Origin of the sequence: Pseudomonas sp. IT-P218, from assembly GCF_949767605.1 — a bacterium.
Classification (GTDB): domain Bacteria; phylum Pseudomonadota; class Gammaproteobacteria; order Pseudomonadales; family Pseudomonadaceae; genus Aquipseudomonas; species Aquipseudomonas putida_AE.
Window position 1 is genome coordinate 402600 of record NZ_CATKQQ010000033.1, and the last position, 115343, is coordinate 517942.

At 60.0% G+C, this 115343-nt stretch carries 102 protein-coding genes (2 of these 102 cut by a window edge); 34 read left to right on the forward strand and 68 right to left on the reverse strand.

Going from position 1 to position 115343, the window contains the following annotated elements:
- The 4 genes from ACM6I6_RS19485 to ACM6I6_RS19500 all read right to left on the reverse strand — a co-directional run.
- Positions 1-1333 carry the 5' end (the start) of a DUF5906 domain-containing protein gene (locus ACM6I6_RS19485; RefSeq protein ID WP_414920555.1) on the reverse strand. 1364 nt of this gene lie to the left of the window's left edge, so the window shows 1333 of its 2697 coding nt (coding positions 1-1333); it begins with the start codon at positions 1331-1333; its stop codon lies off the left edge, out of view.
- Positions 1330-1536 carry a TraR/DksA C4-type zinc finger protein gene (locus ACM6I6_RS19490; RefSeq protein ID WP_008056023.1) on the reverse strand — a complete coding sequence of 69 codons (207 nt, stop codon included), beginning with the start codon at positions 1534-1536 and terminating at the stop codon, positions 1330-1332. Before ACM6I6_RS19490 ends, ACM6I6_RS19485 begins: the two co-directional genes overlap by 4 nt.
- A complete protein-coding gene (locus tag ACM6I6_RS19495) occupies positions 1529-2017 on the reverse strand; it encodes a phage regulatory CII family protein (protein WP_414920556.1) in 489 nt (162 codons plus the stop codon). The genes ACM6I6_RS19490 and ACM6I6_RS19495 overlap by 8 nt, the downstream gene beginning before the upstream one ends.
- A gap of 138 nt (positions 2018-2155) precedes the next feature.
- Positions 2156-2383 (reverse strand): transcriptional regulator, encoded by a 228-nt coding sequence (locus tag ACM6I6_RS19500; RefSeq protein WP_008056019.1) that lies wholly within the window; start codon positions 2381-2383, stop codon positions 2156-2158.
- Positions 2384-2482: 99 nt separating this feature from the next.
- Between ACM6I6_RS19500 and ACM6I6_RS19505 the strand changes: the two genes are divergently transcribed.
- The 11 genes from ACM6I6_RS19505 to ACM6I6_RS19555 all read left to right on the forward strand — a co-directional run bounded on the left by ACM6I6_RS19505 (position 2483) and on the right by ACM6I6_RS19555 (position 10064).
- Positions 2483-3226 (forward strand): S24 family peptidase, encoded by a 744-nt coding sequence (locus ACM6I6_RS19505; protein WP_414920557.1) that lies wholly within the window; start codon positions 2483-2485, stop codon positions 3224-3226.
- A 137-nt stretch (positions 3227-3363) separates the two neighbouring features.
- Complete coding sequence (locus ACM6I6_RS19510; protein ID WP_414920558.1) at positions 3364-3570, forward strand: hypothetical protein; 207 nt, start codon at positions 3364-3366, stop codon at positions 3568-3570.
- Positions 3567-3941, forward strand: coding sequence for a hypothetical protein (locus ACM6I6_RS19515; protein ID WP_414920559.1), 375 nt, complete (start codon positions 3567-3569; stop codon positions 3939-3941). The genes ACM6I6_RS19510 and ACM6I6_RS19515 overlap by 4 nt, the downstream gene beginning before the upstream one ends.
- Positions 3942-3951: 10 nt before the next feature.
- On the forward strand, positions 3952-4227 hold the full coding sequence (locus ACM6I6_RS19520; protein WP_414920560.1) for a hypothetical protein: 276 nt from the start codon (positions 3952-3954) through the stop codon (positions 4225-4227).
- A complete protein-coding gene (locus ACM6I6_RS19525; RefSeq protein ID WP_414920561.1) occupies positions 4224-4598 on the forward strand; it encodes a hypothetical protein in 375 nt (124 codons plus the stop codon). The genes ACM6I6_RS19520 and ACM6I6_RS19525 overlap by 4 nt, the downstream gene beginning before the upstream one ends.
- Positions 4595-4837, forward strand: coding sequence for a pyocin activator PrtN family protein (locus tag ACM6I6_RS19530; protein WP_414920562.1), 243 nt, complete (start codon positions 4595-4597; stop codon positions 4835-4837). Before ACM6I6_RS19525 ends, ACM6I6_RS19530 begins: the two co-directional genes overlap by 4 nt.
- A 426-nt stretch (positions 4838-5263) precedes the next feature.
- A complete protein-coding gene (locus ACM6I6_RS19535; RefSeq protein WP_414920563.1) occupies positions 5264-5506 on the forward strand; it encodes a DUF4224 domain-containing protein in 243 nt (80 codons plus the stop codon).
- Between the two features lies 1 nt (position 5507).
- Entirely contained in the window at positions 5508-6557 is a 1050-nt protein-coding gene (locus ACM6I6_RS19540; protein WP_414920564.1) for a tyrosine-type recombinase/integrase, read from the forward strand.
- Between the two features lie 353 nt (positions 6558-6910).
- The gene (locus tag ACM6I6_RS19545) at positions 6911-7627 is read left to right on the forward strand and encodes a Cthe_2314 family HEPN domain-containing protein (protein WP_414920565.1); all 717 of its coding nucleotides are present in this window, start codon (positions 6911-6913) and stop codon (positions 7625-7627) included.
- A 768-nt stretch (positions 7628-8395) separates the two neighbouring features.
- On the forward strand, positions 8396-9466 hold the full coding sequence (locus tag ACM6I6_RS19550; RefSeq protein WP_414920566.1) for a DUF262 domain-containing protein: 1071 nt from the start codon (positions 8396-8398) through the stop codon (positions 9464-9466).
- A complete protein-coding gene (locus tag ACM6I6_RS19555) occupies positions 9456-10064 on the forward strand; it encodes a hypothetical protein (protein ID WP_414920567.1) in 609 nt (202 codons plus the stop codon). The genes ACM6I6_RS19550 and ACM6I6_RS19555 overlap by 11 nt, the downstream gene beginning before the upstream one ends.
- 426 nt (positions 10065-10490) lie before the next feature.
- Here the strand turns inward: ACM6I6_RS19555 and ACM6I6_RS19560 are convergent, their stop codons facing one another.
- The 5 genes from ACM6I6_RS19560 to ACM6I6_RS19580 all read right to left on the reverse strand — a co-directional run bounded on the left by ACM6I6_RS19560 (position 10491) and on the right by ACM6I6_RS19580 (position 16364).
- A complete protein-coding gene (locus ACM6I6_RS19560; protein ID WP_414920568.1) occupies positions 10491-11516 on the reverse strand; it encodes an SMEK domain-containing protein in 1026 nt (341 codons plus the stop codon).
- A gap of 421 nt (positions 11517-11937) precedes the next feature.
- A complete protein-coding gene (locus ACM6I6_RS19565; protein ID WP_414920569.1) occupies positions 11938-13296 on the reverse strand; it encodes a hypothetical protein in 1359 nt (452 codons plus the stop codon).
- Positions 13297-14015: 719 nt separating this feature from the next.
- Positions 14016-14246 carry a hypothetical protein gene (locus ACM6I6_RS19570; protein ID WP_406592683.1) on the reverse strand — a complete coding sequence of 77 codons (231 nt, stop codon included), beginning with the start codon at positions 14244-14246 and terminating at the stop codon, positions 14016-14018.
- The gene (locus ACM6I6_RS19575) at positions 14233-14988 is read right to left on the reverse strand and encodes a zeta toxin family protein (protein ID WP_274075887.1); all 756 of its coding nucleotides are present in this window, start codon (positions 14986-14988) and stop codon (positions 14233-14235) included. The genes ACM6I6_RS19570 and ACM6I6_RS19575 overlap by 14 nt, the downstream gene beginning before the upstream one ends.
- Before the next feature lie 551 nt (positions 14989-15539).
- Positions 15540-16364 carry a MinD/ParA family protein gene (locus ACM6I6_RS19580; protein WP_323606412.1) on the reverse strand — a complete coding sequence of 275 codons (825 nt, stop codon included), beginning with the start codon at positions 16362-16364 and terminating at the stop codon, positions 15540-15542.
- A 177-nt stretch (positions 16365-16541) separates the two neighbouring features.
- On the opposite strand from ACM6I6_RS19580, the gene ACM6I6_RS19585 reads away from it, so the two are divergent.
- Positions 16542-18401: an ABC transporter ATP-binding protein gene (locus ACM6I6_RS19585; RefSeq protein WP_274075885.1), complete on the forward strand. Its 1860-nt coding sequence runs from the start codon at positions 16542-16544 to the stop codon at positions 18399-18401.
- Positions 18402-18655: 254 nt separating this feature from the next.
- Positions 18656-20113 (forward strand): sensor histidine kinase, encoded by a 1458-nt coding sequence (locus ACM6I6_RS19590; RefSeq protein ID WP_414920570.1) that lies wholly within the window; start codon positions 18656-18658, stop codon positions 20111-20113.
- A gap of 20 nt (positions 20114-20133) precedes the next feature.
- On the opposite strand, the gene ACM6I6_RS19595 is transcribed toward ACM6I6_RS19590, so the two are convergent.
- The 11 genes from ACM6I6_RS19595 to ACM6I6_RS19645 form a co-directional block, all read right to left on the reverse strand.
- Complete coding sequence (locus ACM6I6_RS19595; protein ID WP_414920571.1) at positions 20134-21798, reverse strand: hypothetical protein; 1665 nt, start codon at positions 21796-21798, stop codon at positions 20134-20136.
- A gap of 33 nt (positions 21799-21831) precedes the next feature.
- Positions 21832-22323 (reverse strand): hypothetical protein, encoded by a 492-nt coding sequence (locus ACM6I6_RS19600; protein WP_274075882.1) that lies wholly within the window; start codon positions 22321-22323, stop codon positions 21832-21834.
- A 10-nt stretch (positions 22324-22333) separates the two neighbouring features.
- Entirely contained in the window at positions 22334-23056 is a 723-nt protein-coding gene (locus ACM6I6_RS19605) for a hypothetical protein (protein WP_274075881.1), read from the reverse strand.
- Positions 23053-24543, reverse strand: a complete 1491-nt coding sequence (locus tag ACM6I6_RS19610; protein ID WP_414920602.1) for a formylglycine-generating enzyme family protein — start codon at positions 24541-24543, stop codon at positions 23053-23055. The genes ACM6I6_RS19605 and ACM6I6_RS19610 overlap by 4 nt, the downstream gene beginning before the upstream one ends.
- Before the next feature lie 88 nt (positions 24544-24631).
- Positions 24632-25861: an ABC transporter permease gene (locus ACM6I6_RS19615; protein WP_323606416.1), complete on the reverse strand. Its 1230-nt coding sequence runs from the start codon at positions 25859-25861 to the stop codon at positions 24632-24634.
- Complete coding sequence (locus ACM6I6_RS19620) at positions 25848-26561, reverse strand: ABC transporter ATP-binding protein (protein ID WP_323606417.1); 714 nt, start codon at positions 26559-26561, stop codon at positions 25848-25850. The genes ACM6I6_RS19615 and ACM6I6_RS19620 overlap by 14 nt, the downstream gene beginning before the upstream one ends.
- 13 nt (positions 26562-26574) lie before the next feature.
- A complete protein-coding gene (locus tag ACM6I6_RS19625) occupies positions 26575-28524 on the reverse strand; it encodes a vWA domain-containing protein (RefSeq protein WP_414920603.1) in 1950 nt (649 codons plus the stop codon).
- A 59-nt stretch (positions 28525-28583) separates the two neighbouring features.
- The gene (locus tag ACM6I6_RS19630) at positions 28584-29522 is read right to left on the reverse strand and encodes a hypothetical protein (RefSeq protein WP_274075878.1); all 939 of its coding nucleotides are present in this window, start codon (positions 29520-29522) and stop codon (positions 28584-28586) included.
- A 2-nt stretch (positions 29523-29524) separates the two neighbouring features.
- Positions 29525-32224: a putative virulence factor gene (locus ACM6I6_RS19635; protein ID WP_414920572.1), complete on the reverse strand. Its 2700-nt coding sequence runs from the start codon at positions 32222-32224 to the stop codon at positions 29525-29527.
- On the reverse strand, positions 32221-35199 hold the full coding sequence (locus ACM6I6_RS19640) for a virulence factor SrfB (RefSeq protein WP_414920573.1): 2979 nt from the start codon (positions 35197-35199) through the stop codon (positions 32221-32223). Before ACM6I6_RS19640 ends, ACM6I6_RS19635 begins: the two co-directional genes overlap by 4 nt.
- 17 nt (positions 35200-35216) lie before the next feature.
- Positions 35217-36602 carry an SrfA family protein gene (locus ACM6I6_RS19645; RefSeq protein ID WP_323606423.1) on the reverse strand — a complete coding sequence of 462 codons (1386 nt, stop codon included), beginning with the start codon at positions 36600-36602 and terminating at the stop codon, positions 35217-35219.
- Positions 36603-37022: 420 nt separating this feature from the next.
- On the opposite strand from ACM6I6_RS19645, the gene ACM6I6_RS19650 reads away from it, so the two are divergent.
- A complete protein-coding gene (locus ACM6I6_RS19650; RefSeq protein WP_414920574.1) occupies positions 37023-37583 on the forward strand; it encodes a hypothetical protein in 561 nt (186 codons plus the stop codon).
- Positions 37584-38401: 818 nt separating this feature from the next.
- Here the strand turns inward: ACM6I6_RS19650 and ACM6I6_RS19655 are convergent.
- The 14 genes from ACM6I6_RS19655 to ptrR form a co-directional block, all read right to left on the reverse strand.
- Positions 38402-39805, reverse strand: a complete 1404-nt coding sequence (locus tag ACM6I6_RS19655) for a DHA2 family efflux MFS transporter permease subunit (protein WP_414920575.1) — start codon at positions 39803-39805, stop codon at positions 38402-38404.
- An 87-nt stretch (positions 39806-39892) separates the two neighbouring features.
- A complete protein-coding gene (locus ACM6I6_RS19660; RefSeq protein WP_274078027.1) occupies positions 39893-40801 on the reverse strand; it encodes a LysR family transcriptional regulator in 909 nt (302 codons plus the stop codon).
- Positions 40802-40889: 88 nt separating this feature from the next.
- Positions 40890-41426 (reverse strand): 2,4'-dihydroxyacetophenone dioxygenase family protein, encoded by a 537-nt coding sequence (locus tag ACM6I6_RS19665; RefSeq protein ID WP_323609165.1) that lies wholly within the window; start codon positions 41424-41426, stop codon positions 40890-40892.
- Positions 41427-41638: 212 nt separating this feature from the next.
- Positions 41639-42754, reverse strand: a complete 1116-nt coding sequence (locus tag ACM6I6_RS19670) for a glycerol dehydrogenase (protein ID WP_414920576.1) — start codon at positions 42752-42754, stop codon at positions 41639-41641.
- Positions 42755-42828: 74 nt separating this feature from the next.
- Entirely contained in the window at positions 42829-43599 is a 771-nt protein-coding gene (locus tag ACM6I6_RS19675) for an SDR family oxidoreductase (protein WP_414920577.1), read from the reverse strand.
- Between the two features lie 58 nt (positions 43600-43657).
- Positions 43658-44362 carry an ABC transporter ATP-binding protein gene (locus tag ACM6I6_RS19680; RefSeq protein WP_274078031.1) on the reverse strand — a complete coding sequence of 235 codons (705 nt, stop codon included), beginning with the start codon at positions 44360-44362 and terminating at the stop codon, positions 43658-43660.
- Complete coding sequence (locus ACM6I6_RS19685; RefSeq protein ID WP_414920578.1) at positions 44355-46136, reverse strand: ABC transporter permease subunit; 1782 nt, start codon at positions 46134-46136, stop codon at positions 44355-44357. The genes ACM6I6_RS19680 and ACM6I6_RS19685 overlap by 8 nt, the downstream gene beginning before the upstream one ends.
- Positions 46137-46147: 11 nt before the next feature.
- Positions 46148-47023, reverse strand: a complete 876-nt coding sequence (locus ACM6I6_RS19690) for a branched-chain amino acid ABC transporter permease (protein WP_274078033.1) — start codon at positions 47021-47023, stop codon at positions 46148-46150.
- A 70-nt stretch (positions 47024-47093) separates the two neighbouring features.
- Positions 47094-48305 carry an ABC transporter substrate-binding protein gene (locus ACM6I6_RS19695; RefSeq protein ID WP_274078034.1) on the reverse strand — a complete coding sequence of 404 codons (1212 nt, stop codon included), beginning with the start codon at positions 48303-48305 and terminating at the stop codon, positions 47094-47096.
- 345 nt (positions 48306-48650) lie between these two features.
- Positions 48651-49991, reverse strand: coding sequence for an MFS transporter (locus tag ACM6I6_RS19700; RefSeq protein ID WP_274078035.1), 1341 nt, complete (start codon positions 49989-49991; stop codon positions 48651-48653).
- Positions 49992-50027: 36 nt separating this feature from the next.
- Positions 50028-50960 carry a 3-keto-5-aminohexanoate cleavage protein gene (locus tag ACM6I6_RS19705; RefSeq protein ID WP_110751312.1) on the reverse strand — a complete coding sequence of 311 codons (933 nt, stop codon included), beginning with the start codon at positions 50958-50960 and terminating at the stop codon, positions 50028-50030.
- Positions 50961-51055: 95 nt separating this feature from the next.
- On the reverse strand, positions 51056-51844 hold the full coding sequence (locus ACM6I6_RS19710; RefSeq protein WP_408596841.1) for an SDR family oxidoreductase: 789 nt from the start codon (positions 51842-51844) through the stop codon (positions 51056-51058).
- Positions 51841-52563 carry a GntR family transcriptional regulator gene (locus ACM6I6_RS19715; RefSeq protein ID WP_323609162.1) on the reverse strand — a complete coding sequence of 241 codons (723 nt, stop codon included), beginning with the start codon at positions 52561-52563 and terminating at the stop codon, positions 51841-51843. Before ACM6I6_RS19715 ends, ACM6I6_RS19710 begins: the two co-directional genes overlap by 4 nt.
- An 84-nt stretch (positions 52564-52647) precedes the next feature.
- Positions 52648-53520: a putrescine utilization regulator PtrR gene (gene ptrR / locus ACM6I6_RS19720; protein WP_323609161.1), complete on the reverse strand. Its 873-nt coding sequence runs from the start codon at positions 53518-53520 to the stop codon at positions 52648-52650.
- Positions 53521-53620: 100 nt separating this feature from the next.
- On the opposite strand from ptrR, the gene ACM6I6_RS19725 reads away from it, so the two are divergent.
- The gene (locus ACM6I6_RS19725) at positions 53621-55012 is read left to right on the forward strand and encodes an aldehyde dehydrogenase family protein (protein ID WP_414920579.1); all 1392 of its coding nucleotides are present in this window, start codon (positions 53621-53623) and stop codon (positions 55010-55012) included.
- 151 nt (positions 55013-55163) lie between these two features.
- On the opposite strand, the gene ACM6I6_RS19730 is transcribed toward ACM6I6_RS19725, so the two are convergent.
- Together ACM6I6_RS19730 and nspC are read right to left on the reverse strand one after the other, a co-directional pair.
- Positions 55164-56408: a saccharopine dehydrogenase family protein gene (locus tag ACM6I6_RS19730; protein ID WP_274078040.1), complete on the reverse strand. Its 1245-nt coding sequence runs from the start codon at positions 56406-56408 to the stop codon at positions 55164-55166.
- 27 nt (positions 56409-56435) lie between these two features.
- Positions 56436-57533: a carboxynorspermidine decarboxylase gene (nspC, locus tag ACM6I6_RS19735; RefSeq protein WP_323609155.1), complete on the reverse strand. Its 1098-nt coding sequence runs from the start codon at positions 57531-57533 to the stop codon at positions 56436-56438.
- A 270-nt stretch (positions 57534-57803) separates the two neighbouring features.
- On the opposite strand from nspC, the gene ACM6I6_RS19740 reads away from it, so the two are divergent.
- Both ACM6I6_RS19740 and ACM6I6_RS19745 read left to right on the forward strand, forming a co-directional pair.
- On the forward strand, positions 57804-58550 hold the full coding sequence (locus tag ACM6I6_RS19740; RefSeq protein ID WP_414920580.1) for a hypothetical protein: 747 nt from the start codon (positions 57804-57806) through the stop codon (positions 58548-58550).
- A gap of 188 nt (positions 58551-58738) precedes the next feature.
- A complete protein-coding gene (locus ACM6I6_RS19745; protein WP_274078043.1) occupies positions 58739-58945 on the forward strand; it encodes a hypothetical protein in 207 nt (68 codons plus the stop codon).
- Positions 58946-59074: 129 nt separating this feature from the next.
- Here the strand turns inward: ACM6I6_RS19745 and ACM6I6_RS19750 are convergent, their stop codons facing one another.
- The 4 genes from ACM6I6_RS19750 to ACM6I6_RS19765 all read right to left on the reverse strand — a co-directional run bounded on the left by ACM6I6_RS19750 (position 59075) and on the right by ACM6I6_RS19765 (position 63140).
- Positions 59075-59629, reverse strand: a complete 555-nt coding sequence (locus ACM6I6_RS19750) for a nucleotidyltransferase family protein (protein WP_274078044.1) — start codon at positions 59627-59629, stop codon at positions 59075-59077.
- Positions 59630-59664: 35 nt separating this feature from the next.
- Positions 59665-60735: an NAD(P)H-dependent flavin oxidoreductase gene (locus tag ACM6I6_RS19755; protein WP_274078045.1), complete on the reverse strand. Its 1071-nt coding sequence runs from the start codon at positions 60733-60735 to the stop codon at positions 59665-59667.
- A 91-nt stretch (positions 60736-60826) separates the two neighbouring features.
- A complete protein-coding gene (locus ACM6I6_RS19760) occupies positions 60827-62344 on the reverse strand; it encodes a CoA-acylating methylmalonate-semialdehyde dehydrogenase (RefSeq protein ID WP_274078046.1) in 1518 nt (505 codons plus the stop codon).
- A 130-nt stretch (positions 62345-62474) separates the two neighbouring features.
- Positions 62475-63140 carry an MOSC domain-containing protein gene (locus ACM6I6_RS19765; protein WP_274078047.1) on the reverse strand — a complete coding sequence of 222 codons (666 nt, stop codon included), beginning with the start codon at positions 63138-63140 and terminating at the stop codon, positions 62475-62477.
- Positions 63141-63254: 114 nt separating this feature from the next.
- On the opposite strand from ACM6I6_RS19765, the gene ACM6I6_RS19770 reads away from it, so the two are divergent.
- Positions 63255-64160: a LysR family transcriptional regulator gene (locus ACM6I6_RS19770; RefSeq protein WP_323609150.1), complete on the forward strand. Its 906-nt coding sequence runs from the start codon at positions 63255-63257 to the stop codon at positions 64158-64160.
- Between the two features lie 570 nt (positions 64161-64730).
- Here ACM6I6_RS19770 and ACM6I6_RS19775 read toward each other — a convergent pair.
- The 4 genes from ACM6I6_RS19775 to ACM6I6_RS19790 are packed head-to-tail and all read right to left on the reverse strand — an operon-like array spanning position 64731 to position 68292.
- The gene (locus ACM6I6_RS19775) at positions 64731-65711 is read right to left on the reverse strand and encodes an NAD(P)H-dependent flavin oxidoreductase (protein WP_274077644.1); all 981 of its coding nucleotides are present in this window, start codon (positions 65709-65711) and stop codon (positions 64731-64733) included.
- Positions 65712-65714: 3 nt separating this feature from the next.
- On the reverse strand, positions 65715-66269 hold the full coding sequence (locus tag ACM6I6_RS19780; protein WP_274077643.1) for a cytochrome b: 555 nt from the start codon (positions 66267-66269) through the stop codon (positions 65715-65717).
- A gap of 44 nt (positions 66270-66313) precedes the next feature.
- Positions 66314-67981 carry a cation acetate symporter gene (locus tag ACM6I6_RS19785; protein ID WP_274077642.1) on the reverse strand — a complete coding sequence of 556 codons (1668 nt, stop codon included), beginning with the start codon at positions 67979-67981 and terminating at the stop codon, positions 66314-66316.
- Positions 67978-68292, reverse strand: a complete 315-nt coding sequence (locus ACM6I6_RS19790) for a DUF485 domain-containing protein (RefSeq protein ID WP_274077641.1) — start codon at positions 68290-68292, stop codon at positions 67978-67980. Before ACM6I6_RS19790 ends, ACM6I6_RS19785 begins: the two co-directional genes overlap by 4 nt.
- Before the next feature lie 249 nt (positions 68293-68541).
- Between ACM6I6_RS19790 and ACM6I6_RS19795 the strand changes: the two genes are divergently transcribed.
- Positions 68542-69429 (forward strand): LysR substrate-binding domain-containing protein, encoded by an 888-nt coding sequence (locus tag ACM6I6_RS19795; protein WP_406591960.1) that lies wholly within the window; start codon positions 68542-68544, stop codon positions 69427-69429.
- Here ACM6I6_RS19795 and ACM6I6_RS19800 read toward each other — a convergent pair.
- Both ACM6I6_RS19800 and ACM6I6_RS19805 read right to left on the reverse strand, forming a co-directional pair.
- Positions 69413-70648, reverse strand: a complete 1236-nt coding sequence (locus ACM6I6_RS19800) for an MFS transporter (protein WP_274077639.1) — start codon at positions 70646-70648, stop codon at positions 69413-69415. The genes ACM6I6_RS19795 and ACM6I6_RS19800 overlap by 17 nt on opposite strands.
- On the reverse strand, positions 70645-71862 hold the full coding sequence (locus ACM6I6_RS19805; protein ID WP_414920581.1) for a YbfB/YjiJ family MFS transporter: 1218 nt from the start codon (positions 71860-71862) through the stop codon (positions 70645-70647). The genes ACM6I6_RS19800 and ACM6I6_RS19805 overlap by 4 nt, the downstream gene beginning before the upstream one ends.
- 225 nt (positions 71863-72087) lie before the next feature.
- Between ACM6I6_RS19805 and ACM6I6_RS19810 the strand changes: the two genes are divergently transcribed.
- Positions 72088-73116 (forward strand): D-cysteine desulfhydrase family protein, encoded by a 1029-nt coding sequence (locus tag ACM6I6_RS19810; protein WP_406591962.1) that lies wholly within the window; start codon positions 72088-72090, stop codon positions 73114-73116.
- 262 nt (positions 73117-73378) lie between these two features.
- On the opposite strand, the gene ACM6I6_RS19815 is transcribed toward ACM6I6_RS19810, so the two are convergent.
- Positions 73379-73840 carry a hypothetical protein gene (locus ACM6I6_RS19815; RefSeq protein WP_274077636.1) on the reverse strand — a complete coding sequence of 154 codons (462 nt, stop codon included), beginning with the start codon at positions 73838-73840 and terminating at the stop codon, positions 73379-73381.
- Between the two features lie 370 nt (positions 73841-74210).
- Between ACM6I6_RS19815 and ACM6I6_RS19820 the strand changes: the two genes are divergently transcribed.
- Positions 74211-74747 carry a glyoxalase superfamily protein gene (locus tag ACM6I6_RS19820; RefSeq protein WP_414920582.1) on the forward strand — a complete coding sequence of 179 codons (537 nt, stop codon included), beginning with the start codon at positions 74211-74213 and terminating at the stop codon, positions 74745-74747.
- Positions 74748-74813: 66 nt separating this feature from the next.
- Here the strand turns inward: ACM6I6_RS19820 and ACM6I6_RS19825 are convergent, their stop codons facing one another.
- The 10 genes from ACM6I6_RS19825 to ACM6I6_RS19870 all read right to left on the reverse strand — a co-directional run bounded on the left by ACM6I6_RS19825 (position 74814) and on the right by ACM6I6_RS19870 (position 88400).
- Positions 74814-77336: an efflux RND transporter permease subunit gene (locus tag ACM6I6_RS19825; RefSeq protein ID WP_414920583.1), complete on the reverse strand. Its 2523-nt coding sequence runs from the start codon at positions 77334-77336 to the stop codon at positions 74814-74816.
- Between the two features lie 15 nt (positions 77337-77351).
- The gene (locus ACM6I6_RS19830; protein WP_406591965.1) at positions 77352-78440 is read right to left on the reverse strand and encodes a WD40/YVTN/BNR-like repeat-containing protein; all 1089 of its coding nucleotides are present in this window, start codon (positions 78438-78440) and stop codon (positions 77352-77354) included.
- 69 nt (positions 78441-78509) lie between these two features.
- Complete coding sequence (locus ACM6I6_RS19835; RefSeq protein WP_274077632.1) at positions 78510-79868, reverse strand: DUF1329 domain-containing protein; 1359 nt, start codon at positions 79866-79868, stop codon at positions 78510-78512.
- 37 nt (positions 79869-79905) lie between these two features.
- Entirely contained in the window at positions 79906-81732 is a 1827-nt protein-coding gene (locus ACM6I6_RS19840) for a DUF1302 domain-containing protein (RefSeq protein ID WP_406591979.1), read from the reverse strand.
- A 185-nt stretch (positions 81733-81917) separates the two neighbouring features.
- A complete protein-coding gene (locus ACM6I6_RS19845) occupies positions 81918-82919 on the reverse strand; it encodes a YeiH family protein (RefSeq protein WP_274077631.1) in 1002 nt (333 codons plus the stop codon).
- A gap of 3 nt (positions 82920-82922) precedes the next feature.
- Positions 82923-84197 (reverse strand): spinster family MFS transporter, encoded by a 1275-nt coding sequence (locus ACM6I6_RS19850; RefSeq protein WP_274077630.1) that lies wholly within the window; start codon positions 84195-84197, stop codon positions 82923-82925.
- A 62-nt stretch (positions 84198-84259) separates the two neighbouring features.
- Positions 84260-85840 (reverse strand): acyl-CoA carboxylase subunit beta, encoded by a 1581-nt coding sequence (locus ACM6I6_RS19855; protein WP_274077629.1) that lies wholly within the window; start codon positions 85838-85840, stop codon positions 84260-84262.
- Entirely contained in the window at positions 85837-87396 is a 1560-nt protein-coding gene (locus ACM6I6_RS19860; RefSeq protein WP_274077628.1) for a class I adenylate-forming enzyme family protein, read from the reverse strand. The genes ACM6I6_RS19855 and ACM6I6_RS19860 overlap by 4 nt, the downstream gene beginning before the upstream one ends.
- Positions 87397-87459: 63 nt before the next feature.
- A complete protein-coding gene (locus ACM6I6_RS19865; protein ID WP_414920584.1) occupies positions 87460-88170 on the reverse strand; it encodes a GntR family transcriptional regulator in 711 nt (236 codons plus the stop codon).
- Positions 88171-88175: 5 nt separating this feature from the next.
- On the reverse strand, positions 88176-88400 hold the full coding sequence (locus ACM6I6_RS19870; protein ID WP_274077626.1) for an acetyl-CoA carboxylase biotin carboxyl carrier protein subunit: 225 nt from the start codon (positions 88398-88400) through the stop codon (positions 88176-88178).
- A 197-nt stretch (positions 88401-88597) separates the two neighbouring features.
- Between ACM6I6_RS19870 and ACM6I6_RS19875 the strand changes: the two genes are divergently transcribed.
- The 9 genes from ACM6I6_RS19875 (at position 88598) to ACM6I6_RS19915 (ending at position 98864) form a co-directional block, all read left to right on the forward strand.
- Complete coding sequence (locus ACM6I6_RS19875) at positions 88598-89062, forward strand: acetyl-CoA carboxylase biotin carboxyl carrier protein (RefSeq protein ID WP_323609021.1); 465 nt, start codon at positions 88598-88600, stop codon at positions 89060-89062.
- Positions 89062-90471, forward strand: a complete 1410-nt coding sequence (gene accC / locus ACM6I6_RS19880) for an acetyl-CoA carboxylase biotin carboxylase subunit (RefSeq protein WP_323609022.1) — start codon at positions 89062-89064, stop codon at positions 90469-90471. Before ACM6I6_RS19875 ends, accC begins: the two co-directional genes overlap by 1 nt.
- The gene (locus ACM6I6_RS19885; RefSeq protein ID WP_414920585.1) at positions 90468-91865 is read left to right on the forward strand and encodes a hypothetical protein; all 1398 of its coding nucleotides are present in this window, start codon (positions 90468-90470) and stop codon (positions 91863-91865) included. Before accC ends, ACM6I6_RS19885 begins: the two co-directional genes overlap by 4 nt.
- A 3-nt stretch (positions 91866-91868) precedes the next feature.
- Positions 91869-93368 carry a hypothetical protein gene (locus ACM6I6_RS19890; protein WP_323609024.1) on the forward strand — a complete coding sequence of 500 codons (1500 nt, stop codon included), beginning with the start codon at positions 91869-91871 and terminating at the stop codon, positions 93366-93368.
- Between the two features lie 7 nt (positions 93369-93375).
- Positions 93376-93792, forward strand: a complete 417-nt coding sequence (locus ACM6I6_RS19895) for a Zn-ribbon domain-containing OB-fold protein (protein ID WP_323609025.1) — start codon at positions 93376-93378, stop codon at positions 93790-93792.
- Between the two features lie 8 nt (positions 93793-93800).
- Entirely contained in the window at positions 93801-95330 is a 1530-nt protein-coding gene (locus tag ACM6I6_RS19900) for an AMP-binding protein (protein WP_274077620.1), read from the forward strand.
- Positions 95327-96511: a thiolase C-terminal domain-containing protein gene (locus ACM6I6_RS19905; protein ID WP_406591969.1), complete on the forward strand. Its 1185-nt coding sequence runs from the start codon at positions 95327-95329 to the stop codon at positions 96509-96511. The genes ACM6I6_RS19900 and ACM6I6_RS19905 overlap by 4 nt, the downstream gene beginning before the upstream one ends.
- Before the next feature lie 69 nt (positions 96512-96580).
- The gene (locus ACM6I6_RS19910; RefSeq protein WP_323609027.1) at positions 96581-98122 is read left to right on the forward strand and encodes an acyl-CoA carboxylase subunit beta; all 1542 of its coding nucleotides are present in this window, start codon (positions 96581-96583) and stop codon (positions 98120-98122) included.
- A 22-nt stretch (positions 98123-98144) separates the two neighbouring features.
- Positions 98145-98864: an NAD(P)H-dependent oxidoreductase gene (locus ACM6I6_RS19915; RefSeq protein ID WP_323628604.1), complete on the forward strand. Its 720-nt coding sequence runs from the start codon at positions 98145-98147 to the stop codon at positions 98862-98864.
- A gap of 12 nt (positions 98865-98876) precedes the next feature.
- Here ACM6I6_RS19915 and ACM6I6_RS19920 read toward each other — a convergent pair whose 3' ends face one another.
- From ACM6I6_RS19920 to mexE, 5 genes are all read right to left on the reverse strand, one after another.
- Positions 98877-99272, reverse strand: a complete 396-nt coding sequence (locus ACM6I6_RS19920) for a hypothetical protein (RefSeq protein WP_323609029.1) — start codon at positions 99270-99272, stop codon at positions 98877-98879.
- 22 nt (positions 99273-99294) lie between these two features.
- Entirely contained in the window at positions 99295-99693 is a 399-nt protein-coding gene (locus tag ACM6I6_RS19925; protein WP_323609030.1) for a hypothetical protein, read from the reverse strand.
- Positions 99694-99785: 92 nt separating this feature from the next.
- Complete coding sequence (locus ACM6I6_RS19930; protein ID WP_274077614.1) at positions 99786-101204, reverse strand: efflux transporter outer membrane subunit; 1419 nt, start codon at positions 101202-101204, stop codon at positions 99786-99788.
- Positions 101201-104380: an efflux RND transporter permease subunit gene (locus tag ACM6I6_RS19935; protein ID WP_414920586.1), complete on the reverse strand. Its 3180-nt coding sequence runs from the start codon at positions 104378-104380 to the stop codon at positions 101201-101203. Before ACM6I6_RS19935 ends, ACM6I6_RS19930 begins: the two co-directional genes overlap by 4 nt.
- A 12-nt stretch (positions 104381-104392) precedes the next feature.
- Complete coding sequence (gene mexE, locus ACM6I6_RS19940) at positions 104393-105652, reverse strand: multidrug efflux RND transporter periplasmic adaptor subunit MexE (protein WP_323609033.1); 1260 nt, start codon at positions 105650-105652, stop codon at positions 104393-104395.
- 171 nt (positions 105653-105823) lie between these two features.
- On the opposite strand from mexE, the gene ACM6I6_RS19945 reads away from it, so the two are divergent.
- Complete coding sequence (locus ACM6I6_RS19945; RefSeq protein WP_274077611.1) at positions 105824-106381, forward strand: TetR/AcrR family transcriptional regulator; 558 nt, start codon at positions 105824-105826, stop codon at positions 106379-106381.
- A 111-nt stretch (positions 106382-106492) separates the two neighbouring features.
- Here the strand turns inward: ACM6I6_RS19945 and ACM6I6_RS19950 are convergent, their stop codons facing one another.
- From ACM6I6_RS19950 to ACM6I6_RS19960, 3 genes are read right to left on the reverse strand one after another with little or no spacing between them, the layout of a single operon-like run.
- Positions 106493-107725, reverse strand: a complete 1233-nt coding sequence (locus ACM6I6_RS19950; protein ID WP_414920587.1) for a nucleoside permease — start codon at positions 107723-107725, stop codon at positions 106493-106495.
- 44 nt (positions 107726-107769) lie between these two features.
- Positions 107770-108822 carry a sugar phosphate isomerase/epimerase family protein gene (locus tag ACM6I6_RS19955; protein WP_414920604.1) on the reverse strand — a complete coding sequence of 351 codons (1053 nt, stop codon included), beginning with the start codon at positions 108820-108822 and terminating at the stop codon, positions 107770-107772.
- A gap of 38 nt (positions 108823-108860) precedes the next feature.
- Positions 108861-110027 (reverse strand): Gfo/Idh/MocA family protein, encoded by a 1167-nt coding sequence (locus ACM6I6_RS19960; RefSeq protein WP_414920588.1) that lies wholly within the window; start codon positions 110025-110027, stop codon positions 108861-108863.
- A gap of 189 nt (positions 110028-110216) precedes the next feature.
- On the opposite strand from ACM6I6_RS19960, the gene ACM6I6_RS19965 reads away from it, so the two are divergent.
- On the forward strand, positions 110217-111224 hold the full coding sequence (locus ACM6I6_RS19965; protein ID WP_323609037.1) for a LacI family DNA-binding transcriptional regulator: 1008 nt from the start codon (positions 110217-110219) through the stop codon (positions 111222-111224).
- Positions 111225-111574: 350 nt separating this feature from the next.
- Here the strand turns inward: ACM6I6_RS19965 and ACM6I6_RS19970 are convergent, their stop codons facing one another.
- Both ACM6I6_RS19970 and ACM6I6_RS19975 read right to left on the reverse strand, forming a co-directional pair.
- Complete coding sequence (locus ACM6I6_RS19970; RefSeq protein WP_274077607.1) at positions 111575-111913, reverse strand: hypothetical protein; 339 nt, start codon at positions 111911-111913, stop codon at positions 111575-111577.
- Positions 111914-112024: 111 nt separating this feature from the next.
- Positions 112025-112543: a winged helix-turn-helix transcriptional regulator gene (locus tag ACM6I6_RS19975; protein WP_414920589.1), complete on the reverse strand. Its 519-nt coding sequence runs from the start codon at positions 112541-112543 to the stop codon at positions 112025-112027.
- 98 nt (positions 112544-112641) lie between these two features.
- Here ACM6I6_RS19975 and ACM6I6_RS19980 point away from each other — a divergent pair, with 98 nt between their 5' ends.
- Together ACM6I6_RS19980 and ACM6I6_RS19985 are read left to right on the forward strand one after the other, a co-directional pair.
- Positions 112642-113265 carry an isochorismatase family cysteine hydrolase gene (locus tag ACM6I6_RS19980; RefSeq protein ID WP_274077605.1) on the forward strand — a complete coding sequence of 208 codons (624 nt, stop codon included), beginning with the start codon at positions 112642-112644 and terminating at the stop codon, positions 113263-113265.
- Positions 113266-113272: 7 nt separating this feature from the next.
- Positions 113273-114838, forward strand: coding sequence for an aldehyde dehydrogenase (NADP(+)) (locus tag ACM6I6_RS19985; protein ID WP_414920590.1), 1566 nt, complete (start codon positions 113273-113275; stop codon positions 114836-114838).
- A 146-nt stretch (positions 114839-114984) separates the two neighbouring features.
- Here the strand turns inward: ACM6I6_RS19985 and ACM6I6_RS19990 are convergent, their stop codons facing one another.
- Positions 114985-115343 carry the 3' end of a GGDEF domain-containing protein gene (locus ACM6I6_RS19990; RefSeq protein WP_414920591.1) on the reverse strand. Its footprint extends 712 nt past the window's final position, so 359 of the gene's 1071 nt are visible here — the last part of the coding sequence; its start codon lies beyond the right edge, outside the window; its stop codon occupies positions 114985-114987.

Below are 115343 nucleotides of genomic sequence, written 5' to 3' on the forward strand. Positions count from 1 at the left end.
CGTCCAGCCACGCCTTGGCGAGCGGCTTTCCCACACGCGCTTCGAATGCGGCCTTCTTCATCACCCGCGACTGGTCGCAGTCCCACACTTGCGTGGTGCCCTCGACCAGCGCAAAACGACGAAGTAAATGGTCTAGCGTCAGTGCCTCCCCCGCCCCCCCGTTAGGAGCCGGAGCAGCCTCGCCGATGGCGTCGTTCGCACAGCTCGGCTCGCTCACATCACCGGATGGGGTCGGGGGAAGATCCTGCGGATCAGGCCGCGATGAACGATGCATACCCAACATACGCGCAGCGTCCTTCACCGCTTTCGACTGATCGCCGCTGTGCTCGAGCAAACAGAACACCTCGAAGGCGTCGTTCTGATGCCCATTCGCGAGCGGATCGGCACCGTGGTGTGAATAGACCTTGCCGTCAGCGATTGTCACACCTGGTAGGCCGGTGCTGCTCTGCGGGTAAAGCCACTTGCTACCCCTCTTGATATAGCCGTGAGTACGCAGCAGTTCCTCTATGTCGTGGCAGCGGTTGAACTCGTCGATTACCGATGGCTGCTTACCCACCGCAGGCGATGAACGCTTAATGACTTTCGCCGGCGCCGTGGTTGGCTTGATGGCCCACGGGCAGGCTGCCTCGGCATCACGTTTGAAAAACTCCCAGCCTTGCCAGATGTTCAGCAGATCGACAGACAGCGTCGGCAGGCCGTCGTTAGCGTTCGGTGGGGTTCTCCAGGTGTAAGGCTTACCGGTACCTGGATGAATCGAAGGCGGGAATACGTCCTGTACCAGGCCGGCGCGAAGCTCGAACACCGTGAAGCGCTTGTACTCTTCAGCCTCCGCGCGCGCTGCAGCCTCCCCGACCCCATCGCCCTGCTCTTTCGCAGCCTTGGCTTTATCCATCAGGCCTTTGTGAATCGAACCGTCAGGGTCTTTTTCATTCGGCCAGGAAAGAGAGTGCCGGGTTAGCTCAATGCCTTCCGGCACTTTGAACACAATCCGGAAGCGAGCTGGGTTACCAACAATAGTCGGATACACCAACGCCATGGCATCCAGATCGACACCCAGCAGCTCATACAACACGTGCCGCGTCCACTGAACGTCGTCGACGTCCAGCGAACAGACACGGCTCGGCCCGAGTACGACGCCGAGGTTGTGATTAGGGTTTCGTTGCCAGAATGCTTCAGCGGTGACGGCATCAGTGATGTAACCGCCCGGTTTGTTCCACCCCATGCCTTTCGGGGTTTTTTCACCTGGTTCAATGGATACCAAGGCCAAGTTGAAAGTATCGATGTAGCGTTTTGCCCATGTGGCGATGGCTATTCCTTTTGCCGGCTCACTCATCGCCGAACCTCCCGCAACCCCTGGCAGTCGACACAGGTTTGGCAACCTGCAATCGTCTGCTGTCGAAGTAACGGGATGGCTTCGTCGCAATCCACACAGAACTGCGCACTGACGCGGTTTGATGGTGCAAGGCGACGGCGCTGAAGCGCAACGTCGAGCAAGTACTGCGCCTGATCGTTGGCGCGATCGATTTCGTCAGCCATGGACACGATCCTCCATTGCCTGACGAGCGCCCGCCATGATGCCGAGAACTTCGCGAATCACATCCATGCCCTGCTTTTCAAGATCGAGAACTTCGTGAAGCTCCCATACATTGTCGGCAGCACCATCGTGCATGGCAGCCACGAACTCACCGGTTTCGCCGAGCAACTTACCGACGGCCTTCAGGGCATCCCGCGTTGCTGGTACTGGCACCGGGCGATACCAGACGGCGCCGGCCGGGCGCATCAGCGCATCAAGTAAGCGCGAATCGCCAGTAAGCCTGATCAACTCTTCAAGCTCATCAGGGTTCAGCCAACGGCGCTCTTCATCGAGCTTGAGTTTCTTTTGAAGGGTGTCGTTGTCCAACACCATGTCAAAGGCAAGGGCGGTGATTCCGCCTTTGTAATCACGACCAGCGCGATAGATCGCCTGACGCAATGGAAGGACCGGACCAGCGTCCGGCAAAAGATCTGTGCGACTCATAACCGTAAATCCCCTATTTACGGTGTAGCCATAGACCAGGGCAGACCCTATCCTAAGACCACGACCGATGTGCATGTGCTGTGTGTCGTCGTAGCTGAGCTGGGGGATCTTTGGTGAGAGGCCCCAGCTCGGCACCTTTTAAGCTCCTTTGGAGCCGCGCAAATAAGCCCAGTCGATATCTGCACGAAGCTGTTCGCAGGTGACTGAACCCGCAGACTCTCGCTCGATGCCTACCGCCAAAGCGGCGCTGGCCCTGCGATTGCCGTAAGCGACCTGCTTCAATTGGCCTACTGACGTACCGCATCGGCCCGCAAATGCATCCAGCGACGCCTTATCAAGACTTTTCAAATACTCGTGCAAGGTCATACACACCTCCTTCTGAGCGCCGAGATTAGCAATTGCTAATGCATTCAGCAATAGCAAACCGTAATTTACTGTTTGCTAACGGAAGGCGATGATTGGCAAATGGATATAAAGAAAATGCGAATTCAAGTTTTGCGCGACTTGATGGGGGAAAGAACCCAGAAAGAGTTCGCCGAGCATTACAACCTGGACGCCTCGTACCTTTCCCAGCTACTCAATGGGCATAGATCGTTGGGCGAAAAGGCGGCGGCGAACCTTGAAGCGAAAATCGGTCTTGCTGAGGGAACCCTCACCACGCCATCTGTCTCGATGCGCGCCTCCGCAACCGGAACGCCGCCACCATCTGAGCAGTCAGTCGACAGCAATGCCTATTACCTCGGCCCAATCGACGTCTGGGACGACGATACCCCCTTGGATGATGACGAGGTTTACGTGCCGTTCCTTAAGGAAGTTGAATTGTCCGCGGGAAGCGGCCGGACTGCGGTTCACCAGTCCCACAAGCAAAAACTTCGATTCGGAAAGATGACGCTTCGGCGGCAAAACGTTCAGGCAAACGAAGCCGTATGCGTAACAGTTAACGGCAACAGCATGGAGCCTGTACTGCCACACGGCAGCACCGTCGGTGTTGATCAGGGCTGTACAACCATCACAGATGGAAAAATGTACGCGCTAAATCACGGTGGTCAGCTAAGGGTTAAGACGCTATACCGCTTACCTGGCGGGGGCTTGAGAATGCGCAGCTACAATCGTGAAGAACATCCAGATGAAGAGTACAGCGCGATTGACCTCATCAAAAACGAGATCATCGTGATCGGTAAGGTCTTCTGGTATTCCGTGCTGCTGTAGGACCTCACGCATCGAAGAACCCGCCAAGTGCGGGTTTTTTTTTGCTAATTGAAAACTAATTAGCATCTGCTATTGCATGTTTATTTAGCTGTTGCTAATTTTGCACTCGTATCTACCTCTCACCAAGAGAACGAGCCATGAAATCCAAACAGCACAGCAGCACCTGTTGCCCGGTGTACCTGCACCCATCCGCATGCAGTAGCCCCGCCGCCGTTGAAGCGATCGAGCGAAAGACCGGGCTGCTGGTAATCACCAGCCCTAAAGGCCGCATCGAAGCCGTCAAGTCATTGGGCAATGTCGCAGTCGATATCAGCTCCAGGCCATTCGGGGGTGACGCGGCATGAACAGCTATCTCATCCCACTGGCAAAACAAGAGCTCCTACACCACCTTCTGCAGGTCGGTGGTGCCGCCGTATGCCCTCTTCAACGACCAGAGCAAACCATCCATGCAACCTTTGAAGTGGAGCTCACCGACGAAAGCGCAGTCATCAGCGTGGACTTCGGCGGCCACACCGGAGAACTGACCCTCAAGCGTTCAGATCGCGCCAATCATCTGCACCTCCGAGATTTCATCCAGGACATCGCGAACGGTCGCATTGAGTCGGGAGAGCCTACGCCGCCACAAGAGCAACCCGGTAGCGCAGCGCAAATGCAGCAGATGCTGGCCGAATCGGAAACACTGCTGAATACCATTCGAAAACTGCTCTCAGCCTGAGGACAACGCCGTGAACCGCACTCTGGATCAAACGGCCGCCGTGCTCGGCCTCAAGCCCCGCGTCTTCCGCACCAGGTTACGACAACTAAGCATCCTGACCAATGACGGCAACCTGGCCGGCCATCACCGAGACAGGGGCTACCTATTCTCAGATTCGCGCAGCGTCCAGATCGGAAACACCAACCGATATCGGCACTACGCAGTAGTGATGGTGAAGGAAGAAGGCGCCGAGTGGATCGCCAAAAAATTGAATATCACTATCACGCACAAGGACGCCGCAGCATGAGCCAGAACGCCATCACCCAAGCCATCGGCGCACTGAAGCTGGTCCCGATGTTCCTCAACCACCCTACCGTCATCAGCCGTGCCACGCTGATTGGCGCATCAGCCGAAGCCGTACAGCTACTTGAGGCGCTGCCTCCAGTCAGCGCCGAGCTGGCTGAGGTATTCCGCTGCGTCGATGCGGTCATTGGTGAGGGGCAAATCGCCTTCGTTACCCCAACCAAATCGCCTGAATACCCCTACGGTGCTGTCGTCGCTGACCAATACGGCAACGTCTGCGCGGCCGCTATGGGCAAAAGCAAAGAAGGCCTCGCCGAATTGATCCGCCTCAAACTGCTGCCCCCATCGGAGGGGTTCGGGGAGGACGCGGCATGAACAACACCCTCGACCAGCTTCGCCGCCAGTTCGCAACACCGTGCCCGACGCTGGCAGCAGTTCGCGAGCACTACTTCTCGCATATCCGCACCGATCGCCACCTGCTGACCGAGATAAAGAAAGGCCGAATCAAGCTCACGGTTAAGCGCCTGCACGGTTCCACCCGGGCCAAGCCTGTGGTCTACCTGCACGACCTTGCCGACTACCTCGACACCCAGGCCTTGACGGCAGCCGCCTGATTTACCGCACGCCCCTACCGTCCAGGGGCAAACAACTCGCACTCAATTAGGCACAGCACATGAAACCTACAGACACGGCCGAATTTATCGACGAACTCAACGCAAGCGTTTGCGCGAATCAGATCGATCACGCCTTTCCGAAGTGGCATCAGGATTAGTCAACTACGGAAAAACCGGTTCAGTTAAGCACTCCTGCAACACGCCGCCGCAGCCCCTCACCAGAAACTCCAGCGGCGGCTCCATTGAGGAACTAACACGTGACAGCACTTCGCCGAACGGCCCGAATACGCACCGGGCAAATGCCGCCTCTCGACTTGAACGTCATCTGCGACAAGTGTGACAAATCGCGGACACACGGCAACCACCAAAGATGTAGCAAGCAACGCCAGGCCGAAGGCATCGAGCGGCGCGCTAGGGAGAACCATTATGGAAGCTGAAATCCTTTCGGACGAAGAGCTGGCGCAAATCACCGGCTACAAAGCCAGGGCGTACCAACGTCGCTGGCTCGATGATCGCCAGTGGCTCTACGTCGAAAGTCGTGGCAAGCGTCCATTAGTAGGAAGGATGTACGCCCGGATGAAGCTCGGCGTGATCACACCAACCAATATTACCCCCACCCCATTGCCAGCCGCGCCCGAATGGACGCCTGACTTCTCGCGAGTGAACTGATATGCGCCCCCGCAAAGCCGCAACCCGCCATTTGCCGCCTCGGATGTATCAATGGACGCGGCCACGAAAGAGCGGGAAAAACTGGGTAGCTTATTACTACCTCGACTCCACAGGAAAGGCGATTCCACTCGGCAAGGATCTCGACCAGGCCAGGCTCAAGTGGGCCGAACTTGAAGCCAAAGAGAAGCCGCTGGATTTGCGCACAATGAAGGGGATTTTCGACCGTTACATGCGCGACATTGTCCCGAAGAAAGCACCCCGTACGCAGCGCGACAATGTTGCCGAGATCAAGCAACTGCGCCAGCTCTTCGACAGCGCACCCATCGACTCCATCACACCATCCACGATCGCTGGCTACCGGGACGCCCGAACAGCAAAGGTCCGGGCCAACCGTGAGATAGCGACTCTTTCACACGTATTCAATATGGCGCGTGAGTGGGGCCTAACAACCAAAGAAAATCCCTGTCAGGGCGTCCGCAAAAACAAGGAGACGCCGCGGGACTTCTACGCGAATGATGTGGTTTGGGATGCTGTTTACAAGAAAGCCGCGCAGGAATTGAAAGACGCGATGGATCTTGCATACCTGACCGGGCAGAGACCGGCAGATGTCCTGATCATGCGCAAGGACGATATTGAAGGGGGGTATTTGATGGTGCAGCAGAACAAGACTCACAAAAAGCTGCGTATCCAAATGACCGCAAACGGTTCGGCCAACAGTCTAGGCACGCTGATCGCGAAAATCGGAGAGCGAAACGCTCAGCACCTTTCGAGTTACCTAATTGTGAGTGCGCGCGGAAAGCGCATGACTGCAAAAATGCTCCGCGATCGCTGGGATAAAGCGCGGGAAAAGGCTAAAAGCGAAGCGATCGAAATGGGCGACACTCTGATAGCTGCACGAATCAGCAGCTTTCAGTTTCGGGACATAAGGCCAAAAGCCGCATCGGAAATCACAGACGTCGGCGAAGCAAGTCTGCTTTTGGGTCATACCAAAGGAGACATCACAGAGCGCGTATACCGTCGTGTCGGCGCCATTGCGAAGCCGTCAAAATAGCGGGAGCACGTTACGAAACGCTGAGTGCATCAAAATGACGCTGGCGATGCTCATGGCATCGGAGTCAGGCCGGGTTCAGTACGTCGACGCAATGATTGCTTTCGGCCAGCAGCAGTCAATCGTGATAGCGCGCTGGAGGAGCGATTTGTGACTGGCTCTCACTGAGGCTAGACTTGCTCATGCCTTATCACCATCAGCTTAGAGAAAAGCAGAAATAGCATATTAATCCACGACTTACCTCACTCTCTATTCCATAGCAGTCCGTGGATCGCAGTACGCTATATAACTTACCCAAATGACATTCTCAAATGCACCAAGATACTTTACTTACAATTAAACCTTAGGTTGAATGCATGCATAAAATTGAAGCATCAATAATTTTGGACAAGGAAAGCCCATTATCAACAGCGAAGGCAAATAATGGAATCATTGAGCTGGATGCAGGTAATGAGCTTGCTGTATATATTATTGCGTGTAGCAAGTCGCTTAGCTCCATACGATCCTCGATGGATAAGGCCAGGCTATCCGTGGCATTGTTAGATGCCAGCTATTTGGACTCTATCACTGGTGAAGATCATTCAAAAAGCGCCTATATAGAAATGCTAGTAGAAAACAGCATCATTAGAGTTCAATCAATTTATGATCGAGTTTTAATATTTACCAATAGAATCCTTGACCTTGGAATTAGCAATGAATCAATAAATCACAACCTACTAACAACAAATGAGAACGCCATTAAATTTGGTTTAGAAAGAAAACTTAAGGCTATTAACAAGGCCTGCAGCGACTATAGGTTTATCAGAAATACGGTAATACACCATGATCGCTACACGGAAGAACAACTTAATTATCTAACACTGATTATCGACGCAGATCAGTTATCCAAACAAGCAGGAGGCAAACAATTTATAGACTCAAATATCCTAAGCGAGATCACTCACGCTTACCTGAATACTAAAAAAGAAGAGCTGGGCAAGTATCTAGACGGCATAGAAAATAGTTTGTTTGAGCTGTACGACGTCATTCTTCCTGTTTATTATCACTACAAAGACAAGCTTCGCGCTAAATAATTGCGCGCCAGTGAAATCAACTGAATGACTCGCAAGCTCCCAATTATTAAAAAGACACTATTTATCACTTCAACTCCAGGCCTTATGACTCCTACAGCACTTGATTGGTATAAAAACAACGTAGAATCGCGCATCTACGTAAATTTTGGATATACTGAGCAGCCAAACACCTTCAGAGTTCACGATGCAGCGCGATCGTCAATCTTAAGTTTTCATACAGCCTGCGGTGAAACCGGTCCATCGTGACGAACAGTCATCGGCGGATATTGATGAAATACCAGCGTCCGTTTTCGGGTCAGAGAAGAATGCGCCTGATATTGAAATCCACACTAGGCGCAGAAGGGTCAGTGCTAGACTTTACGTAGCAGCGTACAAAAATAACGTTTACACAACTCAGTGCATTGCCTATTTGGCTGAGTCGACTTTTTCAACAGACCGGGCAGTAGTAGTCCTTCAACCTCTGCAGTTCGGACGGAGCTGATAAGCAATGAATCTCACTAGCTCAAGCCGTATGATTAACTGTTTTGAGCCGCGGATAATCCTACGATGTAATCAAGCCGGTGCGGAGATGAATTCATCCCTAGCAGCGGAGTTGAGCCCAGACGACCGTGCCATAATCTCCAAAGGCCCTCAGTCTTACTCAAGCGAGGTCGCTTTCGAAGAAACCTAGCTGCTAAGCATTTCCCTCTTGTAGCGAAAGGTGGAAATCTGCTACATAATGAATTTTTCTCAAAATTATCTGCATGCATCCACATTACGGGCGAAAATATGTCTAGCACCCCCCAGACCTACACAGTCTCTGACTTCATTGAGTGGAACACCAAAAAGCAGTTAAATTTATCACCCGACTTTCAGCGAGGATCTGTCTGGACCCCTAGCGCGAAAGTCTTTTTGATTGACACGATCTTGAACGATCTGCCAATGCCACAAGTATTTTTTAGAACAAAAATCGATGCATCAACCCAAACAATGAGTCGTGAGGTGGTTGATGGTCAACAACGACTCAGAGCTATACTTGAATTCGCAGCTGGAAAGCTAAAGCTGACCTCTAAATCACCAAAATTCAAAGGAAAAACATATTCCGATTTAGATATTGAAGACCAAGAAGTCTTTCTATCCTACAAAATACCATGCGTCCAGCTTATAAACGCCGACAACTCGATGGTGCTGGAGATCTTTGCGAGGCTTAACTCCTATAGCGTAAAGGTAACACCTGCAGAGCTTAGACATGCAGAATACATTGAGCCTATCAAGTGGGCGATTTATGACGCATCACGGGACTGGAAATACTTGTGGAATGAGCTGGGAGTTGTATCCGTTAGAGATAGTGTGAGAATGAAAAACGTTTCACTAATGGCCGAATTTTTTATGATTTTTGATATCGGATTTGGTGATGGTGGCGAGCCTACAATCACTAAATACTATAAAAGTAGAAAGACCGAGCCAGAAGAATTCTTCTTGCCTATCAGAGAGAAGATCGATGCTGTCCTGGAGGAAATCATTGACAACTTAGTGGATGATTTCTGGGAAACCACCTTCTTTGACGCCCCAAACTTCCTCGTCTTATTTGCAGCGGTTGCATACCTTATGTACGGCTTCTCAGACAGTCGGATAACGGAAGGAGTCGAGGACTTTAAAGCCGAGGGCGTAAACTGGGAAGACGCCATAGAAACGTTAGCCGAGATATCACAAGAGTTCGAATCAGAACACAATGATGAAGGTGAGGATGGCCGCTATTCTGATTTTGTTAGCGCAAGCAAAAGCACTACACATCGCATATCTTCAAGAAAGCCGAGATTCCAAATCCTAGTAAAAGCCATCAGCAACCATGATGCTTAATCGTCATTATCTTCGATTGGAGCAAAGGCTCTCTCTCATTGAACGAGAGATTGACGAACTATCCGCCAAGGGAGTTTTGACAAAATACGAAACCTTAGCACTCGACAAATACCTCATGCAGCTTCAGATAGAATGGGAGCATTTCATCAGAAGACTAATTTTAGATAGCGCTACAGGGCAACACCAAGGTAGCAGTGGGCGGGTATTCTCTACCTTGCCAAACCCACCTAAAACAAGAGAGCAAGCTCTTTACACGCTACTTTCTACTTTTAAAGGTAATAATGGTGGCCGCGAGCCTGAATGGAGCCACTCTAATAAAGCTATCGATGCAGCAACACGCTTACAGTTATCAAACCTACCCACTATTTCAGGGTATCTTGGTGTGACACCGTGGCCGCTGGATGAGATGCGCTTTTTGCGAAATTACATTGCTCATCAGTCAAAAAGCTCGGCTATTACGCTACGCAGTAAATCTATGACGAGCCTCTCAGGTAAAATATCAGTGGCTAAAATCGCTTTTGACTATGTTTCTTCTGGCACACAGAGATACAAATCTTGGCCGGCTTTCATGAAGATTGTTGGCCGACAGATTGTCTAAACCCAACCTCCCTCGACACACCCATCAAAGGTGCGCCGAGGGAAGGAGTCTTCTTTTTCGCTTAATTTACGACAGCGACAAGAAGTCAATTCTTCAATAAAAAACTGAAGGTAACAACCGCTTTGGGTCGTTTGCAGCCCTTGGCGACTGAGAGCAATCGGCCAAAAGCTGTCCATCTCATAAGGCGGAAAACGGCCAGAAGCAGCCGCTCATCGGAACCAAACGCAGAGGTACTGATTTTGAGCACCATGGTGTGTTAGTTGCAGATCACATAAAATTCACGGCTGCTTATAGTTCAAGTCGAGTGTTCTCGAGTGTAATATATAATGTTTGTAACTAATCGAAAAAGAAAAATCGTCATACTCTCCAGGATGAATTTCTGGCAGACACGTCTTTTGGATTTTTGATCATGGGCTGACTGATTACTTATAACTCGCGAAAATGGCATGCTTCGAATGCAGCACTCAGCCTCGACAAATCAAAAGCACTTAGATAGAAACTTTTCAGTGCAGCGTAAATATTCATATCCGGCTCACATACTGTCCAATCAAGCTCGATATGGTGATCAGAAATTATAGTGACACCGTCATCTTCAAATCTAGAATTGCTGCACTGTAAGCGTCCGTGTGAATTTTTCTCTAAAATTTCAATAATATCTGGAAGCTCACTTTTTTCTTTTTCATTCAAGCGGTAAAAAAACTCAGTCAGATCGACTCTTAATGGCTCGCGTATATTTTTAGGCGCGGACGAGAATTCAATAATTTTTTTTACTATTGCCCTAACAGGTGCAGGAAGAAAGCAGTAACTTTCAAGAAAAGAGTTAAGTTGACTTATGACGGCTGCTTGCACATCATCTCTTGAATCTAATCTTAACCAAAGCTCATGAAAATCAATGAACGCTGTAGGAGAGGTAGATAGAAGCCTGGGTTGTTTAGGGGACAAGAAGTCTACTGCGCTGCCGTTTAGATAACGAGAAAGCTTCGTCTTCACCAGTTTAACTGCCTTGCCAAATTCTTCATCCGGCAAAGCAGATATTTGGCGTACAATATCATTCATGGTGATAGTGCTGGTAGAGTACTTTCCATGTTTTCCGGAACTTCCATGCCTGCTTGTGGTTATAATTAAAAACCATATCGCGTTAGATGTTTTTACGTCATGGCGCGTAACCTTAGTGATGCTGTCATTTATTTTTGATGATTCATCAGTGACGGTTACTTGAAGCCCTGTCCCATAGCGCGCTTCAAGCCAATCAATACCTGGATGATTTATTTTGCTAGCGTTAAGATTAATAAAGTTGCAATTGTATGCAAGATTCACAATCTCAATTAGTGTTTCCTCAGCAGCTTTTGCAGGATCCGTGTAACCCTCTTTAGCCGCCAACTGAACCTGGTTTGCATAGCTCCCAAGCGCATGAGTTAACTCATACATGTAATGCAGGCGGTCTGAAAGCATTTATTCACCTAAATGTACTAATTTCGCAATGATATCATTTTTCTGGAGAGCTACGTTCAACGTAAGCACAGCAATCGGTGACACAGAGACTAAGATACCCTACCGATTTAGCCTTGATTGCCAAGCAGCGACGGATATTCAGTATTGAACCATTTGCGATGGTAGGCACTGGCAGCTATGGGTCGAGGGGCAGCGCGTCGCGACCGATGACACCCAAACCATTGTAGTCCTAGTGCAGCGAATGGCCAAAAAATAGCACTTCGAAGAGTAGCTGACGGCTGCGACCACCTAACACCCTTCCTTCAATCCACCAGGGTGAATAGGCGGAGTCTTTCGTACGCCGGCGCTTCTTGGACCGCATACGAAGAATCGCAAACTAAGCAGACGAACCTCCGGCGATCATCTTTTCTTAAATTGCGTTCTAGCGTAACAGTGCAAAAAACTCGTCTTCCTTATTTTCGGAGCATAAGCTCTCAATAAAAGCTCTCTCCTGAAAAGTTCCTGAAATTTTCTCGGCAACAATGTTAGCTAGAACCCTCAATCTTCTAAGCTTCGCGGGCGCCTGAATTCGTCGCTTCAATAAGTCACTTTGCTTTATAGCTTCAACAAAGTAACTAGCGGCGTGATCATCGAATAATTTGAACATATCAGTAATATATATAGCAGCTGAGTCTGCGAAAAAATCGGTCCTGCTCCAACGGGCGCTAGATCCCATTCGACCCACATATGTTTTTGTTAGTCCGGCGACATACTCTGCAAGCAAATCTTCTGGCACTAAACTAGCATAAGGGACTAGGTTCTTAACCGCTTCGTTTTCACGTGGAAAATCGTCAAATGCCTCTGTGAGGGCATTTACTAAAGGAGCAATTTGGTATCTTCGGGCAACAACCGAGAGATACCCTTGGCTTTTTACATGTCCAATAAACGCAAATGCTGCTTGGGTAACATCTGCCTGCGCTTTTTGTAGTTCTTGGTCAACCCTTCTCGCAACTTGAATACGAATATTCTTTGGCAGAACTCGCCATAGGATGGGAGCGACAAATTCAATATTAGACCTCAGGATGCTTGTGGATTGCGGATGAATATAAGATGTGTAGAGCCTATTTGCCAATTCGTTCTTGTAAACTTCTGGCAGATCACCCAGCGCGCTTTCAATAGCGACAACATTGCGATCAAAATTAGCCTCCGACAAATTCGAAACATAATCATTCACATCAATTATTTGTGCAGGATACTCTGCATTTAAAACATATTTTATGCAGTCATCCATCATGGATAGAACTTTAATTATTGATGGATCACTGCTTTTTGGGTGCCCAGAAAATATATGTCTAGTTTCTTTTGCGTGGCGCAGAACCTTACTAGCCTCCCATCCCACAACGCCAATTTTGTACGCACCATCAATCAGTTGATCATCATTAACGTAGTTCTGGAAGTCTTCATAGGTCTCAATTTTTCTGCCAACATCGACTGACTGATTAAACAACTTAACGCTTCGGAACATAATTTTATTACGTAAATCGTCTACAACAGCATTCCAAAAGGATCCAATCGAACTCCTGTAACCTCCGACCTGTAAAACCTTTATCGCTTCAATTATATAGGGATCATCTCTCAGTTCTTCCCTGACGGACATCAGGCAGCGTTGGATGATAGGGATCATTTCCCCGTGTGCCTCAGGGATGATCACTACGATTTCGCTTCCAGCCATAGATGCCTCTCCGTGGTATTTTTTTAGCAACGCGCTGTTGTCTGATGCCGAATCTACCTCAAGAGTCATCGATATCCCAGCTCCGTTAGCTTGTTTTCTTGCGTTTAAGGCGCGTCAGCTTGAACGGAGCCTTTGATCGTCTGCATCTTGGCCGATTTCTGTCCTCGCTGACCGGCAGCTTTGGGTCGAACTCGGCCCTTCACGATAGACAGCTTTCGGTCAGAAGCGAGTCTGCACTTTGAGCTACCTTGGGCGGCATAACTGAATGTGTTTACTGTCGCGTCTACGCCCTTGCCAGGCCGTCAAAATTAGTCAAAAAAACTGTTATAAAACTCAAACAGCAGCCCTTGTAGAATGCGGTCTACAGAGGTGCTGCAAAAAAAAAGTATTGGAACGAAAAAAAGCTGTAAGCTATGGACTCAGGGGACTTCTGTAGCGGACTTGAAAACCGTCGACTGTAACAGGTCCATGAGTTCGAATCCCATCGCCTCCGCCATATTTGATACGACAAAGCCCTGATTATTCAGGGCTTTGTCGTTTCTGAGCTTACGACACAAGAACTGAAGCTCTCATCACCGCCCAAGGTGCGCACTGCCTACGCTGGTACGCTCACCACAGGAATCGGCTTCGCTTTGAGTGTGTTTTGTGCAGTCTGGCGTCGCGCTGCAGAAGTTGAAAAGGTCGTCGATCTCGAGCAGATCCTACTGAACAAACATAAAAAATCCGATGCCAGAGATCCGGTATCGGATTTTCGGGGAAACCTGCTGCGATTCGAACGCATAAGAGCATTACGACACTTTGCTGAGCTGAGCTTTTTCGTCAGTCTCACGATCCGAGTAAGCTGAAGTCTTCTCAGTTTTGTGTGCGTTCTTGATGGCCTCTGCTTTCTCGACAACATCGCGTTGAGAAGCAATGGCCTTGCGGATCACATTTTTGAACACGCCCCGTTTCGTCTCTGGGGACGCATTGCAGAAAAATTCAGCCATAGGACTGGTTTTTCCGGTCTTAGCTGCAGTCATTTCTGTCGACCTCGGTTAGGAGCTTGATGAGCTCAACCTGATCATAGGTTTCAGGAAGCATAGCGTCAATCTGCTCCGCCGAAACGCCTTCCTCGTATGACTCGTCTGAGCCATCAGTATTTTTAATGAGTAGATCAACATAAACATTTACGTCGTAGCAGCGTCTTAGTTCGGCGATGTTCCTACGCACAGCCAAGTATTGGCGAACGAACTCATCCATTGGAATGTTTCGCCCCTCGGTTATCTCCCGAGCTTTTACAAAATCCCAAGCCAACTCCGGCCGCTGATAGACATACATGATTTGTGCAACGCCACCATACCTCAATACCCTATCAATATTTCGTTTTGCCACCTCGATATTCGCCATCGTCCCATCGAGAATGAACGATAAACGCTTTTCAAATGCACGATCCAAAACCTTTTCGAGAATCTTTGTTACTGCCCGCTGGAACAAATATGAGTTACATCCAGTGTACCCAGGAAGCAAGCTTCGAAATTCATCAGGATCGATACGGAGCACACGCTGCCTTGCAAAGCCCAAGTCCCCGCTTTCAAAAGCCTCCACCATAGCTTTGGAGACCTCGGTCTTGCCCGCACCTGGTGACCCGGCCATGAAAACAGTTATCGGCGATTTTTCAGGAATAAAGATGTCGGTGTTGGCAATTTTTCGGGCGATTGAGGCACGCTGAGCCTTCGCGAACGCAATAGCAGCTTCTTCAATTGCAAGTTCTTCTAGAGTCATTTTGACGCTCTTGCCAATTTTCCTTACGCTAGCACCCTGATTGCTAGCCAAGCCACCTCTCGAGTGTAACTGCACATTCGACCCCTGCTGCCTCTACAGCGCCCCCGTGCTTTACGAAAAATCCTTGAAGTAAAGGTACTGGCCGTTTAATGGCCACCCCCACCGCAACCCCCTAGCCCCTTCTAAGGAAAACAAGCCGCCATATAGGGCATTGCCCTACAGACAGCAGTTTGCCCACGTGGCTTAAATTCGCTCCCCAGCAAGGACGCATCCCAACCATACACTCGCACCAAAAAGGCAGCCGAGTACGATGCGTTATCTGATCTTCATCCTGATAGCTATGATCGTTGTCATCCTTGTTGCTTCGCTGTATGGGTGGTACTGCCACCTGCGAGATAACGAAGACGACTTACATTACTAGCCTGAAAATCCCGACAAGGCTGCGACAGCGCGAAAACGCAGCGCAAAAACGGGACGGATTTATTTTCCAGAAAAAATAAATCCGGAAAAAAACATCTGTCCCTTTTCTCATCTCCCTCTCTTGAGGCTCTTTACGGCTTTCTCGAATGTTCGACAAGTCGCTCGACGAAGAACTCCATATGCCCTCCAGGGGAATCCGGTAAAGGCCAAGCGTCAACCTTCAAAGCGATTTCCTGAAATGCCTGGGCGCACTTCGAGTGCGGAAATTGTTCGTAGACCGCTCGCTGCTTGCGCACCGCCCTACGCGCATATTCATCGTACGGCACCATTCCCACATACCGCAGGGAAACGTCGAGGAAGTGATCGGTGACCTTGGCCAGTTTGGCGAACAGGGCGCGACCCTCCTGAGGGCTACGCGCCATATTGACCATCACGCGGAAGCGGACTAAGCCGTAATCACGATTGAGCAGTTTGATCAGTGCGTAGGCATCGGTGATCGAAGCCGGTTCGTCGCAGACCACCAACAGGACTTCGTGGGCCGCCCGGACGAGACTGATCACCGACGCGCCGATGCCTGCAGCCGTGTCAATGACCAGCACATCGAGACTGTCCCCGATTTCACTGAAGGCCTGGATCAGGCCTGCGTGCTGGGCCGCAGACAAATGAGCCATGCTCTGGATGCCTGAAGCCGCGGGGGCGATTCGTACCCCGCCCGGACCGTGCACAAGCACATCGGACAGCTCACAGCGACCTTCAATCAAATCGGCAAGCGTGTACTGACGGGAAAGCCCCAACAGCGTATCGATATTGGCCAAGCCAAGATCGCCATCAAGCAATACCACTCGCCTTCCAAGTTTCGCAAGCGCCAACGAAAGATTCACCGCGACAGTCGTCTTGCCGACGCCGCCCTTTGCGCCGGTCACGGCAATAACCTGCACAGAATGCACACCATCCATGTTTATTGATTCCCTTCCATGTGGAACGCTTGCGAGTAGTCGCTAACTATTCCCTTATACCAATGGTAACTGATTAGTGCAGAGGCATGGCCCCTAGCCATATTACTCAACCTGCAAACCCGCAAAGCAACCATTAAATGGCAGAATCCCCTCACGCTGACCAATTCGGAGACCACAATGCTTCGCGTGTTTGAACAAAGGCTCGACCCATTTCCCCCCGACGAAGCTCCACCACCGCCTGTCGGCCTGATGCGGTTCCTGTGGGCCTGCATGCGAGGCGCCCGCGGTTATGTCCTTTTGCTTGCGCTGCTCAGTGCCAGTGTGTCGATCTACGAAGCCTGGCTGTTTTCCTTTCTTGGGCAGGTCGTGGACCTGCTCTCGACATGGCAGGCCGGTGGCGATGCGAACGGGCAGGAAAGTCGAGTGCTGTGGGGGATCGCGATTGTATTGCTCACCAGCATCGGGCTGGTGGCCCTTCGCACCATGGTGCAGCACCAGATATTGGCGATCAATCTGCCGCTACGCCTGCGCTGGGACTTCCATCGGCTGATGCTGCGTCAAAGCCTCTCATTCTTTTCCGATGAATTCTCAGGCCGGGTCACGACCAAGGTGATGCAGACGGCATTGGCCGTGCGCGAAGTCCTGTTCACCCTCATCGAAATCGCACCCGGAATCGGCGTTTACTTCATTGCGATCATCGCACTGGCCGGCGGCTTCGCCCTGAAACTCATGCTGCCTTTTATTGCCTGGGTCGCGTTGTTCGGGCTGGCCATGCTGTACTTCGTGCCTCGCCTGGGGCAAGTCGGGCAGGAACAGGCCCATGCGCGATCGTCAATGACGGGGCGTATTTCCGACGCCTACACCAATATCACCACAGTGAAACTGTTCTCCCACTCCAATCGTGAAGCGCATTTTGCGCGCGCGGCGATGGAGGATTTCAAGCAAACCGGCTTTCGCCAGATGCGCCTGGTCAGCCAGTTCGAGATCGTGAACCAGGCGTTGGTGGTGGCGTTGATCATGGCAGCAGGTGGCTATGCCCTGTGGCTATGGCACCAGGGTGAGGTCGGTGCAGGTGCCGTGGCGGCCATCACAGCCATGGCGTTGCGTATCAATGGCATGTCGCATTGGATCATGTGGCAAATGACTTCGCTGTTCGAAAACATCGGCACCGTGCAGGATGGCATGGCCACCCTGACCCGGGGCCCCAAGGTCCAGGACGCGCCGAACGCCAGCGTGCTGGTGCCCTCTGGCGGCGCGGTAACCTTTGACAAGGTGAGCTTCAACTACAACGGTGAACGCCAGGTGCTCGACGGCTTGAGCCTGAACATCCGCCCAGGCGAAAAGATCGGCCTGGTGGGTCGTTCCGGTGCAGGCAAATCGACGCTGATCAACCTGCTGCTGCGCTTCTATGACGTAGACAGCGGCGAGATTCGCATCGACGGGCAAAACATCGCCCAGGTGACCCAGGACAGTCTGCGCAGCGCCATCGGCATGGTCACTCAGGACACATCCCTGTTGCACCGCTCCATTCGCGACAACATCGCCTACGGTCGCCCGGACGCCACCGACGCGCAGATCCGCAGCGCCGCGGCCAATGCCCAGGCCGACGGTTTCATCAGTCAATTGAGCGATCGGCAAGGCCATAGCGGCTATGACACCTTGGTGGGTGAGCGTGGCATCAAGCTCTCGGGCGGCCAGCGCCAACGCATCGCCATCGCCCGGGTGATGCTCAAGAACGCTCCGATCCTGTTACTCGACGAGGCCACCAGCGCCCTGGACTCCGAAGTCGAAGTCGCCATCCAGGAAAGCCTCGATGAAATGATGCAGGGCAAGACCGTCATCGCCATCGCCCATCGACTGTCGACAATTGCGGCCATGGATCGGCTGATTGTCATGGATGAGGGACGCATCATCGAACAAGGCACCCACGCTCAACTGCTGGAAAGAAACGGCACCTACGCGCGGCTCTGGCAGCATCAGAGTGGTGGCTTTCTGGGTGAGGATCAGGGGATGGCCGAGGCGATGGATCAGGCGTGAGCGTGAACGCCTCCTGAGCAATCGCTATCCCAAACGCAGGGGAAATCCCCCCAAACATGGGTTGTGAAACCCGCTTGGTGCCTGGTGTTTTTTCTGGCGAAATGATTGCAAGGCGCACCACCAAGCGCGGCGTTGCACAGGTGTTGGGCATGTCATCCGGACAAATCATTGGCATGGATAGTGCTGCTCCTGCAGGGCTTGGATGAGTGGTTGAAGTTGCTGGAACTTCCACAGCATACCCAGGAGTACGCCCTATGCCGGCAATCGACGTATTGCATAAACGCTTTCACCGTAGAACGGCTGACGCGATTGCACCCACTCGACAATTCAATCTCCTGCGCTGGTTTTCGATCGCCAGTTTCCTGCTCATCAGCGTCATAGCGTTTGGGTTGGGTTCTTTTTCGACAAACTTCCTGGTCGCGGAAAGTCTTGAACGCGATGCCCTGATGTCGGCGCAGTTCATCCAGACCATTGCAAAAGGCGAGATACGTCATCGCGGGCTGGCGGCCATGCAGATCGAGGAAGGCCGGCCATTCGTTCAACATGAGAGGACGTCAGAAGAAACCAGGCAGAGCAGCCAGGCTGTCAGCTCCGAGCTCGTGGATTATCTATCGCGTCTGCCAAACTCGCTCCTGATCTCCATTTACTCTCCCCTTGGAACCGTCATCTGGTCCACCAACCCGAAGTTGGTTGGGCAAGTATTCTTGAATGACGAGCTGAAAGAGGCATTCAACTCCAAAGAACGTATATCCACTCGATACAGTAAGGTTGATGCAGGCCGCAGCGAGCAGAAATTCCTGCACCCGCCGAAAAAGTTCTTCATCGAGAGTTACATCCCTCTCGCCGATGGCCAGGGCAACATTCTGGCGGTGGTTGAAATTTACCGGGAGCCCTTCGACCTGATTGAACGCCTCAATCGCGGGCACTGGATAATCTGGCTGACCACGATGGGCGGCCTGCTGCTTTATTTCGCGATTTACCGGATTGCTCGACGAACCTCGGTTCAATTGGCCTCGCAAGAGGAGCAAGTCGTTGCCAACAAGACCTACGTTGGCTTGGGTGAAATGTCCACCGCCGTCGCCCACAGCCTTCGGAATCCACTGGCCTGCATCCGTTCCAGCGCAGAGTTGGCGAAAGACATGGAAGGCCAGCCTGCAAAGAAGCAGATCGAAGACATTGTCGGCCAGGTGGATCGGATGTCGCGCTGGGTGCAGGAATTACTGCTGTGCCTGGGCCCGATCCGCGGCGAGGCAGAACGGGTGGATCCGATGCCGATGCTACAGGCGACACTCGACAGTTTCAGCGCGCAACTGCGTCATGCAAAAATCCAGGTCGAGTTCAAGAATGAGCCCTCGCCCTGGATAATCAGTCATCCGCTTTTGCTTTCGCAGATTTTCAATAGCGTCATTGCCAATGCCATAGAAGCGATGCCGACAGCAGGAAAACTGACTATCCAGACGAGCGTGGATGAAGCCCAACAGTGGCTGAACCTCACCATTGGCGACACCGGGGGTGGCTCTGCACGACAACAGCAAATGATGGCCTACAAGTCTTTCTACACCACCCGACACGGCAGGCTCGGTATAGGGTTCATCATGGTCAAGCAGATCATGGAAAGCTTCGGCGGCGAAGCGAGTCTGACCATCCAGGAAAAACAGGGCACATCCGTGCACTTGAGGTTCAGGGTTCTGGACAGGAGAACGCTCTGCTGAAGCGTTGTCCCTAGCTCCCGTCAACGCTTGCAATGCTCGGGGACCATGACGTCTTGAGCTGCGCGCGTGGTCATCGAGGACAACTCGTTGACGTTATTGGCCGTGAAGACCTTGCCGCCAGTCAGCTGCGCCAGGCAGTTACCCGCGCCGGTGCCGAGAATGTCGATCACATTGATCTTCAAGTGGGGTTTGCTGCGGGCCAGGGCGCGTGCCACGGTACAAGGGTCGCGGCCGCAGCTTTCGACGCCATCGGAGACGACCAGCATCACCGACTCACGATTGACGCCATCGAGCATCTGCCCGGCCTTGGCGATGCCATCCGCCAGAGGCGTGCTCTTGACGGGTTGAATGGCCGCAATGCGCGACAGCAGATTGCCGCGCTGCCCCGGGGAGAAGTAACCCACGCTCGTGGCCTGTGGGCAGTCCTCGACCAGCACCAGGCCGACATTGATGTCACTGGACAGTTGCCGCACGACCGCGCTGGTGGCCTGCTTGGCTGCCGTGATGCGCTTGGGCTCACGCACCACATACTCCCGGGCCCTGGTGTCTGACGTCCCGGTCATCATCCGGGCGAACCTGTCCATCTTCTCCTCCATACCGGCTCTTTCGAGATCTTCATCGGTGGCCAGCAGGCTGATGTCCATCGACCCGGACGCATCGAAGACAATCAACAATTCCGGGGCCAGTTCCTTGGGGCGTTGATCCGGACAGAGATTCTTCGCATTGGTGATCATCTGTTCTTTGCAGTGACGCTGGAGCTGCTCGGTAACCCGGGTCTTCAGGGCCGGGTTGCTCTTGAGCAGCGGCTCCTGGGTCAACATGCCCTGCAAGGTGGTGCAGTTGCTGCCGGCCGCATCAACACGCTTGGCCAGTGCCTCGACTGGATCAGGTTTAGGCGGTGGTACTGGCTTGGGTGGAGGTGGCGGCGGTGCTGGCGGCGGCGCAGGCTTGGGCTCCGGTTGAGGCTCAGGCACCGGTTGAGGCGCAGGCTCAGGCTCAGATTCAGGTTTAGCCACTGGTTCAGGTTCTGGTTCAGGCGCCGGCGGCACTTGCCTGGGCTCCTCGACTTGAGGAGGCACCACGGGCGGCGGCACCTCCACCGGCTTCTCGCGGCAGAACAGCCACCACCAGAGCGCTGCCAGGAGCGCGAGCAAAAGCAGCAGCAATAATGCCCAGAGCCACCAACGACGGGGCGGCCGCCCCTCAACCGCGGCGCTCTCCTGCGCGCCCGCACCCTCTACAGCCGCGACGGACCGCCCTGGGATGATCGCTGGCGGGGGCTGTCCACCGCCCCAGAAGGTCAGCACCGGTTGCCCGTTCAGGCTGAAGAGGTTGCTGTCGGCGGGGTAGCGAGCGGCCTGGCGCAACAGGCTTGCCTGCCGCTGGCCATCTGCGCCCTGCCCTTGGAGCTGCGTTGCCAGACGCTCCACCGCTGCAAGACGTTCACCGAGCAGGTGGCGAACCTCGGCCGCCTCCCTGGCCGGCAACTGGGTGAAAGGCAAAGGCTGCCCACCCAGGTCGCTGTACCACTCGATGACGTCCCCTTCAACCGCTTTGGGTTTGGCAAACAGGGTCGCCGTACTCGGCGGCAAGTGGCGTTTCAGAATGCCGATCAGTTCCTCGTGGCCGGCCAGTACATCGGCGGCACTCTGGTTTTGTGTGGACTGACGAGCGATTCGTTTCATGTTCGAGTGATTCCTGCCTTGGCTTCAGGGTACTCAACGCAATCCCAGGCCGCTTTCCAGATCGGCCACGTTGTCGCGCAAACGCTGCAACTCATACTGCTTCTGCATCACGGCTTTTTCGTCAGAGTCGTTGACCTTGGCCATGTCCTTTTCCAGTTGGCTGATCTGCGCCTGGACGCGCTGGTTGCCCTTGGACTTCTCGTTGAGCCTGGCGAGCAAAGCTTTCAGCGAGCGGTTCAGCTCGTCATTGGCACGTTGTTGCTGGCCAAGCTCGCTGCTGACGCTGGCGCGCTCTTTTTCGATGGCCGCGTAAACGTTGCGGAACAACCGATTGGCCTCCTGTTCATCGAGCAGAACCTTCTCTTTCTCGGTGACTCGCTGGGCATAGACGCCTTGCACGTTGCAACCGAACTTGGTGTTGAAGCTGGCGTCTGCATTGTTCGGGTCACAATCGGCAGCAGTGACCGCGCACCCGCCCAGGCCGATCAGGCCAGAAGCCAGCGTGCAACGAATGAGTGCGTGCATGGCTCGATCCTCAGCCCAATCGAATGGAGGAACGCTGCTGGGACAGCTGGTCGATTTCGTTCTGCAAGGCAGTAATCTGCTGCTGCATGTTGTTGATTTCCGCGTTCAGGGCATCCATTCGTGCACCCGAGCCATGCTGGGAAACCGCCACCTTCTGCCACTCCTGGTGCTTGGCCTGGGCATTGGCCAGTTTGTCCTTGAGGAAGGCGGTGTTGGAATCGATTTCGGCCAGCTGTTGCTGGGCTCTGCTGCGCTGCTGTTGATTGGCTGTGTTGGCCTTTTTTATCTGGGCAATCTTTTGCTTGTCGTCGTTGATCACGCTGCGGGCAGACTGCGTGAGGGCGCGCAACTCCTGGTTGTCCTTGCGTACGTCGGCGGTCATGGCATCCAGACGCTGTTCGTCATTGGCGTATCGGGTGCGAAGGTAATCCAGATAGTAATTGGCGCCCATGCCGACGCCGCACATGACAGCGGCCGAGATCAGCATGCATTGGGTCTGGTTACTCGGGTTGCCCAACATGCAACCGAGGATTCCGACCCCTGCACCACCCGCGCAAGCCTGCCACCCCGAGGTGCTGAAAAATTCCGCGGAGCGGCTATTGGCTATGCGCGGATCCACCGGTGCCTGGCTATCGGAATACATCGACCCCGAACCCTGGCAGCCCGCCAGGTTCAGGAAGCAAACCAGCAGGAGGCCTGTCAGAACGCGTTGACGAGTGGGTGCCGGGTTCATGTCTTTGCTCCTTCGGTCGGGATGGATTTGCACTTCTCGAGCCAGTGACTGCGGGCGACCTTGCCACTCTGCATGTAGCCTTGCAGGTGGTTCCAGTAGGTGTCGAGGTAAGTGCGCAGGTTGTTCTTGCCGCGCGCGGCCATTTGCTGGGCCACCACACCCACCTGCGGCTCTACCGTCGCCTGACTGTAGTTGAGGGCACCGTTGACGACCGTATCGGCGTAGTAGTTTTGCAGGAAGTCGAGCACTTTACCCTGCTCGTCGAGCCGCTTGCGACGGGCAGGACAGGTCGATTTGTCCAGGGTGCTCTGCGCTGCGCAGGTCATCTTGAAGAGCTTCTCGTTCAAGTCGAGAAGCTCTGCATCATCCTTCATCTTGGTGCAAAGAAATGTCCCCAGTTGCAGCTCCGAACGGATCGCGTGGTCGCGCTGCTCGTCACGTGCCAGGGTGTTGGCGCGCAGATCGCTGCGTAGCTGTTCCAGCTGCAACTTGAGCGCATTGTCTTCGACGCCGGCGGCGATGCTGGTGATCTCCTTGACCGGATCCTTGCTGGCCGCCTGCTGCCCCTCGGAACTGGCGGTTTCAGGCCGGACACCCAGGGTTTTCCAATCGCTTTCTATCTGTTTGACCCGTTCAAGTGAAGTCAGCGTGGGCGCCACCAGGGCGAGGCGGAAACCACTGCTCTTGAAGCGACTCTGCTCACTGCCGGTATTGTTGTAATACGGCTGCTCATGGCGCATCGACGTGCGCAGATCCGCCTGGGGTGTCAGGTAGCTGCCGCCGCGCAGAATGAAGCCGCCGGCCTGGCCGTGCTGGCGGTTCAGCTTGTTCAGGTGAAAAGGTTCGAAAGTCATTTCCTCGACGTTGCCGAGCATGTCGTGCAACCCGACCGGGTTGGGCTTGAGCAGGCCACCGAGCTGGAGCTTGCCATTGGCCGATTGTGATCCGGCGAACCAGGCATAAGCGTTCAACCCCTCTGGCGTGGGAAAGCGCATGTCACGGAACTCGGCTGCCGACACGGCAATGCCGCCGCGCGCGGCAAACTCCCATTCGACTTCCGTTGGCAGACGCAGGAAGCCGGCGACGTCATCTTCCTTGGGCAGGGCCTTCGCAGCGTTCTTGCGTAACCACAGCGTGTACTTGTCGGCGAAATGGGTGGCATCGAACCAGCTCACCCCCGTCTGCGGCAGGCGCAACATGAGCGCAGGTACCGGGCAGGAATCGGCCATCACGGCCTGGTACTGCAGTTGGCTCAGCTCATACTTGGCCAGCAGGTAATAACGAGTCGACTTCGCGGTATTGTCGGCGAAACTGCCGGCAATCTGGGTGGGTCGGGCCTGCTCCAGGTAGCCCCACTCGTCACTGTCCTGCCCCAGCGTGATGGAATAGTCGTCCAGCGGCCCTTTTGCCGCCGGCACGTCGATTTTGCGAAAGACCATGGACCCGTCGCACGGCATGGGCAGGATAACGTCCTGTTCCTGCGGCATGGGGTTGAAGTACTCGGCGTCCCAGGCCGCCTGCGCGTCCAGGCTGCCCAAGGCCAGCAGGCAACCCAGCGCAGCGAGCCAATAACGCTCAAATGTCGCGCAGACTTTCGGACGGTTGGATCTGTATCGCACGAAGCACTCCTATGCCCGCGACAAGCACCGCGAGCAGCAAGGCACTGACAAAAGCCAGCAGCACATGAATATTTTCCAATCGGCAGGCGAACTCATCCTTTGCCATATCGACTCCCAGCGCGTGGTTGAATACCGCGCTTCCCGCCAGGTAGGCGCCATAGCCCAGAATGAAGGCCAGGCATGTCAGCAGCGCAGCCTGGATCATCACAAAAGCGGCCACCCCTGCCCGGCGAAAGCCCAGCAGTCGCAACAACGCCAGGCCCTTGCGCTTGCGGTCGATGTTGGCCAGGAAGGCGCCGGCCAGCGACGCCGTGCACCCCATGACCGCTGTCCATGCGATGACGGAGAAGATCAGGCCCAGCACCCGGGTAATGGCCTTGACCGATTCGATTTCATGAACGCTGTTTTTGCTCTCGATATTGCCCTGCTGCAACCATTGGGCGATACCGGCGACCTCGTCCAGCCCCTTGGCATAGATCCGTGCACTGGAGTAGAACTCACGGGGCAGCGCCGGCCCGTTGCCCGTCTCCAGGCCAAACAACGGCGACAGGTCGCCATCACGAAGGCTCTCGATAGCTTCGAGCAGCTCCAGGGTGACCAGTACCCCAGGCCGCGGGAAAGCCCCTTCGGCGAGGATGCCGCTGACGTTCACTTCCAGTTGCCCGGTTTCCTCTTGGTCATGGAGCTTTCGCTGCACGAGCAGGTGAATGCGCTCGCCGGTGCCGACCCCGAGTTTGCGCGCCGCGCTGGCACTCAGCACGACCTGGTCGAAGGCCTGGGGCGCTGCCAGTTCGCCCAACAGGGGATCGCCGTTGGCGCTGGGAATCACCTCGGCGCCCGAAACGAAATGCACAGGGTCAAGGAAGAGGTCGGCCACGGTATTCAAGGAGCGGGTCAGCGGCAGGTTGAAGCCGACCCCCGGTAGCCCATTCAGTTGTTGGAACCACTGCCGATCGAGCTTGTAGTTGCCGAGCACTTGAACTTGCAGGTTGCTCGGGTCGCGGAGCAACTTGTCACGCAGTTGCGTCACTACCCCGTATTTGAGCCCGAACAGCAGCAGCAACGGCGCGATCACGGCCACGAGGGAGGCGACGATGCACAGGGAAACATTGCGGTCGTGCCAAAGATCACGCGCCGCCAGCTCCAGCAGCAGCCGCCGTCGGCCGCCTGTTTCAGGCGCTCTCATGGAACACCGTGCCAGCACAGTCGGCGTCGGTAGTCGGATGGCCGACGATGTTTCGTACGCCACAGTCGCGCACCAGGTCCCAATCGTGGGTCACCAATAACGCGGCTATCTGGAAGCGCTGGACAAGCTCGAGAATCAACTCGAACAGCTTGCGCGCCTGGATCGGGTCGAGTGCTGCCGTGGGCTCATCGGCCAGCAGCAACGCCGGTTGGTGGGCGATGGCGCGCACGAACGACACGCGCTGCCGCTCGCCTATGGACAGCTGGGCCGGCCACTTGCGCAACAAATGGCTCAATCCAAGGCGTTCAATGGCGGTCTCGACCAATTCGCTTTCGCGTGGCAGCCCAAGCATGCGCCGCGGCAGGTCGATGTTCTGCCGCACACGCAGAAACGGTAACAGCCCTCCGGTCTGGAGCACAAAGCCCAGGCGTTGGGCGCGAATGTCGGCCAGGAGACCATGGCGATCCTCGCGCAACAACCGGGCGATATCCAGTGGCTGTTCGGTGGCCAGACGATAGGTGCCGAGCCGCTCAGGGCGCAGGACCAGGCCAATCATCTCCAGCAAGGTGCTCTTGCCACTGCCGCTGGCACCCGTGATCGCTGCGATCTCGCCCCTGTGCAAGGCCAGCCGCGGCAAGCTGATCATCAGGCTGTCGGCGCCCACGCCACGCTTGATACCCAGGTCCTCGATCAGCAGCATGGTCTTGCTCCATTCAGGGCAGCGCGTCCAGCGGCACCGGGTAGACGTGCTCGCTGGGGTCGCTGCCTTCTGCCAGTGACACCCAGCGATCAACATCCGCGTTATAGCGCTGGTAGAGTTTGAGTTTGGTGTTCAGGCGCCGGATGAGTTCCTGTTGCTGCGTACCGGTCATGCGCTTCCACTCATCTTCATCCAGGCTCAGCACCTCGCTCGGATAGGGCACCCCGTCCAGGTATTCCCCCATCAGGCCCAGCTGGCCGAGCGTTGGCGAATCGCCCTTGGCCAATTGGTTGGGGTCACGCCCCATGGTCGCGGCCACTGAACGCAAGCGGTCGAACATATCGGCCGGCGAGATCAGCCCCTCGTTGGCCGCATCGGCAATACGGCGGACCACGTCACTCAAATCGCTGAGCTGGGCCTTGGTCAGCAGGACGCGAACCTCCGTGGTCGGCACCTGCTGCTCAAGGAGATCGCGATCACTGATCCAGGCCTGGAATACCGGAGGCACGCTTGCCCCCGTTTTCTCGCCCAGGTAGGCCAGGCGCATGGCATGTCCCAGCAATGCGGCGTCGGCCAGCATGCTGTCATCGGCTGGCTGGGCCGCGACCGCCTTGGTGGGCGCCGGCGTTGCCTTGCCATAATCGGCATCCGCGCCCAGGGCACTGCCGGCGGCCATGTCGCCACGGTAGGCGGCCTTGACCTGATCGGTGATAGCACTCGCCAGGTCGTCGATCCTGGCACCGAAATGGCTGACATCGCCGGCGTCGACGGGGTAGTAGAGGGGTTTATTGAGGTAGGGGTTGAGTGCCAGATCAATGTATTGGGCCTGGGCGGAGTCGTGATTCTTGACCCCACTCGGGGTTTTCAGGTGCAGCGTGTAAATGGCCACCCCTCTATGTTTGGCTTCCAGGCGCACCTGGTCGGCGTCGAGCCCGGTGCCCGATAACTCGTCGCCCCCGGAAAGCGCCCCCGCGTCGCTGATAAGGACGATATAGCGGGCGCCGAACTCGTTCCAGGCGACCTGGTCCAGGGCCTGCATCACACCTGCATAGGCATCTTCGTCGAACCGGCTGCTGGAAACCCTGGCCGGTTTCAACGCCGCGACCCTGCCGAGAAAATCGCTGCCGCCCTTCACGGTTGAAGGGTCGACATACATTTTGCTGACATACTCAAGGCCCGGCACCGCCTTGATACTGGAGCGGTAGGCAACCAGGCCGAACTTGACTCGATCGAGCAGTTGCTCCTGTTCAACGCGTTGGTAGATCTTCGTCACCGCTTCCCGGGTGCGATCGATGTAAGGGCCCATCGATTTGGTCGAGTCGATGACAAAGACCACCGCGGCAGAAAAGCCTTTGAGCATATTGGCTTCGTTCTTCGCGTCGGGCTTCTCGGCATCTTGTGCTTTTGCCGGAGCACTGACCGAGGCGATGTTCAGCACCCGTAGCCTGTAGCCCTTCTTCGTCATGACTTCCTGCGCCTCGATCACCGGCAACAGATAGAAGTTTTTCGCTGGATCGACGTAGTAGTCAGGCTCGCGGGCGATCACCTTGGGATCGCGTCCCGAGCTTTTCATGTTGGCGCGAATGGGCTTAAGCAATGCGCTCGCGTCCGCCGCGGTAACCATCTGATCGAGGGTTTTGCGCTCGCGAAAAAACAGCAGGGGTTCTCGATCGGCCGGGTTGGTCAGGACCAGGGTCATCTGCATCTTCCATTCGACCGAACAGGCCTTGTCGATCCAGCCGATACTCTTGCCGAGGCTGTCGGGGCCGACCCGCAGCCATTGCTTGTCACGCTGATAAACGTAGAACCGGGTAAAGGTGGGGACAGCCTTCCCCGTGCTCGCGCCGGTGCTCTCGCGCAGCTGACAACCGGGCGTGGTCAGCACGCGCTGGTAGAGCGTTTTCTTGCCTTCCTGCAGCAGGGGTTTTTCCTCGGCGGCCAACGGGGTGGCGAAAGCGCCCATCAGCAGCAACCCAAGCCAGGCCAACCCATGCAGGCACGTACTCGTTCTGGTGTGTTCCATCATTTTTTTCGCAACTCTTCCAGACGCTGTTTGACTTCGAGGTTCTTACCATCCCTGGACTCCACGATCTCGTACCAGTAGGCCGCGGTTTCCGCATCGGCTTCCTTGATGCAACCGCCGGGGGTGAATGTTTTCGGATCGAGCTCGCGCGCATAAGCCAACGCGACGTCGGCATCGCCGGCCTGGCCCTGATAGGCATACAACCGCGTGGCCAATTCACAGCGGCCGGCTTCTTTGGCGCGGGCAATGACCTCCAGCACTTGTTCACTGCTCGGTTTGGTTTTCAGGCAGGCCTGGATGAACGCCATGTCATCGCTGCTTTGCTTGAGGACCTCGCTACTGCACTGGGCCAGATGTTCTGGAGCCTGCGTCGCAGTGAAAGGCCAATAGAAGTACCCGACCAATACGGCCGCAAACACTCCGCAAGCAGCAAGCACTGCCCATGGCCACCAACGCCTGGGTGGCGTGCGCTCTTCGCGCGGTTCGTCCCGTAGCGCAATAATCTCTTCCGGCTCTTGAACCTCCTCGAGCGGAACCTTCTCGGGCGCGTGAATGACAGGCTTGTCCCGACCCTCCCCACCTTGAGGGTTTCCAGCGGCGAGCGAAGAAAGGATGGTTCCGGAGATACGCAGTACGCCCTTGTCGCTGACGACACCATCACGCAACTGCACCTCGTAGGTCATCCGGTGATCAAGCAACAAGGGATCGACCAGCCAGGGCCCTACTTCACCGGTCAGCGTATCCTTGGCAAACGCCAGCCCCTGGAGGGCATGCCAGACAGGGGTACTGCTCCACGTCCCATCGGAGTCAAGGTAACGACCATCCTGGCTGCGCCGGACAGTGACCTCCAAAGCGGTCTCGCCGCCCTTCCAGCCAGGCACGCTCAACTCGCCCCGGCCGGGTTGTCCGCTGGCTGCGGCCTTGAGCGTGATGATCATGGCTAGACCGCCCTGGCCGCTGCGAAGGTCGCGATGATCCGCCCCAGTGACTCGTTCTGCTGCGGCGTGATCTCCCTCCCTGCGCTATGACCGGCGTTGTCCGTAGCGATGGTGGCCAGTGCCACCAGCCAATCACCCACATAGCCGCGGGTATGCTCCAACGGTTGGGGCAGCAACTTCGGCAACTGGCCCGCAGCGATTCTCTCGGGCGGCTGGAACAGTTTCGCCCCCGGGTTCGCGCGGCTCTGCGGTCGTTGATCCAGTTCCATATCGATAAAGCCCAGCCAACCGATGAAGTCCGCCAGGATCATTTTTGCCGTCAGCACCTGACGACTGACCAGCTGTTCGCGCTTGCTGCCCACCTGTTCGGTGCGCACGATGGCTTGCAGCAGACGCTGCTGCAGGTTGAGGCGAGTCGCACCCGTAATGATTTCATCCACCAGGGCTTCGATCGCAGGCTTGGCCAATCCCAGGTAGGTCATCAGGCGCACGTCCTCGGGAATGTGGCGCAGATGACCGATCCACTCACGCAAGACCGCCTGGGCGAAACGCGAGTCGCTGCCACTGGAGCGCACAACCGTGTCAGCCGGTGCCACCGGCACTTGCGGTTCATCGAAGAGGTCGAAGCCATCGTCGCCGCCCACGTCGGCGCCCAGTTTTACCGCGCTGCCAACACCCTCGGCGGCGGGTACGCCGGAATCCTCCTCACCCGCCCGCAGGTACAGGCCACGCAGTTTGTCATCCGCCAGTTGCATGCGCTGGAGCAGCTCGCCCAGAAGTGCCCGACGCGGCCATATAGCCTCGGAAATCTGTTTGGCGATGCCACGTTTTTTCTCCAGCTCACCCGCGCCTTCAGCCTGGTACCAGCGCCCCAGGCGCGTCTCCAGCTGGTGCAGTACGTCGTCCATTTGCTCGCGGATGCGCACCAGCTTCGTTTCGCGCAGCGCTACCAGTCGCAGGTAGGCGCTGATGCGCCCAATGCCTCCATCGTTCAAGGCCAGCATGGCATCCCAGGCGACGCCGGCATCACGCACATGCTGACGCACCGTCTGATCTTCACTGAAGGTTTGCCGCATCAATTTCAAGTGATCATCCAACGCACCGTTGATGCCGACTTCCTGCCCGTCCTTCAGGTCAAGAAAGGCCACTTTCATCCGCGGCTTGCGCACCAGAAAGGTATTGTCGAACGCATTCCCGGCCGCCCACTCCTGAAGCCAGGCGTACTGGCCAAAGCGCTCCAGCATGGTCATTTTCATCATGCCGCCACTGCCCCAGCCAATGCGCAGCAGGTCCTCGCCTGTGTCCAGGTCATTGGCGATGCGTATATCAAACATGGTGATGGCCCAGAGCAGACCGTTCTTGCGCCGGGCACGCTCTTGCGGTGTTGCACCCTGGGTCTTGTCGATCCATCTGCTGAGCACCGGACCGACGCTGGTGACATCCGACTGTTTGTTTGAGGGCGTGCATACGACCAGCACGTTCATTTCCTGGCTGTCCGTATAACGCTCGAACAGATAGGCCACCTTGCCACGCAAAATCAATTGGGCTACCGGGCTGGCTTTATCACGGCCCAATGCGCGTCGCACATCGTCGAGGGATTCAATGTTGAGGCGACCCCGATAGCCGGGGAAATCGAGCAGGTCGACCTCCTCGAACAACGGCTCGCTGGTGGGCTCGGCCAGCGGGAAAACCAACTCTGCAGTCAGTGTCGCCAGTTGCGCCAATGACAGTTCGACTTCTGCGTGCAACACGCCATCGCGCCATGGGCGGACTTTGATTCGCAAGTCGGTGGGTGTACCGAGGCGCTCCAGCATGTCCACGTTCATGATGCTGTCGGCCTGGGACAACCCGCCTTGCGCTGTAGGGCGCACCAAGGCTTCAGCGGGCGCATAGACCCGATCCGGGTTGCCCAGACTGGCTAACGCCCGGGCGAACTCCAGGTAAGCCGCACTCAACTCGGCCAGCTCACCCCAGAAAATCGCGAACAACCTGACGCGATCCTCGACTCGCAGATAGGGTGCAAGCTCCACCGCCACGGGCCAGTAGTAGCCATTGAGTACGGCGAGGGAGCCAGGAAAACTGCTATGCAGATAGTCCCACAACGAGACGACGTCGTCCTCGCTCATACCAGGCACCACCCGCTCCTGGCGTCGCTTGCCCAACTCCTTGAGCAACTGCAATACGGCCGTTTCGTTGATGCGGTACTGCACCTTTTCCGTGTCGAAATCATTGAAGTAAGCGTTGGCCAGGACCTTGGCCAGCTCGACCTCGGCGAACAGCTTGAGCTCCAGCGGGAAGTCGTCCGGGCCCGGTTTGGCCGTGCGACTGAAGCGGGTCACCAGCCCCGTCGCTTCCTTGCCGGAGCCGGGTGGGTTGACATGGGTGAGGAAGTCCAGCCGTTGGCCGCCCAGGTCGGTCTCCAGCATGCCATTGGTACCCGCAGCCAGGGTCGAGATCAGGTAGGACTTGCCCGCTTGCGACAGGCCAAAAAAACCCACCGTCATGGGGCGCTCAGAGGCCGCGCCCAGGCTCGTTGCGCTGTTGCGTATCCGGCGCAGGCTCAGGATCAGATCGTCGGCCTCGTTGTCCAGCCTCGGGGCACTACGGCGTACTTCGCTGATCCAGTTGATCGCGTCACCGGCGCCGGCGTGGATTGCAGCCCAATCCCGGGCCAGGTGTTGAGGTGAGATACGAGTGGTCATTTGCGGTACACACTCCCACTGTCGAGCCAATATTGGGATTCGCCCAACCCCGCATCCGACAGGGTATTGAGCTTCAAGCGCAGGTGACTGCGACTGATCGCGCCCTGGGTCGACTCGGCGCCGACGAACTCGAAACTCTCGCTGCCTTCGGCCGGGTTACGTGACCGGGTGATGCCCAGGCGCACTTTGAGCACCAGCCCCTTGGCAGCCACGTCCTCGCGCAAACGTGCGTTATCGATGCTGAGTATGTACAGCGGCGCAGCCGACCAGCGTTCGCTGTCGAGCTGGCGAAAGCCCAGGCGCATGGTGCCGCGCATGTCAAAAGCGGTATCGGGGAGACTGTAGTCCGGGTCGTCCAGGTTGATCCCGGACAAATAGATGTTGCTGTCCTTGATGACGTTGTTGTTGTCGATCAACCCCAGGTACTTGAGCGTCGAATACGGTTTGAAGGCCGCCGCCCGGAAAAAGAAATTAGGCAGCCGCATGCCGCGACTCAACAGGCAGAGCATGGCGCCCACCGCCGCGGTGGTCTTGGGATCGTCGATACAGTCCTGTTTGTTGAACGGATACCAGCCACCGGTACGGTACTGGTTCAACGGCAGGATGCGGCCCGGCGGCAGCGGCAGCAGCTTGCGAAACAGCGCCTGGATGCCTGGCAATCGCGACGGACGTCCCGTCAGCAGGAGAACATCGCAAGGGTAGCTATAGACGATTTCGCAGAGTGCCTGGATGCTCTTGCCGATGTTCATCCGGTCGCCGATGAAAGCTTCATGGATACGCCTCAAGCTGACATTGAGCGGGATTTGCAGCAGGTCGAAGCCCCCCGCCCCGTTACCCAGCTGCCGGCGCACCGCCGCACTGAAATAATCCAGCACATCCGCGGTGGGCTGCTCGTTGCCAAGCAGCTCGCCGAACGTAGCGCTGACCAGACTGCTCGGCTCCAGCGGGTCGTACGTTTCATAGGCCTTGAGCAGACAAAGGCCGATGGGGCTGAACACTTGCAGGGTCAACTGCTGGCGCAAGACGGCTTCCTGTACGGTCAGCGGTTCACTGCCGATCAGCTTGGAAAGGAGCGGTTCGGGCTTCTCGACCCCGGCCTTGAGCAAGGCGTCGTTCACCGCAGGCAGCACGAACAGGCGGATCACATCCAGCAGGATGTCGTCGCCCGCGATCTTGAAGCCATCGCGAAAACACTGTTCGGGCTTGATGTAGACGTTGTCGCCTTTACCGTCGTCGAGGCTGTAGTCGGTGATCACCAGGTCCGTGGTACCGCCGCCAATGTCGATCGAGGCGATGGTCAAACGGCTCTTGTCGGCCTTGTCGGGCCGCGACATCGTGGCGAAGAACTCCTCGGGGCGACCGGCGAAATTGTTTTGCGTCTCATTGAACAGGTAGACCACCTGGCCGCAGGTGGCCTCATCCCACTGGACGTGCACCTCGGGCAGCCAGGGCCATGCCGTTTCACGGCTCTTCGGGTCCTTGATGTTGATCGACTCGTCCTCGGGATGCCAGCCGAGGCTTTTCCAGACCAGGCCGATGGCCTGCTCCATGCATTTCGAGAATATCTCCCGCTCGGGCTTGGGCATCGACGGCGGGATGGTGAGGATGATCGAGCGCAGGTGACGCGGCACCCTGGAGTGGCTCATGCGCGAACGCTGCGAAGGGCTGTTGATCTGCATCAGCGCCTGCCCCAGCACCTCCGACAGCATGAAGGTCATCAACGAGCTGCGTGAATAGTGTGGATGGAAGACCGGCATGCGATCTTCGACGGGCAGGTTATAGAGCGCCTGGCCGATCTCGTTGATGAGTCCGGCCACGGGCGCGGCAGTCGCATGGGGCTCGGTCTCGGTCTTGACGAAGGCGCAGTTGAAGCGCCAGCCCGGCTCGTAGAGGTCTTGATCCCACAGGTAACGCTTGGGACTGGACAAGCCTGTCGAACCCTCGGTGCCCCGTCGGCGGCTGGCCAAACGACCCGCCTCGCGGCCGACACGCACAATGGAGGGCCAGCGAAAGGCTTCGCTGCGACCGCTCTGGACCGAGAAATGATCCTTGCCGAAAACCGCTTGAGAGAATTCTACGCGGCTCTCGAACGGCTCTGGATAGACCTGTTCCGGCTGGGTCAGGTCGCGCAATTCAAGCTCGTAGCGTTTGCTCAGGCCGTCGCTCTCCTGGGGGTGATCCTCGATCAGGATGCCGCATGTCCGTGAATTGCCCACGTCCAGCACCATGTCCACGGGAATGGCCTTTTGCATGTCGCTGTCACGGTTGGACACCACCTTGATCTCGGGTACTCGCAGCAGGGTCCCCAGCAGATGCAGGAGGTTGAGGTAGTGCGCCTGGTGGTAGAACTCGCGGCACTGCTCTTCGATGTCATCCAGTTGCATGCGAATCGGCGGGTTCTGCGCCTGTTCGGTAAACACCTCGCGCAACCAGCCGTCGACCCAGCGAAGGTCGAGGAACCATCCCATCTCGTCAGCCCGATGGGCCAAGGCGAACGTGGCCCCCACCTTGACGTCACTCTGAGTCGGCGCCAGGTAGGTGGTATCGCTGCGACCGACCAGGACGCTGGTATCGAAAGCAAAGCAGATACGGTGGGTGTTGCCATCCTGATCAGGGTCCTTGAGTTCGACGATACGCACCCGTGCCCAGTTCGAAGGGCCGTCGTCAAACCGCCGCGGTGGACTGAAGCGCAAGAACGGCAGCGGCAGCCAGTTGCCCTTGAGCAATCGCAACGATTGATCGATGGCGACACTGTAATCAGGACTGACCGCGCGCCCGGGAAGCGCCGGGTGAAAGTAGCTGTCGCTGCGCTCGTCCAGCAGCAGGCGAGCCATCGGGCCATTCTCGCTCTGACGGGCGAACTCGCCAGGCATTTCATGACGCAGGTCGAGCCTGAGCGCGAAATCCAGGAACTGGATGCCGCTTCCCATGATCAGGGTGATTCTTTCTTCATAATCGGTCGTGTCTGGAAACATAGTGCTGTTCTTCCGCGCTATTGGCTGCCCTGTTTCATCGACATCGGGAACTGCTGGCTCCCGTAGTTACCTGTGCATTGCGCCACCGTTTTCGCCCCCGGCGCACACTTGACGTCGGGCATCGTGTAACTGCTGCCATCCTTGCAAGTGGCCACGCCCTGGTTATTGATCGCCAGGTTGCCACCCTTCATCGAGGCCTGGGCCTTGCCAACGCATTCGACGCCATTACTGGTGCGCACCCGTACTTCGCCGGCGCCATTCTTGAAGTCGTACTCCAACTGTAGCGGGCGCCCGGTACTGGCATCCTGGATACCGGCACCGGCCTTCCAGGTGCCATTGAGAAAATCGGTCGAACCGTTGGCTTGTGCCCCGGCAGGGATGGCCAAGGGTGCGGCATCGGCCCCGTTCTTCTGGCCCGCTTGCTGCGGTGCCGACGGTACGGATTCTGGCTGGGCCGGAGTTGGGGTTTGCTCGGGTGGCGAGGCAGTCGAATCGGCAGGGAGTACCGGTGAACCGGGAACCTGCGGCGCCAACGGATCACTCGCCGGTAACCCGGCATCGGCAGGAAGCGTTTTGTCGACGTCGGCGGCGGTGTTTTCCGCCGCGCTCCCCGCTCCTCCTTGCACGCCATTGACGCCGACGGTACCCACAGTCCCGGTCGCCGCGCCCTGCACGACATGAGTTTCAATCGGCACGGGTTGAACCTGTGGCGGCGGCAATCCAGGCAAGTCGACTTGAGAAAGGTTCAAGGGCAACTGTACTGACGGAAAACAGGAGCGCATCAGGAACAGCAGTGCCAACAGCAGAAGCACAGGCAGCAACAGCCAGAGCCAGCGCCACCAAGGTTTTGTTACACCCTTGCTGTCGATCGGCACTTCATGCTTGGGCGTTTCCATACCAGGATCGAGAACCAAGTTCGGAGCGGGCCGCAAGCCGGACAAAGGATCCCGCTCACGGTTGCCCTCTGGATCAGTGAAGCCCCAGAACGTCACCACGGGCCGGCCATCGACCAGGTAGACATGATCGTTGGCGGGGAAATGCACGGTTTTTTCCAACAACCGTCCAAAGACCTGATTCTCCCGGCTCTGCGACGCTGCACGCATCAACTCGCTGGCTGAACGCAGTTGAGCGTGCAAACGCTCCAACCGGGAATAGGCCGAGTCCCGCTCTTCACTGACCGCAGCAGACCAGGGCACCACATCTCCCTCGAAAGGCGCATACCAGTCGATGCGATCGCCGCTTTCATTTTTCTGCGGAATGGCCAGGCAGTCGGCGGCCTCACGCCCGATTTTCAACCGGATGGCTTCACGCAACTGCAAGGCAGCGCTATGCACCGGCTGACCTTCGACCCCCAACACGTTGAATTCTTGCAGACTACCGGAACGAAGCAGTGCGCCGTGCATGTGCGGTATACCTTTTCAAGCGGGCTGTAAAATCGCCGACACTCTCAGGCGTTGTATACGTATACAGGTCTGCGCAAAATCGAGGCTGATCGACGTGCAAAGCCAACATGACAGGACAGAGAATCAATCCAGCCTTGTGTGACTCAACCCCCCAGGAAATCATTTCGCGCTGGTTGATAGCATTCGTCCGCCCCTGAAAAGTAACCCCGTTCTCAGACTGGCGCCGACATCCACGTTCACTATCAGACATGAGCGTAGACCAAAGTGCTCGCCCTTGCGCATGTCCCTGTCAGGACGCCAGGCGGCTGTTTCCGACCACCATCCCCCCTGAAAGCCCCCGTCTTGCGGCGCCTCCCGCCGGTATGGCCACCCTGCAGCCATCGTCTACGCTTGCCAGATCATGGGTGTTCAGGAGCGATCATGAGCAACTTCCCTATCGTTGCCACGGTACTCTCGATGATATTGGGGCTGTCCGTGACGCGCCTGCTTCTGGGGGCGTTGACGGTGTTCCGCATCCGTCGTGTGGCCAAGCCTGATTGGGTCGCGCTGGTCTGGGCGGCAATGCTTTTCGCCACACAGCTGGATTTCTGGTGGGCCGTCAACGCGCTGCCCGAGATAAAAGGGACATTCTCGTTTCTTGAGTTTCTATTGCTCGTTTTGTTGGCGTTATCGCTTTTTGTATCTGCCGCATTATTGCTGCCAAGCCGAAGCGAGGACGAGCAACAGGGTCTTCGTGTCTACTTTGAACAGGATGGCCGCTACGCCCTCCTGTCACTGTCGACTTATCTTTTCCTCGGGCTCGTCGTGAACGTCGTTTTATTCCGGGCATCGCCGCTAGCACTTTGGGGCGCCCTGGACGTCATCATGATTGTGCTTCCTGTCTGCGCGTTTTATGCAAAATCGCGCAAAGCGTATTCGATAATCACCCTGATTTATGTGCCCATTACCGCGGTTGACTTTGCGATATCACTTTCAGCCTGAACTGTGCGAGCCTGCTGGCGATGGCGGTGTGTTGGCTGTGCCGGCCTCATCGCTGGCAAGCCAGCTCCTACAGGTTTATAGGGTGTTGCCGGGATTTGTGTCTGGTGGTGATCACCTTGTAGGAGCTGGCTTGCCAGCGAAAACGGTGTGTCAGGCGAGGGAGATGTTGGATGTGCCGGCGTCATCGCTGGCAAGCCAGCTCCTACAGGGTTATTGGTGTTGCCGGGATTTGTGTCTGGTGGTGATCACCTTGTAGGAGCTGGCTTGCCAGCGAAAACGGTGTGTCAGGCGAGGGAGATGTTGGCTGTGCCGGCGTCATCGCTGGCAAGCCAGCTCCTACAGGTTTATTGGGTGTTGCCGGGATTTGTGTCTGGTGGGGATCACCTTGTAGGAGCTGGCTTGCCAGCGAAGGCGGTTTGTCAGGCGAGGGAGATGTTGGATGTGCCGGCGTCATCGCTGGCAAGCCAGCTCCTACAGGTTTATTGGGTGTTGCCGGGATTTGTGTCTGGTGGTGATCACCTTGTTGGAGCTGGCTTGCCAGCGAAGGCGGTTTGTCAGGCGAGGGAGATGTTGGGTGTGCTGGCGTCATCGCTGGCAATCCAGCTCCTACAGGTTTATTGGGTGTTCCCGGGATTTGTGTCTGGAGGTGATCACCTTGTAGGAGCTGGCTTGCCAGCGAAGGCGGTTTGTCAGGCGAGGGAGATGCTGGCTGTGCTGACGTCATCGCTGGCAAGCCAGCTCCTACAGGTTTATTGGTGTTGCCGGGATTTGTGTCTGGGGGTGATCCCCTTCTCGCTCCCGCACAAAACCGCCATTGACTAATCCTTGGCCCGAGCACGCTGCAACACCGACTCGCCCGCCTGTGGCGGCAGTCGCAGATTGTCCAGCAAGGCGATGGCCGCAATCACCGCCACACACAGGAACGCCAACTGAAAGTCGCCCGTCTCGGCGTGCCCTGGCGTGCCATGGATGTTCATGGCAAGGCGCAGCAGCAGCGCGCCGATGGCCACACCCATCGCCATGCTCAACTGGAAGAACATGCTGAACAAGGTCGAAGCGTCGCTCATCTGCTCCTTGGGGATTTCGGCAAAGGCCAGGGTGTTGAACACGGTGAACTGCATGGAACGTGACAGGCCGCCGACGAACAGGATGAACAGGATCAGCGCCGGGCTCATGCGCTCATCCAGCAAGGCGCAGGCCGCTATCGCCAGTACGCCCAGGATGCCGTTGACCATCAGCACCGGACGAAATCCCCAACGCTGCATCACCCAGGTGGTGAAGGGTTTCATCGCCAGGTTGCCGGCAAACACCGCCAGTACCAGCAGCCCGGCATCGAACCCGGAAAGACCGAATGCCAGTTGAAACATCAGCGGCAGGAGAAACGGCAAGGTGCTGATGGCGATCCGGAAAATCGAGCCGCCGCACAGGCAGACGTTGAAGGTACGAATACCGGTTACCCCCAGCGCCAAAAGTGGGTGCGCATGCCGACGCATATGGCGCCAGGCAACAACACCGAGCACCGCACCGGCACCACTCAGCGCCAGCCCTTGCAGCAGATCGTCCTGGCTTTGCCCGAGCATCTCAACGCCATACAACAAGGCAGCACTGGCGATGCCCACCAGCAGGAATCCACTGAAATCGAACGCCCTGGCACTGGCGTCGTCCCGTTTGGGCAGCAGGACCAGCGCGACAATCAGGGCCAGCACACCCAAGGGTAGATTGAGGTAAAAAATCCACGGCCAGGAAGCATGGGTGACGATGAAGCCGCCCACCGGAGGCCCGAGTACCGGAGCCACCAGGCCGGGCCAGGTAATGAACGAGATCGCGCGCACCAGGTCTTTTTTCTCGGTGGTACGCAGCACCGCCAGGCGCCCCACCGGTACCATCATCGCGCCGCTCATACCCTGCAGTACACGCGCGGCGACAAAGGTTTCCAGGCTATTGCTCAACCCGCACATCAACGAGGACAGGGTGAACAACACGATCGCCGAACAGAATACCCAGCGCGTACCAAAGCGATCGGCCAACCAGCCGCTGATGGGAATAAACACCGCCACCGCGAGCATGTAGGCGCTCATGCCAATGTTAAGGTCCACCGGCGCGACGCCAAACGTCCTGGCCATATCGGGCAACGCCGTAGCGATCACCGTGGCGTCGAGGTTCTCCATGAAGAACGTGACGGCTACCAGCAGAGCAATCCATGTTGAGCGGCGTTGAGACATTGGTCATTCCAGTTCGGCCAGGTCATTGCTCGACACTGTACAACAGACAGGGCGCTGAACCTCCTGCTTCAGCACCCGAGGCTGGGCTCACATACCTACTTTCCAGGGATGCTGGCGCCACTTGTCCTGGAAGAACTCGATGAACACCCGGATGCGTGGGCTGAGGTGTTTTCTATCTGAATACAGCAGATAAATCGGTTCAATGATGCCCGACTTGAATTCCTCCAGCAGTGGCACCAGTGTGCCGGCCTTGACGTCGAGCCCAACGTGGTAATCGGCAAGCTTGACCACACCGGCCCCCGACAGGGCCATGTCCCGCAGAAGATCGCCTTGGGTGAAAGACGCGCTCGGCGTCACGGGCACCGAAACCCCCTCTCCATCCTGAACAAACGACCACTTGTTCCACGGGCTGACAAAGCTGAAGTTAAAGCATCTGTGGTTCAAAAGATCCGCTGGAACAGCGGGTACACCCTTCTCGGCCAAATAGTCGGGCGAGGCGCAAATCAGCCATTCACACTCCCCGATCCGCTTGGCGACACGTGAAGAACTGGGCAGCACTCCGCTGTGGATAGCGATATCGAGCCCCTGTTCAAAATGGTCGACAAACTGCGCGCCCAACTGAATTTCAACATCGAGCGATGGATACAGATCCAGGAACTCGGGAAGCCAGGGCACTATCTGATGCTTGGCAAAAGAGGTCATGGTATGGATTCGCAGCGTCCCACTCACCCTTGAGGGTAAACCTTCAGCCAGGGAGTCCGCCTCGTTCATGGCTTCGACAACTGCCTTGGCACTGCGCAGGTAAGCAGCCCCCTCCTCCGTCAGCGTCAGGACCCGTGAGCCTCTCTGGAAAAGCCGGACCTGCAACCGGTCTTCCAGCCGAGAGATCAACTTGCTCACTGCTGACGGGGTAATTTTGTGAACCCGGGCAGCCGCCGAGAAGCTGCCACATTCGGTAGACCAGATAAACGCGAGTAGCTGAGAGTAATTGTCCATCCCTTATCCTAACGTAAATCAAGCCGATTCATGCGCCTTGGACGGCCAAGAAAAAACGCGCCGAAGCGCGCTTTTAATGCCATCCGGATTAGCGGATGAACTGCTCGATATAGTCGTCCGGCAAACCCAAGGACTTGTAATGATCGCGCGCGGCTTCAAGCTTGGTGAAAACGTCCTCGTAGCCTACCGCGACACCCTGAGGATCAACGTAGGTATAACCGCCCTGGACGTGGAACCAGGTGATCATTTCTTCAACGTCCTCGGGCACGAAAAGCGTGTGGGTTTCACCCGGCGGCTCGTAGGCGAAGGAACCTTCTTCCGCCACCCAGTCATGCTCCAGATAGTACCAGCGGCCCTTGAGCACGATTGCATGCACGCCGCCGCTATGGCGGTGACGAGACAGCACGCCGGCCTGCCGCACCCGCAGAAGGTTGATGTAGTAGCCACCGCTGGTATTGAGTAGCAGAGGCTTGAACGAAACGGTCTTGGTGACCGGCACCCACAGCTCGTCATCTTCCAGCCATTGGGTCATGACGCCCGGGTGAACCATGTCTGGCGTCATGAACGGAACCTGGGGCAACTGGTACGGAATCGCTAGCTCATCGGGCTTGGCGGGAGTATTCATTTTTTTGGGGCCTCACAGTTTTGGTGTCACGAATTTCAGTGCGGTGATTGCGCCCTGATTTCGGCTGATTCAAAGGTTATGGCAGTGGTCCCACAGTGAAAATAGCTACATTTTCAAACCAGCTGTGACGCACGGTCATAGGGATTTGCAGGGGGCACGCTCGTAAAAAAGGGGATCCGAAGATCCCCTGAAGATTGCGATTACTTGATAACTCACAGGGCGCAGGACGTTGCGTTGGTCAAGCGTGAACCGATGTTGTCAGCCTTCGCCAAACCACCTACGAGGCGCTCGTGGTCCAAGGGTGGGTGCATGTTTTTCGCGTAGGCAGCCGACAAGGTGGCTTCAACGATGGTGTTGATCTGCACCGTAGTCAGCGGCACGTCCTGACCCAATTGCGCGAACGTGACGGGCAGATTCACGGCATGCAGCAGTCGGGCGACCTTGTCGATCTCGTCGACAGGACGCCCCTCCACGGCCATCTGCACCAACGTGCCGAAGGCAACCAGTTCTCCGTGAAGCATCGAGGCCATGGCGGGGATGGCGGTCAAGCCGCGAACCAGCGCATGGGACAACGACAACCCGCCGCTTTCAAAACCCACGCCACTGAGCAACACGGTGCCCTCGACGACCCGCTCAACATCGTCATTGACCTCGTTACGGCACACCGCCTGGTAAGCCGATACGCCGTATTGCATGAGCGTGTCGAACACCAGGTTTGTCAGCATCAACGCGGTATGCAGCGCAGGTGTTCCGAAAGAGTTGTTGCCCCCCGCGAAATGGCATTGGTGGGCTTCGAATTTCTTGCTGATGGCGTCACCAATACCGGCGGCAAAAAAACGCGCCGGCGCCTGGGCGATGACATGGGTATCGACGATGACCGCCGAGGGGTTCATCTTCAGGTACTCCACCCCCACCACCTTGTGGTCTTCATCGTAGAGCACGATCAGCCGACTGGTGGGCGCGTCACTCGATGCAATGGTTGGGCAGACAATGATCGGGACGTCGAGATTGACAGCCAGTCCCTTGACCGTGTCAATCGTCTTCCCCCCACCCAGCGCAATGATGGTGTCAGGCGAATGGATCGAGGCTAGCCCGGACAGCTGGGCAATGGCTGCGTGTGTACATTCGCCCGGAAACTCGATGTGCAACGGTTTGAAGCCATGCCTGTGCAAGGCATCGCTCACCTGCGGCCATAAATGCCTGGCGACAAAGTCATCGCACACCACCAGAGGACGAGTGCGCCCCATGTCGGTCAGTATTCTGCCCAACTGTTTCAACGCCCCCGGGCCTTGCTCGTAGCGCCCTGGGAACCCCATTGTCTTGACCATAATCGACGTTCTCTAAACCAGTGATTACCGCTTGAAACCGAGTGATCAAACCCGTTGTTCTTGACCTTGCACGGTCAGCGCATCAGCCATCCACCCGCCACATCGACGACCTGCCCCGTAATGAAATCGCTTTCCTTCGAGGTGAGGAAACACGCCGCCCTGGCGACCTCAAGCGGTGTTCCCAGACGACGCAACGGCGTCTCGTCGACAACCGCCTGGTTGGCCTGCGCCGAAACGGTTTTCAGCAACGGGGTTTCGATACGCCCGGGCGCCAACGCATTCGCGGTGATGCCGTACGGGCCCAGTTCACCAGCCAGATGACGGGTAAAACCGATGATGGCCGCCTTGGTAGCGCTGTAGTGAGCCGCCACAATCGGCAAGAATGCGCTGCCCGCCACCGAAGACATGTTGACGATGCGACCGAAGCGGCGCTCCACCATGCCAGGCGTTAAAACCCGGACCAGGTTGAAGGAGCCATTGAGGTTGATATTGACCACCCGCTGCCATTCCTCGGGAGCCATTGTCCAGATCGGCGCGGGAGCGCCGTCGTGCTTGGGCGAGATACCGGCGTTATTGATCAAGGTATCGATGGCGCCCAGCTCACTGCTCAAACGGGCACAGGCATCAGCGCACGCTTGATAATCCGCCACATCGGCTGTTGCCCAAGCGACCGTATAACCCGCTTCTCGCAGCAGGCCGGCCTGCTGCTCGACCTTCGCTGCATCGGCATCGACCAGGGCGACCGCTGCGCCTTCCTGGCAATACAACTCGGCGATGGCAGCGCCAATACCGCCGCCTGCCCCGGTGACTAAAACGACGCGCCCGAAGTGTCTGGTATTTGTCATAGCCTGTTCTCGTCTTTTGTTGTGGGTTTAACAAGTGTCCCGATGCGGGTCCGCCTCATCAGAGGCCCAGGTAGGCGCGCTTGACGTGGGGGTTATCGAGAAGCTCCTGCCCGGTGCCGCTGAGCACCACTTCGCCGTTTTCCAGCACATAACCGCGATGGGCGATACGCAGGGTATGGACGATGTTCTGCTCGACGATCAGCACGGTCGTGCCCAATTCCAGGATCTTGTTGATGATCTCGAAAACCTGTGAGACCAGCAGGGGTGACAAGCCCAGGGAGGGTTCGTCGAACATCAACAGCTTGGGCTCGGCCATCAGGCCCCGGGCGATGGCGACCATTTGCTGCTCGCCTCCCGAGAGTGTCCCGGCGTTCTGATCCAAACGCTCGCGAACCCTGGGGAAGAGATCCAGGACATCGTCGAGACGTTTTTTGTATCCCGCACGCGCACTGCGTTTGTAGGCGCCCATCAACAGGTTGTCGCGCACGCTGATGAACGGAAACAACTGGCGCCCTTCCGGTATCAGCGTGAGGCCGGCATCGACAATCTGATCCGGTCGATTGCCGTCTATGCGTTGCCCTTCGAATTCGATCGTGCCCCTGGTGGGAGTGACGATGCCGCACAGGCTGCGCAAGGTCGTGGTTTTACCCGCGCCATTCGCACCGACGATGGTGACCACCTCACCGGCGTTAACCTCGAAAGAAACGCCACGGAGAATTTCAGTACCGCCGTATCCGCAATGGATATTGTCGAGTTTAAGCATGGCTGTACTCCTTGCCGAGGTAGGCTTCGATCACCTGCGGATCGCTGATGACATCCTTCGGTGCACCCTCCATGAGCAGAGTCCCGGAGCTGATGACGATGATGCGGTCCGACAGGCTCATGGTCGCCTGCATCAGGTGTTCGATCATCAAGACGCTGACACCGGAATCGCGGACCCGGCGAATAACGGCGATCGCCCTGGCCACATCCGTTGGGTTGAGCCCGGCCATCACTTCGTCCAGCAACAGGATCCGCGGACGGGTTGCCAGGGCGCGTGCCATTTCAAGTCGCTTCATCCCGCCGACGGTCAGGTTGCGCGCCCGGGTGTCCAGTAGGCTCGTGAGTTCGGTCAATTCAGCGACTTGCACTGCGATCGCCCTCGCCTCCCTGGCATCCGCCGTGTGCATGAATGCACCGAGCATGATGTTTTCGCAGACACTCAGATCAGCGAAGGGCTGGACAATCTGAAAGGTGCGCCCGATGCCGGCCTTGGCAAACTCAGCAGGGCTACCCGGGGTAATCCATTGGCCATTGCGCAGGCGAACCTTGACCTGCCCTTTGGAGGGCAGCAGGAAACCCGAGAGCTGATTGAACACCGTGGTTTTGCCCGCGCCGTTGGGCCCGATCACCCCGACAATTTCGCCTTCGGCCAGGCTCAGCGACACATCGTTGGTCGCGTGCAGCCCACCAAAGAACTTGTGCAGGTTTTCCGCCACCAGAATGGGCTCGCCGCGCTTTACCGTTTGCGGTTCTGGCACCTGGGATTCAACGACTCTGGTAGTTGGCACAACCGGCCGACGTCCACCGGGCAAGGCGTCGATCCAGCCGAACACACGCGCCCCGAATCGCCCCACCAGACCCTGGGGAATCGTCAGCACCACAACGACCAGCACAATCCCGTAGACCAGGCCGTGAACACCACTGCCGATATCGCCAAGCCAGCCGCGCGCGAGTTCTGCCAATGGCAATACCAGCAAGGTACCGATCAACGGACCCGAGACAGTGCCCAGGCCGCCGATCAGCGCAAACATGGCGATCTGAATCGACATGTCCAGCGAGAACATTGAGCCGGGCTCGATAAAGGTCAGGTACATCGCATGGAAACTGCCCACCAGGCTGGTGAGGAATGCCGACAGGACGACCGCTATCAGCTTGACCTTGACCGAGTTCACGCCGACCGCATGCGCGGCGTCTTCACGCTCGCGAACCGCAATCAGGTAATAACCCAATCGCGAGTTCTTGATCTTCCAGGACACCGCCAGGGTAATGATCAGGAAGCCAAAGGCGATCAGCAAATAGGGCCAGCGCGGCCGAAACAGCATCCACTCGACACCCAGTTTGAGCGGTACGCCCAAGCCTGCGGCGCCACCCGTCACGTCATGTTGATTGATGGCCATCAACCGCACGACTTCCAGTACCGCAATCGTCGCCAGGGCAAAAAACGGCCCGCGCAACCTGAAGCATGGCCAGCTGATCAACACCGCCACGATTGACGACAGGCACGCCCCCACCAGCATCCCGATCCAGGGACTCACGCCCAACTTGATCATCAGCAGCGTGCTGGTGTAAGCCCCGACTCCGTAAAACACCGCATGCCCCAGCGAGAGTTGACCGGCAAAACCTCCGACAATGTTCCAGGCACTCGCGAGCGCCGCATAACTGCAAATCAGGATGAACAAGTGATAAACGAAGGGGGAGCCAACCGTGAGTGGAATGACCAATAACAAGGCCAAGACCAATACGCTGACATAGACCCGCGGATGCAGAATATTCATGAACATTTTCCTTATTCAGACCCGCGACCGGCGCCGAAAAGACCCGTCGGACGGAACACCAGGATGCCGAGGAAGATCGAGAAATAGACGACTTCCTTGAGGTCCGGCGCAATGTAGTAACCCGCCAGGCTGTCGACGATTCCGATCAACATCGAGCCCACCAGCGCTCCGGACAGACTCCCGAGGCCGCCGAGTACAACGATCACGAATGCGGTCAAAACGAAGAAGGTCCCTACCGTAGGGAAGACCGGGTACTGGGGCGCGATAAGACCCGATGCGACACCCAGGCAGGCACAGCCCAGACCGAATGCGAAGATGTAGATCTTCTTCACATTGACGCCCATCAACTGCGCAGCATTACGATGTTGCGCGGTGGCCCGGACAGCTCGGCCCAGGAAGGTGTTTTGCAGGAACCAGTGCAACCCGGCGACCAGCACCAGGGACATCGCGAAGGTGATCAACTGACCGCTGCTGGCGCGAAAGGCGCCCAGGCTGACAGTGCCGGTGCCGAAGCTGACGTTCTGCACCGTCATGACGTCCGCGCCGAAGACCAACAGCGCGCCATTCATCAAGGCGATCGAGACACCCACTGTCGCGAATATCTGGATATGCCCTTCGGCGCTGAGCAAAGGCTGAATAATGAACCGCTGCATCGCGGCGCCAGCGGCAAACAAAAGGATCGTTGTGGGAATGATCGCTACATAGGGGTGAATCCCGAAGTGAGCGTTCAGCAGATACACCGCATACAGGCCTATCATCAAGAACTCGCCATGGGCGAAATTGACCACCCTGACAATTCCGAAAATAAGCGTCAGGCCTATGCTGATGATGGCCAGCGTGCCACCGAGCAACAGGCCGTTCAAAAGAAGCTGGATGAAAATTTCCACGGTTTGCGCCCTCCCGCGAGCGAACGAATCCGTGAAGCTCAACTAACGAGCTTCAACTGGATTACAGGCTTCAGGGTTGATCGGAAAAACGGGCTTTGGCCACGGCCGCAGCTTCAGGGTAAACGGTTTTCAGCACCCCGCCCTGCCACTGCATGATTGCCGTATCGGCTCGCAGGTTTTGCCCGTTATCACCGAACCTGGCGCCGATGCCTGCGGCTGTTCCACCGACGGGAATGTCCACACTCGCAACAGAGGCACGAATCGCATCGGCGTCCAGCGACTGGCTTTGTTCCATGGCGTCGAGGAAAACTTTCGCACCGACATAGTTGATCAGACTGTGCCCTGAACGCGGCTCACTGCCAAAACGTTCCTTGTAGGCCTTGGCGAACGCGCCGATACCTGGAGCGCCCTTTTCATTGGTTTGAAACTGTGGAAAATCCACGTCCAGGATGCCTTCCATATTTTCGGCACCCACTACCGCAACGGTGTCCTGCATGGAATACCCACCGCCCGCACCAACCACTGCCTTGGGCTTGAAACCGGCCTCACGGATCTGGCGGAAAAACAGGGTCGTGTCGTTCTGGTAGCTGGTCTGCAATACAACGTCCGCCTGCGCACCTTTCAGGCGAAGAATGAGCGACGAGAGGTCCACGGCCTTGGCCGAATACGGAAGCACCTCGACCACGTTCAGCCCTTGCTCTTGTGCGAGTTTTTTCTGGAACCCGGCGATGGTCGTGCCATACAGCGCGTCCTCATGGATGATGGCAATCTTGAGTTGCTTGGGGTCGATCTTGAGGGACGGCGCTACGATTTGAGTAACCGCGGTGATGGTCCCTTCAGCGAAATTCCTCGCGGTTGGATTGCTGCGCATTACGTATTTGAGGTCACGCTCGGTGATGGTGTCGGAGACCGCACCGAGTTCGAAAAACGGCACGCCGGCGATTTCGGTGACCTGCGTAGCGGCGAACGATAGGGCCGAGGAATAACTGCCGAACACCGCGGTGACATTTTCAACAGAAGTCAGCTTTCGGGCGGCACCCACAGCTTGCCCTGCGTCAACCGCATCGGCCTTGAGCAATTTGATCTGCTCGCCTTTCAAGCCTCCCGCCGCGTTACGTTCTGCAACCGCTATTTCCAGGCCGCGGTAGCTTTCATCGCCGAGCAGAGCCAGGGAACCACTGAGGGGATAGAGCGCACCGATCTTGATGTCCGCATGAGCGGCGATTGAAGTACTCAGGGAAAGCACGACACAGGCGGTTTTAACCCAGTTTTTTGTACTCATTGTTATCTCCTGGTTTGGCGTCAGCGCACTGGGCCACCCATAGCTGGATTATCTTTTTATTGTCCCGACGGGTGATCAGTGCCAAGCACTGACCACCTCAGGTTTACCGGCGGCTCCAGAACGCTCGGAGCGTTCGAAACCACCGTTGTGAAGATTAAGGCTCGGCGAGATTTGATGGATATAGCTAGAAAATCACACCAGCTTTGAATTTTTGGCACAGGTCGATGGGGGAACCTACAACCAGGAACGACGCTCCCGTCCATAAATACAAAACGCCCGATTCGGAGAATCGGGCGTTAGGGTGAAACAGGTGTAAACCTATTCGGGACTAGGCACAGATGGCACTCATACCGGCTGGCGCCGACCGTGCAGCCGCTGTTTATCCACCTTCTGCTCATGACCCTGGCGCAGTCGCAGCGCTGCAATCGCCGCAAGCACCAGGATGATCGCCACGACCTTCATCCCGTTCATGGCATTGCCGGTGCTTTGCTCGATCAAGCCCATCACCGAGGGGCCGACGAAACCGCCCAGCAGGCCGCACGAGTTGACGAACCCCAGGCCTCCCGCGAGCGCGGCGCCCTTGAGACGCGAAGCCGGGTAGAGAAAGATGATCGACTGCACGACGAAGAACATCACCGCCGAGATGCAGAAGCCCAGCAGGCTGATCACCGGTCCCGCCAGCGAGGCGATTCCCAGTCCCGCGGCCATCGTCAGCAGACCCGCTACCAGTATCTGCCGGGACCGCGCCGGCGTGGTGGCGAACCGGGGCAGTGCAATGGCGCCCGCCGCTGCCGCCAGCCAAGGCAGGGAGGTCAGCAAACCGATCTGCAAAGTGCTCAGGTCGCCGTATTTGCCGATGATGCCGGGCAGGAAAAAGATCACCGTGTAGATCGTGATCTGGTGGCAGAAGTAGACCAGGATCGCCAACAGGATCTGCGGGGTCAGGCATTGCTTGAGCGAGTGACCACCGGCACCGGCGCCCTCCTCCTCTTCCGCGGCCAATTGCTGCTCGATCTGCCGGGCTTCGGTGGCGCTCAGCCACGGCGCCTTGCTGGGACGGTCCGGCAGTTTTTTCCACACCACCATGGCGAAGAACACCGCTGGCAAGCCCTCGAGCATGAACATCCACTGCCAGCCACGCCAGCCCCAGACTCCGTCCAGCTGCATGAGCACGGCACCCAGTGGCCCGCCAATGATGTTGGCGAAACACACGCCCAGCAGAAAGTAGCCGGTCGCCCGGGCCCGTTGTTCCCGGCCGAACCAGTACGTCAGGTAGAGCATGACGCCAGGGAACAGGCCCGCCTCGGCGATGCCCAGCAGCAAGCGCAACACGTAGAACGAGGTTTCGCCCTGGACAAACGCCATCGCCGCGGAGATCAAGCCCCAGGTGACCATGATTCGCGCAATCCAGAACCGCGCGCCGACCTTGTGCATGATCAGGTTGCTGGGCACTTCCGACAGTGCGTAGGTGAGGAAGAACAACCCGGCACCCAGCCCGTAGGCGGCGGCTGAAATGCCCAGGTCGACATCCAGGTGATGCTTGGCCAACGCGATGTTGGTGCGGTCGAGAAAGCTCAGCACGTAGGCCGCAATCAGCAAGGGCATGAGTTTTACAAACATCAGCTTGTTCAACGTCGCCGAATCGCGGGGTTCGGAAAGCGCGTCAGTTCTATTTATTATTGTCATCGGACTAACCTTTTCGAGTGTTCGAGAAGTGCGAAGTTAGAAATCGACCTGGTCCTTGCCCTTGAGGTCGAGCATTTCCCGCGCTTCATCCGGGGTTGCCACACGCCCGCCCAGGGCTTCGATCACCGTGCGGATGCGCTTGACCTGATCAGCGTTGGACGCCGCCAGCTTGCCCGGGCCGTCCCACAGCGAATCCTCAAGGCCGACGCGCACATGGCTGCCCATCGACAGGCCCATGGTGCCCAGCGGAATCTGATTGCGCCCGGCGCCGAGAATCGACCATTGGTACGCGTCGCCGAACAGGCGGTCGGCGGTACGGCGCATGTGCGCCAGGTCTTCTGGATGGCCACCGATGCCGCCGCGCAGACCGAACACCGACTGGATGAAAATCGGCGCCTTGAGCAACCCGCGCTGCAGGAAGTGCGCGGCGGTGTAGAGGTGGCCGATGTCGTAGCACTCGATTTCAAACCGAGTGCGGTTCTCGGCACAGGCGTTGAGTATATGGGCGATGTCGCGGAAGGTATTGCGGAAGATCCGGTCGTCACTCTCGGCCAGGTATGGGCGCTCCCAGTCGTGCTTGAACTCGGTGAAGCGATCGAGCATTTCGTACAGCCCGAAGTTCATCGAGCCCATGTTCAGCGAGGCCAGCTCGGGCTTGAGCTGCGCCACGGGCTGCAGGCGTTCTTCCACGCCCATGGTCGGCGCGCCGCCGGTGGTGATGTTGATCACCACATCGCTCTTGGCCTTGATCTGCGGCAGGAACTGACGGAACAGGTCGACATCCTGGCTCGGCCGTCCATCGATGGGATCGCGGGCATGCAGGTGGACAATCGAGGCGCCGGCCTCGGCGGCACCGATGGCGGCATCGGCGATTTCCTGCGGCGTGATCGGCAGGTGCGGCGACATCGATGGCGTATGGATGGCGCCCGTGACGGCACAGGTGATGATGATCGGTCGTTTTTTGGACATGAGTGTTCTCCGTTCTTGTTCTTGACGAGAAAGTTCTTGGGGGGCACTCGACGCGGAATGTGTCCGGTCGTTGTTGCGATCAGGGGTCGAGGGACCTACAGGTACTCGACGTTGCCATCCACACTGATGGCCTGGCCGGTCACGTTGCGTGCGGCGGGTGAACAGAGGAACAGCGCCATGGCGGCAACGTCCTCGGCGGTGACCATGCGTTTGAGCGAGATCTTCTTCAGGTACTCCTCGCGCATCTCGGCTTCAGGCACGTTCATCTGCTCGGCGCGGGCGCGGATCACACCGTCCATGCGCGGGCCTTCGACGATGCCGGGCAGCAAGGCGTTGACGCGGATGTCGCTTTCGCCAAGCTCCGACGCCAGGGATTTCATCAGGCCGATGATGGCCCACTTGGTCGCCGCGTACGGGGTGCGCCAGGCGTAACCCAAACGGCCGGCAACTGACGCGATGTGGATCAGGTGCGCGTTGGGTGATTCTTTAAGCATTGGCACCGCGTGATGCGCAAATCGGTATTGCCCAGTGAGGTTGATGTCGACGGTGCGCTGCCACTCCTCGTCAGTGATCGCGTCGATCCCGGCGGTGGGCCCGGCGATGCCGGCGTTGTTGACCAGCACATCGAGACCGCCGAACTGTTCGCGCTGCACCTTGAACACCGCTTCGATCTGCGCCGGGTCACCCACATCTGCGCGGGTGGCCACACTGTCCGGGTAACGGTCGCGGAACGCCGCCAGGGCCGCTTCGCTGACGTCACACACATGCACCTTGGCACCGGCTTCCATGTAGGCCGCCGCCAGCACTTCGCCGATCCCGGCGGCTCCGCCGGAGATCAGGACGCGCAGGCCGGTGTAGGGAACCAGTCGGTTGAGAACGCTCATGCTTTTTTTACTCCAGAGACAGGCGACCGTTTGCTGTCGCTCTTGACGATCAGGCGCGCCAGGGAGTCGGCGGCCTGCATGATGTCGTCGGTGACCGCCGCCCGGGCCGCTGCGCCGTCACGCGCGGCCAGGGCCTCGACGATGCGGTGGTGCGCTTCCATCGAGCGCTGCAGGTGCGCCTTGTCGGGGGCGACCAGCGCAAAGCAGGGGCCCATGTGCAGCCAGAAATTCTCCACGGCAGCGACGGTCAGCTCGGCCTTGGCCACCGCATAGATGCGCCGGTGGAAAGCGAAGTTGGTCCACAGGTAACGGGCCACGTCGACGCTGTCGGCGGCCTGTTGCATCTGGTCGCACAGATGGCTGATGTCCTTGAGGTCGGTGTCGTCGAGCAGGATGACCGCTTTTTCGGCCAGCAGGCCTTCAAGCGCTACCCGGGCGTCGCGGATCTCGCGCAGGCGTTCGGGAGTCATCATGCGCACACGCAGGCGGGAGGTTTCGGTGACTTCGAAGGCGTTCTCGGCACTCAGGCGGTTGAGCGCTTCGCGCACCGGCATCGGGCTGGAGCCGAGGGCTTCGGCCAGACCGCGGATGGTCAGCTTCTGGCCCGGCTGGAAGCGGCCGCTCATCAGCGCTTCGCGGATCTGCCGGTAGACCTGGTCCTGCAGGGTATCGCGGGAAACCTGGCGCATGGTGGGCAGGAGGATCGGTTGATCTGTCATGAGTCAGCTCACATTGGACGTTCTTATGGGTCCAATATGTGATCACAAATAACATATGTCAAATTTTTTCTGGCGTGCGCCCGACTAATCCGTCACTTCACAGCGCTCCTCGAGCAACCGCACGAACATGGTCAGGCTCTGGGACACCGTGCCCCGGCGCCACACCAGCCAGGTGCGCAAATAGCGGAAGGACTCCGACAACGGCCAGACGCTGACCGTGCTGCACCCGGGCATGCTTTGCAGCATGCTGCGCGGCATCAGGGCCAGGCCGGCGCCGGCGCTGACGCAGGCGAGCATGCCGTGATAGGACTCCATTTCGAAGATCTTGCCCGGCACTGCCGCGTCCTTGGCGAACCAGCTTTCGAAGTGGTGGCGGTAGGAGCAGTTGGAGCGGAAGGCGTAGATGTTTTCGCCGTTCACATCCTGCGCGCGATGCACCGGGCTGTGGTTGAGCGGTGCAATCAAGACCATTTCTTCTTCGAACGCCGGTACGCCCTCCAGCGCCGGGTGCAGCACCGGGCCATCGACAAAAGCGGCGGTCAGGCGGCCCGCCAGCACCCCGTCGATCATCGTCCCGGAGGGCCCGGTGGACAGGTCCAGCTCGACCTTGGCGTACTGCTGGTTGTAGGCCGCCAGCAGCGCGGGAATCCGCACCGCCGCGGTGCTCTCCAGCGAGCCCAGGGGAAAGGTGCCCTGGGGTTCTTCGCCCGCCACGGTGGCGCGGGCTTCCTGGACCAGGTCGAGAATCCGCCGCGCGTAATCGAGGAAACTCCATCCGGCCGGCGACAGGCGCAGGCGGCTCTTTTCGCGGATGAACAGGTCCACGCCCAGATCCTGTTCCAGTTGCTTGATCCGCGTGGTCAGGTTCGAAGGCACACGGTGGATGTGCTGCGCGGCCACGCTGATGCTGCCGTGCTCGGCGACAGCCTTGAAAATCTCGAGCTGAACCAGGTCCAATGCATTCTCCAAACGTGAACATATCGCTCATTATTATTCAGTTTCAAGAAAACATACAGCACCTTAACCTGAGCACATTCCCACCCCGCAGGACGGTGCCATGACCCACGTATCCAGCCTTACCCACGCCATTTCGATCAACCCGACTACCGGTGAACAGATCGGCCACTACCCTTTCGAATCCGCCGAGGCATTGCAGGCCGCCCTGGCGCGCTCTGCAGCCGGGTTCCGTGTCTGGAGCCGCCAACCGGTGGCACAACGCGTGCAACGCCTGCTTGCCCTGGGCCAGGCATTGCGCGACAACGCCGAGGCCATGGCCCGCATGATCACCCTGGAAATGGGCAAGCCGATCGCCCAGGCCCGCGGTGAAATCGAAAAATGTGCGCAGCTCTGCGGGTGGTACGGCGAGCACGGCCCGGCCATGCTTAGCGCCGAACCGACCCTGGTCGAAGGCGGCAAGGCACGCATCGAATATCGCTCGCTGGGCCCGATTCTCGCGGTCATGCCGTGGAACTTCCCGATCTGGCAAGTGCTGCGCGGTGCCGTTCCAACCCTGCTGGCCGGCAACACCTACGTACTCAAGCACGCGCCGAATGTGATGGGCAGCGCCTACCTGCTGCTTGATGCGTTCAAGCAGGCAGGCTTCGCCGAAGGTGTTTTCGAGGTGATCAACGTTACGCCGGACGGTGTTTCCACGGCGATTGCCGACCCCCGCATCGCCGCCGTTACCCTGACCGGCAGCGTGCGCGCCGGCATGGCCATCGGTGCCCAGGCCGGTGCAGTGCTGAAGAAGTCCGTCCTGGAACTGGGCGGCTCCGATCCGTTCATCGTGCTCAACGATGCCAACCTCGACGACGCCGTCAAGGCGGCCGTGATCGGGCGTTACCAGAACACCGGGCAAGTCTGTGCGGCGGCCAAGCGCCTGATCGTCGAGCAAGGCATTGTCGAGGAGTTCACCCGCCGCTTTGTCGAAGCCACGCGCCAATTGGCCGTCGGCGATCCGCTGTCCGCCGAAACCTATATCGGCCCGATGGCCCGCTTCGATCTGCGTGACGAACTGGATCAACAGGTGCGCGACACCCTCGAGGAAGGCGCGACCTTGCTGCTGGGTGGCCAGAAAGCCGAGGGCCCGGGTAACTTCTATGAGCCCACGGTTCTGGCTGGCGTGACTGACCTGATGACCTCGTTCAAGCAGGAGCTGTTTGGTCCGGTGGCCTCGATCATCACCGCCCGCGACGCAGCGCATGCGCTGGAGCTGGCGAACGACAGTGAGTTCGGTCTGGCTGCCACCATCTACAGCGGCAATGTCGCGCAGGCCGAGCAGATGGCCAGCGAGCTGGAAACCGGCGGGGTGTTCATCAATGGTTACTGCGCCAGCGACCCGCGCGTGACCTTCGGTGGGGTGAAGAAAAGCGGGTTCGGTCGCGAACTGTCGCACTTCGGCGTGCGCGAATTCTGCAATGCGCAGACGGTATGGCTGGATCGCCACTGATCCGCCAAAAGATCGCAGCCTGCGGCAGCTCCTACATTGACTCGGTATCGGCAAAATCCCTGTAGGAGCTGCCGCAGGCTGCGATCTTTTGATCTTGTCTTTGATACAAAAACGCCGCTCAATGAGCGGCGTTTTTTTCGTTTGAAATGCCTCAGGCGTTGCAGTCCCACGCACGGTCGCCGTGCTCGTCCTTGATGCGGGTCGGCAGGCCCATCACGTCCAGCGCCTTGAGGAACGCCTCGGCTGGCAGCTCCTCGACGTTGACCATGCGCTGCACGTCCCACTCGCCGCGAGCTACCAGTAGCGCTGCAGCCACCGGTGGTACGCCGGCGGTGTAGGAAATGCCCTGGCTGTCGGTTTCGGCAAAGGCTTCCTCGTGATCCGCGACGTTGTAGATGAACACTTCGCGTGGCTTGCCATCCTTGGTGCCCTTGACCAGGTCACCGATGCAGGTCTTGCCGGTGTAGCCAGGGGCCAGCGAGCTCGGATCAGGCAGTACGGCCTTGACCACTTTGAGCGGCACGACTTCCAGGCCTTCGGCGGTCTTGACCGGTTGCTCGGAGAGCAGGCCAAGATTCCTGAGCACGGTGAACACATTGATGTAGTGCTCGCCGAAGCTCATCCAGAAGCGCACGTTGGGCACGCCGAGGTTCTTCGACAGCGAGTGCACTTCGTCGTGACCGGTCAGGTACAGGTTCTGCGAACCTACTACCGGCAGGTCGTCGGTGCGCTTGACTTCGAACATGGTGTTGCTGGTCCACTGGCTGTCCTGCCAGCTCCACACCTGCCCGGTGAACTCGCGGAAATTGATTTCCGGGTCGAAGTTGGTGGCAAAGTACTTGCCATGGGATCCAGCATTGACGTCGAGGATGTCGATCGAATCAATGCTGTCGAAATACTGTTGCTTGGCCAGGGCCGCATAGGCGTTGACCACGCCCGGATCGAAGCCCACGCCAAGAATGGCGGTAACGTTCTTTTGTTGGCATTCCTCGAGGTGTTTCCACTCGTAGTTGCCATACCAGGGCGGCGTTTCGCAAATCTTGCCCGGTTCTTCGTGAATGGCGGTGTCCAGGTAGGCCACGCCGGTATCGATGCAGGCGCGCAGCACCGACATGTTGAGGAAAGCGGAACCGACGTTGATGACGATCTGCGATTCGGTTTCGCGAATCAGCTTCTTGGTCGCCTCGACGTCCAGGGCATTGAGGGTGAATGCCTTGATTTCAGCGGGCTGTTTGAGGCTGCCCTTGGCCTTGACGCTGTCGATGATGGCCTGGCATTTGGAGATGTTGCGCGACGCGATAGCAATACGACCGAGTTCGTCGTTGTGCTGCGCGCACTTGTGGGCCACCACCTTGGCGACACCTCCTGCACCAATGATAAGTACGTTCTTCTTCAATTTTTCTCTCTCTCCTTCTCAGCCAGCTTACGAGAGGCTGGACATATAGTCGTTGTAACCGAACTCACGAACCACTTCGACAGTACCGTCGAGTTGTTTCACTACGATGGACGGCATTTTCAGGCCGTTGAACCAGTTCTTCTTGACCATGGTGTAGCCCGCGGCGTCAACGAACGACAGGCGGTCGCCAATGGCCAGCGGACGATCGAACTGGTACTCACCGAAAATGTCCCCGGCCAGGCAGGATTTGCCGCACACCATGTAGGTGTGCTCACCCGCGCTCGGGGCCAGCTTGGCGTTCAGGCGGTAGATCAGCAGGTCGAGCATGTGCGCTTCGATGGAGCTGTCCACGACCGCCAGGTGCTTGCCGTTGTAGAGGGTGTCGAGCACGGTGACTTCCAGCGACGCACTCTGGGTAATGGCCGCTTCGCCCGGCTCCAGGTACACCTGCACGCCGTACTTCTGCGAGAACGCCTTCAGGCGCGCGCAGAACTCATCCAGTGCATAGCCTTCACCGGTGAAGTGAATGCCGCCACCGAGGCTGACCCATTCGACCTTGTGCAGCAGATGGCCGAAACGCTCTTCGATGGTGCACAGCATCTGGTCGAACAGGCCGAAGTCGCCGTTCTCGCAGTTGTTGTGGAACATGAAGCCGGAGATCTGCTCGATGACCTGCTCGATCTTCACCGGGTCCCACTCGCCCAGGCGGCTGAACGGGCGTGCCGGGTCGGCCAGCAGGTAATCGGAGCTGCTCACCTGGGGGTTGACCCGCAGACCACGGACCTTGCCTGCAGAGCTTTCAGTGTAGCGCTGCAATTGGCCGATGGAGTTGAAGATGATCTTGTCGCAGTTGTCGAGCATCTCCTCGATTTCGTCATCGGCCCAGGCGACGCTGTAGGCGTGGGTCTCGCCGGCGAATTTCTGGCGGCCGAGCTTGAGCTCGTAGAGCGACGACGAGGTGGTGCCATCCATGTACTGCTGCATCAGGTCGAACACCGACCAGGTGGCAAAGCACTTGAGCGCCAGCAGGGCCTTGGCCCCGGACTGTTCACGCACGTAGGCAATCTTTTCCATGTTGCCCAGCAGCTTTTGCTTGTCGATGAGGTAGTACGGCGTTTTGATCATTTCGAGGCCTCCGGCAAGGCCAGCCAAAAAAAGGATGCGCATTGTGCCCGCACTGGGCACAGATCGAAAGAGCAGAAGCGCAGTTCGTCGGACAGGATTCCTCTGACGACCCCGCAACATCGCACCTGCACGCGACAAAAAGATGACGTCAAGGCGAAATGCCATCTTTTTTTCGTTCGCTCCGACGACCGGTCTAACGTCGCACCAAAACCGACTATTGTTGTTAGTGACAGGTCCACCACGGACCGGTACTGCGCTGATGGAGTTCTCATGAATAGAACCAGTCTTGCTGCTGTTGTCACTTCCCTGCTTGCGGGTCTCGCCCCGCCAATCACTTGCGCAACACCTTCCCAAGCGCCTGTTTTTGCCGTCGGGCTGCTGGGAAGCTATAGCGAACTGGAGTTCTCCGGCCGTGGAACCACCAGTACAGAGCATATCCCCGAGGCGGGCCTGTTCCTCAACTTCGGCAACAAGATGACCGGCGGGCCCGGCCTTGTGTATCAGGCGGACATCACCGGTCAGTACTCTGAAGAAAAGCATCAGCGCGTCAGCGATGGCCAGGCCGACCTGGACCTTGGCTGGAGGCTGGCTTTGGATACCGAGAATTTTTTAGACGTTTTGATCGGAGCGGGCTATAAGTGGAACCGTTATGACCCGGACTTCAACAGGTACGACATCAATCTCACCAATCGCACCCCCTTCGCTAAATTGGCGCTGGGCTACAACCACGCCTTCAGCAATTCGACTTTGCGCCTGGAAGCAGGGGTTCGGCAGGTTATTGACGGCGACTCGCGGTTGGAAATCAATGATGTGGGCAACCAGGAACTGGACCTTGAAGACACCACCAATCCTTTTGTAGAGCTGAGTTGGCTGTTCAACCAGCAAGGATCGGTTCCCGTGATTGCAAGCCTTTACTTCAACCGGTACGAATATGAAACGGACGGTCAGTTTCAGTTCACAGACTTCGACAAACAGACCCGAGACGAGTATGGCGCGAAGATAGGCATCGTGTTTTGACCCGATACCAAACCGTGTAACCTTTCGTCGCAAATGAAATCGCACAGGGTGAAACCCGGCCTTCTCTGGCGTGGGGATTGCACCGGCCCGCGTTAGCCGTCGCGAACGACATAAAACTGACGCGACGGCCATCCAATCAACGCTAAAGGACTCCAGCAATACGCTTGGTCAGTCACCGGAGATGTAACGTGTCAACTCTCAACGAAATCGCAGCGAACCACGCGAGAATGGCTAAGGCAAAGGAACAAGAGTCGACCGGACTGAGCGAGCGACAGCTGCATATTGTAGGAAGCTTTGAAATTGTCACCCCCGTCGAGCAACCGCATGTGCCCCTGCACCTCGTCGCGGCGGCCCAGGACAACAGCCTCGCACAGGTAACGGCCTTCGTAGCCTGAGGCCCAATCGCTTACGGATGTACCGAATCTACTGTAGGAGCTGGCTTGCCAGCGAAGAGGCCCGAAAGGTCAATGCACCCTTCGAGGCCGCCTTCGCTGGCAAGCCAGCTCCTGCAGGGGCGCGTTGTCTTACACAATCTTCAACCACGGCCAGCGAGCCTGATAACTTTTCGCCTTCTGTTCAAACAGCTCAGGCCTGGGGTTTGCCGGGTTGATGCGCAGCACGCCCTGGTCGACATCCGCCAGGCCATAGGGGGCATAGACCTCGCCGGTGGCGACATCCAGGCCGATACAGGTGCCCGCCACCAGGTAGCGATCAACCCCGTCCCTGGCCGAATCAAGCCTCGGATAATTCCCACCAAAGCGCTGCTCGTACCAAAGGTGCACGCGCGCCTGATTCTTGAATTCAACATTGACCCCCAGGTCCTCGAACAGCGGTCGAGCCCGGTGTATCACCTCGTTCTCGGCCTCCCAGGACAGGTCCGTGTCAAAGTAAAAAACGTCGTAATCCTTCACGCCCCAGCCAGGATCCCGTTGCGCCTTTGCATTCCATACCGCCTGGAACAGGCAGCCTGCCGTGAGCAGGCATTGATCCAGGCCAAGCCCAGGCAAGCGTGAAATCAATTGCGCGTTGATCGGGTTGGTCATTGCGATGCCGACCAACCTTTCGGCCGTCAATGTCATGGTTCATCCCTTGGAAACCGATTCAGTCCTGTCGCCTAAGTTACAACAAAACCATGACCGGATTGCATCTCGGCCACCAGCAACTCCACCAACGCCACAGCCGGTAGTTCCCGCGCCAGCGGTGCGCCCTGCCCGGCCCATTGCACGGCAAAATCGCTATTGCCCCGGGTCGCTGCTGCGACATTGAGCGCCTTGTTGGCGTCATAGGTGAGCGGGTAGTCCGGCAAGACGATGCCTGGCACCTCGAGGCTGGTGAAGTTTCTATTGACCATGCCCCGGGCCGGGCGGCCGGAGATGACGCTGGTGACGCGCGTCTGCTGCGCCCGCGGCCCTTTGAGCGCTTCACGGTAGGCGCCGTTCGCGGACGACTCCGGGCAGAGAATGAACGCCGTGCCCAGTTGCGCGGCACTGGCACCCAACTGCATGACGGCGTTGATGCCGGCACCGTCCATGATGCCGCCCGCTGCGATCACTGGCAGCCGGCAGGCATCGACCAGGACCCGTACCAGGGCCAGGATGCCCATCTGCACATCCTGCTGCGGATCGAACACCCCACGATGCCCGCCGGCCTCGTACCCCTGAGCCACCAGTGCATGCACACCCGCGTCCTGCGCCGCCTGCGCTTCGGCCAGGCTGGTCACGGAGCACAGCAGCAGGATGCCAGCCGCCTTGAGTGCATCGATGGCCGCTTGTCCGGGCAGGCCAAAATGGAAGCTGACCACCGCCGGCTTTTCCTCCAGCAGCATCTGCAGCATCCCGGCATCTTCGACGAACGAGGTGTAGATTTCCCGCAGCGCCCCGGGTGCCGTGGCGCCAAACTCGGCGAAAAAACCTGCCAGAAACTGCAGCCACTGCGCTTCCCGCACGGCGTCCCGGACTGCGGGCTGGTGGCAGAAAACATTCACGTTGAAGGGCTTGCCGGTCTGTGCCGCCGTCTCGCGCAGCATGACCCGCGCCTGCTCGACAGTGCTCGCGCCAATGCCGATGGAACCCAACCCGCCCGCATTGGACACCGCCGCCGCGAGCCCGGGGGTGGAGACGCCCACCATCGGCGCTTGAATGATCGGCAGTTCGATCTGCAAAAGGGACAACAGAGGATTGGACATGGCAGCACCTGAACCTGATAAATGAAAGTGGACGCTGGAGCCAGGGGCAGCGTGCAAGCCTCGCCTGCACGCCCTCCAACTCGAAAAATGCCTACTTTGAAGTCGGCATGGCAAACTCGGCGCCCTTGGCAATGCTGTTCGGCCAGCGCTGCATGACCGACTTTTGCTTGGTGTAGAACCGCACACCCTCTTCGCCATAGGCGTGCACATCACCGAACAGCGAGCGCTTCCAGCCACCGAATCCGTGCCACGCCATCGGCACCGGAATCGGCACGTTGATGCCAACCATGCCCACCTGGATGCGGGTCGCGAATTCACGGGCGATGTGACCGTCGCGGGTGTAGCACGCGGTGCCGTTGCCGAACTCATGGGCATTGACCAGATCGACCGCCTCGGCAAAATCCTTGACCCGCATGCAGGCCAGCACCGGACCGAAGATTTCCTCCTTGTAGATCTTCATCTCGGGGGTGACATGGTCGAACACCGTGCCACCCAGCCAGAAGCCCCCGGCGCAATCGGCACCGGCCTGCGAGCCGTCAAAGCCGCGGCCGTCGACCAGCAGCTCGGCGCCTTCAGCGATGCCTTGCTCGATGTAGCCGGTGATGCGCTGAAGCGCCGCTTGCGAGACGATCGGGCCCATTTCGGCGGCCAGGTTCATGCCCTCGAGGATCTTCAGGGTGCGGGTGCGCTCCAGCAGTTTCGGCATGACCTTGTCGGCCACGTCGCCAACAAACACCGCCACCGAGATCGCCATGCAGCGCTCGCCGGCAGAACCGAAGGCGGCACCGATCAGCGCGTCGACCACCTGGTCGACGTCGGCATCGGGCATCACCACCATGTGGTTCTTCGCCCCGCCCAACGCCTGGACGCGCTTGCCGTGGCGAGCCCCGGTCTCGTAGATGTAGTTGGCGATCGGCGTCGAGCCGACGAAGCTCACGGCCTTGACTTCAGGGTGGTCGAGCAGCGCATCCACGGCTTCCTTGTCGCCCTGCACCACATTGAACACGCCGTCCGGCAGCCCGGCTTCCTTGAACAGCTCGGCGATCAGCAACGCCGGTGATGGATCGATCGGGCTCGGCTTGAGCACGAAGGTGTTCCCGCAGGCGATGGCCACCGGGAACATCCACATCGGCACCATCACCGGGAAGTTGAACGGCGTGATGCCGGCCACCACGCCCAGGGACTGGCGCAGGGTCCAGTTGTCGATGTTGGTCGAGACCTGCTCGGTGTAGTCGCCCTTGAGCAGTTGCGGGATGCCGCAGGCAAACTCGACGACCTCGATGCCGCGCGTCACTTCGCCCTGGGCATCGGTGAAGACCTTGCCATGTTCGGTGGTGATCATCCGCGCCAGGGTGTCGCGGTGCTCGTTCAGCAGCGCGAGGAACTTGAACAGGATACGCGCGCGGCGCAGCGGCGGCGTCGCCGACCAGGCCGGGAAGGCGCGGGCGGCGGACTGCACCGCGGCGTCGACGTCAGCAGCGCTGGCAAGGGCCACCTTGCCGATCACCGAACCGGTGGCAGGGTTGGTGACGGACTGCGAGCGACTGGAAGTGCCGGGCGTCAGGCGACCGTGAATGTAGTGTGCGATGTCTGCAGGCTGGGTGCTCATGGCGGGTGTCCCCTGGTGGTGGATAAGAGCCATCTCTTGTTGTTGTCAGGCCGGGGCCGTAGCGCTCCCGACATGGCCAAGGTAGGCCCGCCGATAAATCATGTAAAATGATGATTAATGATCTTATGGATCATATTTTATGAAGCAGCCACTTCGCCCTTTCACCCAGGCGGCGCTTCCAGTCCGCGGCGAGGCCGTGGCTCGCCGCCAGCGCCAGCAGATCGTCGATCACCGGCCGGTGCGACAGTTGCACCTGCCAGAACTGGTCGATGGAAAAGCGTTCGTCATGCCGTTCCAGCAGTTCGATACGGTCCCCCGCTTCCAGGAATCCCGGCTCAAGCACCCGGTAATACCACCCCGTGATCCGCTCCCGGGCGACGAACATGGACATGTGTTCGGCGGCAAAGCGATGGTTGATTTTCCAGCACGGGCTGCGTGGCTGGGACACCTGCAACACGCTGCTGCCGACGCGAAACACGTCGCCGATGTGCACGTTGAGTTCAGAGAGCCCGAACGCGGAAATGTTCTCCCCCAGGCTCCCCGCGACCAATTGCCCGGCACTGGGCACAAACGCCTGCGCCAGACGCGGGTAGTTTTGCGCCGCATACTGATGCACCGCCTTCTCCGGGCCACCGTGCACCCGGGTGTCGCCGTGCTGGTCGCCGACGATCCCGTGCAACTCCACGCGTACGGAGCCAGCGCGGCGTTGCTTGAAGATGCCGGTACGCTGCCCTTCGGGTTCCAACACCCCCAGGCCGCCGGCGAAGACATGGTCAATTTTCGAAGTCAGTGTCATGGGTCGACCTTCAATAAATACCGGGTTTGGGCCACTTTACTAATCAGCGGAAAAGCCCGTAAAGTGATCAATAAGTATGTCAACAATCACTTTTAAAGATGGGTGGTGACAATCATGGAAATGCGCCAACTGAAGATATTCTGCGCCGTGGCCGAGCTGGGCAGCTTCACCGCCGCCGCGTTGCAGGTGAACACGGTGCAGTCCAACGTCACCATGCGCGTCAAGGAACTGGAAGCCGAACTCAATCGCGAGCTGTTCATCCGCAAGAAGTCCGGGGTGGTGCTCACGTCGGCGGGCGAGACGTTCCTCGGCTACGCGCGGCGCATCCTGCAACTGACCGACGAGAGCCGCAGCGCCCTGATGGACACCGGCAGCCCGACCGGCCTGCTGAGGCTGGGCTCGATGGAAACCACTGCGGCCATTCGCTTGCCGCAAGTGCTGACCAAATACCGCGAGCAGTTTCCCCAAGTGCAGTTGTCGTTGCTGACCGGCACCACGGTCGAGCTGATCAAGGCGATCGAAGCCCATCGCCTCGACGGTGCCTTTGTCGGTGGCTTCCACCAGAACTCGGCGCTGGCCCAGGAAGAAGTGTTTTGCGAAGAGTTGGTGCTGGTCAGCAGCAACCAGTTCGAAACGCTGCCGGCGCTGATCGAGAAAATGCCCCAGCAGACCGTGCTGGTGTTCCGCACCGGCTGCTTCTATCGCTCGACCCTGGAAAACTGGTTCTACCAGGTGGGCCTGGTGCCGAACCAGATCATGGAACTGGGCACCCTCGATGGCATCCTCTCGTGCGTGGCCGCGGGCATGGGTGTGACCCTGCTGCCCAAGGCCATCGCGGAAAATTGCAGCGTGCGCCATGCCATCCGCTGCCACACCCTGCCGCCGGAGTTCGCCAATGTCTCCACGGTGTTCATCCGCCGCAACGACACGATGATCACCTCGGCCATGAGCGCCTTCATCGGCCTGGCGCAACAGCAGATCGCGCGACCACAAAGCAATGCCTTGCGCAAACCCCTGTAGGAGCTGACTTGCCAGCGAAGAGGCCCGCAAACTCGATGCAATATTCAAGGACGCCTTCGCCGGCAAGCCGGCTCCTACACACCCGCGTCGACCACAAAGCAACGCCTTGCGCAAACCCATGTAGGAGCTGGCTTGCCAGCGAAGAGGCCCGAAAGCTCGATGCAATATTCAAGGACGCCTTCGCCGGCAAGCCGGCTCCTACAGGTCCGTGTCGACCACAAAGCAACGCCTTGCGCAAAACCCTGTAGGAGCTGGCTTGCCAGCGAAGAGGCCCGCAAACTCGACGCAATATTCAAGGACGCCTTCGCCGGCAAGCCGGCTCCTACAGGTCCGTGTCGACCACAAAACAACGCCTTGGGCAAACCCGTGTAGGAGCTGGCTTGCCAGCGAAGAGGCCCGCAAGCTCGACGCAATATTCGAAGACGCCTTCGCCGGCAAGCCGGCTCCTACAGGTCCGCGTAGACTACAAAGCAACGCCTTGCGCAAACCCGTGTAGGAGCTGGCTTGCCAGCGAAGAGGCCCGCAAGCCCGATGCAATATTCGAAGGCGCCTTCGCCGGCAAGCCGGCTCCTACACGCCTAGCGCCCTTCTCTGCTTAGTCGGCAGCTGATCCGGCGCAGTCATCAGGCCGAGGGCAAGCTCCGCCACCCGCTCGGCCGCCGGTACGACACTGTGAATCTTGCCCACCCCCTGCCCCGCATACAGCGACAGTTTCTGCGCCATTCGCGGCTTGTCGATCGCCCGGGCGCCGCCACCGATCAGGCGCAGCAGGTTCCATTTGTCCCGATTGGGAATCACCCGGTGCGGCGTGCCGTAGGTCCAGCCGAACGAATAACCGGTGCGGTACTCGGTGTCATCGGTGGTTGCCTCGACAATCTTCTGTTTGTAGAGCGGATGGGCGTTCGACTCATCGGTGGCAATGAACGCCGTACCCACTACCACCCCCGATGCACCGAGCGACATCAGTGCGCGCACATCGTCGCCCTGGGCGATACCGCCTGCCGCCAATACCGGCCGCCCCTCGGCGACCGCCAGGATCGAGGTCAACAACGGCATGATGCCGATCGTGCCGCGATTGAGGTGCCCGCCACTTTCACTGCCCTGGGCAATGATGATGTCCGCCCCCTGGGCGATGGCGTTGCGAGCCAGCTCCACCGAGCCCGCCTGCACCATGACCAGCAGCCCGGCATCTTTCGCCCGGGCAATCATGTCGGCGGCGTACTTCTCGGCATAAAACAGCGACAGCAGTTTGGGCTTTTCCTTGAGGATCACCTGGAATTGCGCTTCAAAGACCTCGGGGCCGCCAAACTGCGGCACCAGGTTCACGCCGAAGGGCCGGTCGGTCAGCGCCCGTGTTTCCTCGATCCAGCGGCGCAAGGCCAGGGGCGGCAGGCGCAAGCCGCCGATGACGCCCATGCCCCCGGCATTGGCCACTGCCGCGACCAGTTGCGGGCCGGAAATGGCGGCCATGCCGCCGAGGAAAATCGGGTATTTCACTCCGCAGAGCCGGGTGATGAGGTTACCCGCGAAATCGATTCTGTCCTGGTTCATGGCTCACAGCTCCACATGTTTTCCAAGCATCCGCTTGAGCGTGTTGTTCTTCAGGAGAAAGTGATTCTTCAGCGCGCCGAAGACATGCAGCGCGAGACCGGCGAGGAACGCCGAGGCGCCGATGTCGAACAGCACATCGACGACATGCTTCAAGGTCGGGTTGGCCGGCAGCAGCGCCGGAATCCACATTCCGCCGGGCAGTTGCAGCACCTCGCCGGCGGCGGCGCGGGAAGCCCAGACCGCAATCGGCAGCAGCACCATCGCCAGGGCCAGCGCGACCGCCACCGAGCGGCTGACGATCACTTCGATGGGGTTCGGCGTGCCCACCGGCAGCGGATGGTAGGACGTGATCCGTGCCCAGAATCGATAGATCGAGACGAGGAACAGGATCAGGCCCAGCAGGTTTTGCACCCGGCCGAGTGGCTGTTGCAGTGCCGCGCTGGAGACCTGGTCGATCAGCAGTTGCAGCGCGAAAATCGCCAGCAGTGAACACGCCACGATCCAGTGCGTTACGACGGTGACAGGTGAAAATCTCAGGCCATTGTCTTTGAGTTGCATGACAGGCTCCTCTTGCAAAAGACGCACATCAAAAAGGTGGAGGATCAGTGACTGACCGCCTGTGCGGCCCCGAGCCCGGTCTGGGCGCGGATCAATTGATCGTCGAAACGCTCGCGCTCGAGCACCGCGCCCTGGCTGCGATCCGTCACCGAGCCCAGCCAGGTAAAGAGGAACGCCACGTTCATCGAGATGATCGCCGGGTAGTCATAGGGGAAGATCGCCTCGGCATTGCCCAGCACCTTGACCCACACCGCCGGCGAGAGCACCACCAGGCCGACGGCACTCACCAGCCCGGCAATGCCGCCGATCAATGCGCCCCGGGTAGTCAGCCCTTTCCAGTACATCGAAAGCACCAGGATCGGAAAGTTGACCGAAGCCGCCACGCCGAAGGTCAGCGCCACCAGGAAGGCGATGTTCTGGTCCTTGAACAGGATGCCCAGCACCACCGCGACGATGCCGATGCCGACCGAGGCGATCCGCGATACGCGGCGCTCGTCCCGGGCCTCGGCTTTGCCCTTCTTGACGACCATCACATAGAGGTCATGGGAGATCGCCGAGGTGCCGGCCATGGTCAGGCCGGACACCACCGCCAGGATCGTCGCAAACGCCACCGCCGAGATGAAGCCGAGCAGCAGGTCGCCACCCACGGCCTTGGCCAGGTGCATCACCGGCATGTTGCCGCCACCGATGAGCTTGCCGCCGACGATGCCGGACTCGTAGAAGGCCGGGTCCTGGCCGACGATCACGATGGCGGCCAGGCCCAGCACCGCCACGATCAGGTAGAAAAAACCGATGAAGCCCGTGGCGACGAACACCGATTTACGCGCTTGCCTGGCGTCCGGCACGGTAAAGAAGCGCATGAGGATGTGTGGCAATCCCGCCGTGCCAAACACCAGTCCCAGTGACAGCGAGATCAGCGACAGCGGGTCGGCCACCAGTTTGCTCGGCAGCAGGATCCGCTCGCCATCGTGGTGCGCGGCCACGGCTTGCTCGAACAACAGGTCGAAGGAAAAACCGAACTTGCTCAGCGCCAGGATCGCGAGCAAGGTGCCGCCCACCAGTAGCAACCCGGCCTTGATGATCTGCACCCAAGTGGTGGCGACCATGCCGCCGAAGGTGACGTAGACCGCCATCAACAGGCCCACGGCAATCACCGCGTAATTGTAGGGCAAGCCGAACAACAGCTGGATCAACTGCCCCGCCCCCACCATCTGCACCACCAGGTAAAAGCACACCACCGTCAGCGAACCGAAGGCCGTCAGGGTGCGGATGCGATTCTGATCGAGGCGGTAGGAAGCGATGTCGGAGATGGTGATGCGCCCCAGGTTGCGGATGCGCTCGGCAAACAGGAACAGCAACAGCGGCCAGGCGACAAAGAAGCTGATCGAGTACAGCACACCATCGAAGCCGTTGAAGAAGATCATGCTGGTGACCCCCAGCAACGCCGCCGCCGACATGTAGTCCCCGGCCAGTGCCAGGCCGTTCTGGAAACCGCTGATGCCGCCACCGGCCGTGTAGAAATCATCCATCGACCGGGTCTTGTTGGCGGCCCAGTACGTGATGCCCAGGGTCGTGACGACGAAGACCAGGAACATGCCGATCGCGGTGATGTTGATCGGTTGTTTCTCGACGTTCTGCAAAACATCCCCGGCCAAAACGCTGGTGGCGACTGCACCGAGCAGCGTGCCGAGGATCAAGTGGATGCGTTTCATACGATGCCCCCCGCGCGAATCTGCGCGGTCAGTTCATCGAACTCACCGTTGGCACGCAGGATGTAGAGACCGGTGAACAGCCAGGCGCCGAGGATGAACACCACACCCAATGGCCAACCGATATTGATGATGCTGGTCGCCGACAGCTTCGTTGCCAGCAGCTGGGGCGCGAAGGCGGCGACGAGGATGAACGTGAAATACGGGACAAGGGTTGCAGCGGTAAGACTCGCGACGAACGTGCGCTGGCGCGAGACCAGATCCTTGTACCGGGGATGGTTGCGGATCCTGGCTGATTCGGTTGCATGGTTCACGTTGACTCCGTGTAGCAGTGGTAGCGTTATTGTTGTTCCACAGCCTCAGATTCAGACTCGATCCGCCACTGGCTGCGGTATCTGTGCCCGTTCAACCTATGCCCGGTACAGGATCATGTAAAATGATCATTAATGATCCAGTTGATCGTTTTTGGTGAATCAACTTCCCGTGGATTTCCGCTTGCGTGTTAATCTCTAATGAGCCTTGAATTGCGCATTGGTTATTGTTTTTTCAGATAGGTGAGTTCGATGGATGTCACGGATCTCAAGGTAGTGGCCGCGGTAGCCCGCCACGGCAGCATGAACAAGGCCGCCAGCGAACTGAACACCGTGCAGTCGAACGTGTCGGCGCGGATTCGCTCGCTGGAGGACGAGCTCGGCGTGGCCCTGTTCCAGCGCAGCGCCAAGGGTGTACAGGTGACGCCCGCGGGACGGCGCATCCTGCCCTTTGCCGACCGCCTGGCGAAATTGCTCCTCGATGCCTCCAGAGCCGCCCGCGATGACGGCCAGCCCAGGGGCGAGCTCGAGATCGGCACGCTGGAGACCACCCTCGCCCTGCGCCTGCCACATCTGATCGCCCGGTTCGCCAGGGATTACCCCGAGGTTCGCCCGGTGGTGCGCACCGGCACCACCTGCAGCCTGATCCAGGACGTCGTCGACTGTAAGCTGGAGGGCGCGTTCGTGGTCGGGCCGGTCAATCACCCGCAGCTGCACAGCGAAGTGGTCTTTCGCGAAGAACTGGTGCTGGTCACCTCACCGGCCCTGCACCGCCTGGCGGATGTCGCCGCGGCCTTGAATCTCAAGACCGTAGTTTTCCGTCTTGGCTGCTCCTATCGCCAACGCCTGGACACACTGCTGACCAGCCTTGGCGCCCCCACCCCCGAGCCGCTGGAGTTCGGTTCAATCGAAGCGATCATTGCCTGCGTGTCGGCCGGGGTCGGGGTCACGCTGTTGCCCAGGGGCGTTGTTGCCAACGCGGCGCGCGAGGGCTTGGTGGCCGTGCACGAACTGTCCCCGCAGCTGGCTGAAGTGGAAACGGTGTTCGTGCGGCGCCTCGACGGCTATTTCTCCAGTGCGCTTTCCACCTTTCTGCACCGCGTGCGTGAGGATGGCGTACCCGCTACCTTTGCGTTGTAGCGCTTTGCAGCGTACCCACCCGTGACCTGATCCAACCGTTGACCCCGGCACACGACACCAGCAGCGCGCCCGTGACGAGGAAAACCTGGTGCAGGCCGAAATGCGCACCGATCTGGCCACCGATCAAGGGCCCGATCACCTGCCCGGAAAACTGCGCCGATTGCAGGTAGCCGAGGATTTTTCCGCTGTTATGCTCCGCCACCGACTGCCGGATCAGCTTGGCGATCGCCGGCAGCAGCCCGGCCAGGGTCATGCCCATCAGGCCGCGCAACACTGCCAGCTGCCACCACTGCGTGACGAATGCCTGGGGCACCATGACGATGCCGGTCAGCACCAGGCAACCGATGATCACCTTCCAGCTGCCGACCCGATCGGCCAACGCCCCCAGCCGGGCGGCGGTGAGAATGCTGCCCAGCGCCGAACAGGCCATCACAATCCCGGCAATCCGCGCCTGATCATCAAGCGCCACGCCCAGGTCACCGATGTAGACGGTGATGATCGGCTCGATCGACATGTTGGCGAGCAAAACCATCATCGCCGTCATCAACAACGCGGCGATGATTGGCCAGCGCGCACTGTCAGCCTCGTGCCTGGATGTAGTGACCCGCCGTGCCCCGTCCAACTGCCGGCTGAAATCCTCGCGAACCAGCACCAGAGTGGCGATCGCGGCCACTGCGATCATGGCGCCACCGACGAAAAAAGTACCGCGGATGCCGACCCACTGCGGCAGGAAACCACCCACCAGCGGCCCGATCAAGTTGCCGGACAACGCCCCCGTCGACAGCACGCCCAGTGCCCACCCGGCCTTTTCCCGTGGCACCTGGGATCCGATCATCACAATCGACGCCGAGGCATAACCACCGATGAGCCCGGCGACCAGGCGCAGCACCACAAGATCAGTCACATCCCGCGCCAGCCCGATCAGCGACATCACCACCGCCATGCCGATGGCCGCGCGCACCAGCATCGGCTTGCGCCCATAACGATCGGCCAGCCGCCCCCACAGCGGCGCGGTAATCGCCGTACCAAAAAACGTCGCACCGAAGGCCACGGCGGACCACTGCACCACATCGGCCTGGGCTGTTACACCAAGCTGTTGCACATAGAGCGGCAGGAACGGCAACAGCATGCTCAGGCTCACCAGGGTGGTGAACGAACCGAACACACAGACAGCCAGGTTGCGCCGCCAATAGGCCAGATTGCGCTCGGCGTAATTCATGGGGCCACCGAGGTACGCGAGCTTCGCAGCGCCGCCAGCAGGTCAATCACAAAGGCCAACAACATGGCCGCCGTGCCGATCAGGAACAGCAGGCTGTAGTTGCCGCCGCTGTAGGAAAACAGGAACGACAGCCCATAAGCGGCGACCGCCTGGAACAGGGCGAAACCCACCGTGGCGGTCTGCCAGGCCGCACTTTGCCGGGCCGGATGGCGGACAAGAATTTCCTGGACCCGTCCCAACACCAGCGGCACGGTCCCGGTGACAAAGGCGCCGACCGTCACGCTGGACACCATCAGCCAGAGGCTGCCCGGTGCGAAGGCCGGTACCGCGACGGCGATGGCCTCGATGATGAACGACACCCTCAACGCGCGAGCGAAGCCGACCCGGTCCGCCAGCCCCCCTGCCAGCAGCGGGCCGACCGTGGCGCCAATGCCAAACAACACCCAGTACTGCGCGCCCGTCTGCAGGCCCTGGCCCAGGCCCCGGGCGACGAAATCCACCAGGAAAATCATGTGCGGCACCCACCCGGCGGCGTTCAGCGCGTACTCCACATACAGCGCCTTGAGGGTGCCGTTGGGCGCCGGGCGATGGTGCTGGACTGTACCGGCCACCGGCGCGTTTTCCGTCGGCCAGCCGCGCCAGGCAATGGCGGTGAGCAACAGCGCGATCACGCCCAGGCCCAGCCAGGTTTGCCCAAGGCCATGTTGCAGCAGCAGCGGCACCAAGGTGCCGGACGCCGCGATCCCGACGCCCACGCCCATGAAGATCACCCCGCCCGCCAGGCCCCGGCGCGAGGGCGGCACGTGCGCCAGCACAGTCGGCGCGGCGAGTACCATCAACGCCCCGCCAGCGACACCGGAGAGCAATCGCCAGGCGAAGAACCAGGCAAAGGACAGGGGCCAGGCGCAGGCAAAAAAGGCGATGCTGGCCAGCAGCATCATGGCCCTGAGGGTCGATCGGGTTGAAGTTCTGGCCGCCAGTGTGCGGCCGAAAATCGCCCCGGCCAGATACCCCGCCAGGTTTGCCGCACCGAGATAGGCCGCCCTGGAGGCATCAAACCAATGGGCGCCGACCAGCGCTGGCAACAGCGGCGTATAAGCGAATCGCGCCAGGCCAATCCCGACCAGGCTCGCCGAAAAACCGGCAAGAGTGCCGCGCCATGGACTGGCGGGATGTGGCGCACTGTCGGCTGTCGCGGGTTTTACATTGTTCATCGCCTGCCCTTCCCTTCTTCAGTTGGGCAGACCTTATCTCGCGCGATGATATCTCAATAAACGAATAATAAAGATCACGGTTATCTGTATCAGAGATATCACCGTTCATTACACGGTGTATCAACTGTAATTCCTTGCCAGCGGTATATCTTCAATCCACGGCTTTCTAGAGTGGCAGATGGCGTTCAGCCCACCGAGCTTCCTTTCCTCCATGAGCGATCCTTCATGCCCCACGACTTGAATCTTCTTGATGCCGCGCTGGCCGCCTACCCACGGGTGGCCCTGCTCGAAGGCCCGACCCCGATCCAGAAACTGTCCCGATTGAGCGGCTTGCCCGATCTCAATGGCTGCAACCTCTACGTCAAGCGCGATGACCTGACCGGTCTCGGCGGCGGCGGCAACAAGCTGCGCAAACTGGAATTCCTGCTCGGCGAAGCCTTGGCCGAAGGCGCCGACACGCTGGTGACCTGGGGCGGTTTTCAATCCAATCACGCGCGCCTGACCGCTGCCGTGGCGGCCCGTCACGGCCTCGCCTGCGATCTGATCCTGACCCCCTCGGCCGTGCGCAGCGACGATGACTTCTGCCACAACGGCAATGTGCTGCTGGACGCACTGTTTGGCGCGAAGGTTCATCGGCTGGCGCGGGGAATCGTGCCTGATACCTATGCGGCCGAGTTGGTCGACACGCTCAAGGGCCAAGGTAAAAAGCCCTTCGTGATGCCCCTAGGCGGGTCCAGCCCCCGGGGCAGCCTGGGGTATGCCGCCTGCGCTTCGGAAATCCTGCGCCAGGCGGATGCGCTGGGTGTGCATTTCGAGCAGATCATCGTGCCCAATGGCAGTGCTGGCACCCACTCAGGGCTGCTGGCCGGTGTCACCCTGGCGGGCGCTTCGTCGCACATCCTCGGTTACTCGGTCCTGGCGACCGAGGAACAGGCCACGACCACGACCCTGGAAAAAACCCGTCAGGTTCTACAGCTGCTTGCCCCGTCCTCAACACTGGCCGACACCCCTATTCGTGTGGATGGCAGCCAACGCGGCGACGCCTACGGCGCGCCGACCGAAGCGATGCTCGAAGCGCTGCGCCTGCTCGCATCCCAGGAAGGCTTGCTCACCGACCCCGTCTACGGCGGCAAGGCCTTCGCCGGCCTGCTCGCCGCTGTACGCCGGGGCGACTACCCGGCGGGCAGCAATCTGCTGTTTGTGATGACCGGCGGGATGCCTGGGCTGTTTGCCTATCGGAGCGCCTTTGACTGAGAGCCGTACGCATGATCCCAAGCGAACGCGTTCCCCCTGTAGGAGCTGGCTTGCCAGCGATGGACGTCAACGATGACGCGCGCTGTCTGGGTGATTGCGTTGACCGGACGTTTTTCGCGAGCAAGCTCTCTCCTACAGTTTGATCGGGTACAACCGCAAGAGATGGGTCGGCTGTCTGGACGCGTTGGGCCTGGTAATCGAAAAAAATACCTCCCCAGGGAAAAACCCAAGGGAGGTGATTTTTTACCGCTGTATCGCGTTATCAGCTCTTCGCCTTGCTCATCTGGGTGAACAGCTCGGTAGGCACTTTCTTGCCGTTGGAGGTGAACTGGTTGGTGCGGAATTTGTAGACCTCGCCTTCGGAGAGGAAACCGTCGTTGTTGGTGTCCATGGCCTTGAACTCTTCGCCGCCCTGCGGGGCTACGGTCAGCAGTTCCTTGAGCGAAACGCGGCCGTCGTGGTCGGTGTCGGTACGGGCGAACGAAGCATCGCCGCATTTGCCTTCACCGCACTTGCCTTCGCCGGCCTTGGTCACTTTGGCGCCGGCTTCATCTGCGCCGCACTTGCCTTCGCCACACTTGCCTTCACTGGTCTTTTCCGCCGCGGCCAGTTGGTAGCCTTGGGGCAACGCGTCTGCGGCAAAGGCGGTGGATGCGAGGTTGAGGCTGCCGGCCAGTGCAACAGCGATCAGGCCAATACGGGATTTGTTCGACATACGGGACATGGTGATTCTCCGGATACTGTGTGCGGCCAAGCCGCTAAGGTCGTGCGATAAGCCGTTGTGCGAGGCGCGTTTGCTTTCTCGCTGAGGCAGGGCCATTTGACGGCAACCGTGTATCCCGGATGTATCCGGTTGCAGGGGCATTTGTAAGCCAACCTGCGTACGACGGGTCTGGATACACAGCGATACACAGGCGCAGGTCTTCCCGTCACGGGAGCGGCTATGTACTATCGGCACCGGGCCGATGCTGCCCGCCGCTCGCTCCCGATGGGAAAGGTGAAAGCATCGCTTCCTCATACGAACCCTGTCGTATCTCTTGACGGTCGAGGTTTGGCAACGCGGGCACCCAAGGATCTCGGCTAAAGGAGCAACGATGTTTTCAATCGAGCAAGCCAAGCAAATGGCCAAACAGTTGCGCGCCTCGCTGGAGGAACGCAATCAGAGCCTGTCTCACTCCACCGCGCTGGAACTGGTCGCAGAGCAACTGGGCTACAAGGACTGGAACACCGCATCAGCGATGCTTTCCCCGGCCGACACCCAGCCCGCTTCCACCGTGACCTTCGACAAGCCCATTCCCATATTGCGCATGTTCGACGAAGCCAAGGCCCGTGAGTTCTATCTTGATTTCCTGGGTTTCAGCGTCGAATTCGAACACCGCTTCGAAGCCGACCTTCCGCTGTACCTGGGCATCAGCCGCAACGGTCTGCAACTGCACCTGTCCGAACATCATGGCGACGCCAGCCCGGGTTCGACAGTGTTTGTGCCAATGAACAATATCGAACAGCTGCGCGACGAGTTGCTCGCCAAGCGCTACGGCTACGGGCGTCCGGAGATTGTCCAGCAGGGTTGGGGGCAAGTGCTTGAAGTCTACGATCCGTTTGGCAACCGGATCCGCTTCTGCCAGGGCTGATCGGGTAGATCCCTGTTCGCATCCAGACGGCGCATTGCTGCCCGCCTGGATGCGATGGTCCAGCGCCTATCGACGCAGGGAGCTGGCGGCGAGCTCCACACGCTTGCCCGGGGCAACGACCGCCTCGCGATCAGCGACTTCAAGCGCTCCTCCACTCCGTTGTTTGCGCAGCAGGAAGTACGACAGCGCCGGAATCAGGATCAGCGCGCCGAGCATATTCCACAGGAACATGAAGGTCAGCAGGATGCCCATGTCGGCCTGGAACTTGATCGGCGACCAGACCCAGCACACCACGCCGGCCGCCAGGGTGATACCGACCAGCCCGACCACCCGCCCAGTGAAGGCCACGGCCTGGCGATAGGCCTGGGACAGCGATAGGCCCTGGCGTTGATACTGCAGCTGAACGCTGAGCAGGTACAACGCGTAGTCCACACCGATCCCTACACCCAGGGCAATCACCGGCAAGGTCGCCACCTTCACGCCGATACCCATGACCACCATCAGCGCTTCGCAGAGGATCGACGTCAGCACCAGCGGCAACAGCGCCACCAGCGTGGCGCGCCAACTGCGGAAGGTGATCAGGCAGAACAGCGTCACCGCCAGATAAACATAGAGCAGCATGGTGCGATTGGCCTCGCGCACCACGATGTTGGTGGCGGCTTCGATCCCGGCGTTGCCGGCCGCCAACAGGAACTGGCGATCCTCGCTGCTGTTTTCCCTGGCGAACTTGTCGGCAATCGCCACCACCGCATCCAGGGTCTCGGCCTTGTGATCCTTTAGGAAGGCGATCACCGGCATCAGCGAGCAGTCGGTATTGAACAGCTCCGGGGCGTTGACCGAGGCCTGCTGCGCGGCGTAGTTCAGCACGTTCTGGTTGCGCTGGATGCTGTTGAGCTTGGGGTTGCCCTCAAAGGTACCGGCGGTGATCTGCCGTACCGCGTTGACCAGCGAAGCGGTCGCCTGCACGCCCGGAGACTGTTGCAGCTCCCAGGCCAGGCGGTCGGCGAGGATCAGGGTCTGGTAGTTCAGGCAGCCTTCCGCCGGAGTCTTGATCATCACCGCGAACAGGTCGCTCGACAGCGCGTAATGCTGGGTGATGTAGGCGTTGTCGCGGTTGTAGCGCGAGTCGGCCCGCAGTTCCGGTGCCCCGCTGTCGAGGTCGCCGATTTTCAGTTGCAGGCTGACCACGAAACCGCCGATGCCCAGCAACACGGCGACCAGCACCGTGCCGGTGGCCCACTTGCGCGTGGTGAAACGGTCGAGCAGGTCCCACAACTTGCCGAAGCCACGATGTTCGGCGGCACGGGTGTCGATCTTCAGTGCCCGCTCCGCGGCCTTGCGCCCGACGCCGATATAGGACAGCGCCACCGGCATCAGTAGCAAGGAAGTAAAAATCAGCACCGCCACACCGATGCTGGCAGTGATCGCCAGGTCCTGGATCACCGGGATATCGATCAGCATCAACACGGCGAAGCCCACGGCATCGGCCAGCAACGCGGTGACACCAGCCATGAACAGACGGCGAAACGTATAGCGCGCGGCGATCAGCTTATGCGTGCCACGGGCAATGTCCTGCATGATGCCGTTCATTTTCTGCGCTGCGTGGGACACGCCAATGGCGAAGATCAGGAATGGCACCAGCACCGAATACGGGTCGATGGCATAACCCAGCCAGGCGACGATGCCCAGTTGCCAGACCACCGCGATCAGCGAGCAGCCGACCACCAGCAAGGTACTGCGCACGCAACGGGTATAGGCGTAGATAATGATCAACGAAGTGAACACTGCCAGGCCGAAGAACATCATCACCTGGATCAGGCCATCGATCAGGTCGCCCATCAGCTTGGCGAAACCGATGACCCGGACCTTGTACGGGCCCTTGCCCTCAGCACCGGCCTTACGCGTCGCGCTGTCCCCGGCGAACTCGATCTTGTCGCGCAGCCGCTCTTCGAGCATCTGCGAAAAGGCGTGGTAGTTGATGCCCTGGCCGGTGGCCGAGGCCTTGTCCAGCAGCGGCACGACCAACATGCTCGACTTGTAGTCGCTGGCCACCAGACTGCCGACGATGCCGGCACGCCCGATGTTCTGGCGCAGCTGTTCGATCTGCTCGGGTTTGCCCTCATAGGTATCGGGCATCACCGGGCCACCCTGGAAGCCTTCCTCGGTGACTTCGGTCCAGCGCACCGCAGGCGTCCACAGCGATTTCATCCAGGCGCGATCAACACCTTCGGTGAGAAACAGCTCGTCGTTGACCTGCTTGAGGACCGTCAGGTAGTTCGGGTCGAAGATATCGCCCTGGGTGTTTTCCACCACCACCCGCACCGAGTTGCCCAGGCCGCGCAGCGAAGCGCGGTTCTCGAGGAAATTCTGGATGTACGGCTGGCTCTGCGGGATCATTTTTTCGAAGCTGGGGCGCAGTTCCAGGCGGGTCGCGGCCATGTAGCCCAGGACCACGGTGGCCAGCGCCATCAGCAGCATGAACAGCGGGCGATGGTTGAACACCAGCCGTTCGAGCAGATTGCCGGAGCGTCGATCGAAGTCGCGCAGATCGCGGATCACCGGCATGTTGTCTTGCTTGGTAGGGGCCATGTGTGAGTACTCGCTCTATTGTTCTGGCTCTTGTTCTTCGAGAAGCGTGCGGGCACCACGGCTGCCGACCACGACCAGCGCACCCTCGCCAACCGCTGTCGCGCCAGCCACCGGGGACGGGGATTGCTGCGCCACCCACTGCAAGCGGACGCTGTCGTCCTTGGCCAGCAACATGTGACCGGCCTGGGTGAAAAATCGGTAGTGACCTTGGGCATCGACGGCGGCGGCGGTGATGCTCACTTGCAATCCGCTTTCCAACGGGGACCAGCTCAGCCCGCCGTCGGTGCTGCGCAATACGTTGCCGCGCAGGCCGTAGACCACCACTTCGCCAGGCTTGCCGACCACGCCGAAAAAGCTGCCTTGATACGGCGTTTGCAACGCAGCGAAACGCTGCTGCGAGCTATCCCACTTGAGCAGCAACCCCTGCTCTCCCGCGATGTACAAGGCATCGCCGGTCGAGTTGATCGCGTTCAAATGGAAGTTCTGCGGGTTGTCGGTGCGATCCTGAAAAGGCGTCCAGCTTTGGCCGCCATCCTCGGTACGCAGGATCAGGTTGAACACGCCGACCGCGTAACCGAGCTTGTCGTCGGCGAACCAGACGTCGAGCAAGGGTTTGTCGGCGCCCTCTTCCTCCAGGCGCTGACCTTCGGCGACCAGCAGCGGCCACTGTTCGTTGGCCGGCTCGGCATCGGCCAGCTTCGAGTAATGCTTGACCAGCAATGCGCCGATCTCACGACCGTCCAGTTGCTTTTTCCAGGTCACGCCAGCGTCACTGCTGTGCAGGATGACGCCATCGTTGCCCACGGCCCAGCCTTGTTCCCGGGAAGAAAAGTAAACGGCATTCAGGTCGCTGCTGACCGGAACGCTGGCCTGCGACCATTGCTTGCCGGCGTCGTCGGAATAAAGAATTTGGCCGCGCTGGCCAACGGCGACCAGGCGCGGCCCCGCATTCGCAACGTCGAGCATGGGACTGCGGACCGCCAAGGCACTGAGCCTGGCGGGCAGGTCCAGCACATCGACGTAGGCACTCGCCTGGGCACCCGTCTGCCACAGCGCCAACAGCATCACCAGCGCCTGCAACCTGCGCTTGTTCAATGAACCCATAGTGCGTCCTCCTGGCAAAACCGGGCCGTGCTGCACACGGGGTGCAGCCGGCCTGCTGGTGTAACGCGCTTAGCGAATACCGTTACCGGCCAGTGCGTCCGGTGACCATTGCGCCTTGGTCAGCGGTGCGATGTACTTGATGCCGCCGTAGGCGCCGGACAAACCGTTGATGTTGTAGGTCCCGCCCACCAGGTCATAGATCACGTGTGGCGTAGTGTTGGGGGTGGTCACGTCGTAGCTTTGCGAGAGGAAGCTGAAAGAGCCACGGTACAGTTGGCCGCGCGCATCGTATTGATCGGAGGCCAGAGCCACCCAGCTGTCCTCGTCCAGATAGAAGCGACGCTTGGCATAGACGTGACGGGCACCGGCCTTGAGCGTGCCTTCCACCACCCACACACGATGCTTCTCCCAACGCACGAATTGCGGCGCCAGGTGGTTGGGTGTGGTCAAGGCTTTCGGGTCCTTGATGTAGCTCAGCGCGTAGGTGTTGTACGGCACGATCATTTCCTGCTTGCCCACCAGTTTCCAGTCATAGCGATCCAGCGCACCGTTGAAGACATACACGTCGTCATAGGTGCCCGAGCCTGCCGTGCCCGGGTTCGGTGTGTCATAGGCCAGGGTCGGCGCCAGCTTCACCCGGCGTTGCCCCGGCAGGTACTGCCAGGCACGACGTGCCTGGGCGAGCGGGTTGGCGGCGTCCTTGAGCATGATCGCCTCGCCCGCCCGGCGCGCGGGACCTGTGTAGAACAGACGGGTCTGGAAGTAGGTGTCCTTGCCATCGATGACCTTGCCCGGGTCTTCGAAGATCGGAAACGAGTTGACGATCTCGCCGCTGGTGGCAAGGATTTGCGCGCCTGAGGCATCGACGTTCCAGGAGTCATACTTGGTCGAATACGCCACCCCCTGATAGCGCAGCAAGTGGTTCCACATGGCTTCGGCACCTGACTGCGGAATCGGGAAAGGCACACCCGGCAGGACGTTCTCGATGGCGTTGCCACCCTCCAGGGACTTGGCGCCGGTGGCGTTCTTCAAGGTGTTGTCCAGTACGCTCTTTGGCAGGGCCACGCTGCGATGAGTCGGATAGACCTCGACGCGGAAGCTCGGAAAACGCGTGGCCAGTTCGACCGTGACGGCCGTCAGCTGGTTCTTGTACTGCGCGACATTCTTGCCATCGATCACCAGCAGCGGCTTCTCGCTGGCGTAAGGGTCGGGACGCAGGGTATCGCCCGATTTGAAACCTGCTGGCGCGGTCGTCAGGCCGCCGGTATAGGCCGGAATGGAGCCGTCGGCGTTGCCGGCTTTTTCGGCGCCCACGGCGGTGAGGTTGCTGCCCAGCTTGCTCGCGTCGGCGGCGGGCACGGCGGCCTGGACCAGGCCGGCGAAGGCCAGCGCGACGGAGGCGGTTAACAGATTGTGCATGCATTTCATGGTGTCGTTCTCCTGATTGCTTTTAAGCAATCGCGAATCAGAAAGTTGTCTTGAAGGTGGCCGTTACCATGCCGCGATCCTTGAGCTGGGCCGGTGTACCGCCAAAGGCGGTGGTTTGCCCGGGCGTGCAGTTGTACTGCCCGTTGGCACCCGGCGCAGCGCCTTCTCCCTGGCTGCCAGCGCTGCCTGGCGAACTGCAAGTGTCGAATGGACCGAAGTTGTCCACGTATTTCAGGTCGAAGCGATATTGGTTGTGCACGTCGAAGCCGACGCCGACCGAGTAGCTGCCGGAATCTTCGTTGCCCCCCAACTGGACGGCGGAATTGCCGTTGAGGCCGACGTTGTAGGTCATCGGCAGGTACATATCGATGCCCGGGAAGACCTGGTACCAGGTCGGGTTGAAGTTGACCCCAATGATGTAGTTGTCCTTGGTCACCTTGTCGGTGCCGCGGTACCAGTCCTCGCCCTTGAACAGCTGCTTGTTGTCGGTCACCTTCAGCCAGCGGCTGTAGCCGAGCTCGACCAGCAATGAAGAACTGTCCCACAGCGGTGTGTCGCCAAATGTGGTCAGGCCGTTGAGCACCGCATGCACGGTGTTGCCGCGGGCCACGCCGTCTTCGCCATCGAAGCCGCCAATGAAGCCTGGCCGGCCGGCAGCTGCCGCGGCCGGGCTGACGGTACCGGCGACGCTGGCCAGGGGCATGTTTTCCCGGTAGTTGAGATCGAAGCCGACGCTGACGTCGCCGACGCTTTTCGACAGGCTGATGCCATAGATATCGATGTCGTCGACGTAGAACTGGTTGTAGCTGCCGATGTTGCCGGAGATCAGTTGGGCCGGGCCGACAGCGGTCGGCTGCAGCACCAGGTTGGGCAGGATGTCGGACGTGTTGCGGTAGTAGATGCCGAGCGTGCCGTCGAGCCATTCCGGGCTCCACTTGGCCATCAGGCCGAAGTCGCCGCGCTTGTCCGGTTCGAAGGTATGGCCATTGCTCAGGCGCAGGAACTGGTTGGCACCGATCGCGCCTGGGGCTCCAAAGAACGGATTCTGCCCACCGATCAGCGACAGGTTGTGCCCGCCGTTCTGGATGCCGTCGTTGAAGCCCAGGTAGGTACCGGACTCCGGCAGGCGCGAAGCGTCCCAATCGAGGAAGTACTGCGCGCCGAGGGTCAGTTCCGGGTTGACCGTGAAGCTGACTGACAACTGATTGCGCGGGATGAACAGTTCCTTGGCTTCGGTGCCGGGCACCGCCAACGCCTTGGTAATGTCCAGGCCAGACTGGCCGTAGCTGTTGCCATGGGCAAAGGCCAGGACACTTTCGCCCCAGTACTGGGTGTGCTTGCCGAGCTTGGCGCTGAGGATCGAATCTTCGCCGATTTCTGTGCTGCCGAAGACGAAGGCATCGAGGATCTCGGCCGATGGACCGTTGTAGTAACGATCGACATAACCGCTGACGTGGCGCGAATCCGGCCGGCCATCGTTGAGCTGGTTGGTCGCCGCGTTGTCACTGCCGACATTGTCGTAGGCATGGTCGTACCAGCTGTTGGCGCTGATGCGAAAACCGGCTTTCTTCTGGTACGTCACGTCCAGTTCGGACAGCACATCCAGGCGCTGGGACACCGCACTGCCCGAGGAGAAGTTGCGGTTGCCGTCGTTGTTGTTCCATGAATTGGCCAATTTGCTGTTAGCACTTTCGACCCGCTGGGCGTAGTTGAACTTCATGGTGTTATCGAAGCGCACGGTCCAGTCTTCGCTGCCGGTGTTCAATTCAAAAGCCTGTGCCGCCGGCAACATGGCGATGAACAGCGCCGAGGCCAGCAGCGTTGGCTCGAACACGCCAGCACCATGAGTCTTGATTACCCGCATCGGTTGTCTCTGTGGTTTTTGTTGTTGTTTTGCGTTCATGGAAATACACCTGGCTATTCAAAATTCGGGCATGACAGTGCCCACCACTCATAACCCCGTCAGGGGAGCGTTCAATTCATTCAACGAGATCCAGTCAATAGCGCCGGTGTCAGTACATCCGCGTTATTGAACGACCAGACTCAACTTCAGAGTCGTATCATCATCAACACCAACCCCAGCAAGAACACCGTTTCACCGACCATCAACAGGATGGGTTTGAACCCCACCGTGGCCAGTTCCTTCAACTGGATTTTCATCCCCAGCGCACTGATGGCCACGACCAGGCACCAGCTGGACAATTGATTGCCCAGGCCCTGCACCACCGGTGGCAACCAACCCAGGCTGGTCACCGTCGCCAGCACCACGAATGCCACGGCGAACCAGGGCAACAACGGTGGCCGCTCACCCGTGCCCTGCCCGCCCTGGACGCGGGTGATCAACACCGCGCAGACGATCACCGGCAGCAGCATGGCGATACGCATCAACTTGACCACCGTGGCGGTATCGCCGATGTCATGGGACATGCTGTACCCGGCACCGACCACCTGGGCGACGTCATGGATGGTGGCGCCGAGAAACACCCCGGCTTGCAGCGGGTCCAGGTCCAGTGCCCGGGCAATCAGCGGATAGACGATCATCGCCAGGGTCGACAGGCTGGACACGCCAATGACCGTGAACAGTGTCGCCCGTTCCTTGGCCTGGTGGCCCGGCAACGCCGCCGCCAAGGCCAGTGCCGCCGACGCGCCGCAGATCGCGGTGGCGCCGCCGGACAACAGGCCGAACAGTGCATTGAAGCCCAGGGCACGCGCCGCCAGCATCGACACCACGATGGTGACCACCACCGACACGACCACGATCAGCACCGGATGCCAGCCCAGCGCCACGATCTGCTCCAGCGAGATACGCAAGCCCAGCAAGGCCACGCCCACGCGCAGGATTTCCCGGGCGCTGAAGTCGATACCGGCTCTGCTCGGCCCCGCCGCCAGAAAGTTCATGGCCATGCCGAGCAAGAGTGCCAACAGCATCACCGGCGCGTGATACTGGTCAGCCAGGAAACGCGCGGCAATGGCGACCACGATGCTCGCCAGCACACCCGGTAGATACAGGCTGGTAACCGACTGCAATTGAAGGACCGCGGACCTGGCCATAAGCTAAACCTTGATACCCATTGTCGGCATCGCACACGCGCTTCCACGCTTGATACGCGCCGCCACATAAAAGAAAAACCCACCCAGTACCAGGGCGAGAATGTCGCTGACCAGCAGCACATGGGTCAGCGGCGAGTCCGCTCCGGCACCTGTCAAGGCGTCGCTGACCCAGCCGACGACAAAGGTGCCCAGTGCTACCGAAAACAGGTTGAGCAGCAGCATCGAGAAGCCCATGACCGTCGAACGCATGCGCACCGGGACCGCGCCCTGAATGGCAGTGGTCGCAGAACCGTAGAGCGACATCAGCATGAAGATGCCGACCGCCATTCCCACGTAGAACAGCGGTGAATCCACCGGTACCAGGCGATAAGCGATCATGAACGGCGCGCACACCAACATCAGCAACGCCAGCACACTGCCGTGGCCGCCCTTGAAACGAGGGGCTAGGCGGTCGCTCAGAATGCCGCCGGCCAAGGCGCCCAACGAGCCGAATACGATTTGCATCGCGCCCAGGGTCATGGCAATCGAGGCCGGGTCCAGTCCCCTCTCCCGGGTCATCCACAGTTGCGCGAATGAAATGCCCGGATAGGCCAGGTGGGCCAGCACGAACCCGGTCACGGTGTAGCGCACGACGCGGTTGCTGCGCAGTTCACTGAACACGGCGGCCATCTGTGCGGCGAGGGGTTCGCCCCGCTCCTGCACCGTGCAATGGCTGCGTTTGTCGCTCATCAGCATCAACGGCAAGCCAATGATCACCCCGGCGATGCCGAGGAAATGGAACGTGGTGCGCCAACCGTGGGCAGCGCCGAGCGTGCCCGCCAGCAGAAAGCTGCAGCCAATGCCCAACGGAATGCCGAGGTAAAACAGTCCCACCGCGGTGCCCCGGCGCTTTTCCGAGAACAGCTCCATCAACAGGGCCGTGGCGGCGGGCACCAGCGCAGCCTCTCCGGTGGCCACCAGAAAACGTGCCGCGACCATTTGCTCGAAGTTCTGGACGTAACCGGAGGCCACCGTACAGACGCTCCAGACCAGCATGCCCGCGCCAATCACCCGTGGTCGACTGTGACGATCGGCCAGGGCGCCGAGAAACACCGCCATCACGCCATAACTCAGCACCCACACCGCGCCGACCAGAAAACCGTACTGCGCATTGTTGATCGCCAGCTCACCGGTGATCTGCGGGGCGAAACCCAGCAGGATATTGCGGTCCACCTGGGCCAGCAGGTGGATCACCATCAGCGTCGCAAGGACGGCACAGGGACTCTTTTTCCAGAACATTCGTCAGTACCTTTGAGTTGTTTTTATGAAGGTAAGGCGCGATGCCACCCGTCCCAGGGGGACTAGCGCATGGTCCGCCGCTTCGGCCCAAGGGAAAGCGCGGTGATGCGATACGCGTCACCCACCCAGTTGCACAGCAGCGGACGGGTACTGTCCGGCTCGATGATGTCGATCACGCCAAAGCGCTCGGCCGTGCGCAGCGGTGAAGCCAGGGCCTGGTAATGGGCCTCCAGTTCCTTGCGCCGCACCAGCGGATCATCCGCTGCAGCGATTTCCTGCTTGTAGGCAGCGGCGACACCACCCTCGATCGGGATCGAACCCCACTGCGCCGACGGCCAGGCAAACCGGTGCGGCAATGCCGTGCCCGTGGGGCCATGCCAGGGGCTGACCATGGCACCGGCGAGCCCGACACAGCGGCGCAGGACAATGGTGATCACCGGCACGCTCGCCTGTTCGATCGCATGCACGGCCTGCATGGCCGCAATCAACGTGCCCTGCATTTCCGCCTCTTGACCGGTCATGACGCCCGGCTGGTCCACCAGGTAGATCAGCGGCAGGTGAAAGGTGTCGCACAGGTCTATGAAGCGGGTCTGCTTGAGCGCCGCCGCCCGGGTCAGCGCACCGCCGCCGACGCGCGGGTTGTTGCAGATGATCCCCACCGAATAGCCGTTGAGGCGGGCGAACGCGGTGATGGTCGAGGCGCCGAAATCCGGGGACATCTCGAACAGGCTGTCCTTGTCGACCAGCGACTTGAGGATCTTGTGCGGGTTGAAGATCTTGCGCCGGTCATGGGGAATGGCGTCGTTGAGCCAGGCGTCACGGCGACCGGGCGCGTCGGTCGAGGCCACCCGTGGTGGTTGCTCCCAGACATTGCCCGGCAGGTAGGACAGGAAACGCTTGGCCAAGTCCAGCGCCTCGGCATCGCTGTTGGCGGCTAGGTTAATCATGCCGCTGTGACGATGCACCTGGTCGTAACCGCCCAGGTCATTCTTGTCGATATCGATGCCAAACGCCTGCTTCACCACCGGCGGGCCGGCCGCGAACACCTGGCTCTGGCCACGCACCATGATCGACAGGTGCGAGGCGGCAACCCGCAGCGCACCCAGGCCAGCACAGGCGCCATGGGCAATGCCGACCACCGGCACCGCGCCCAGCAGGTTGGTGATCGGCAACAAGGCATAGCCCGGGATCTTGGTGTGACCGAGCTTGTCGAGCAGCTTCACACTGCCGCCGGCGCTGTCGATCATGCGGATGATCGGCAACTTGTATTCCCAGGCGTAGCGATCGGCATAGATCCACTTTTCAGCGACCGCCGCCTCCGACGAACCACCACGAATGGTGAAATCATCGGCCGCTACCACGGTGCGCCGCCGATCGATCTGACCCACACCCACCACTGCCGTGCTCGGCGTGGCCGAGGCCATCTTGCCTTCCGGGGTGTACTTCACCGCACCTGCAAGAATGCCGAACTCCTCGAAGCTTTCGCCATCGAGCAGATGCCCGATGCGCTCACGGGCCGTGAGTTTGCCTTGGGCGTGGTGTTTCTCCACCGCTTCGGGGCCACCCAATGCGTAGGCGATTTCACGGCGAGCGCGGATGTCCGCAAGTTCCAGCGACCATTCAGGGGCAACAGGCGTGCTCATGATGATGTCCTCTGCAGGCGCGCGAGATAGTCATCGCGCAGAATGTTCTTCACCACCTTGCCGGCGTTGTTGCGCGGCAGGGCCTCGACGAATTCGATCAGGCGCGGCTTCTTGTAGCCGGCGATCAGGGCCGCGCAATGGCTGCCCAGGGTCTCGCTGTCGAGCGTGGCGCCTTCGCGCCGCACCACAAAGGCGGCGATACGCTCGCCCCACTCCGGGTCGGGCAGGCCCAGGACCGCCACCTCGAGTACATGCGGATGGCTTTCCAGGGCATCCTCGACTTCCCGCGCATACACGTTGAAGCCACCGGAAATGATCATGTCCTTGTTACGCCCGACGATATAAAGAAAGCCCTGGGCATCGAGGTAACCGAGATCACCGGAGTAGTACCAGCCATCTCGAATGGCTTCGGCTTCAAGATCCGGCCTGCGCCAGAAAGCCACTTCGCCGATGCCGTCGGTAGCGATGGCGATCTCGCCAATCTCGCCCACCGCCAGTTCCGCGCCGTGAATATCGCGCACGCTGATCTGCACATTGGCCGTCGGTTTGCCGCAGGAGCGCAGCACGCCGTCTTCGGCGTGTTCGTGCGGATACAGCACCGCCAGCGGCTGGACCGCCTCGGTCATTCCGTACTGCTGGCGCATCACCGGGCCGAAGCGTGCGATGGCGCGCTGGATCAGGTCGACCGAGGTCGGTGCCGTCCCGTAATGGATGCACTTGAGCGACGAGTGATCCGCTTCGGCGCCGCTGTCGAGGGCGTCGAGCAACCGGGTGAGCATGGTCGGCACGCACATCATCTGCGTGATCCGGTGCCGCTGGATCTGTTGCAGCGTGTCCAGTGGCTCGAACTTCTCGAGAATCACATTGCGCGCCCCGCGCAAGTAACAGGGCAACAGGTGCACGCCGGCGGCATGGGTCAAGGGACCGACATGCAACATCGCATCCTCCACGCCCAGGCTGTATTCCATGGCGTAGAAATGGTTGGTCAGGCGTTCATACCAGCGCTTGACCGTGTAGGTGACGCCCTTGGGCTTGCCGGTGGTGCCCGAGGTATAGGCAATGCGCAGCAAGGCATCGGGAGACACCTGGACATTCGGCGCCTGCGCTGGCATCGAGGCGAGCAACTGGCGGTAATCCAGTACCTGCGGTGCCTGCCAATCGAGCGCTATCACCTGGCGCAAACCGGCGACGCGATCACGCACGCCTTCGCCGATCTCGCGAAATTCAGGCCCCACCACCAGCAGGCTGGCGCCGGCGTCGTCGAGGATCGCGATCTGCTCGGCCAAGGTGTGCCGGGCATTGAGCGCCACGTAAACCAGGCCGGCCTTCTCGACCGCGAAAACACTCTCGATCGCCTCGGGCGAGTTGTTGAGCAGCACGGCGACGCGCTCCCCAACCTGCAGCCCAAGGGCAATCAAGGCATGGGCAAGACGGTTGCTGCCCGTCTCGACCTGGTCATAGGTCAGGCCGTTCTCGCCGAAGATCAGGGCGGTGCGGCCCCGGTGTTGCTTGGCTGCCCAACTGAGCATGAGTCCTGCGGTGCGTTTTTTTGTCATGATTTTTTGTCTTATTGTCGACAACCTGACACAGCACTCGGGAGTGTTGTGCCCCCGTGTGGATTATTCCAGGTGATTCAATGCGGCTTGATGGGAAGCGTTGATCAGCTCGACCATCATGTTCGCGGCAACCGAACTGCTGTTTTGCTTGAGCGCTTCGACCAGTTGGCGCCAATGGTTGGCGGAAGCCTGGCGACGCTCCGCTGAACGCAAGCCCAACCGCGTGTAGCGTGCGGTCTGGATACCCAGCGCCCCCATCAGTTCTGCCAGCTGCTTGTTGCCGCAGGACTGGAACAGCAGGGTGCTCAGGCGATAACTGCCTTGGGCATACTCGTCCAGGGCATCCGCTTGCGAGGCAATCAGTTCGAGCCGGGTAACGATGGCGTCCATTTGATTGACGATCGACCCATCCAGGTCGACCAGGTATTTGGCCAGCAAACCGGCCAGAACCGCGCGGATCTCGAACAGATTGTCGATCTCTTGCCTGCTCAATGAGGTCACATGCGCGCCGCGCTGCGGCACGATGGTCACCACGCCGACCTTCTCGAGAATGCGCAGGGCCTCGCGAATCGGACCGCGGCTGACCTGGAAGTGGTCGGCCAGTTCCTGTTCACGCACCGAATCGCCCGGCCCGTATTCACCTCGCAGAATCGCAAGCGTAATGCTTTCGGCAATCTGCTCCGGCATCGTCAGGACGCGCTGGCGACCCGCACGCATGATACCTATTGCACTACCGCCCTTGGCGGCCGACGCCGAACCTACATTCATTGACATAGACTTCAATCGCACTCCATAAGCAAGACATCCTGGCCGTCTTTCACCACGTCGCCCTCGGCAACTAGAACGCTGACAACGCGCCCCGGCTCGACAGCCATCAATGGAATTTCCATTTTCATGGATTCCATGACGATGAGTATCTGATCTTCTTCAACGACATCGCCCACGCCGACATGGATCTGCCAGACCGTTCCGGCGACATCTGATTTAACCGCGATTGTACTCATTCTCGCCCCCTCCAAAACACTACTGATTTCTTTAATGACCGAGCCCTTGGCCGCCGCGCGCTACGCTTTTTGATGAAGGCCTGCGCAAACGCCCTGGATCACGATCAGCAAATTACATGATTGTCTGATTGTTGACAATCCTACGTATCGATGTTCATATCCGTCAAGGCAATTCGAACAACAAGAGGCCAGAAGGCATGTCGCTCACTCATAAAGAAGCACGAAGAATCCTGGAAATACTGGATCACACGAGGCATCTGGACTTTCTGGAAGTCCGCGTCGGTGACACCACCCTGACTGCCAGCAAGTCGGGAACGATCGAGCGGTCCCAGGCGCCTGCGCAAGGTGTAAAACCCGCAAAATCAGCGCAGCCGGCCACTGTGGCGGCCACCCGCGAACCCGAAATCGCCGCCGGTCAGATCGCCGTACGCGCCACCATGATGGGCACCTTCTATCGCAAACCCAGCCCTGACCAACCGTCCTTCGTCGAAGAGAACACGCTGGTGGAGGCAGGCACGCCGCTGTGCCTGGTCGAAGCCATGAAACTCTTCAACACCCTCGCGTCGCCGCTGAAAGGCCGCGTCGTGCGCATCGTCGCCCAGGACCTGCAGATGGTGCAGCGCGACCAGATTTTGATGATTCTTGAACCGGAGGCACGTTGATGAGCAGCATTCCCGTGGCAACCCGCGACATTCGCCGGGTCTTGATCGCCAACCGTGGCGAAATCGCGGTGCGCATCGTGCGCGCCTGCAAAACCCTGGGCATCGAATCGGTTGCCGCCGTCTCCGAAGCGGACCAGTACAGCCTGGCCGCGCGCCTGGCCGATGAGTACGTGGTCATCGGCCCCGCGCCGGCCGCGCAAAGCTACCTGTGCGCCGACCTGCTGGTGCGCACGGCACTGGAACAGCGCTGCGACGCCATCCACCCGGGTTACGGCTTCCTTTCCGAGCGCTCGCACTTCGCCCAGGCTTGCGAAGATGCCGGCATTGCGTTCATTGGTCCATCGGCCGAAATCATTGATTCGATGGGCGACAAGATCACCGCCGTCGGTCTGGCGGAAAAAGCCGAAGTACCGCGGGTGCCGGGCTCTGACGCCGTGGCCGATGCAGAAACTGCCCGCGCCATCGCCAGCGACATCGGCTACCCGGTGCTGTTCAAGGCCACCGCCGGGGGCGGCGGGCGCGGCATGCGCATCGTGCGCAGCGACGATGAGGCCGAAGCCGCCTTCCGTTCCGCTTCCTCGGAAGCACAAGCGGCCTTTGGCGATCCGACCTTGTATGTCGAGAAGTTCATCGAACTGGCGCGTCACATCGAAATCCAGATCATGGGCGACCGGCAAGGCAATGTTGTGCACCTGGGCGAGCGCGAATGCTCGACCCAACGCCGGCACCAGAAACTGATCGAGGAAGCACCCTCCCCCAGCCTCGCGCCGCACACCCGCGAACAAATGGGCGAGTGCGCCGTACGCCTGGCGCGCAATGTCGGTTATTTCGGTGCGGGCACCATCGAGTTCGTGGTCGATGACCGCGATGGCAAATTCTATTTCCTGGAAATGAACACCCGCATCCAGGTCGAGCATCCGGTGACGGAGATGATCACCGGCCTGGACCTGGTGGCCGAGCAGATTCGCATCGCCGCAGGCCTGCCGCTGTCGTTCAGCCAGGCCGACGTCAAGCTGGTCGGCCATGCCATCGAGTGCCGGATCAACGCCGAAGACCCGGACCGCCATTTCCTCCCAAGCCCGGGCCTGGTGAGCGAATGGCTGCCACCCAAGGGCCCGGGCGTACGGGTCGATACCCACTGCTACAGCGGCGCCACCGTGCCACCGTTCTATGACTCCCTGCTGGCCAAGCTGATCGTGCATGCACCGACCCGCAACGAGGCCATCGTGCTGATGCGCAAGGCGCTGGAGGACATGAAAGTCGTAGGCCTGTCGACCACCGCCCGCTTCCACCATGCCGTGCTCGATCACCCCGACTTCGTCGCGGGCCTGGTCACCACGCGCTGGGTCGAAGACGTCTTCGTACCTGCCCGCAAACAGGCTTTGAAACAAGCCAAGGAGCGCGCATGAGCATGACAACATTGGTCGATGTCAGCCTGAGCGACGGCCAGACCGCCGCCTGGGGCGGCGCCCTCGGCACGGCGATGCTGCTCGGCACCATGAGTTCACTGGGGCACGCCCGGCTGGCGGCGATCGAGGTATTGAGTCCCGCCGTGATCGCGCAATGTCTGGGCCGCGGTGAAAATCCGCTGCAACGCCTCACGGCACTGCGCGAACGCGCCAATGGCACGCCCCTGCGCGCCACGGTGAACCTGCTGCCCGCCCATGGCCGTATTGATGTGCTCGCTGGCGAAACGCTGGACGGCTGGCTGCGGGTGCTCGCCCGGTCCGGCATCAGCGAGGTGGTGTTGATCGATCCGCAGCTGGATTTCGAGCGCCTGGGCAACGCGGTGCAGTTGGCACTGGCGAACGGCCTGAGCGCCATCGCCGCCCTGCCCTATGTCGACGATCATCAACATGGCAACGCCCACTATTCGGCCTGCGCGGCGCGGCTGGCCCAGGCCGGTGCGCAGCGCATCATGCTGCGCGACGAAGCCGGCCTGCTGCATGTCGATCGCCTGCCCGGCTTGCTCGCGGCGCTGCGTAGCGGCGCTGATGGAACCCCTCTGGACCTGCACACCCGCTGCCACACCGGTCTCGGCCCGCAGGTGGCGCTGGAGGCGATTCGACTTGGCATCGACCGCCTCGATGCGGCGCTGCCCTGTGTCGCCAACGGTGCCTCGGTACCGTCACTGGCACGGTTGATCAGTTCGGCGGCGCTGCTGCAATTGCCGCTGCAAACCCCGGATCAGGATCGTCTGAAAGAAGCCCAGGCTCAGTTCGCTGCAGTGGCGGATCAGGAAGGCTTTGCCGAAAGTGTGCCCTGGGCCTTCGACCTGGCTCCATACGAGCACCAGTTGCCGGGCGAAATCGCCACTGAGGCCATGCAAGCGTTGCGTGAGCGCAGACGCCTGGCCGATCTGTTCGAGTTTGCCCGCGAGTGCACGCGCATTCGCCAGGAGCTGGGCCAGCCGCCGATGTTGCAACCTTTCGCCCGGGCCATTGCGCGACAGGCGCTCGAGCATCTGGACGGCGGCCCACGCTACGCCACGTTGCAGCCAACCTTGCGTCGCTGGCTGCAAGGCTGCTACGGCCCGATCGACACGTCGCTGAACAGCCTGCAACAACGCATCGGCGCGGTTGCACATTCTTGCCGTGCGAGCGCTGTGCCCGCCGGCGATGAGGCGCTGGCGGCACTGGTCTGCGGCTGCTCGGCGCTGCCGCCGCTGCACAGTCTTCACTACGAAGTGCGCACACCCGAGCAGGCCCTGACGCAGGGGCTGCTGCAACGCTGGCCCGACTACACCGTATTGAGTGTCACAGGCCCCGGCCTGTCCATCCATCTCGAACACAGCAAGGGGTGACATGTGCTGAACCAACTACGCGAAAAAGTGCACGCGGAATTTGTCCGCACCGGCAAACGGCGGCGCATCCAGCTGGTCGATGCCACCCTGCGCGATGCGCACCAGTGCCTGTGGGCCACGCGCATGCGCACCGAGCACATGCTGCCGATGGCCGAGCGCCTGGATGCCCTGGGTTTCGATGCGATAGAAGGCGTTGCCCTGGTGCAGTTCGACGCCAGCGTGCTGTTCCTCAACCAGAACCCGCTGGAGCGCCTGCGCCTGTTGTCCGAGCGCATCCGCCGTACGCCGTTGCGCGGCATCGTGCGCAGCAACATGCTGCGCAGCTTCTACCCGGAGCCGGACGACCTCAGCGAGCTGTACGTCGAGCGCCTGGTCGCCAACGGTGCCCGCGACATCGGTTTCCTCGACTCACTGCATTGCTGGGATAACCTGGTGCCGGCGATAGCCACCGCCAAGCGCCTCGGCGCCACCACCAACCTCGCCATGATCTACAACCTGGCCCCTGGCTACGACGCGCCGTTCTACGCCGCCAAGGCGCGCGAAGCCATCGAGCGCTTCGACATCGACGCCTTTACCTTCGGCGATGCCGGCGGCAGCATGACCGTGGAACAGGTGCGCAGCATCGTGCCGGCGATCAAGGCGATGATCGGTGATCGACCGCTCGAAGTGCTCACCCACTGCCTGAACGCGACCGGTTCGCTGGTGGCCATCGAAGCCGCGGTGCACGGCGCCGACCGTCTGCTGTGTTCGATCGATCCGCTGGCCCACGGCAATGCCGGGCCCTCGGCCCAGATGCTCGCTCGCAACCTGCGCGAGATCGGTTTCGAGGTCGACTTCGATGACCGCGCCGCTGACGAGATCGGCGAGTACCTCGCCGGTGTGGCCGAAGAGAACGGTTTTCCCCTGGGTATCCCGGCGGAATACGACCCGGCGCACTTCGTCACCCAATATGCCGGCGGCGCCATGTCGAATCTACAGTCGCAACTGCAGCTGGCGGGGATCGCCGACAAGCTGCCGGTGGTCCTCGAAGAGATCGCGCGCGTGCGCGTGGAACTGGGCTCGCCCGTGATGGCCACGCCCTTCCCCGCCATGATTGCCGCGCAAGCGGTGATGAACGTACTGAGCGGCGAGCGCTACAAGGTGGTACCCGACGAAGTGAAGAAGTACGTGTGCGGCTACTTCGGCGCACTGCCATTGCCGGTCGATCACGACGTCAAGGCTCTTGTGCTCGCCAACGGTTCCCGCGAGGTGGCGACCACACCGCCGGTGCTGTTGCCAAGGGTTCCCGAACTGCGTAGCCGCTACCCCGGCCTGTCGGACGATGAACTGCTGCTGCGCGCCATGTACGGCGACGAAAAAATCACCGGGCTGGTCCCTGTTATGGTCGACGATACCTTCAACGTGCGTCGTCCGCTGCATGAACTGATCGCCGGGCTGGCCAAACTCCCGGAGCAACGCCATGTGCATATCGCCATGGCCGGTTTCGAACTGCGTACTCACTGAGGCTGCCATGTCGACTCCCCTCTCTGCTCGGCCCCTGCCGCAACCCACCGCCGAAACGGCCGCCTATTGGGCGGCCGCCCGGGAACAGCGACTGGTGATCCAGCGCTGCGCTGGCTGCGGGACCTGCCAGTTTTACCCTCGGGCCTTCTGCATCAGCTGCCTGTGCGAGCGCCTCGACTGGATCAACGCCAGCGGCCATGGGCGCATCTACACCTGGACGGTCTGCCGGATCGCGCCCTCGCCGGCCTTCGAATCCCGGCTGCCTTATGTGGTTGCGCTGATCGACCTCGATGAAGGTGTGCGCGTAGTCGCCAACATCCTCGATGCCGACCTGACCCGCGTCGCCATCGGCGCCCGCGTCAGCGTCTGCTTCGAGCCCGTCAGCGAAACCTGCACGCTGCCCCAGTTCACTCTTTTGGATTAGCCGTCACCATGCAAATGATCACCGACCACTTCGACGCGGGCGCCAATCGCCACCCGGACAATGTCTGCCTGCAAGGCCCCGGCTTGAGCCTCACCTACGCCGAGGTCCAGGCCGATTCCCATGCCATCGGCCATGCCTTGACGCTGCTGGGCCTGAGCTGCGCGCATGTCGGCGTGCTGGCGCCCAATCACCCGCTGAGCTTTGTCGCCATGCTGGGCGCCTTGCGCGCCGGGAGCACCTTCATTCCCTTGAATGCCAGGGACTCGATCGACAGCCTGATCTGGTTCATGAGTTTCACCAAGCTCTCGGTACTGGTGCTGCACTCCCAGTACGCCGAGCATGCCGAGCGCATTCGCGCCGGCGTGCCCAGCCTGAAAACCCTGATTGGACTGGACGAGCCGATCGACGGGCTGAGCATCGCCTCCTGGTGCCGCGATCATGCCGGCCAAGAGTGCACAGTGCGCCAGGGGCTCGACGACATTGCCCTGATCAAGTCATCGGGCGGCACCACGGGGCGGCCGAAGGCGATCATGCAAAGCCATCGCGCGTTGCTCGCCTGCTACCGCATCGGCAACCAGTTCATGCCACCGGCAAAAAGCCCCGCGCACCTGGTCGTGGCCCCGCTGACCCATGCGGCAGGCGCCACCGCCATGGCCCTGTCGAGTTTCGGCACGCGCAATGTGATTGCAGCGTCCGCCGACCCCGGCGTGGTACTGGAAACCATTGAACGGGAACGCATCACCCACCTGTTCCTGCCGCCGACCCTGATTTACCGGCTGCTCTCGCACCCGGACGCCAGGACCCGCGACTGCTCCTCGCTCGAATACGTGATCTACGGCGCCGCGCCCATGTCCGTGGACAAGCTGCGCGAGGGTATCGCCCTATGGGGGCCGGTGTTCGTGCAGTTCTACGGTCAATCCGAAGTGCCAGGGGTGATCACCGTACTGACCCGCGAAGACCACCTGCGTGACGGCAAGCACCTGGGTTCGGCCGGCCGTCCCACCGGCGCCTGCGAAGTGGCCCTGATGGATGATGACGGGCGGATCGTCGAGACCGGCGAACGCGGCGAGATCGTCGCCCGTGGCGAACTGGTCGCCCCCGGCTACTACGACAACCCGCAAGCCAACGAAGAGGCACGCCGGTTCGGCTGGCACCACACCGGTGACATCGGCGTGTTCGACGAAGGCGGTTACCTGTACATCGTCGACCGCACCAAGGACATGATCATCTCCGGCGGGTTCAACCTCTACCCGAGCGAGATCGAGCAAGTGATCTGGGCGCACCCGGCGGTGATGGATTGCGCGGTGGTCGGCATTCCCGATGCCGACTGGGGCGAGAAAGTCATCGCGGTCATCGAACTCAAGGCGGGTGCCTGTGCAACCGCGCAGGAATTCATCGCCACCTGCCGGGAAAAACTCGGCAGCCTGAAGACCCCCAAGCACGTACTGTTCTGGGACAGCCTGCCGCGCAGCCCGGTTGGCAAGGTGTTGAAGAAAGACGTGCGTGCACAGCTCATCGCGCAGGAGCCTCGACCATGACGCTCGACGCATCCCGCCTGGCCGGCCGCTATGCCATCGTCGGTGTCGGCGAAGCCGGCCTCGGCAAGGCCCAGCCAGGCGACACCGCGCTGTCGCTGCAATGCCGCTCGGCCCGCGCGGCCCTGCTGGAGGCCGGGCTTACCCTGGCCGATGTCGATGGAGTATTCGCCCACTGGGACGACCGCGCCAATGCGCTGCTGGTGAGCGAATACCTGGGCATCACCCCGCGCTATGTCGACAGCACGGTGGTGGGCGGCGGCTCGCCGCTCACCCACTTGATCCACGCCATGGCCGCCATCGACGCCGGCCTGTGCTCGGTGGCACTGGTCACCTACGGCAGCACCCAGCGCCTGGATCACAGTCGTCAGCGTGGCGGCGTGGTCACCGACCCGCGCTCCCCGTCCGGCCAGTTCGTGGCGCCCTACGGCGTGCTCAGCCCGATCAGTTGGTATGCGATGCTCGCCCAGCAGTATCTGCATCGCTATCAGGCGAGCCCGGAGGACCTCGGCGAGGTGGCGATCAACGCGCGGCGCTGGGCGCACCTCAATCCCCAGGCCACGCTGCGCCAACCACTGACGATGGAGGAGTACCTGGCTTCGCCGCTGATCTCGGACCCGCTACGCAAGGCCGATATCTGCCTGGTCAACGACGGCGCCGGTGCGTTGATCCTGACCAAGGCCGAATACGCCCGCACCCTGGCCAGGCCGCCGGTGTTCATCCGCGGTTTCGCCGATACCTATCGAGGCCATGTCACGCCGATCAATACGTTCGACTGGCTCGACGATGGCGTTACCAGCGCCTGCGTCGAGCGTGCACTGTGCATGTCCGGCATCGCGCGCAGCGAATTGAGCATGGTGCAGATCTATGACGCCTTCACCATCAATGTGCTGGTCGGGCTCGAATCCATGGGTGTGTGCGAACCCGGCCAGGCTGGCGCGCTCCTGCGCAGCGGCATTGCCGCGCCCGGCGGAGCGTTGCCGGTGAATACCTCGGGCGGTGGCCTGGCGTTCAACCACTCCGGCCAGTTCGGCATGCAACTGATGATCGAATCCGTGCGCCAGCTGCGCGGCGAATGCGGCGCACGCCAGGTCGCCAATGCCAGCAGCTGCCTGGTCCAGACCGGCGGACTCGTCATGTCGGCATTCATGTACATGGTGCTGGCGAACGAAGCCGGTGATTGAGGTCCTGCTGCCAATGCGTCGCGGCGAAATCGTCGGACGTGCCGTCATGGTTCCCAATGAGACTTCACGATGACCCGCGAACACACTTCACCCGAACAAGAGCTGCACTTCCGTCGCGCCACCGCCTTGAACATGGGCGGCGAAGCCAGGCTCCAGGCGCGCCGCGATGCCGGCGTGCTCAACGCCCGTGAGCGGCTGGAGGGTCTGCTCGACCCGCAGTCGTTCAGCGAGATCGGCATGCTGGCCCACTCCGCCCGCCCCGAGGATCGCGACAGCACCCCCGCCGACGGCAAGATCACCGGCTTTGGCCGCATCGACTCGCGCCGTGTCGCCGTGGTGTCCAACGACATGACGGTCAAAGGCGCGTCGTCCTCGTGGATCAATGCGCGCAAGATCGCCTACATGAAGGAATGCGCCACCCGCAACGGCATGCCGCTGATCTTCCTCGGCGAATCGTCGGGCCAGCGCATGCAGGATGCGATGGGTGCGGGCAGCATGGCCGGTGGCGGCCAGGATGCCCAGCAGTACTGCCGGCGGCGCGAGACGCCGTGGGTCAGCGCAGTGCTCGGGCCTTGCTTCGGTTCGGCGAGCTGGTATTCGTGCCTGGCGGATTTCACCGTGATGCGCAAAGGCGCAATGCTCGCTGTTTCCAGCCCAAAAGTCACCTCGGTGGCCATCGGCGAGAGTTCGGATACCGAAGAACTCGGTGGCTGGCGCATGCATGCCGAAATCACCGGGCTGGCCGACATGGTTGTGAACAATGACCAGGAAGCGCTGAGCGCCATCCGGCGCTTTCTCGGCTACTTGCCCTCTCATTCGAATGAGCTGCCGCCCGAGCTGCCCTGCACGCCCGAGGACCGCCCGGACTCGTCGGGGCCTGAACGCATCGTCCCGGCAGAACGCAGCAAGACCTACGACATGCGCAAGCTGCTCGCCACCCTGGTCGATCGCGCCAGCCTGTTTCCACTCAAGGATCGTTTCGGTCGCTCGGTCGTCACCGCCCTGGCTCGGCTCGAAGGTGCCAGCATCGGCATTGTCGCTTCCAACCCGTTATTCAAAGGCGGGGCTCTGGACGCCGATGCCTGCCGCAAGGCCACCGGCTTCATCGCCCTGTGCGACTCGTTCAATATCCCGCTGGTATTTCTGGTCGATACCCCCGGTTTCCTGGTGGGTATCGAAGGCGAGAAACGCAGCGCACCGGCGCACATCATGAACATGATTCACGCGGTGCAACTCTGTTCGGTGCCCAAGCTTTCGGTGATCGTGCGCAAGAGTTTCGGTCAGGCGTACCTGAATTTCGGCGGTGGCCGCAACAGCGACCAGTCGGCCGCCTGGTGCATGGCCGACGTCAGCTTCGTCGACCCCGGCGTTGCGGTCAGCGTGGTGCATGGCGTGACACGCGAGAGCGACCCGGAACGCTACGAGCGCCTGCATGCCGAGTTCGCAAAAGACACCTCGGCCTTTGCCCTGGCCGGCGCCATGGGCACCCACGAGGTGATTGCCCCGGGAGAAACCCGGCGCTTTCTGGTCGAGGCACTGGCGGCGCAACGGCGCGGCTTCAATAACGGTATAGGACGCCACGAAATGCGTACCTGGCCGACCTACTTTTGATCTCTCCTTCCAAGGATTCGCCATGAATGTTTTGATCGTGCATGCCCACCCCGAGCCAAAATCCTTTACCGCTGCGCTGCGCGACCAGGCGGTCGAAACCTTGCAAGCCCAAGGGCATGAGGTGCGGGTATCGGACCTGTACGCGATGAGCTGGAACCCGGTGGCCAGTGCCGAGGACTTCTGCATCAGGGAAAATCCCGAATACCTGGTCTACGCCCTCGAACAACGACGCAACAGCAAGGAGCAGACCCTCGCCGCCGATATCCAGCAGGAGCTGGACAAGCTGTTGTGGGCGGACCTGCTGATCCTCAACTTCCCGATCTACTGGTTCTCGACACCGGCCATTCTCAAGGGCTGGATTGACCGGGTGCTGGTATCCGGCATCTGCTACGGCGGCAAGCGCTTCTATGATCAAGGCGGCCTGAGCGGCAAGAAAGCCCTGGTGACCGTGACCCTGGGCGGGCGTGAGCACATGTTCGGCGACAACGCGATCCATGGCCCCCTGGAAGACATGTTGCGTCCGCTGTTGCGTGGGACCTTGGCCTATGTCGGGCTGGAGGTGCTACCACCTTTTGTCGGTTGGCATGTGCCGTACATCAGCGCTGAGGACCGACAGGCGTTTTTGCTCAGCTATCGCCAGCGCCTTGAAAACATCGATGCGGATGAGGCCATCGAGTACCCGCGCCTGAGTCAATTCGATGATCGGCTTTTTCCCCTGGGTCTGGGTGACACCCCGCTGTAGGAGCCAGCGAGTTCATTGCGCAGTCAGGGTGTAGTGGTAGTGCACTGCGCCCGTCTGTGGATCTACCAGCCAGTAGTCGTCCTTGTCCTTTTTCAGCCGATAGCATTCCTTGTTGATCTTGGGTGAGGTGAAACAGATCACCCCATCCTTGACGGTCCAATGTTCCGTTTCGGGTGGATTGCCTGACATCTTGAATATCTCGGTTCCGTCCGCATTGAAGCTCAAGGAATACGGCAAGCCCGACTCCCCTACGTTGTTAAGTTTGTTGCCAATCAGGGTACTGCGAACCTGATCGTCATCCAGCGCAACCGCCGAAGGCGAAACCGGTTTTATCGTATGGCTACCAGACGAAGCGCAACCGGACAAGACAAGGGCCAGGAATATACAACTCCAGTATTCTTTGCTCATGCCGCACCTCGCACATCAACCTTTATTGAACTGTAAACTTGTTGTTGGTTTTATTTTTCACGCTATCGACAAACCAGATCGTGACCCCGTCACTGAGTACTCTATTGCATTCCTTTCCATACTTCTGATAAGTGACGCAAATGACGTCTTCGGTAATCACCCAGGCGCCGGTTTGCATGGGCTCGCTGGAAATCTTGATGGTTGCGGTGCCGTCAGGATTCAATGTTTCAGAGAAAGGATATCCGGTGGACGTTACGCTGGAGTGCTTGCGACCTATTACCGTCGAATTTATCTCGCTTGCGTTTAACTGTTTCGCAGTCGGTGGGGCATCAGCATGCGCATCCATGGCAGCTTGATGACCAGAGGATGAGCAACCCGCCAGCAACAGTACAACTATTGAACAGGCCATTATCTTATTCATCTCTTTCACCTCTGTTATGACGCAGCGGATCCAATCTATAAATAGTAGTCACGCAATACCCCGTGAATATAATCATTCACGATAAACTGGCATCAGTTCATCGCGGCCAGCTTGTTGCCGCCACTGTCCCACCCTCCCCCCAGCGCCTTGTAGATCGCCACGATCCCCCGGTACTGATCCACTTCACCCTGGGCCTGGGCATCCTCCGCATTCAAGCGCTCGCGCTCGGCATCGAGCAGCACCAGGTAATCCACCGACCCTTCCTTGTACTGGATCGCCGCCAGACTGGCCGCCGCGCGGCTCGACTCGCTCTGCTTGATCAACGACAACAACCGCTGCTGGCGTTTGCCATAGTCGCTGAAGGCGTTCTCCGACTCTTCCAGCGCCAGCAGCACTTGCTGTTCATACGTGGCCAGGGCGCCTTCGGCGTCGGCGTTGGCGCCGCGAATGCGGGCGCGCACGCTGCCCAGGTCAAAGGTGGCCCAGGTAATGCTCGGGCCCAGGCTCCAGGCGCGGGCGGCGCTGGAGCCGATCTGCGAACCGCGCCCGGCGGTGAAGCCAAGGAAGCCGCTGAGGCTGACACGGGGAAACAGGTCGGCAGTGGCCACGCCGACATCCGCCGTCGCCGACGCCAGCCTGCGTTCGGCCGCCAGCACATCGGGACGCCGCTGCAACAACTCGCCGGGATCACCGATCGGCAGCGCCTTGGCGATGGCCGGCAGGTCCGCCGGGCTCAAGGACACGCTCAGTTGCTCCGGGCGTTCACCGAGCAAGGTGGCGATGCGGTTTTTCTCCCGGACCTGCTCCGCTTGCAGCTGCGGTACGCTCGCCTCCACCGCGGCCAGGCGCGCGTCGGCGCGCACCACATCGAGTTCGTTGCCGACCCCGGCATCGCGCAGGCTCACGGTGACGCTGCGCGAATCGCTCTGGTTCTTCAAGTTGGCCAGGGCGATTTTCTCCCGCAGTTGAGCGCCGCGCAGTTGACCATAGGCATCCACCAGCTCGGCGATCATCGACACCCGCAACTGGTAGAGATCCGCCGCCGCGGCGTCTTCCCGCGCATCGCTCGATTCGAGCTGACGCTGGATGCGCCCGAACAGATCAATCTCCCAGGCCATGTCCAGCCCCAGGTCGTAGCGCTCCAGGTTGACCCGGTGCTCGGTCTGCCCTGGCACCTGCGCACGCCCTTGCTCACTGCTGACGCGGCTGGTGACCACGGGCAGATTGTCGTTGCTGACGTCGTCACGAATGGCCCGGGCGGCTTTCCAGCGGGCAAACGCCACCCGCAGGTCGCGGTTGCCTTCCAGGGACTTGCTCACCAACTGGTTCAGCGTGGGGTCGTCGAACTGCTGCCACCACAGGCGCTCGAAACGCGCCTGATCGTAGTTGGCCGCCTTGGCATAAACGCTGACCGCTCGCGGGGTGTCGGGGGTCTTGTAGTCTGGCCCGACCGTGCACGCCGCCAGTGCCGTCACCAGGAGACTGGGCAAAAACAACTTCAGGGCTTTCATGGTTGCACCTCCAGGTTCAGTGCATTGGCGCGTTTGCGCGCTTGCTTGCGTTCGATGTAGCGGCGAATCAGGACAAAGAACACCGGCGTCAGCAGCAGGCCGAAGAAGGTCACCCCGAGCATCCCGGAGAACACCGCTACCCCCATGGCCCGGCGCATTTCCGAGCCGGCGCCGGTGGACGTCACCAGCGGCACCACGCCCATGATGAAGGCGAACGAGGTCATGAGGATCGGCCGCAGCCGCATGCGGCAGGCGTCGAGCACGGCGTCCAGCGGCGACAGGCCCTGGGCCTGTCGGTCCTTGGCGAACTCGACGATCAGGATCGCGTTCTTGCACGCCAGGCCCACCAGGACGATCAGGCCGATCTGGGTGAAGATGTTGTTGTCGCCCTTGGAAATGATCACCCCGGCAATCGCCGACAGCAGGGTCATCGGCACGATCAGGATCACCGCCAGCGGCAGGCTCCAGCTTTCATACAGCGCGGCCAGCACCAGGAACGCCAGCAGCACGCAGAGCGGGAACACCAGCAGCGCCGTGTTGCCGGACAGGATCTGTTGGTAGGTCAGGTCGGTCCACTCGTAGGTCATGCCGTTGGGCAGTTCTTCCTTGAGCAGTTTCTCGATGGCTTTCTGGGCCTGGCCGGAGCTGTAGCCGGGGGCTGCACTGCCATTGATCTCCGCAGTGACGAAACCGTTGTAGTGCGAGACCCGGTCCGGCCCCGACGTCGGGCTGACCTTGACGAAGGTCGCCAGCGGAACCATCTCGCCGCGATCGTTGCGCACCTTCAACTGGCCGATCTGCTCCGGCTCCTGGCGGAACTGTTGCTCGGCCTGCACATTGACCTGGTAGGTGCGGCCAAAACGGTTGAAGTCGTTGGCGTACAGCGAGCCCAGGTACACCTGCAAGGTGTCGAAAATGTCGTTGATCTTCACGCCGTGGGTCTTGGCCTTTTCCCGGTCGATGGCCGCTTCCACTTGCGGCACGTTGACCGTGTAGCTGGTGAACAGGTTGGCCAGTTCCGGAACGCTGCGGCTCTTGGCGATGATGTTCATGGTTTCTTTGTACAGCTCTTCGTAGCCGAGGTTGCCGCGGTCCTCGATCTGCAGGCGGAAACCGCCGATGGTGCCCAGGCCTTGGACGGGTGGTGGCGGGAACACGGCGATGTAGGCGTCCTGGATGTCGCCGAACTTGCCGTTGAGCGACGCGGAAATCGCCCCGGCGGACAAGCTCGGGTCTTTGCGCTCATCGAACGGGCGCAAGCCGATGAAGGCGATGCCGGCGTTCGGGCTGTTGGTGAAACCGTTGATCGACAGCCCGGGAAATGCCACGGCACTGTCGAACCCCGGCTCGTTCATCGCGATGGTGCTCATGCGGCGGATCACCGATTCGGTGCGATCCAGGCTCGCCGCGTCCGGCAGCTGGGCGAAGGTCACCAGGTACTTCTTGTCCTGGGTCGGCACGAATCCGGTCGGCGTGGTGCTGAAGCCCATATAGGTCATGCCGATCAGGCCGGCGTACACCAGCAAGGCGACGCTGCTGCCACGAATGATCTTGGCCACGGCAACCACGTAGCCATGGCTGGCCTTGTCGAAAAAGCGGTTGAAGGGTTTGAACAGCCAACCGCCGAGCAAGCGATCCAGCACTTTCGAGAAGCGGTCTTTCGGCGCGCCGTGGGCCTTGAGCAGCACCGCTGCCAGCGCTGGCGACAAGGTCAGGGAGTTGAAGGCCGAGATCACCGTGGAGATGGCGATGGTCAGGGCGAACTGTTTATAGAACTGCCCGGTGAGCCCGGAAATGAACGCCGCCGGCACAAACACCGCGCACAACACCAGCGCCGTGGCGATGATCGGGCCGGTCACCTCGCCCATGGCCTTCTTGGTGGCCTCGACCGGCTCCAGGCCCGATTCGATATTGCGCTCGACGTTCTCCACCACCACGATCGCATCATCCACCACGATGCCGATGGCCAGCACCAGGCCGAACAGCGACAGTGCATTGAGGGAGAAACCGAGCAGGTGCATCACGGCAAAGGTGCCGATCAGTGACACCGGCACCGCCACCAGCGGAATGATCGAGGCGCGCCAGGTCTGCAGGAACAGGATCACTACCAGCACCACCAGGATCAGCGCTTCGAACAGGGTGTGAACCACCGCCTCGATCGAACTGCGCACGAAGATGGTCGGGTCGTAGACGATCTCGTAGGCCATGCCTTGGGGGAAGTTTTTCTTCAGCTCGGCCATCTTCGCCCGCACCTGGTCGGAGATGTCGATGGCGTTGGACCCCGGGCGCTGGAAGATCGGCATGGCCACCGCTTCCTGGTTGTTGAGCAGCGCCCGCAGTGCGTACTGGTTGGATCCCAGCTCGACCCGGGCAATGTCCTTGAGACGGGTGATCTCGCCGTTCGGGCCACTGCGGATGATCACATTTTCGAACTCTTGCTCGGTGACCAGCCGGCCTTGGGAATTGATCGACATCTGGAAGTGGGTGGCATTCGGCGCCGGTGGCGAACCCAGTGCCCCGGCCGCGACCTGGCGGTTCTGCTCGCGCACCGCGTTGACCACGTCGGTGGCGGTCAGGTTGCGCGAGGCGGTCTTGTCCGGATCGAGCCAGATACGCAGGGAGTAGTCACCGATACCGAACATCTTCACATCGCCGATGCCGTCCAGGCGCGACAGCTCATCCTTGACGTTGAGGATCGCGTAGTTGGACAGGTACAGCATGTCGTAGCGCTTGTCCGGCGACACCAGGTGCACCAGCAAGGTCAATTCCGGTGAGGCCTTGTCCACGGTGATACCGATGCGCGTCACTTCTTCCGGCAATTTCGGCTCGGTGCGGGTCACGCGGTTCTGCACCTGGACCTGGGCGTTATCCAGGTCGGTGCCCAGGGCGAAGGTCACGGTCAGCGTCAAACGCCCGTCCGCCGTGGACTGCGAGGACATGTACAGCATGTTCTCGACGCCGGTGATGGCTTGCTCCAACGGCGCCGCCACGGTTTCGCCGATGACCTTGGGGTTGGCCCCCGGGTAATTGGCGTGAACCACCACGGTCGGCGGCACCACTTCGGGGTATTCGCTGATCGGCAGCTGGAACAGCGAGATGGCGCCCGCGATCAGGATCAGCAGCGACAGCACCGCGGCGAAGATCGGCCGCGTGATGAAGAACTGTGAGAATTTCATGTCGGTGCTCCCTTATCCGCGAGGGCTGGCAGGCGCATCCGTTTTCACCAGGGCTGGTGATTTGACGGAGGCGGAGGATGGGCTTGCGGGTTGATTGCCTGCCTCAACGGCCTGGCGTTGGCGGGCCAGTGTCGCCACCGTTTCCGGGTCGGCCATGGGCGCGTCCTGCGGGGCGACCACGGCACCGGGACGGACCCGCTGCAGGCCGTTGATGACGATGCGGTCGTCCTTCTGCAATCCGCTGCGCACGATGCGCAGGCCTTCAAGCTTGGGGCCCAGGTCGACGCTGCGGTACACCGCCTTGTTGTCCTGATCGATGACCAGCACGAACCTCTTGCCAAGGTCGGTGCCCACTGCCTCGTCCTTGATCAGCAGGCCGGCATAGGCGGCGCTGCCCACCAGTTTCAGCCGGGCGTACAACCCGGGGGTGTATTGGCCGTCGGCGTTGTCGAACACCGCACGACCACGGATGGTCCCGGTCTTGGGATTGACCTGGTTGTCGACGAAGTTCATCTGCCCCAGGTGACTGTTGCCCTCTTCGTTCGAAAGGCCCATGTACACCGGCGTGCTCTGGCCGCGCTGGCCCTGGCGGGAGAGCTGGCCGTACTTGAGGAACAGGCGCTCGTCGGCATCGAAGTAGGCGTACACCTTGTCGGTGGAGACCACGCTGGTGAGCGGCGTGGTATCGGCGGTGACGATGTTGCCGGCGGTGATTTCCGCGCGGCTGACACGGCCGCTGATCGGCGCGGTGACGCGGGTGAAGCTCAGGTTCAGCCGGGCAAGGTCGAGCTGCGCCTGGATCGCATCGACACCGGCCTTGGCCTCTTGTGCGGTGGTGGTGCGGGTGTCGGCCAGTTCCGCGGAAATCGCATTGCTGCCGAGCAAGCGCTGCCCGCGCTGCGCTTCATTGGCGGTGCGCAGCAGCGTCGCCCGGGCTTGTTGCAACTGGGCCTGGAAACGCTCGACCTCGTGCTCGAAGGGCCGCGGATCGATCTGGAACAACAGGTCCCCCTTCTTCACCAACGCACCGTCGGTAAAGGCGACCCGTTCAATCTGCCCTGATACCCGTGGACGGACCTCGACGGTTTCCGGGGCTTCCAGTCGTGCGGTCACCTCGTCCCATTCGGTAATAGGCTGCTCGATCACCTTGGCCACCGTGACGTGCGGCGCCCCCGGTGCATTGGCGGCGACAGGCGCACGATCGCAAGCGGCAAGCATCGTGAGTGCCAATGCGGCAAGTGGATAACGCAGAGGTTTGAGGGACTGTTCCATGGAGTATCCGCCTTGAGCATTGTTTTTGATGATAGCCATCATGTATAAGGGCAAAAAAAAGAGATTTGGCCGTCACACATTTGCGCCAACAATATATGACGACTATCATAATTACTAGCCTCTCAGCGACGACTTGCCAAGGGCCATGCCCACCGGCCACAGGAGCACCCCATGAAAGTGACGAAAGACAAGGCTGCGGCCAACAAGGAAGCGATCCTCACGGCCGCCTCCCGGCTGTACCGCGAGAAAGGCATCGACGGGATCGGCATCGGCGAACTGTCCCGTTCGGTCGGGCTGACCCACGGCGGGTTCTACGGGCAGTTTCCAGGCGGCAAGGAGCAGCTGGCTTGCGAGGCCGTCAGCAGGACGTTCGAGACCAACATTCAACAATGGCAGGACGCCAAATCGATTCCCGAGCTGGTCAAGGGTTACCTGACCCAGAAGCACCTGGACAACTGGACCGAGGGCTGCCCGATTCCCGCCCTGGCGACCGATGTCGCGCGTACCGGCGGCGCGGTCAGCCAGTCCTTCACCAAGGGCATCGAGCGCTTGATCGAGATACTGATGCCATTGGTGGAGGGCGAAAACCCGGAGGAAAAACACCAGGAAGCGTTGCGGGTCATTGCCTCGATTGCCGGTGCCATGCTCGTTGCCAGGGCCTTGGATAAGCCGGAGCTGTCCCAGCAATTCCTGACCTCGGTGATCAATGCATGGCCAGGCTCCTTGTAGGAGCGAGCTCGCTCGCGATGGTCGCCAACGATAACGCGTGCTGCCTGAAAGGACGCGTTAACGTTGGCGACCATCGTCGGAACGCCGCCCGGAGCAAGCTCCTACAAGGGGTCAGACCGTTGTTTGCACCACCACCTTCTCTCGTCCCTTGAACGCCAGGGAAAAACAGAAAAAGATCGCCAGGGCAAACCCTGCCGGGAACAGCCAGATGCTTTTCCAGTCATGGCTACCCGCCGTCGCGGCGTAGTGGTCGGTCACCTGCCCCGCCACCCAGAAACCGATCAGCATGCCCAGGCCGTAGGTCGCCAGGGTGATCAAGCCCTGGGCGGAACTCCTGAAGCGTTCCGAAGCCTTGGCGTCGGTGTAGATCTGTCCGGAAACGAAGAAGAAGTCATAGCAGATGCCGTGCAACGCAATGCCGGTGAACAGCATGAAAGCCAGGTCGCCGTTGTTGCCATAGGCGAATAACAGGTAGCGCAAGGCCCAGGCCAGCATCCCCACCAGCAGTGCAAGCTTGATCCCGAAGCGATGAATGAACAGAGGCAGAAGCAGCATGAACAGTACTTCGGAGACTTGCCCGATGGCCATTTTTGCCGTGGGGTTGGTCACGCCGATTTCCGCCAGGAACGGGTTGGCGTTCTGGTAGTAGAACGCCAGCGGAATGCAGATCAGGATGGACGCGATGAAGAACACCAGATAACTGCGATCCTTGAGCAAACCCAGGGCATCCAGCCCGAGCATCTGCTTGAGGCCGCCGTTCGCTTCGCCTTTGAGCGGTGCGGTGCGCGGCAAGGTGAAGCTGTAGAGGCCCAGCAGCAGTGACGCAATCGCCGACATCAGGAAGGTGTTGCGCAACCCGCCTGACGAAATCGCCGCTTGTGAATCCCAGGCAAACACGAAGCTGATCACCACGCCGGCGACGATCCAGCCGATGGTGCCCCACACGCGGATGCGCGAGAACTCCAGCGCCGGGTCGCTCATCTGGCGGAACGCGACGGAATTGACCAGGGCCAGGGTCGGCATGTAGATCATCATGTAGGCCAGCACGAACGGATAGAAGGTGCTGAAGTCCGGTGCGCGATACAGCTGATACAGCAACACCGCGCCCACCAGGTGCAACACGGCGAGAATGCGCTCGGCATTGAAGAAGCGATCGGCAATCAGACCTATCACGAACGGCGCGATGATCGCCCCCCATGACTGGGTCGAGAACGCCATGCCGATCTGCCCGCCAGTGGCGCCCAGATTGCTGGCGAGAAAAGTACCGAGGGTGACGAACCAGCCACCCCAGATAAAGAACTGCAGGAACATCATTGCGCTTAATCGCGCGGTCATCGTGGTCATGACAGTCACCGTCTTATTTTTGTTTTTGTGCGAGAGAAATGTGTTCAGGCGTCAGATAGCCCCAACAATCGTCGATTGAAAGCGGCGTCTGACGACACGCTGGCGAAATCGTCGAAAGCCTTTCGGGTCTTGCTGATCATGTGTCGCTCGATGAACGCCGCCCCTTCTGCGGCGCCCTGCGCAGAGTCCTTCAGGCAGCATTCCCACTCCAGCACGGCCCACCCGGCGAAGTCGTATTGGGTCAGTTTGCTGAAGATCGATTTGAAATCGATCTGGCCATCGCCCAATGAGCGGAAACGCCCCGGCCGTTCGACCCAACCCTGATAACCGCCGTAGACCCCGGAACGGGCATCGGGCCGGAACTCGGCGTCCTTGACGTGGAACATGCGGATGCGTTCGTGGTAGCGGTCGATGAAGCCCAGGTAGTCCATTTGCTGCAGCAGCAGGTGGCTGGGGTCATACAGGATCGCCGCGCGGGGATGGTGATCGACCGCCTCCAGGAAGCGCTCGAAAGAAGCGCCGTCGTGCAGGTCTTCGCCGGGGTGAATCTCGTAGCACAGGTCGACGCCGGCCTCTTCGAAACAATCGAGGATCGGCAACCAGCGCTTGGCCAGTTCCTCGAAACCCTGCTCGACCAGGCCACTCGGGCGCTGCGGCCATGGGTAGATGTAGGGCCAGAGCAACGCCCCGGAAAAGGTCGCGTGGGCCTTCAAGCCCAAGCGCTGACTGGCGCGAGCCGCCAGCTTCAATTGGTCGATGGCCCAGTCGGTGCGTGCCTGGGGTTGGCCGCGCAAATGTGCCGGTGCGAAGTCATCGAACAGCGTGTCGAACGCCGGATGTACCGCCACCAATTGGCCTTGAAGATGGGTCGAGAGTTCACTGATTTCGACGCCTTCCCGGGCGCAGACGGCTTTCAGTTCATCGCAGTAATCCTGGTCTTCGGCGGCGCGCGCAAGGTCGATGAACTGCGTGCCCAGGGTCGGCAATTGAATGGCCTTGTAACCCTGGGAGGCCGCCCAGTGGGCGATGTTGGCCAGGGTATCGAAAGGTGCTTCGGCGGACATGAACTGCGCGAGGAAAATCCCCGGGCCACGCATGCCGGTTTGAGTAAGGTCGGTCATGGGAGTCTCCAGAGTCATGGGGTGCAGACCAGTTCGGTCCACTTGGCGTCGCCACGATGGTTGGCGATCACGGTCTCGATGAACGCCATGCCGCGCAGGCCGACGTCGATCCCGGGCACCCCGGGAGCATCGTGCCCCGCGACATTGCCACGGATGGCGCGGGCAAAATCGCCGTAGAGATTGGCCATGGCTTCGAGATAGCCTTCGGGATGCCCGGCCGGCAAACGCATGCGCTCGCTGGCGGCTGCGCACAGCCACGGCTGGCCGACGCCGGAGCGCAGGATGCGCATGGGTTGATCGAGGGCACGGTGGATCAGGCTGGCAGGTTCTTCCTGCCGCCATTCCAGCCCGCCCTTGTCGCCATAGACGCGGATTTTCAGCGGGTTTTCTTCGCCGGCGCAGACTTGGCTGGCGATCAACACGCCGCTGGCGCCGCCGGCCATCTTGAACAGCATAGAGGCGTCATCGTCCAGCTGACGGCCGGCGATATGAACGCCCAACATTGCGCACAGGTGCTGGATCGGTTGATCCGCGACGAACTCGGCCAGGGAGAAGGCATGGGTGCCAATGTCACCAATGCAGCCGCCCAAACCGGACTGTTCAGGCTTGTCGCGCCATTGCGCCTGCTTGTTCCCTTGCCCGGCCACATCCTGGCTGAGCCAGCCCTGGGGGTACTCGACAATGACCTTGCGCACCGCACCGATTACGCCGCTGCGCACCATGTCGCGCGCCTGCCAGACCATGGGGTAACCCAGGTACGTATGGGCCAGGCCGTATAGTTGGCCGCTGCGTTCGACCACGTCCTTGAGTGCGAGCAATTCGGCCAGGTTCAGCGCCGCGGGTTTTTCACTGAACACATGAAAACCCGCGCTCAGCGCCTGGCTGGCGATCGGCGCGTGCAAGTGGTTGGGGGTGACGATCACCAGCAGCTCCATGCGCTGCTCAGCGGGCAACGCACGCTCGGCCTCGAGCATCTGCTGCCAGTCGCTGTAGCAGCGCGAGGCCGGCAAGCCCAATGCTGCGCCAGTGTTCCGATTGTTCTGTGCATCGCGACTGAACGCGCCGCACACCAGTTCAAAACGGCCATCGAGGCCGGCGGCCTGGCGGTGGGCTTGAGCAATGAATGCGCCCTCGCCGCCCCCGACAAAGCCCAATCTTATTTTTGGTATTGCAGCGTTCATCGCAATGTTCTCTGTTGGAAGCGGCTTTTCAAACTTGAATCCCGACTATGATGTAACCGGTTACATCGTGGCGGAAATTTAGGCTCAGTTTCGTTGCCTGTCAAACCCCGGATTAGGATCCATTAATATTTCAGCCCAAGGCTAACTGCGTTAAGCTCGCCGCCCGCGCGGTTCGATAACGAGGTGATTTTGTCCAATATCCGTGAAGTAGCCCGGCTGGCCGGCGTCTCGGTGGCCACGGTGTCCAGAACCCTGAAATCGCCTGAGCGTGTGCTTCCCGAGACACGGGACAAGGTCAACGCGGCCGTGGAACAGGCCGGCTACAGGCCGAACCTGATGGCAGTGCAGTTTCGCTCGCGCCGCACCGGCAACCTGGTGATCCTGGTGCCCGCCATCGCCAACACTTTTTTTGCCCGGGTCATCAGCGGCGCGCAACAGGCGGCGCAGGCGGCCAACTATCGGCTGCTGCTGTGCGACACCCAGGGCCGCGAAGAGATCGAACGGGAATTCGCCGAGCTGGTGTACAACCATCAGGCTGACGGTGTGATCCAGTTGCGTGCCTTCGATCCGTTCGAGGCGCCCTTCCCCAACGTCGAGTTGCCGCCCATCGTCAACGCCTGCGAGGTGATTCAAGGCGGCCGTCATCCGACCATCAGCCTGGACAATCGCGCGGCCGCCAAGGCCATGACCGAACACCTGATCGAACTGGGCCACCGCCGGATCGGCCTGATCAAGGGCCCGAAAAGCAGCCCGCTGACCCGCGATCGTGTGGCTGGTTATCAGGATGCCTTGCGTCAGGCCGGCATCGATTGCGACCCGGCGCTGATCTGCCATGGTGATTTCAGCTTGAAGGCCGGTGATGACGGCGCAGCCGCCATGCTGGACCTGCCCGAGCGTCCCACTGCACTGTTCTGCGAAAACGATGAAATGGCCATCGGCGCGTTGAAACGCATCAAGCAACAGGGTTTGCGGGTGCCCGAGGACATTTCGCTGGTCGGTTTTGACGACATTCCATTCGCAAAGTACTGCGATCCACCGCTGACGACCATCGCCCAGCCCGCCGAAGTCTTCGGCCAGAAAGCCGTCGAGATGTTGATTGCGCTGATCGAAAAGAAACCGCTGGTACAGCGGCATGTGGTGTTGCCGTTCGAGCTGACGTTGCGCGGCAGCACGGCGGTGGTGCAACAGACAACTTAGAAGACCACTGGCACCGCTTTCGCCAGCAGGCCGCTCCCACAATGGATCTGTATCGTGCCTGTTTTTTGAATTCACTGAGGATCAAGTGTGGGAGCGAGCTTGCTCGCGATGGCGGTGGCTCAGTCGCCATCCATGCTCAATGTGCCGGCCTCTTCGCGAGCAAGCTCGCTCCCACAGTGGATCTGCTTCGTGCCTGTTTTTTGAATTCACTGAAGATCAAATGTGGGAGCGAGCTTGCTCGCGATGGCGGTGAGTCAGTCGACATCCATACTGAATGTGCCGGCCTCTTCGCGAGCAGGCTCGCACACAGTGGATTTGCTTACACCGATGGGAGGGGTTGCGGGGCTTGGTTAAAGGCACTCCTGAGCAGCACGTTCAAGCCGCGATGGCCCGAACGTCGAGGCCAGCAACGTGCGTTCGTACAGGAACACCTTGCCGCCATTCGAGGCCTTGTAGGCTTCGAGCACATCGTCGGCGGCGACCTTGCTCGAAACGACGATTCGATAGCTGCGCTGAGTCTGCGAAATCGTTGCGCTCAGTGCGTCTTCCTGCAATTTAGGCAACACACACTGGGCGTAGTCCGCCGGTGCCTTTTTCGTCTGCAGGGTCAGTGTCGGGTTATTGGGTGCAGAAGCACACCCGGACAGCAGCAAGGGGGCGATCAGCGCCAGTCGAGTCAGCATCTTCATCACAGGGTTCCGCAAGGCGTTTTCAATGCACGGCATGTTCCCTGTTTGCCGGCAGCAACAGAACTTGTGATGGATGATTGTGACTATCAGTGCAACGAATAGTCGCAGTCTTCACTCGGCGGACTTGACCACCGACCCGCGCTTGAATGCCTCCCGTCGTTCCTGGCGCTCCAGGGCATAGGCCGCGCTCGGCTCGCTGCTCAACTCATCACGGCGCAACAGTTCACCACAATGATCGCACAACGGCCCGAGCCCCGCGGGCTGGCCGCAAGTCTGGTGGGTGTAGCGCACGGCCAGGCCCTCTTGCGGCGACTTACACCAGGTTTCGCCCCAGGCCCGCAACGCCAGCACCACAGAATAAAACGCCTGCCCCTTGGCCGTGAGGTGGTACTCGTAGCGCGGCGGCCGCTCGTTGTAGGCGCGGCGCTCGACCATGCCGTCCGCCTCCAGGCTTTTCAGGCGGGTCGCGACCATCTGCGGGGTGCCGCCGGTCTGCGCCTGGATCTCATCGTAGCGGTGATTGCGCATGAACAACTCGCGCAACACCAGCACGGTCCAGCGATCACCAACCACGTCTTCGGCCCGGGCAATCGGACACAGGGTTTCAGGGCTAGTCTTTTTTAACGCCATACGGGCTTGCCTCTTTCCAAGTAACTATGATTATCATATCTACATGCTGCCACGGCAAGCCCATGGCAGCGATCCGTCCATTTCCTGGAGCATTGGTCATGTCCAACACCCCCTACCCGCTGGATCGAACCGCCTACCTGCTGGTCGATCCCTACAACGACTTCCTGTCCGAAGGCGGCAAGATCTTCCCGCTGCTCGAGCCGATCGCCCGGCAAGTCGGCCTGCTGGACAACCTGCGCACCCTCGACCGTACCGTCCGCGCCCTGGACATACCGGTGTTCATCGTACCGCACCGGCGCTGGGAACAAGGCGACTACGAGAATTGGGATCACCCAAGCCCCACCCAATGCAAGATCCAGCACATGCACCACTTCGCTCGCGGCGAATGGGGCGGCGAATGGCATCCCGATTTCGCGCCCCAGCCTGGCGACGTCGTCATCCAGGAGCATTGGGGTTCGAGCGGCTTTGCCAACACCGACCTGGATTTTCGCCTCAAGCAGAAAGGCATCACCCACGTGATCATCGTCGGCCTGCTGGCCAACACCTGCATCGAGGCCACCGCCCGCTACGCCCAGGAACTGGGCTACCACGTCACCCTGGTGCGCGACGCCACCGCCGCTTTCAAGCCGGAAATGATGCACGCCGCCCATGAACTGAACGGTCCGACCTTCGCCCATTCGATTGTCACCACCGAGCAACTGATCGCCACCCTCAAGCCGTGAGCACACCATGAAACTGACTGGAAACCTGTTGATCGGCGCCAACGAAGTCGCCGCCAGCGCAGGGACGATGAAGGCGCTGAACCCCGCCAACAATCAGCTGATCGAGCCGGAATTCGCCTTCGGTGGCGCCGCCGAAGTGGACCTGGCGGCGAACCTCGCCGACGCCGCGTTCGACCACTACAGCCACACCTCGCTCGCCGAGCGATCGGCCTTGCTCGAACGCATCGCCGACAATCTGGACGCCGTCGCCCAGCCGCTGGCCGCAAGGGCCGCCCTGGAAACCGGCCTGCCCGAAGCCCAACTGCTGGGCGAAGTGGCCAAGGCCGTGACGCAGTTTCGGCAATTCGCCGAGGTGGTGCGCCGGGGACGCTTCCTCCAGGTGGCCATCGATCCGGCCCAGCCCGAGCGCCAGCCACGCCCGCGCATGGATCATCGCCTGCAGAAAATCGCCCTCGGCCCGGTGGCGGTGTTTGGCGCCAGCAACTTCCCCATCAGCTACTCGGTGGCCGGCGGCGACACCGCCGCGGCGCTGGCGGCGGGCGCGACGGTGATCGTCAAGGCCCACAACGCTCACCCGGGAGCCTCGGAAATCCAGGCCCGAGCCATCCGCAAGGCCGTGCAGGACAGCGGCTTGCCTGAAGGTGTGTTCTCGATGGTGCGCGGCGCGGGCAATGCGATCGGCGAAGCCCTGGTCGACCATCCGTTGATCAAGGCCGTGACCTTCACCGGTTCCGAACAGGGCGGCATGGCCCTGTATCGCCGGGCACAGCTACGCCCTGAGCCGATCCCGGTCTTCACCGAGATGGCCAGCGTCAACCCCACGTTCATCCTGCCCCAGGCACTGGCCGAGCGTGGCGCACAGATCGGCGACGGTTTTATCGAGCGCATGCTGGTCAATGTCGGGCAGGCCTGTCTCAAGCCGGCGATCCTGATTGCCATCGCCGGGGCCGGTTTCGAGGCCATGCGTGACGCCATGATTAGCCGCGTGACGACGGCACCGGCGCGGCCAATGCTGACGCCGGGCATCCATGGGGCTTACTTGAGCGGACTCGACAGGTTGCACGGCGCCGGTGCCAGACCGGTAGCCGAAGGCCTGGCCGCCACGGCGGATCTGGACGGTCAGTCCGCCTTGCTAGAGGTCGACGGCCAACGCTTTCTCAGCGAAACAACCCTTACCGAGGAAGTGTTCGGGCCGGCAGCCCTGCTGGTGAAGGTCGAGGATGAGGCGCAAATGTTCGCGGTCGCCCGGGCGCTGCGCGGACAGCTCAGTGCTGCCATGCACATGGAAGCCGAGGACTTGGCGCTGGCCCGTCGTTTGCTGCCGATCCTGGAGCGGCGCACCGGGCGGATCGTCGTCAACGCCTTTGCCCATCCCCAGGAGGTGTCATTCGCCAGCGTGCATGGCGGGCCGTTTCCGGCGTCGTCGGACAGCCGTTTCACGTCGGTGGGCATGAGTTCCATCGAGCGTTTTCTGCGGCCCGTGTGCTACCAGGGTTTTCCCGATGCGTTGCTGCCCGAGGCACTGCGTGAGGGCAATCCGCTCGGTGTGCCGCGCAGCGTCGACGGTCAATAAGCAGTTTTCGCGCCTGGCAAATTCTAAATGTGGGAGCGGGCTTGCTCCGGGCGGCGTTCCGACGAAGAGGGAGTGTCAGGCGACATCATTGAACCTGACACGCCCCCTTCGCGAGCAAGCCCGCTCCCACAGGTATCAGGGTCAGGTCAGGAAAAGGTGGTCGCCGCCCCTTCCTGCAAGGCAAACACCTGATTCCGCCCATTGCGCTTGGCCTGGTACAACCCGTCATCGGCGCGGGTCAGCAGGCTTTCCAGGTTGTCGCCGGGCTGTACGAAGGCGACGCCGAATGACGCGGTCACGGTGTCCAGCACGGTGTCGGTGCTGCGCGCCTTGATCCGCAAGGACTGGACCTTCAGGCGCAGGTGCTCGGCGAAGGCACAGGCACTGCCCAGGTCGGCGCAATCGGGCAGGACCACACAGAACTCTTCACCGCCGTAACGCGCCGCGAACGCATTGGCTGGCAACGCCCCGCGCAGCACCTGGGCAACATGCTGCAGCACCCGGT

Coding starts and splice junctions, on each gene's coding strand:
- ACM6I6_RS19490 (WP_008056023.1), bottom strand. CDS start 1,536: ATGGCTGACGAAATCGATCGCGCCAACGATCAGGCGCAGTACTTGCTC.
- ACM6I6_RS19495 (WP_414920556.1), bottom strand. CDS start 2,017: ATGAGTCGCACAGATCTTTTGCCGGACGCTGGTCCGGTCCTTCCATTG.
- ACM6I6_RS19500 (WP_008056019.1), bottom strand. CDS start 2,383: ATGACCTTGCACGAGTATTTGAAAAGTCTTGATAAGGCGTCGCTGGAT.
- ACM6I6_RS19505 (WP_414920557.1), top strand. CDS start 2,483: ATGGATATAAAGAAAATGCGAATTCAAGTTTTGCGCGACTTGATGGGG.
- ACM6I6_RS19510 (WP_414920558.1), top strand. CDS start 3,364: ATGAAATCCAAACAGCACAGCAGCACCTGTTGCCCGGTGTACCTGCAC.
- ACM6I6_RS19515 (WP_414920559.1), top strand. CDS start 3,567: ATGAACAGCTATCTCATCCCACTGGCAAAACAAGAGCTCCTACACCAC.
- ACM6I6_RS19525 (WP_414920561.1), top strand. CDS start 4,224: ATGAGCCAGAACGCCATCACCCAAGCCATCGGCGCACTGAAGCTGGTC.
- ACM6I6_RS19530 (WP_414920562.1), top strand. CDS start 4,595: ATGAACAACACCCTCGACCAGCTTCGCCGCCAGTTCGCAACACCGTGC.
- ACM6I6_RS19535 (WP_414920563.1), top strand. CDS start 5,264: ATGGAAGCTGAAATCCTTTCGGACGAAGAGCTGGCGCAAATCACCGGC.
- ACM6I6_RS19540 (WP_414920564.1), top strand. CDS start 5,508: ATGCGCCCCCGCAAAGCCGCAACCCGCCATTTGCCGCCTCGGATGTAT.
- ACM6I6_RS19545 (WP_414920565.1), top strand. CDS start 6,911: ATGCATAAAATTGAAGCATCAATAATTTTGGACAAGGAAAGCCCATTA.
- ACM6I6_RS19550 (WP_414920566.1), top strand. CDS start 8,396: ATGTCTAGCACCCCCCAGACCTACACAGTCTCTGACTTCATTGAGTGG.
- ACM6I6_RS19555 (WP_414920567.1), top strand. CDS start 9,456: ATGATGCTTAATCGTCATTATCTTCGATTGGAGCAAAGGCTCTCTCTC.
- ACM6I6_RS19560 (WP_414920568.1), bottom strand. CDS start 11,516: ATGCTTTCAGACCGCCTGCATTACATGTATGAGTTAACTCATGCGCTT.
- ACM6I6_RS19565 (WP_414920569.1), bottom strand. CDS start 13,296: ATGACTCTTGAGGTAGATTCGGCATCAGACAACAGCGCGTTGCTAAAA.
- ACM6I6_RS19570 (WP_406592683.1), bottom strand. CDS start 14,246: ATGACTGCAGCTAAGACCGGAAAAACCAGTCCTATGGCTGAATTTTTC.
- ACM6I6_RS19575 (WP_274075887.1), bottom strand. CDS start 14,988: ATGACTCTAGAAGAACTTGCAATTGAAGAAGCTGCTATTGCGTTCGCG.
- ACM6I6_RS19580 (WP_323606412.1), bottom strand. CDS start 16,364: ATGGATGGTGTGCATTCTGTGCAGGTTATTGCCGTGACCGGCGCAAAG.
- ACM6I6_RS19585 (WP_274075885.1), top strand. CDS start 16,542: ATGCTTCGCGTGTTTGAACAAAGGCTCGACCCATTTCCCCCCGACGAA.
- ACM6I6_RS19590 (WP_414920570.1), top strand. CDS start 18,656: ATGCCGGCAATCGACGTATTGCATAAACGCTTTCACCGTAGAACGGCT.
- ACM6I6_RS19595 (WP_414920571.1), bottom strand. CDS start 21,798: ATGAAACGAATCGCTCGTCAGTCCACACAAAACCAGAGTGCCGCCGAT.
- ACM6I6_RS19600 (WP_274075882.1), bottom strand. CDS start 22,323: ATGCACGCACTCATTCGTTGCACGCTGGCTTCTGGCCTGATCGGCCTG.
- ACM6I6_RS19605 (WP_274075881.1), bottom strand. CDS start 23,056: ATGAACCCGGCACCCACTCGTCAACGCGTTCTGACAGGCCTCCTGCTG.
- ACM6I6_RS19610 (WP_414920602.1), bottom strand. CDS start 24,543: ATGCCGCAGGAACAGGACGTTATCCTGCCCATGCCGTGCGACGGGTCC.
- ACM6I6_RS19615 (WP_323606416.1), bottom strand. CDS start 25,861: ATGAGAGCGCCTGAAACAGGCGGCCGACGGCGGCTGCTGCTGGAGCTG.
- ACM6I6_RS19620 (WP_323606417.1), bottom strand. CDS start 26,561: ATGCTGCTGATCGAGGACCTGGGTATCAAGCGTGGCGTGGGCGCCGAC.
- ACM6I6_RS19625 (WP_414920603.1), bottom strand. CDS start 28,524: ATGGGCGCTTTCGCCACCCCGTTGGCCGCCGAGGAAAAACCCCTGCTG.
- ACM6I6_RS19630 (WP_274075878.1), bottom strand. CDS start 29,522: ATGATCATCACGCTCAAGGCCGCAGCCAGCGGACAACCCGGCCGGGGC.
- ACM6I6_RS19635 (WP_414920572.1), bottom strand. CDS start 32,224: ATGACCACTCGTATCTCACCTCAACACCTGGCCCGGGATTGGGCTGCA.
- ACM6I6_RS19640 (WP_414920573.1), bottom strand. CDS start 35,199: ATGTTTCCAGACACGACCGATTATGAAGAAAGAATCACCCTGATCATG.
- ACM6I6_RS19645 (WP_323606423.1), bottom strand. CDS start 36,602: ATGCACGGCGCACTGCTTCGTTCCGGTAGTCTGCAAGAATTCAACGTG.
- ACM6I6_RS19650 (WP_414920574.1), top strand. CDS start 37,023: ATGAGCAACTTCCCTATCGTTGCCACGGTACTCTCGATGATATTGGGG.
- ACM6I6_RS19655 (WP_414920575.1), bottom strand. CDS start 39,805: ATGTCTCAACGCCGCTCAACATGGATTGCTCTGCTGGTAGCCGTCACG.
- ACM6I6_RS19660 (WP_274078027.1), bottom strand. CDS start 40,801: ATGGACAATTACTCTCAGCTACTCGCGTTTATCTGGTCTACCGAATGT.
- ACM6I6_RS19665 (WP_323609165.1), bottom strand. CDS start 41,426: ATGAATACTCCCGCCAAGCCCGATGAGCTAGCGATTCCGTACCAGTTG.
- ACM6I6_RS19670 (WP_414920576.1), bottom strand. CDS start 42,754: ATGGTCAAGACAATGGGGTTCCCAGGGCGCTACGAGCAAGGCCCGGGG.
- ACM6I6_RS19675 (WP_414920577.1), bottom strand. CDS start 43,599: ATGACAAATACCAGACACTTCGGGCGCGTCGTTTTAGTCACCGGGGCA.
- ACM6I6_RS19680 (WP_274078031.1), bottom strand. CDS start 44,362: ATGCTTAAACTCGACAATATCCATTGCGGATACGGCGGTACTGAAATT.
- ACM6I6_RS19685 (WP_414920578.1), bottom strand. CDS start 46,136: ATGAATATTCTGCATCCGCGGGTCTATGTCAGCGTATTGGTCTTGGCC.
- ACM6I6_RS19695 (WP_274078034.1), bottom strand. CDS start 48,305: ATGAGTACAAAAAACTGGGTTAAAACCGCCTGTGTCGTGCTTTCCCTG.
- ACM6I6_RS19700 (WP_274078035.1), bottom strand. CDS start 49,991: ATGACAATAATAAATAGAACTGACGCGCTTTCCGAACCCCGCGATTCG.
- ACM6I6_RS19705 (WP_110751312.1), bottom strand. CDS start 50,960: ATGTCCAAAAAACGACCGATCATCATCACCTGTGCCGTCACGGGCGCC.
- ACM6I6_RS19710 (WP_408596841.1), bottom strand. CDS start 51,844: ATGAGCGTTCTCAACCGACTGGTTCCCTACACCGGCCTGCGCGTCCTG.
- ACM6I6_RS19715 (WP_323609162.1), bottom strand. CDS start 52,563: ATGACAGATCAACCGATCCTCCTGCCCACCATGCGCCAGGTTTCCCGC.
- ACM6I6_RS19725 (WP_414920579.1), top strand. CDS start 53,621: ATGACCCACGTATCCAGCCTTACCCACGCCATTTCGATCAACCCGACT.
- nspC (WP_323609155.1), bottom strand. CDS start 57,533: ATGATCAAAACGCCGTACTACCTCATCGACAAGCAAAAGCTGCTGGGC.
- ACM6I6_RS19740 (WP_414920580.1), top strand. CDS start 57,804: ATGAATAGAACCAGTCTTGCTGCTGTTGTCACTTCCCTGCTTGCGGGT.
- ACM6I6_RS19750 (WP_274078044.1), bottom strand. CDS start 59,629: ATGACATTGACGGCCGAAAGGTTGGTCGGCATCGCAATGACCAACCCG.
- ACM6I6_RS19755 (WP_274078045.1), bottom strand. CDS start 60,735: ATGTCCAATCCTCTGTTGTCCCTTTTGCAGATCGAACTGCCGATCATT.
- ACM6I6_RS19760 (WP_274078046.1), bottom strand. CDS start 62,344: ATGAGCACCCAGCCTGCAGACATCGCACACTACATTCACGGTCGCCTG.
- ACM6I6_RS19765 (WP_274078047.1), bottom strand. CDS start 63,140: ATGACACTGACTTCGAAAATTGACCATGTCTTCGCCGGCGGCCTGGGG.
- ACM6I6_RS19770 (WP_323609150.1), top strand. CDS start 63,255: ATGGAAATGCGCCAACTGAAGATATTCTGCGCCGTGGCCGAGCTGGGC.
- ACM6I6_RS19775 (WP_274077644.1), bottom strand. CDS start 65,711: ATGAACCAGGACAGAATCGATTTCGCGGGTAACCTCATCACCCGGCTC.
- ACM6I6_RS19780 (WP_274077643.1), bottom strand. CDS start 66,269: ATGCAACTCAAAGACAATGGCCTGAGATTTTCACCTGTCACCGTCGTA.
- ACM6I6_RS19785 (WP_274077642.1), bottom strand. CDS start 67,981: ATGAAACGCATCCACTTGATCCTCGGCACGCTGCTCGGTGCAGTCGCC.
- ACM6I6_RS19795 (WP_406591960.1), top strand. CDS start 68,542: ATGGATGTCACGGATCTCAAGGTAGTGGCCGCGGTAGCCCGCCACGGC.
- ACM6I6_RS19800 (WP_274077639.1), bottom strand. CDS start 70,648: ATGAATTACGCCGAGCGCAATCTGGCCTATTGGCGGCGCAACCTGGCT.
- ACM6I6_RS19805 (WP_414920581.1), bottom strand. CDS start 71,862: ATGAACAATGTAAAACCCGCGACAGCCGACAGTGCGCCACATCCCGCC.
- ACM6I6_RS19810 (WP_406591962.1), top strand. CDS start 72,088: ATGCCCCACGACTTGAATCTTCTTGATGCCGCGCTGGCCGCCTACCCA.
- ACM6I6_RS19815 (WP_274077636.1), bottom strand. CDS start 73,840: ATGTCCCGTATGTCGAACAAATCCCGTATTGGCCTGATCGCTGTTGCA.
- ACM6I6_RS19820 (WP_414920582.1), top strand. CDS start 74,211: ATGTTTTCAATCGAGCAAGCCAAGCAAATGGCCAAACAGTTGCGCGCC.
- ACM6I6_RS19825 (WP_414920583.1), bottom strand. CDS start 77,336: ATGGCCCCTACCAAGCAAGACAACATGCCGGTGATCCGCGATCTGCGC.
- ACM6I6_RS19830 (WP_406591965.1), bottom strand. CDS start 78,440: ATGGGTTCATTGAACAAGCGCAGGTTGCAGGCGCTGGTGATGCTGTTG.
- ACM6I6_RS19835 (WP_274077632.1), bottom strand. CDS start 79,868: ATGAAATGCATGCACAATCTGTTAACCGCCTCCGTCGCGCTGGCCTTC.
- ACM6I6_RS19840 (WP_406591979.1), bottom strand. CDS start 81,732: ATGCGGGTAATCAAGACTCATGGTGCTGGCGTGTTCGAGCCAACGCTG.
- ACM6I6_RS19845 (WP_274077631.1), bottom strand. CDS start 82,919: ATGGCCAGGTCCGCGGTCCTTCAATTGCAGTCGGTTACCAGCCTGTAT.
- ACM6I6_RS19850 (WP_274077630.1), bottom strand. CDS start 84,197: ATGTTCTGGAAAAAGAGTCCCTGTGCCGTCCTTGCGACGCTGATGGTG.
- ACM6I6_RS19855 (WP_274077629.1), bottom strand. CDS start 85,840: ATGAGCACGCCTGTTGCCCCTGAATGGTCGCTGGAACTTGCGGACATC.
- ACM6I6_RS19860 (WP_274077628.1), bottom strand. CDS start 87,396: ATGACAAAAAAACGCACCGCAGGACTCATGCTCAGTTGGGCAGCCAAG.
- ACM6I6_RS19865 (WP_414920584.1), bottom strand. CDS start 88,170: ATGTCAATGAATGTAGGTTCGGCGTCGGCCGCCAAGGGCGGTAGTGCA.
- ACM6I6_RS19870 (WP_274077626.1), bottom strand. CDS start 88,400: ATGAGTACAATCGCGGTTAAATCAGATGTCGCCGGAACGGTCTGGCAG.
- ACM6I6_RS19875 (WP_323609021.1), top strand. CDS start 88,598: ATGTCGCTCACTCATAAAGAAGCACGAAGAATCCTGGAAATACTGGAT.
- accC (WP_323609022.1), top strand. CDS start 89,062: ATGAGCAGCATTCCCGTGGCAACCCGCGACATTCGCCGGGTCTTGATC.
- ACM6I6_RS19885 (WP_414920585.1), top strand. CDS start 90,468: ATGAGCATGACAACATTGGTCGATGTCAGCCTGAGCGACGGCCAGACC.
- ACM6I6_RS19895 (WP_323609025.1), top strand. CDS start 93,376: ATGTCGACTCCCCTCTCTGCTCGGCCCCTGCCGCAACCCACCGCCGAA.
- ACM6I6_RS19900 (WP_274077620.1), top strand. CDS start 93,801: ATGCAAATGATCACCGACCACTTCGACGCGGGCGCCAATCGCCACCCG.
- ACM6I6_RS19905 (WP_406591969.1), top strand. CDS start 95,327: ATGACGCTCGACGCATCCCGCCTGGCCGGCCGCTATGCCATCGTCGGT.
- ACM6I6_RS19910 (WP_323609027.1), top strand. CDS start 96,581: ATGACCCGCGAACACACTTCACCCGAACAAGAGCTGCACTTCCGTCGC.
- ACM6I6_RS19915 (WP_323628604.1), top strand. CDS start 98,145: ATGAATGTTTTGATCGTGCATGCCCACCCCGAGCCAAAATCCTTTACC.
- ACM6I6_RS19920 (WP_323609029.1), bottom strand. CDS start 99,272: ATGAGCAAAGAATACTGGAGTTGTATATTCCTGGCCCTTGTCTTGTCC.
- ACM6I6_RS19925 (WP_323609030.1), bottom strand. CDS start 99,693: ATGAATAAGATAATGGCCTGTTCAATAGTTGTACTGTTGCTGGCGGGT.
- ACM6I6_RS19930 (WP_274077614.1), bottom strand. CDS start 101,204: ATGAAAGCCCTGAAGTTGTTTTTGCCCAGTCTCCTGGTGACGGCACTG.
- ACM6I6_RS19935 (WP_414920586.1), bottom strand. CDS start 104,380: ATGAAATTCTCACAGTTCTTCATCACGCGGCCGATCTTCGCCGCGGTG.
- mexE (WP_323609033.1), bottom strand. CDS start 105,652: ATGGAACAGTCCCTCAAACCTCTGCGTTATCCACTTGCCGCATTGGCA.
- ACM6I6_RS19945 (WP_274077611.1), top strand. CDS start 105,824: ATGAAAGTGACGAAAGACAAGGCTGCGGCCAACAAGGAAGCGATCCTC.
- ACM6I6_RS19950 (WP_414920587.1), bottom strand. CDS start 107,725: ATGACCACGATGACCGCGCGATTAAGCGCAATGATGTTCCTGCAGTTC.
- ACM6I6_RS19955 (WP_414920604.1), bottom strand. CDS start 108,822: ATGCGTGGCCCGGGGATTTTCCTCGCGCAGTTCATGTCCGCCGAAGCA.
- ACM6I6_RS19960 (WP_414920588.1), bottom strand. CDS start 110,027: ATGAACGCTGCAATACCAAAAATAAGATTGGGCTTTGTCGGGGGCGGC.
- ACM6I6_RS19970 (WP_274077607.1), bottom strand. CDS start 111,913: ATGAAGATGCTGACTCGACTGGCGCTGATCGCCCCCTTGCTGCTGTCC.
- ACM6I6_RS19975 (WP_414920589.1), bottom strand. CDS start 112,543: ATGGCGTTAAAAAAGACTAGCCCTGAAACCCTGTGTCCGATTGCCCGG.
- ACM6I6_RS19980 (WP_274077605.1), top strand. CDS start 112,642: ATGTCCAACACCCCCTACCCGCTGGATCGAACCGCCTACCTGCTGGTC.
- ACM6I6_RS19985 (WP_414920590.1), top strand. CDS start 113,273: ATGAAACTGACTGGAAACCTGTTGATCGGCGCCAACGAAGTCGCCGCC.